Annotated in this window: 117 protein-coding genes, 1 tRNA gene and 1 pseudogene (2 of these 119 cut by a window edge); 56 read left to right on the top strand and 63 right to left on the bottom strand. The window is 74.2% G+C overall.

Annotation, left to right across the window (positions count from 1 at the left end):
* Positions 1 to 505: the start of an FAD-dependent monooxygenase gene (locus tag QRT03_RS26535; RefSeq protein WP_286056147.1), read on the bottom strand. Its footprint begins 701 nt before the window's first position; only the first 505 of its 1,206 coding nucleotides appear in the window; the start codon lies at positions 503 to 505; its stop codon lies beyond the left edge, outside the window.
* Between the two features lie 61 nt (positions 506 to 566).
* Here QRT03_RS26535 and QRT03_RS26530 point away from each other — a divergent pair, with 61 nt between their 5' ends.
* Entirely contained in the window at positions 567 to 1,034 is a 468-nt protein-coding gene (locus QRT03_RS26530) for a MarR family winged helix-turn-helix transcriptional regulator (RefSeq protein WP_286056146.1), read from the top strand.
* Position 1,035: 1 nt separating this feature from the next.
* Here the strand turns inward: QRT03_RS26530 and QRT03_RS26525 are convergent, their stop codons facing one another.
* Genes QRT03_RS26525 through QRT03_RS26490 form a run of 8 tightly spaced genes read right to left on the bottom strand, consistent with a single transcriptional unit; the run spans position 1,036 to position 10,918 of the window.
* Positions 1,036 to 2,805 carry a hypothetical protein gene (locus tag QRT03_RS26525; protein ID WP_286056145.1) on the bottom strand — a complete coding sequence of 590 codons (1,770 nt, stop codon included), beginning with the start codon at positions 2,803 to 2,805 and terminating at the stop codon, positions 1,036 to 1,038.
* 28 nt (positions 2,806 to 2,833) lie between these two features.
* Positions 2,834 to 3,859, bottom strand: a complete 1,026-nt coding sequence (locus QRT03_RS26520; RefSeq protein ID WP_286056144.1) for a glycosyltransferase — start codon at positions 3,857 to 3,859, stop codon at positions 2,834 to 2,836.
* Positions 3,856 to 5,112, bottom strand: coding sequence for a lipopolysaccharide biosynthesis protein (locus tag QRT03_RS26515; RefSeq protein WP_286056143.1), 1,257 nt, complete (start codon positions 5,110 to 5,112; stop codon positions 3,856 to 3,858). Before QRT03_RS26515 ends, QRT03_RS26520 begins: the two co-directional genes overlap by 4 nt.
* Positions 5,109 to 5,684, bottom strand: coding sequence for an acyltransferase (locus QRT03_RS26510; protein ID WP_286056141.1), 576 nt, complete (start codon positions 5,682 to 5,684; stop codon positions 5,109 to 5,111). Before QRT03_RS26510 ends, QRT03_RS26515 begins: the two co-directional genes overlap by 4 nt.
* Positions 5,681 to 8,086, bottom strand: a complete 2,406-nt coding sequence (locus QRT03_RS26505) for a glycosyltransferase (RefSeq protein WP_286056140.1) — start codon at positions 8,084 to 8,086, stop codon at positions 5,681 to 5,683. Before QRT03_RS26505 ends, QRT03_RS26510 begins: the two co-directional genes overlap by 4 nt.
* The gene (locus QRT03_RS26500) at positions 8,083 to 8,973 is read right to left on the bottom strand and encodes a glycosyltransferase family 2 protein (protein ID WP_286056139.1); all 891 of its coding nucleotides are present in this window, start codon (positions 8,971 to 8,973) and stop codon (positions 8,083 to 8,085) included. Before QRT03_RS26500 ends, QRT03_RS26505 begins: the two co-directional genes overlap by 4 nt.
* Complete coding sequence (locus QRT03_RS26495) at positions 8,970 to 9,968, bottom strand: glycosyltransferase (protein WP_286056138.1); 999 nt, start codon at positions 9,966 to 9,968, stop codon at positions 8,970 to 8,972. The genes QRT03_RS26500 and QRT03_RS26495 overlap by 4 nt, the downstream gene beginning before the upstream one ends.
* On the bottom strand, positions 9,965 to 10,918 hold the full coding sequence (locus QRT03_RS26490) for a glycosyltransferase family 2 protein (RefSeq protein ID WP_286056137.1): 954 nt from the start codon (positions 10,916 to 10,918) through the stop codon (positions 9,965 to 9,967). Before QRT03_RS26490 ends, QRT03_RS26495 begins: the two co-directional genes overlap by 4 nt.
* Positions 10,919 to 11,159: 241 nt before the next feature.
* Here QRT03_RS26490 and QRT03_RS26485 point away from each other — a divergent pair, with 241 nt between their 5' ends.
* The 4 genes from QRT03_RS26485 to QRT03_RS26470 all read left to right on the top strand — a co-directional run bounded on the left by QRT03_RS26485 (position 11,160) and on the right by QRT03_RS26470 (position 13,621).
* The gene (locus QRT03_RS26485) at positions 11,160 to 11,669 is read left to right on the top strand and encodes a mycothiol transferase (RefSeq protein ID WP_286056136.1); all 510 of its coding nucleotides are present in this window, start codon (positions 11,160 to 11,162) and stop codon (positions 11,667 to 11,669) included.
* Between the two features lie 95 nt (positions 11,670 to 11,764).
* Positions 11,765 to 12,481: a hypothetical protein gene (locus QRT03_RS26480; protein WP_286056135.1), complete on the top strand. Its 717-nt coding sequence runs from the start codon at positions 11,765 to 11,767 to the stop codon at positions 12,479 to 12,481.
* A gap of 54 nt (positions 12,482 to 12,535) precedes the next feature.
* Positions 12,536 to 13,171, top strand: coding sequence for an acetate uptake transporter (locus tag QRT03_RS26475; RefSeq protein ID WP_286056134.1), 636 nt, complete (start codon positions 12,536 to 12,538; stop codon positions 13,169 to 13,171).
* Positions 13,172 to 13,237: 66 nt separating this feature from the next.
* Positions 13,238 to 13,621: a hypothetical protein gene (locus QRT03_RS26470; RefSeq protein WP_286056133.1), complete on the top strand. Its 384-nt coding sequence runs from the start codon at positions 13,238 to 13,240 to the stop codon at positions 13,619 to 13,621.
* Here the strand turns inward: QRT03_RS26470 and QRT03_RS26465 are convergent.
* The 3 genes from QRT03_RS26465 to QRT03_RS26455 are packed head-to-tail and all read right to left on the bottom strand — an operon-like array spanning position 13,618 to position 31,654.
* The gene (locus QRT03_RS26465; RefSeq protein WP_286056132.1) at positions 13,618 to 14,589 is read right to left on the bottom strand and encodes an iron-siderophore ABC transporter substrate-binding protein; all 972 of its coding nucleotides are present in this window, start codon (positions 14,587 to 14,589) and stop codon (positions 13,618 to 13,620) included. The two genes, QRT03_RS26470 and QRT03_RS26465, sit on opposite strands and share 4 nt — an antisense overlap.
* Positions 14,586 to 26,885 carry a non-ribosomal peptide synthetase gene (locus QRT03_RS26460; protein WP_286056131.1) on the bottom strand — a complete coding sequence of 4,100 codons (12,300 nt, stop codon included), beginning with the start codon at positions 26,883 to 26,885 and terminating at the stop codon, positions 14,586 to 14,588. Before QRT03_RS26460 ends, QRT03_RS26465 begins: the two co-directional genes overlap by 4 nt.
* Positions 26,882 to 31,654, bottom strand: coding sequence for a non-ribosomal peptide synthetase (locus tag QRT03_RS26455; RefSeq protein ID WP_286056130.1), 4,773 nt, complete (start codon positions 31,652 to 31,654; stop codon positions 26,882 to 26,884). The genes QRT03_RS26460 and QRT03_RS26455 overlap by 4 nt, the downstream gene beginning before the upstream one ends.
* A gap of 247 nt (positions 31,655 to 31,901) precedes the next feature.
* Between QRT03_RS26455 and entS the strand changes: the two genes are divergently transcribed.
* Positions 31,902 to 33,218, top strand: a complete 1,317-nt coding sequence (gene entS, locus QRT03_RS26450; RefSeq protein WP_286056129.1) for an enterobactin transporter EntS — start codon at positions 31,902 to 31,904, stop codon at positions 33,216 to 33,218.
* 3 nt (positions 33,219 to 33,221) lie between these two features.
* Here entS and QRT03_RS26445 read toward each other — a convergent pair whose 3' ends face one another.
* Positions 33,222 to 34,472: an amidohydrolase family protein gene (locus QRT03_RS26445; protein WP_286056127.1), complete on the bottom strand. Its 1,251-nt coding sequence runs from the start codon at positions 34,470 to 34,472 to the stop codon at positions 33,222 to 33,224.
* 544 nt (positions 34,473 to 35,016) lie between these two features.
* Between QRT03_RS26445 and QRT03_RS26440 the strand changes: the two genes are divergently transcribed.
* Positions 35,017 to 35,871 (top strand): hypothetical protein, encoded by an 855-nt coding sequence (locus tag QRT03_RS26440; RefSeq protein ID WP_286056126.1) that lies wholly within the window; start codon positions 35,017 to 35,019, stop codon positions 35,869 to 35,871.
* A 57-nt stretch (positions 35,872 to 35,928) separates the two neighbouring features.
* Here QRT03_RS26440 and QRT03_RS26435 read toward each other — a convergent pair whose 3' ends face one another.
* From QRT03_RS26435 to QRT03_RS26385, 11 genes and pseudogenes are all read right to left on the bottom strand, one after another.
* On the bottom strand, positions 35,929 to 36,783 hold the full coding sequence (locus QRT03_RS26435) for a siderophore-interacting protein (RefSeq protein ID WP_286056125.1): 855 nt from the start codon (positions 36,781 to 36,783) through the stop codon (positions 35,929 to 35,931).
* Positions 36,784 to 36,908: 125 nt separating this feature from the next.
* Positions 36,909 to 37,115 (bottom strand): annotated as a pseudogene (locus QRT03_RS26430) (MbtH family protein); the annotation flags it as partial.
* A 30-nt stretch (positions 37,116 to 37,145) separates the two neighbouring features.
* Positions 37,146 to 37,370, bottom strand: a complete 225-nt coding sequence (locus tag QRT03_RS26425) for a phosphopantetheine-binding protein (RefSeq protein ID WP_286056124.1) — start codon at positions 37,368 to 37,370, stop codon at positions 37,146 to 37,148.
* 38 nt (positions 37,371 to 37,408) lie between these two features.
* Positions 37,409 to 38,251, bottom strand: a complete 843-nt coding sequence (locus QRT03_RS26420) for an ABC transporter ATP-binding protein (RefSeq protein ID WP_286056123.1) — start codon at positions 38,249 to 38,251, stop codon at positions 37,409 to 37,411.
* A complete protein-coding gene (locus QRT03_RS26415; protein ID WP_286056122.1) occupies positions 38,248 to 39,279 on the bottom strand; it encodes a FecCD family ABC transporter permease in 1,032 nt (343 codons plus the stop codon). Before QRT03_RS26415 ends, QRT03_RS26420 begins: the two co-directional genes overlap by 4 nt.
* Entirely contained in the window at positions 39,276 to 40,331 is a 1,056-nt protein-coding gene (locus QRT03_RS26410; RefSeq protein WP_286056121.1) for a FecCD family ABC transporter permease, read from the bottom strand. Before QRT03_RS26410 ends, QRT03_RS26415 begins: the two co-directional genes overlap by 4 nt.
* Complete coding sequence (locus QRT03_RS26405; RefSeq protein ID WP_286056120.1) at positions 40,328 to 40,999, bottom strand: isochorismatase family protein; 672 nt, start codon at positions 40,997 to 40,999, stop codon at positions 40,328 to 40,330. The genes QRT03_RS26410 and QRT03_RS26405 overlap by 4 nt, the downstream gene beginning before the upstream one ends.
* Complete coding sequence (locus tag QRT03_RS26400) at positions 40,996 to 42,594, bottom strand: (2,3-dihydroxybenzoyl)adenylate synthase (protein WP_286056119.1); 1,599 nt, start codon at positions 42,592 to 42,594, stop codon at positions 40,996 to 40,998. The genes QRT03_RS26405 and QRT03_RS26400 overlap by 4 nt, the downstream gene beginning before the upstream one ends.
* Positions 42,591 to 43,871 carry an isochorismate synthase gene (locus QRT03_RS26395; protein ID WP_286056118.1) on the bottom strand — a complete coding sequence of 427 codons (1,281 nt, stop codon included), beginning with the start codon at positions 43,869 to 43,871 and terminating at the stop codon, positions 42,591 to 42,593. The genes QRT03_RS26400 and QRT03_RS26395 overlap by 4 nt, the downstream gene beginning before the upstream one ends.
* Complete coding sequence (locus tag QRT03_RS26390; RefSeq protein ID WP_286056117.1) at positions 43,861 to 44,610, bottom strand: SDR family oxidoreductase; 750 nt, start codon at positions 44,608 to 44,610, stop codon at positions 43,861 to 43,863. Before QRT03_RS26390 ends, QRT03_RS26395 begins: the two co-directional genes overlap by 11 nt.
* On the bottom strand, positions 44,607 to 45,962 hold the full coding sequence (locus tag QRT03_RS26385; RefSeq protein WP_286056116.1) for a lysine N(6)-hydroxylase/L-ornithine N(5)-oxygenase family protein: 1,356 nt from the start codon (positions 45,960 to 45,962) through the stop codon (positions 44,607 to 44,609). Before QRT03_RS26385 ends, QRT03_RS26390 begins: the two co-directional genes overlap by 4 nt.
* A 348-nt stretch (positions 45,963 to 46,310) precedes the next feature.
* Here QRT03_RS26385 and QRT03_RS26380 point away from each other — a divergent pair, with 348 nt between their 5' ends.
* The gene (locus QRT03_RS26380) at positions 46,311 to 47,030 is read left to right on the top strand and encodes a hypothetical protein (RefSeq protein ID WP_286056115.1); all 720 of its coding nucleotides are present in this window, start codon (positions 46,311 to 46,313) and stop codon (positions 47,028 to 47,030) included.
* Here the strand turns inward: QRT03_RS26380 and QRT03_RS26375 are convergent.
* Together QRT03_RS26375 and QRT03_RS26370 are read right to left on the bottom strand one after the other, a co-directional pair.
* Positions 46,984 to 47,601 carry a carboxymuconolactone decarboxylase family protein gene (locus QRT03_RS26375; protein ID WP_286056114.1) on the bottom strand — a complete coding sequence of 206 codons (618 nt, stop codon included), beginning with the start codon at positions 47,599 to 47,601 and terminating at the stop codon, positions 46,984 to 46,986. The two genes, QRT03_RS26380 and QRT03_RS26375, sit on opposite strands and share 47 nt — an antisense overlap.
* Before the next feature lie 10 nt (positions 47,602 to 47,611).
* On the bottom strand, positions 47,612 to 48,064 hold the full coding sequence (locus QRT03_RS26370; RefSeq protein WP_286056113.1) for a GNAT family N-acetyltransferase: 453 nt from the start codon (positions 48,062 to 48,064) through the stop codon (positions 47,612 to 47,614).
* Positions 48,065 to 48,536: 472 nt separating this feature from the next.
* Between QRT03_RS26370 and QRT03_RS26365 the strand changes: the two genes are divergently transcribed.
* Both QRT03_RS26365 and QRT03_RS26360 read left to right on the top strand, forming a co-directional pair.
* Positions 48,537 to 49,355: a C40 family peptidase gene (locus tag QRT03_RS26365; protein WP_286056112.1), complete on the top strand. Its 819-nt coding sequence runs from the start codon at positions 48,537 to 48,539 to the stop codon at positions 49,353 to 49,355.
* A gap of 102 nt (positions 49,356 to 49,457) precedes the next feature.
* The gene (locus QRT03_RS26360; protein ID WP_286056111.1) at positions 49,458 to 51,119 is read left to right on the top strand and encodes a DHA2 family efflux MFS transporter permease subunit; all 1,662 of its coding nucleotides are present in this window, start codon (positions 49,458 to 49,460) and stop codon (positions 51,117 to 51,119) included.
* Positions 51,120 to 51,122: 3 nt separating this feature from the next.
* Here the strand turns inward: QRT03_RS26360 and QRT03_RS26355 are convergent, their stop codons facing one another.
* Both QRT03_RS26355 and QRT03_RS26350 read right to left on the bottom strand, forming a co-directional pair.
* A complete protein-coding gene (locus QRT03_RS26355) occupies positions 51,123 to 53,021 on the bottom strand; it encodes a primary-amine oxidase (protein ID WP_286056110.1) in 1,899 nt (632 codons plus the stop codon).
* Complete coding sequence (locus QRT03_RS26350; RefSeq protein ID WP_286056109.1) at positions 53,018 to 54,451, bottom strand: APC family permease; 1,434 nt, start codon at positions 54,449 to 54,451, stop codon at positions 53,018 to 53,020. Before QRT03_RS26350 ends, QRT03_RS26355 begins: the two co-directional genes overlap by 4 nt.
* A 247-nt stretch (positions 54,452 to 54,698) precedes the next feature.
* Between QRT03_RS26350 and QRT03_RS26345 the strand changes: the two genes are divergently transcribed.
* The 5 genes from QRT03_RS26345 (at position 54,699) to QRT03_RS26325 (ending at position 59,172) form a co-directional block, all read left to right on the top strand.
* The gene (locus tag QRT03_RS26345; RefSeq protein WP_286056108.1) at positions 54,699 to 56,138 is read left to right on the top strand and encodes an APC family permease; all 1,440 of its coding nucleotides are present in this window, start codon (positions 54,699 to 54,701) and stop codon (positions 56,136 to 56,138) included.
* Positions 56,135 to 56,875 (top strand): IclR family transcriptional regulator, encoded by a 741-nt coding sequence (locus QRT03_RS26340; protein WP_286056107.1) that lies wholly within the window; start codon positions 56,135 to 56,137, stop codon positions 56,873 to 56,875. The genes QRT03_RS26345 and QRT03_RS26340 overlap by 4 nt, the downstream gene beginning before the upstream one ends.
* Positions 56,876 to 56,939: 64 nt before the next feature.
* Positions 56,940 to 57,227, top strand: a complete 288-nt coding sequence (locus QRT03_RS26335; RefSeq protein WP_286056106.1) for a hypothetical protein — start codon at positions 56,940 to 56,942, stop codon at positions 57,225 to 57,227.
* Positions 57,228 to 57,284: 57 nt separating this feature from the next.
* Positions 57,285 to 57,665 carry a DUF7793 family protein gene (locus QRT03_RS26330; protein WP_286056105.1) on the top strand — a complete coding sequence of 127 codons (381 nt, stop codon included), beginning with the start codon at positions 57,285 to 57,287 and terminating at the stop codon, positions 57,663 to 57,665.
* The gene (locus QRT03_RS26325; protein WP_286056104.1) at positions 57,646 to 59,172 is read left to right on the top strand and encodes a putative bifunctional diguanylate cyclase/phosphodiesterase; all 1,527 of its coding nucleotides are present in this window, start codon (positions 57,646 to 57,648) and stop codon (positions 59,170 to 59,172) included. Before QRT03_RS26330 ends, QRT03_RS26325 begins: the two co-directional genes overlap by 20 nt.
* Here the strand turns inward: QRT03_RS26325 and QRT03_RS26320 are convergent.
* The 4 genes from QRT03_RS26320 to QRT03_RS26305 all read right to left on the bottom strand — a co-directional run bounded on the left by QRT03_RS26320 (position 59,132) and on the right by QRT03_RS26305 (position 62,201).
* On the bottom strand, positions 59,132 to 60,544 hold the full coding sequence (locus tag QRT03_RS26320; protein ID WP_286056103.1) for an AMP-binding protein: 1,413 nt from the start codon (positions 60,542 to 60,544) through the stop codon (positions 59,132 to 59,134). The two genes, QRT03_RS26325 and QRT03_RS26320, sit on opposite strands and share 41 nt — an antisense overlap.
* Before the next feature lie 22 nt (positions 60,545 to 60,566).
* Positions 60,567 to 60,878 carry a hypothetical protein gene (locus QRT03_RS26315; RefSeq protein ID WP_286056102.1) on the bottom strand — a complete coding sequence of 104 codons (312 nt, stop codon included), beginning with the start codon at positions 60,876 to 60,878 and terminating at the stop codon, positions 60,567 to 60,569.
* 154 nt (positions 60,879 to 61,032) lie between these two features.
* On the bottom strand, positions 61,033 to 62,013 hold the full coding sequence (locus tag QRT03_RS26310) for a helix-turn-helix transcriptional regulator (protein WP_286056101.1): 981 nt from the start codon (positions 62,011 to 62,013) through the stop codon (positions 61,033 to 61,035).
* Between the two features lie 113 nt (positions 62,014 to 62,126).
* Positions 62,127 to 62,201: transfer RNA gene (locus QRT03_RS26305), tRNA-Ile, on the bottom strand.
* A gap of 353 nt (positions 62,202 to 62,554) precedes the next feature.
* Between QRT03_RS26305 and QRT03_RS26300 the strand changes: the two genes are divergently transcribed.
* The 4 genes from QRT03_RS26300 to QRT03_RS26285 all read left to right on the top strand — a co-directional run bounded on the left by QRT03_RS26300 (position 62,555) and on the right by QRT03_RS26285 (position 65,435).
* On the top strand, positions 62,555 to 62,749 hold the full coding sequence (locus QRT03_RS26300) for a hypothetical protein (protein ID WP_286056100.1): 195 nt from the start codon (positions 62,555 to 62,557) through the stop codon (positions 62,747 to 62,749).
* A 149-nt stretch (positions 62,750 to 62,898) separates the two neighbouring features.
* Positions 62,899 to 63,045, top strand: coding sequence for a hypothetical protein (locus tag QRT03_RS26295; RefSeq protein ID WP_286056099.1), 147 nt, complete (start codon positions 62,899 to 62,901; stop codon positions 63,043 to 63,045).
* Positions 63,046 to 63,786, top strand: coding sequence for a hypothetical protein (locus QRT03_RS26290; RefSeq protein WP_286056098.1), 741 nt, complete (start codon positions 63,046 to 63,048; stop codon positions 63,784 to 63,786).
* A 14-nt stretch (positions 63,787 to 63,800) separates the two neighbouring features.
* Positions 63,801 to 65,435 (top strand): alkaline phosphatase D family protein, encoded by a 1,635-nt coding sequence (locus QRT03_RS26285; protein ID WP_286056097.1) that lies wholly within the window; start codon positions 63,801 to 63,803, stop codon positions 65,433 to 65,435.
* Positions 65,436 to 65,441: 6 nt separating this feature from the next.
* On the opposite strand, the gene QRT03_RS26280 is transcribed toward QRT03_RS26285, so the two are convergent.
* Positions 65,442 to 66,239, bottom strand: a complete 798-nt coding sequence (locus tag QRT03_RS26280; protein WP_286056096.1) for an enoyl-CoA hydratase/isomerase family protein — start codon at positions 66,237 to 66,239, stop codon at positions 65,442 to 65,444.
* Positions 66,240 to 66,301: 62 nt separating this feature from the next.
* On the opposite strand from QRT03_RS26280, the gene QRT03_RS26275 reads away from it, so the two are divergent.
* The 3 genes from QRT03_RS26275 to QRT03_RS26265 all read left to right on the top strand — a co-directional run bounded on the left by QRT03_RS26275 (position 66,302) and on the right by QRT03_RS26265 (position 70,970).
* Positions 66,302 to 66,856, top strand: coding sequence for a Uma2 family endonuclease (locus tag QRT03_RS26275; protein ID WP_286056095.1), 555 nt, complete (start codon positions 66,302 to 66,304; stop codon positions 66,854 to 66,856).
* Positions 66,857 to 66,966: 110 nt separating this feature from the next.
* Positions 66,967 to 68,109, top strand: coding sequence for a metallophosphoesterase family protein (locus QRT03_RS26270; RefSeq protein WP_286056094.1), 1,143 nt, complete (start codon positions 66,967 to 66,969; stop codon positions 68,107 to 68,109).
* Positions 68,106 to 70,970, top strand: coding sequence for a hypothetical protein (locus tag QRT03_RS26265; protein ID WP_286056093.1), 2,865 nt, complete (start codon positions 68,106 to 68,108; stop codon positions 70,968 to 70,970). Before QRT03_RS26270 ends, QRT03_RS26265 begins: the two co-directional genes overlap by 4 nt.
* On the opposite strand, the gene QRT03_RS26260 is transcribed toward QRT03_RS26265, so the two are convergent.
* Both QRT03_RS26260 and QRT03_RS26255 read right to left on the bottom strand, forming a co-directional pair.
* Entirely contained in the window at positions 70,971 to 71,630 is a 660-nt protein-coding gene (locus QRT03_RS26260; protein WP_286056092.1) for a 4'-phosphopantetheinyl transferase family protein, read from the bottom strand. It abuts the gene before it with no gap.
* Entirely contained in the window at positions 71,627 to 72,523 is an 897-nt protein-coding gene (locus QRT03_RS26255; protein WP_286056091.1) for a metallophosphoesterase family protein, read from the bottom strand. Before QRT03_RS26255 ends, QRT03_RS26260 begins: the two co-directional genes overlap by 4 nt.
* A gap of 55 nt (positions 72,524 to 72,578) precedes the next feature.
* On the opposite strand from QRT03_RS26255, the gene QRT03_RS26250 reads away from it, so the two are divergent.
* Complete coding sequence (locus tag QRT03_RS26250; RefSeq protein ID WP_286056090.1) at positions 72,579 to 73,772, top strand: adenylate/guanylate cyclase domain-containing protein; 1,194 nt, start codon at positions 72,579 to 72,581, stop codon at positions 73,770 to 73,772.
* A 172-nt stretch (positions 73,773 to 73,944) separates the two neighbouring features.
* Here QRT03_RS26250 and QRT03_RS26245 read toward each other — a convergent pair whose 3' ends face one another.
* Positions 73,945 to 74,175, bottom strand: a complete 231-nt coding sequence (locus QRT03_RS26245; RefSeq protein ID WP_286056089.1) for a hypothetical protein — start codon at positions 74,173 to 74,175, stop codon at positions 73,945 to 73,947.
* A gap of 71 nt (positions 74,176 to 74,246) precedes the next feature.
* Here QRT03_RS26245 and QRT03_RS26240 point away from each other — a divergent pair, with 71 nt between their 5' ends.
* Positions 74,247 to 74,924 (top strand): DUF4440 domain-containing protein, encoded by a 678-nt coding sequence (locus QRT03_RS26240; protein ID WP_286056088.1) that lies wholly within the window; start codon positions 74,247 to 74,249, stop codon positions 74,922 to 74,924.
* A gap of 11 nt (positions 74,925 to 74,935) precedes the next feature.
* On the opposite strand, the gene QRT03_RS26235 is transcribed toward QRT03_RS26240, so the two are convergent.
* Together QRT03_RS26235 and QRT03_RS26230 are read right to left on the bottom strand one after the other, a co-directional pair.
* A complete protein-coding gene (locus QRT03_RS26235) occupies positions 74,936 to 75,196 on the bottom strand; it encodes a hypothetical protein (RefSeq protein WP_286056087.1) in 261 nt (86 codons plus the stop codon).
* Between the two features lie 77 nt (positions 75,197 to 75,273).
* Positions 75,274 to 75,468 (bottom strand): hypothetical protein, encoded by a 195-nt coding sequence (locus tag QRT03_RS26230; protein ID WP_286056086.1) that lies wholly within the window; start codon positions 75,466 to 75,468, stop codon positions 75,274 to 75,276.
* Positions 75,469 to 75,563: 95 nt separating this feature from the next.
* On the opposite strand from QRT03_RS26230, the gene QRT03_RS26225 reads away from it, so the two are divergent.
* Positions 75,564 to 76,034, top strand: a complete 471-nt coding sequence (locus tag QRT03_RS26225; RefSeq protein WP_286056085.1) for a Clp protease N-terminal domain-containing protein — start codon at positions 75,564 to 75,566, stop codon at positions 76,032 to 76,034.
* Between the two features lie 115 nt (positions 76,035 to 76,149).
* On the opposite strand, the gene QRT03_RS26220 is transcribed toward QRT03_RS26225, so the two are convergent.
* Genes QRT03_RS26220 through QRT03_RS26210 form a run of 3 tightly spaced genes read right to left on the bottom strand, consistent with a single transcriptional unit; the run spans position 76,150 to position 78,266 of the window.
* Positions 76,150 to 76,644, bottom strand: coding sequence for a MaoC family dehydratase (locus tag QRT03_RS26220; RefSeq protein ID WP_425604906.1), 495 nt, complete (start codon positions 76,642 to 76,644; stop codon positions 76,150 to 76,152).
* 8 nt (positions 76,645 to 76,652) lie between these two features.
* On the bottom strand, positions 76,653 to 77,084 hold the full coding sequence (locus QRT03_RS26215) for a pyridoxamine 5'-phosphate oxidase family protein (protein ID WP_286056083.1): 432 nt from the start codon (positions 77,082 to 77,084) through the stop codon (positions 76,653 to 76,655).
* A gap of 39 nt (positions 77,085 to 77,123) precedes the next feature.
* Positions 77,124 to 78,266 carry a GDSL-type esterase/lipase family protein gene (locus QRT03_RS26210; RefSeq protein WP_286056082.1) on the bottom strand — a complete coding sequence of 381 codons (1,143 nt, stop codon included), beginning with the start codon at positions 78,264 to 78,266 and terminating at the stop codon, positions 77,124 to 77,126.
* Between the two features lie 78 nt (positions 78,267 to 78,344).
* On the opposite strand from QRT03_RS26210, the gene QRT03_RS26205 reads away from it, so the two are divergent.
* A complete protein-coding gene (locus QRT03_RS26205; RefSeq protein ID WP_286056080.1) occupies positions 78,345 to 78,803 on the top strand; it encodes an SRPBCC family protein in 459 nt (152 codons plus the stop codon).
* Here the strand turns inward: QRT03_RS26205 and QRT03_RS26200 are convergent.
* Positions 78,800 to 79,141: a VOC family protein gene (locus tag QRT03_RS26200; protein WP_286056079.1), complete on the bottom strand. Its 342-nt coding sequence runs from the start codon at positions 79,139 to 79,141 to the stop codon at positions 78,800 to 78,802. The two genes, QRT03_RS26205 and QRT03_RS26200, sit on opposite strands and share 4 nt — an antisense overlap.
* Positions 79,142 to 79,189: 48 nt before the next feature.
* On the opposite strand from QRT03_RS26200, the gene QRT03_RS26195 reads away from it, so the two are divergent.
* The gene (locus QRT03_RS26195) at positions 79,190 to 79,882 is read left to right on the top strand and encodes a DUF2306 domain-containing protein (protein ID WP_286056078.1); all 693 of its coding nucleotides are present in this window, start codon (positions 79,190 to 79,192) and stop codon (positions 79,880 to 79,882) included.
* Here the strand turns inward: QRT03_RS26195 and QRT03_RS26190 are convergent.
* Together QRT03_RS26190 and QRT03_RS26185 are read right to left on the bottom strand one after the other, a co-directional pair.
* Positions 79,854 to 80,546: a DUF998 domain-containing protein gene (locus QRT03_RS26190; protein WP_286056077.1), complete on the bottom strand. Its 693-nt coding sequence runs from the start codon at positions 80,544 to 80,546 to the stop codon at positions 79,854 to 79,856. The genes QRT03_RS26195 and QRT03_RS26190 overlap by 29 nt on opposite strands.
* Positions 80,547 to 80,560: 14 nt before the next feature.
* Positions 80,561 to 81,655, bottom strand: a complete 1,095-nt coding sequence (locus QRT03_RS26185) for an ROK family transcriptional regulator (RefSeq protein WP_286056076.1) — start codon at positions 81,653 to 81,655, stop codon at positions 80,561 to 80,563.
* 137 nt (positions 81,656 to 81,792) lie between these two features.
* Here QRT03_RS26185 and QRT03_RS26180 point away from each other — a divergent pair, with 137 nt between their 5' ends.
* The gene (locus QRT03_RS26180; protein ID WP_286056075.1) at positions 81,793 to 82,518 is read left to right on the top strand and encodes a GAF and ANTAR domain-containing protein; all 726 of its coding nucleotides are present in this window, start codon (positions 81,793 to 81,795) and stop codon (positions 82,516 to 82,518) included.
* 8 nt (positions 82,519 to 82,526) lie between these two features.
* On the opposite strand, the gene QRT03_RS26175 is transcribed toward QRT03_RS26180, so the two are convergent.
* The 3 genes from QRT03_RS26175 to QRT03_RS26165 all read right to left on the bottom strand — a co-directional run bounded on the left by QRT03_RS26175 (position 82,527) and on the right by QRT03_RS26165 (position 85,840).
* A complete protein-coding gene (locus QRT03_RS26175; RefSeq protein WP_286056220.1) occupies positions 82,527 to 83,924 on the bottom strand; it encodes an AMP-binding protein in 1,398 nt (465 codons plus the stop codon).
* Between the two features lie 216 nt (positions 83,925 to 84,140).
* The gene (locus QRT03_RS26170) at positions 84,141 to 84,962 is read right to left on the bottom strand and encodes an alpha/beta fold hydrolase (protein ID WP_286056074.1); all 822 of its coding nucleotides are present in this window, start codon (positions 84,960 to 84,962) and stop codon (positions 84,141 to 84,143) included.
* Entirely contained in the window at positions 84,959 to 85,840 is an 882-nt protein-coding gene (locus tag QRT03_RS26165; RefSeq protein WP_286056073.1) for a hotdog family protein, read from the bottom strand. Before QRT03_RS26165 ends, QRT03_RS26170 begins: the two co-directional genes overlap by 4 nt.
* 589 nt (positions 85,841 to 86,429) lie before the next feature.
* On the opposite strand from QRT03_RS26165, the gene QRT03_RS32255 reads away from it, so the two are divergent.
* A complete protein-coding gene (locus tag QRT03_RS32255; RefSeq protein ID WP_425604905.1) occupies positions 86,430 to 86,957 on the top strand; it encodes a DUF6907 domain-containing protein in 528 nt (175 codons plus the stop codon).
* Here QRT03_RS32255 and QRT03_RS26160 read toward each other — a convergent pair.
* Positions 86,908 to 87,330, bottom strand: coding sequence for a hypothetical protein (locus QRT03_RS26160; RefSeq protein ID WP_286056072.1), 423 nt, complete (start codon positions 87,328 to 87,330; stop codon positions 86,908 to 86,910). The genes QRT03_RS32255 and QRT03_RS26160 overlap by 50 nt on opposite strands.
* A gap of 270 nt (positions 87,331 to 87,600) precedes the next feature.
* Here QRT03_RS26160 and QRT03_RS26155 point away from each other — a divergent pair, with 270 nt between their 5' ends.
* The 25 genes from QRT03_RS26155 (at position 87,601) to QRT03_RS26035 (ending at position 102,992) form a co-directional block, all read left to right on the top strand.
* On the top strand, positions 87,601 to 87,816 hold the full coding sequence (locus QRT03_RS26155) for a helix-turn-helix domain-containing protein (RefSeq protein ID WP_286056071.1): 216 nt from the start codon (positions 87,601 to 87,603) through the stop codon (positions 87,814 to 87,816).
* Positions 87,813 to 88,352: a hypothetical protein gene (locus QRT03_RS26150; protein WP_286056070.1), complete on the top strand. Its 540-nt coding sequence runs from the start codon at positions 87,813 to 87,815 to the stop codon at positions 88,350 to 88,352. The genes QRT03_RS26155 and QRT03_RS26150 overlap by 4 nt, the downstream gene beginning before the upstream one ends.
* Positions 88,349 to 88,522: a hypothetical protein gene (locus tag QRT03_RS26145; protein WP_286056069.1), complete on the top strand. Its 174-nt coding sequence runs from the start codon at positions 88,349 to 88,351 to the stop codon at positions 88,520 to 88,522. Before QRT03_RS26150 ends, QRT03_RS26145 begins: the two co-directional genes overlap by 4 nt.
* Positions 88,519 to 88,806 carry a hypothetical protein gene (locus QRT03_RS26140; protein WP_286056068.1) on the top strand — a complete coding sequence of 96 codons (288 nt, stop codon included), beginning with the start codon at positions 88,519 to 88,521 and terminating at the stop codon, positions 88,804 to 88,806. Before QRT03_RS26145 ends, QRT03_RS26140 begins: the two co-directional genes overlap by 4 nt.
* 104 nt (positions 88,807 to 88,910) lie before the next feature.
* The gene (locus QRT03_RS26135) at positions 88,911 to 89,648 is read left to right on the top strand and encodes a hypothetical protein (protein ID WP_286056067.1); all 738 of its coding nucleotides are present in this window, start codon (positions 88,911 to 88,913) and stop codon (positions 89,646 to 89,648) included.
* Positions 89,645 to 90,262: a hypothetical protein gene (locus QRT03_RS26130; protein WP_286056066.1), complete on the top strand. Its 618-nt coding sequence runs from the start codon at positions 89,645 to 89,647 to the stop codon at positions 90,260 to 90,262. Before QRT03_RS26135 ends, QRT03_RS26130 begins: the two co-directional genes overlap by 4 nt.
* 2 nt (positions 90,263 to 90,264) lie before the next feature.
* Complete coding sequence (locus tag QRT03_RS26125; RefSeq protein WP_286056219.1) at positions 90,265 to 91,170, top strand: ATP-binding protein; 906 nt, start codon at positions 90,265 to 90,267, stop codon at positions 91,168 to 91,170.
* Positions 91,171 to 91,338: 168 nt separating this feature from the next.
* The gene (locus tag QRT03_RS26120; protein WP_286056065.1) at positions 91,339 to 91,710 is read left to right on the top strand and encodes a WhiB family transcriptional regulator; all 372 of its coding nucleotides are present in this window, start codon (positions 91,339 to 91,341) and stop codon (positions 91,708 to 91,710) included.
* A gap of 65 nt (positions 91,711 to 91,775) precedes the next feature.
* The gene (locus QRT03_RS26115) at positions 91,776 to 92,795 is read left to right on the top strand and encodes a hypothetical protein (RefSeq protein WP_286056064.1); all 1,020 of its coding nucleotides are present in this window, start codon (positions 91,776 to 91,778) and stop codon (positions 92,793 to 92,795) included.
* Entirely contained in the window at positions 92,795 to 93,247 is a 453-nt protein-coding gene (locus QRT03_RS26110) for a hypothetical protein (RefSeq protein ID WP_286056063.1), read from the top strand. Before QRT03_RS26115 ends, QRT03_RS26110 begins: the two co-directional genes overlap by 1 nt.
* Positions 93,244 to 94,596 (top strand): replicative DNA helicase, encoded by a 1,353-nt coding sequence (locus QRT03_RS26105; protein ID WP_286056062.1) that lies wholly within the window; start codon positions 93,244 to 93,246, stop codon positions 94,594 to 94,596. The genes QRT03_RS26110 and QRT03_RS26105 overlap by 4 nt, the downstream gene beginning before the upstream one ends.
* 80 nt (positions 94,597 to 94,676) lie before the next feature.
* On the top strand, positions 94,677 to 95,195 hold the full coding sequence (locus QRT03_RS26100; RefSeq protein WP_286056061.1) for a hypothetical protein: 519 nt from the start codon (positions 94,677 to 94,679) through the stop codon (positions 95,193 to 95,195).
* Positions 95,192 to 95,449 (top strand): hypothetical protein, encoded by a 258-nt coding sequence (locus QRT03_RS26095; RefSeq protein WP_286056060.1) that lies wholly within the window; start codon positions 95,192 to 95,194, stop codon positions 95,447 to 95,449. Before QRT03_RS26100 ends, QRT03_RS26095 begins: the two co-directional genes overlap by 4 nt.
* Positions 95,446 to 95,640: a hypothetical protein gene (locus tag QRT03_RS26090; protein WP_286056059.1), complete on the top strand. Its 195-nt coding sequence runs from the start codon at positions 95,446 to 95,448 to the stop codon at positions 95,638 to 95,640. The genes QRT03_RS26095 and QRT03_RS26090 overlap by 4 nt, the downstream gene beginning before the upstream one ends.
* On the top strand, positions 95,637 to 96,803 hold the full coding sequence (gene dnaN / locus QRT03_RS26085) for a DNA polymerase III subunit beta (protein WP_286056058.1): 1,167 nt from the start codon (positions 95,637 to 95,639) through the stop codon (positions 96,801 to 96,803). The genes QRT03_RS26090 and dnaN overlap by 4 nt, the downstream gene beginning before the upstream one ends.
* The gene (locus QRT03_RS26080; protein WP_286056057.1) at positions 96,800 to 99,301 is read left to right on the top strand and encodes a DNA methyltransferase; all 2,502 of its coding nucleotides are present in this window, start codon (positions 96,800 to 96,802) and stop codon (positions 99,299 to 99,301) included. The genes dnaN and QRT03_RS26080 overlap by 4 nt, the downstream gene beginning before the upstream one ends.
* Positions 99,298 to 99,774 (top strand): HNH endonuclease, encoded by a 477-nt coding sequence (locus tag QRT03_RS26075; RefSeq protein WP_286056056.1) that lies wholly within the window; start codon positions 99,298 to 99,300, stop codon positions 99,772 to 99,774. Before QRT03_RS26080 ends, QRT03_RS26075 begins: the two co-directional genes overlap by 4 nt.
* Positions 99,771 to 100,247 (top strand): hypothetical protein, encoded by a 477-nt coding sequence (locus tag QRT03_RS26070; RefSeq protein WP_286056055.1) that lies wholly within the window; start codon positions 99,771 to 99,773, stop codon positions 100,245 to 100,247. Before QRT03_RS26075 ends, QRT03_RS26070 begins: the two co-directional genes overlap by 4 nt.
* Before the next feature lie 84 nt (positions 100,248 to 100,331).
* Positions 100,332 to 100,625 carry a DeoR family transcriptional regulator gene (locus tag QRT03_RS26065; protein ID WP_286056054.1) on the top strand — a complete coding sequence of 98 codons (294 nt, stop codon included), beginning with the start codon at positions 100,332 to 100,334 and terminating at the stop codon, positions 100,623 to 100,625.
* Complete coding sequence (locus QRT03_RS26060) at positions 100,613 to 101,062, top strand: WhiB family transcriptional regulator (protein WP_286056053.1); 450 nt, start codon at positions 100,613 to 100,615, stop codon at positions 101,060 to 101,062. The genes QRT03_RS26065 and QRT03_RS26060 overlap by 13 nt, the downstream gene beginning before the upstream one ends.
* Positions 101,059 to 101,424, top strand: coding sequence for a RusA family crossover junction endodeoxyribonuclease (locus QRT03_RS26055; protein WP_286056052.1), 366 nt, complete (start codon positions 101,059 to 101,061; stop codon positions 101,422 to 101,424). The genes QRT03_RS26060 and QRT03_RS26055 overlap by 4 nt, the downstream gene beginning before the upstream one ends.
* Positions 101,421 to 101,960, top strand: coding sequence for an Lsr2 family DNA-binding protein (locus QRT03_RS26050; protein ID WP_286056051.1), 540 nt, complete (start codon positions 101,421 to 101,423; stop codon positions 101,958 to 101,960). Before QRT03_RS26055 ends, QRT03_RS26050 begins: the two co-directional genes overlap by 4 nt.
* A complete protein-coding gene (locus QRT03_RS26045) occupies positions 101,957 to 102,466 on the top strand; it encodes a hypothetical protein (RefSeq protein WP_286056050.1) in 510 nt (169 codons plus the stop codon). Before QRT03_RS26050 ends, QRT03_RS26045 begins: the two co-directional genes overlap by 4 nt.
* A 73-nt stretch (positions 102,467 to 102,539) precedes the next feature.
* Positions 102,540 to 102,722, top strand: a complete 183-nt coding sequence (locus QRT03_RS26040; protein WP_286056049.1) for a hypothetical protein — start codon at positions 102,540 to 102,542, stop codon at positions 102,720 to 102,722.
* 102 nt (positions 102,723 to 102,824) lie between these two features.
* Positions 102,825 to 102,992: a hypothetical protein gene (locus QRT03_RS26035; RefSeq protein ID WP_286056048.1), complete on the top strand. Its 168-nt coding sequence runs from the start codon at positions 102,825 to 102,827 to the stop codon at positions 102,990 to 102,992.
* A 138-nt stretch (positions 102,993 to 103,130) separates the two neighbouring features.
* Here QRT03_RS26035 and QRT03_RS26030 read toward each other — a convergent pair whose 3' ends face one another.
* From QRT03_RS26030 to QRT03_RS25960, 15 genes are all read right to left on the bottom strand, one after another.
* Positions 103,131 to 103,640: a GIY-YIG nuclease family protein gene (locus tag QRT03_RS26030; RefSeq protein ID WP_286056047.1), complete on the bottom strand. Its 510-nt coding sequence runs from the start codon at positions 103,638 to 103,640 to the stop codon at positions 103,131 to 103,133.
* Positions 103,637 to 103,810 (bottom strand): hypothetical protein, encoded by a 174-nt coding sequence (locus QRT03_RS26025; protein WP_286056046.1) that lies wholly within the window; start codon positions 103,808 to 103,810, stop codon positions 103,637 to 103,639. Before QRT03_RS26025 ends, QRT03_RS26030 begins: the two co-directional genes overlap by 4 nt.
* Positions 103,810 to 105,891: a hypothetical protein gene (locus QRT03_RS26020; protein WP_286056045.1), complete on the bottom strand. Its 2,082-nt coding sequence runs from the start codon at positions 105,889 to 105,891 to the stop codon at positions 103,810 to 103,812. The genes QRT03_RS26025 and QRT03_RS26020 overlap by 1 nt, the downstream gene beginning before the upstream one ends.
* Complete coding sequence (locus QRT03_RS26015) at positions 105,888 to 106,301, bottom strand: hypothetical protein (protein ID WP_286056044.1); 414 nt, start codon at positions 106,299 to 106,301, stop codon at positions 105,888 to 105,890. Before QRT03_RS26015 ends, QRT03_RS26020 begins: the two co-directional genes overlap by 4 nt.
* A gap of 44 nt (positions 106,302 to 106,345) precedes the next feature.
* A complete protein-coding gene (locus QRT03_RS26010) occupies positions 106,346 to 106,804 on the bottom strand; it encodes a hypothetical protein (protein ID WP_286056043.1) in 459 nt (152 codons plus the stop codon).
* Positions 106,804 to 107,544: a hypothetical protein gene (locus tag QRT03_RS26005; protein WP_286056042.1), complete on the bottom strand. Its 741-nt coding sequence runs from the start codon at positions 107,542 to 107,544 to the stop codon at positions 106,804 to 106,806. The genes QRT03_RS26010 and QRT03_RS26005 overlap by 1 nt, the downstream gene beginning before the upstream one ends.
* The gene (locus QRT03_RS26000) at positions 107,451 to 107,723 is read right to left on the bottom strand and encodes a hypothetical protein (RefSeq protein ID WP_286056041.1); all 273 of its coding nucleotides are present in this window, start codon (positions 107,721 to 107,723) and stop codon (positions 107,451 to 107,453) included. The genes QRT03_RS26005 and QRT03_RS26000 overlap by 94 nt, the downstream gene beginning before the upstream one ends.
* A gap of 103 nt (positions 107,724 to 107,826) precedes the next feature.
* Entirely contained in the window at positions 107,827 to 108,114 is a 288-nt protein-coding gene (locus QRT03_RS25995) for a hypothetical protein (protein ID WP_286056040.1), read from the bottom strand.
* Positions 108,111 to 108,365 carry a hypothetical protein gene (locus QRT03_RS25990; protein ID WP_286056039.1) on the bottom strand — a complete coding sequence of 85 codons (255 nt, stop codon included), beginning with the start codon at positions 108,363 to 108,365 and terminating at the stop codon, positions 108,111 to 108,113. Before QRT03_RS25990 ends, QRT03_RS25995 begins: the two co-directional genes overlap by 4 nt.
* On the bottom strand, positions 108,365 to 108,565 hold the full coding sequence (locus tag QRT03_RS25985) for a hypothetical protein (protein WP_286056038.1): 201 nt from the start codon (positions 108,563 to 108,565) through the stop codon (positions 108,365 to 108,367). The genes QRT03_RS25990 and QRT03_RS25985 overlap by 1 nt, the downstream gene beginning before the upstream one ends.
* Complete coding sequence (locus QRT03_RS25980; RefSeq protein WP_286056037.1) at positions 108,562 to 108,795, bottom strand: hypothetical protein; 234 nt, start codon at positions 108,793 to 108,795, stop codon at positions 108,562 to 108,564. Before QRT03_RS25980 ends, QRT03_RS25985 begins: the two co-directional genes overlap by 4 nt.
* A gap of 7 nt (positions 108,796 to 108,802) precedes the next feature.
* Entirely contained in the window at positions 108,803 to 108,982 is a 180-nt protein-coding gene (locus QRT03_RS25975) for a helix-turn-helix transcriptional regulator (RefSeq protein ID WP_286056036.1), read from the bottom strand.
* On the bottom strand, positions 108,979 to 109,173 hold the full coding sequence (locus QRT03_RS25970; RefSeq protein WP_286056035.1) for a hypothetical protein: 195 nt from the start codon (positions 109,171 to 109,173) through the stop codon (positions 108,979 to 108,981). The genes QRT03_RS25975 and QRT03_RS25970 overlap by 4 nt, the downstream gene beginning before the upstream one ends.
* Complete coding sequence (locus QRT03_RS25965; RefSeq protein ID WP_286056034.1) at positions 109,170 to 109,307, bottom strand: hypothetical protein; 138 nt, start codon at positions 109,305 to 109,307, stop codon at positions 109,170 to 109,172. Before QRT03_RS25965 ends, QRT03_RS25970 begins: the two co-directional genes overlap by 4 nt.
* Positions 109,308 to 109,396: 89 nt before the next feature.
* Positions 109,397 to 109,774 (bottom strand): hypothetical protein, encoded by a 378-nt coding sequence (locus QRT03_RS25960; protein WP_286056033.1) that lies wholly within the window; start codon positions 109,772 to 109,774, stop codon positions 109,397 to 109,399.
* Positions 109,775 to 110,039: 265 nt separating this feature from the next.
* Between QRT03_RS25960 and QRT03_RS25955 the strand changes: the two genes are divergently transcribed.
* Together QRT03_RS25955 and QRT03_RS25950 are read left to right on the top strand one after the other, a co-directional pair.
* On the top strand, positions 110,040 to 110,672 hold the full coding sequence (locus QRT03_RS25955) for a helix-turn-helix domain-containing protein (RefSeq protein ID WP_286056032.1): 633 nt from the start codon (positions 110,040 to 110,042) through the stop codon (positions 110,670 to 110,672).
* Between the two features lie 47 nt (positions 110,673 to 110,719).
* Positions 110,720 to 110,751: the start of a hypothetical protein gene (locus QRT03_RS25950; protein WP_286056031.1), read on the top strand. It continues 190 nt past the right edge of the window; the window shows 32 of its 222 coding nt (coding positions 1-32); the start codon lies at positions 110,720 to 110,722; its stop codon lies beyond the right edge, outside the window.

Below are 110,751 nucleotides of genomic sequence, written 5' to 3'. Positions count from 1 at the left end.
AGACCAGGTCCCGGGACCGCGAGCGGGAACCCTCGGCGATCACGACGGCGTCGAACCGTCGGCCGGGACCGTGGGCGAACTCGACGTCGACGCCGGACCCGTCGTCGTGCAGTGCCGCGATGCGATCGCCGAACCGGTACTCGGCCGAGCCGGCGGAGTGGTCGTACAGCACCCGGGCGAGCTCACCGCGCAGGATCTCCAGCTCCGCGGTCGGCGCGCCGTCCGAGTCGCCGACGCCGGCGGGGAACGTGGCGTAGGCGCGGCCGTCCTCGTCGACGAAGGAGAGGCCGGTCTCGCTGGTGTGGTGGCCGCGCACCGCGTCCTCGAGCCCCATCCGGCGCAGCACCTCCCGCCCCGCACCCCGGACGTCGACGTTCTGCCCCTCGTCCCGCAGGTGGTCGAAGCGCTCGACCACGGTGACGTCCCACCCTGCGGCCGCCAACCACGACGCGGCGGCGGGCCCGGCGATGCTCGCGCCGGAGACCAGGACCTTCGGTGCACTCATGGGAGCGGGCTACCCAGGTCGGTAAGTTGCTTAACGACCTCGGGACGAGAGGATGCACGGCATGACCGACGAGGCGATCCGCCGGGAACCCGGGCTCGAGGCACTGACCGACACGACGCTGGCGGTCCGTCGCCTCATCAGCGCCTCCCAGGACCTGACGATCCGCACCGCCCGACACATGCGGCTGAACGTCGGTGACATGACCGCGATCCTGCTGCTCAGCGAGCACGGGCCGATGGGCGTCGTGGAACTGGCCCGCCGCCTCGGTGTCTCGTCCCCTGCGACCACCCTGCTGGTCGACCGCCTCGAGAGCAGCGGGCACGTGGAGCGTGTCCGCGACCCCGACGACGGTCGCCGGGTCCGGGTCACCGACACACCCGCCGGCAGGGCGTCGACGCGGCAGGCGTGGTTGCCGGCCATCCAGGAGATCGACGCGGTGTGCCGCTCGCTCCCGGAGTCCGACCAGGTCGTCGCGCGCGACCTCCTGGACCGGCTCACCGCCGTGATGACCCGCGGAGCACGCTCCTAGGTCACCGCCCGAGCCGCAGCACCTCCACGTGCAGGGTGCCGCCACCGAGCACCGCGTCCCGCTCCACCGTCGGCGCCCACGGGGCCAACGTCGTCCGCGCCGCCTCGAAGGTCGCGCCCCGGGAGCCGAGCAGGATCACCTGCGAGCCGGCCGGGGCGGCGTCGAGCTTCTTCCGGTCGGAGTCGGAGAGCGCCGGCATCGACGAGGAGAGCCCGTGCAGCGGACCGAGGTACTGGGCGGCCGCACGGGCGGGCACCTCGTCGGGCAGCGATCCTGCGGCGGGCGGCTCGACCCAGGTCAGGGCGCGGACCGGGGCCGGCGGCACGACGTCGACCACCGAGACCATCGTCGCGTAGGCAGCAGCCTTCGACGGGTCGGGATGGCCGCCGACCGAACCGTAGTCCGCGAGCGGGTAGCGCACCTGGTCCGGCGCGTAGGCGGTGCTCGGCTGGCCGGTGGTGAGCAGGACGAGGCCGACGGTCACGACGAGCATCGGGATCGACCGCCGCCGTGGACCACCGACCACGGCCGCCGCGACCACCACGACCACGGCCACGGCCAGCCCCGTCGGGACCACCTCGAAGCGCGGTGTGCCCATCTCCACCTGCAGCACCGCGAGCCCGAGCACGGCGGCGACCGGCCACCACGAGGACGACAACGTGGACAGCAGCAGCGCCGTCGTCAGGCAGGCCCCGGCCCAGAGCAGCGACGAGTAGAAGTAGTACTCCAGCGTGAAACCGCTGGTCGCCTGGATCGCGAGGAAGGCGAGGTAGCCCAACCCGCTGCCGAGCACGACGACCGCGTCCCCCCGTGGCGGCCACTCCCCCACCAGCCGGCGCCGTCGTCGGCACAGCCACGCCCAGGCGATCACGACGACGGGTGGCACCAGCAGGTAGGTCGCGCGCTGCGCCCAGGCCCAGGTCGTGGAGTGCCACTGGCGGATCTGGTCGGGCCGTTGCAGCCGCAGGAGTTGGTCGATCGTGGGGCCGAACAGGTCCGCGCGCCCGTAGAGCAGCAGGGCGCCCAGCACCGCGAGCCCGGTCGCGGCGACGCCCCCGAGGACGACCGCGGCGAGCTCGACCACCACCCGCCGCGTCCGCGCCCGCCGCACCCCCGCGTGCCGGGAGAACGCGCTGACCAGCACCGCGACGAGTGCGGCGGCCACGAGCGGGAACGCCGCCGGGTGCGCGTGCACCGCGAGGCCGAGGAACACCCCGGCGAGGCCGCGCACCAGCAGCCGCCGCACCCCCGTCGTCCAGAACACCAGCAACGGCAGGCCGGCGAGCAGGTAGGCGAGCGCGGCCCCGTCGGGATAGTCCGAGCCCCAGGCCATCAGGACGACGGGCGAGGTCAGGATGACGACGACGGCGAGCGCCCCCGTCGGGAGCGAGCGGCGGCGCAGCCAGAGGTAGGCGGGCACCGTCGCGATCAGCGCGAACGCGTAGCGCAGGACGACGAACCCGCCGACGTCCCCGAACGCCAGCTGCGCGAGGTGCGCCGGGAGCACCTGGCCGACCCGCACCCAGAAGTAGTCGCCGGTGCCGAAGCGCTCGATCAGGTCCGCACCGTGGCGGGCGTAGGCGGTGGAGAAGTTCGGGTCGACCATCGTCCAGCGGGTCTGCAGCCCCATCGACATCGGCGTGAGCCGCAGCAGCGCCGCGACGATCCCCGGCGCCAGCAGGAGGCCCAGCGCCTCCACCCACCAGGGCACGTGGCGGGCGGGCTCGACGTGGCAGACCGCGGGCGGCGGGGTGACCTCGAGGGTGCTCATGCGTGTCCTCCCATCAGTGCCATCCCCATCAGTGCGTGCCGATCACGGTGGCGAGCGCGTCCTTGGCGAGGGCCGCGGCGCCCATGCCGCCGCGGTCGGTGGAGGTGTAGTCGTGGTGCCCCGTGGCCCGGCGGGCCAGCGCCCCGAGCCCACGCGTCACCCGGACCGGCAGGGCCGCGCCGTCGGTGTCGCGGTAGGTCTCGGCGCGGCGCTCCCACCGGCGAGCGAGGCGCTCGAAGTAGGCGCCCGAGCCGATCCCGGCGGACTGCAGCCAGATGCCGTACCCGCGCGCCGCGGCGGCCCGGACGGCGAACTCGTCCGCACCGATGGACAGCGCACCCCACCAGGCCGCCGCGCCCCGGACCGTCGGTGCCCCGGCCGCGTTGGCGCCGTGCTGGCGGTAGAGCGCGAGCTCCTCGGCGAGCTCGCAGCGCCGGCCGCGGGCGAAGGCGACCAGGGACACGACGTGGTCGTGGTTCATCCGGCGCAGCGTCTGGTGCGAGTTCGGGCGGGTCTCCCAGGCGGCCCGGTCGAGCCCGCGCCCGTGACGGAGGCCGTCGAGGAGGCTGCGGCGGAAGACGGTCGCGAACCCGGACGGGACGTGCCAGGGGTCGCCCTGCAGCGGTTCCAGACAGATCGTGCGGCGGGGGTCGGGGTGGTTGAAGCCGAGCGACTCCGCGTCGGCGTCGACGACCCGCGCGGCGTGGTGGACGAGGTCCGCGCCCGTCTCGTCGAGGGTGTCCAGGCAACGCGCGAGCTTCGCGGGCAGCCAGACGTCGTCCTGGTCGCACCACGCGATCACGTCGCCGCAGGAGGCCGTGAGGGCGTGCCGGAAGTTGTCGGCGAGCCCGGTGCGCGGGCCCTGGAGGACCCGGACGTCGAACGGCGCCCGTCGCGCGAAGTCGGCGAGGATCTCTGGGGTGCCGTCGTCGGACCCGTCGTCGGAGACGACGAGCTCGTCCGGACGGCGGGTCTGGTCGGCGAGGCTCGCGAGCTGGTCGGGCAGCCACCGCGCGCCGTGGAAGGTGGCCAGGACGACGGACAGGGTGGTCATGCGTTCCTCCTGAGCAGAGCGGCGCCCGCCAGCACCGAGTAGCAGCCCTGGCCGACGAGCCAGCCGAGGCCGAGTCCGGTGAGCGAGTGGGTCGCGCCGACGACCGTGGCGACGAGGACCATCGCCGAGCCGGCGGTGTTCACGGCGGTGAACGCGACGATGCGGCCCGCGGCGTTGATGACCACGTCGGCGACGTAGTTGAACGCGCCGAGCAGGCTCCCGAGCGCCATCAGCCGCAGGCACCAGGTGGCCGCCGTGTACTCCGGGCCGAACACCGCCAGCACGAACGGCGCGATGACGAGGACGATCCCGACGACGGGTGCGACCAGCGTGTAGGTCCCGCGCAGGGCGCGCCGCACGATCACGCGGGTGTCGTGGGTCTTCGTCGAGAGCTCGGCGAAGAGCGACTGCGAGATCGTCGTCGGGATCGCGTTCAACGCCGTGACCAGCAGCAACGCCGCCGTCGTGTACGCGCCGGCCGCGGGCCCGAGCAGGGTGAGCGCGATGATCGGGGTGAACGCGAGCGGCGCGATCGAGACGAGCATCGAGGCGTAGTTGCCGCCGGAGAACGTGATCTTGCCGGCGAGCGCGGACCACGGGAGCCGGCCCGACCCGCCGTCGGGAACGGACCGCGCCTGACGCAGGCCCACGGTGAAGGAGATGAGCGCGGCCAGGGCGGTGGAGAGCAGGAGCGCCCACATCAACCCGTCGTGCTGGTCGGCCCCGAGGGCCGCGAGCAGCGGGAGGGCGGCGATGCGCACCGCTCCGGCCAGGGCGTTCTTGACGACGATGCTGCCGGTGACGCGGAAGCCGACGATGACCGCGTCGACGACCGGGCCGACCGCCATCGCGACGACCAGCGCGACGACGAGGATCCGGGAAGTGGGCCCGAGCGGCAGCCCGAAGCTGCCGGGGACCCCGACGATCGCACCGGCGACGACGAGGCTCGTCGCAGTGACGAGGCCGACGGCGGCGAGGACGAAGGCGCGCTGGTCGGCCTCGGTGTGCAGGTAGCGCACGACGGTGTTGGGCATGCCGACCCCGGCGGCGGACGCGGCGAACCCGAGGCCGGCGACGAGCGCGGAGACGGTGCCGACGGTGTCGGCGGGCAGCATCCGGGCGGCCAGGGCCCAGAAGGCGAACCCGAGCAGCCCGGAGATCACGTAGTTCGCCATCAGCAGCGCGGAGTTGCGGACGAAGCTCTCGCGGGCGACGTGGCGGATGCGGGAGAGGGTGGCCGTGGCCGTCGTCATGCGCGCCTCCATCCGGGTCGGGCGGGCGCGAGGTCGCGCACCGGGCGGGCGGGGACGCCGAGGGCGAGGACGCCGGGCGGGATCGCACCGGTGACGACCGCCCCGGCGCCGATGACGGCGTGGGCCCCCACGTGCGCGCCGGGGAGCAGGGTGGCGGCGCGGCCGATCCAGGCGTGGTGCTCGACGACGACGGGCGCGGTCCGGACCGCGGTGAGGTGGTCGACGGCGTGATGGTCGGTGTCGGCGATCCCGACGAGGTCGCCGACGTGGACGTCGTCGCCGATCTCGATGCTCGTCGTCGCGACGATGCTCGCGCCCTGGTTGACGAACACGCGGTCGCCGATCGTGAGGGTGCCGCCGGGGTGCGCGCCGAGTTCGACGCGGCCGGTGACGGCGCGGAGGGAGAGTTGCGCCCCGAGGCGGACGGTGCCGCCGGTGTGGAGGGCCGGGAGGAGGCCGTCGCAGCGGACGAGGCCGGTCGTGGTGATGCCGCGGGCGCGCATCGTCGCGGTGCAGGCGGCGGACCGGGCGGCGAGGCGGGCGAGGGCCGGCAGGCCGCGGGGCGGGTTCATCGGAGGGCTCCTGCCGGGTGCGGGTCGGCGGCGGGACGTGGTTCGGGGATCGCGGTGGCTGTCGGGGGTCGCTGGTAGAGATCGACCAGGGCGGCGGCGAGGCGCTCGGGGGCGTGGTCGGCGCGGGTGCGGGCGACGTCGTCGCGCAGGCGGGCGAGGCGGGCCGGGTCGGCGAGGAGGTCGGAGAGGACGGCGGCGAGGGCGGGGGTGGTGTCGGGGTCGGCGGCGGGCACGGTGATCGCCGAGGGCGGGAGGTCCGCGCGCAGGCCGGGGAGGTCGGTGGCGACGACGGCGGCGCCGGCGGCGACCGCCCGGTTGAGCACGCCGCTCTGCGTGGCGCTGCGGTAGGGCAGGACGACGACGGCGGCGGTGGCGAGGAGGTGGTCCAGGGTCGGGTCGTCGACGGCGCCGGTGAAGGTGACCTGCTGGTCGTGCGCCCGGCGGCGGAGCTCGGCGGCGTAGCGGTGGTCGCGCCGGCCGAAGATGCGGAACACACCGCGGCGGGGCCGGACGGCGCCGGCGACGACCAGGCGGGCGCCGGGCACCCGGCCGATCGCGTCGATCGCCCGCTCGAGGCCCTTGTCGGGGTGGAGGTAGCCGAAGCAGAGGACGGTGTTCCGCTCGCGGGCGGTCCGGGGTGGCCGGGTGGCGCCGAGGAAGCCGTGCGGCGTGGCGCCGAACGCGCCGTGCGGCAGGACGCTGACGCGCCGCAGGTCGACCCCGCAGCCCGCCAGGCCCTCGAGAGCGCCCGGGGTGTGCACGACGACCGCGTCGGACGCGTCGGCGAGGGCCCGGTACAGACGCCGGGCGACGGGGCCGAGCAGCGCCAGCTCGCGGGTGACCTCGTGGAGGGTGACGACGACCCGGGTGCCGCTCCGGCGGAGGCGTCGCAGCGCGGTGACCAGGGCCGGGGTGGCGGCGCCCCACGCCGGGACCGTGAACTGCAGGTGCACCGCGTCGACGTCGCGTGCGCGGACGGCGGCGACGATCCGGCCGGGGGTGACGAGGGCGGGCAGCCGGGTGGTCGTGGGGTCGGCCGGGCCGGGTGAGGTGGTGACGACCGCGATCCCGGCGACGCCCGGTGTGTTCGCCAGCGTCGCGGCGAGGTCGGCGCTGTGGCGGGCGAGGCCGTCCTCGGCGGGCGCCCACGGAGTGAGCAGGGCGACGCGAGTGCCGGGTGCAGGGGTGCCTGGTGCCAGGAATGGCCCCTTGCCGGCGTCCAGTGCCGGCGATGGGCCATGCACGCCACCAGGCGTCGGCGCGGCGGCCGGGCCGTCGACCAGGGCGTCCAAGAGATCGGCGTAGTGGTCGGCGATGCGCTGCGGGTCGCGGTGCCCGGCGACCAGGGCGGCGTGCGACCCGACCGCGGCGCGCAGGCGGGCGCCCCCACCGACGAGCGTGGGCAGGGCCTCGGCGAGAGCGGAGACCCGTTCGGCGTCGGTGTGGCCGGGCGGGTAGCGCAGCAGGGCACCGGCGGGGACGTCGGCGAAGGCGGGGAGGTCGGGCACCAGGCACGCGGCTCCGGCGGCCATGGCGTGCAGCACCGACGCGCTGGTCGTCACCGTCCGGAACGGCAGCACGACCCCGTCCGCCGCGGCGAGGAGGTCGGCGAGCTCCAGGTCGTCGAGGTGGCGCAGGTCCAGGCGGATCGACGATGCGGGTTCTGTGCCGTCCAGCGTCAGCATGGCCGCACTGCTGACACGGGATCGGAGGCCGGCGGCCAGCGAAGCGTCCCGGCACTCCCCCGCCACGACCAGCACGACCGGCGGCAGGCCCGGGACGTCGGCGAGCGCGGGCAGGGCGTCGAGCAGGTCGGTGACGCCCTTGTACGGCTCGACCTTCCCGACGAACGCCAGCAGGACCGCGCCCTCGGGCACCTCGTAGGCGACCCGGACGGCGTCCACCGACCGCACCGGCTCCGGCACCGGCAGGGCGGCGAGCGGGACGACGTGGACCGGACAGGTCGGGCCGAACCGCTCCAGCTCGCGGGCACCCACGGCGGTCGGCGCGACGATCGCCGAGCAGGCGGCCACCAGCGTGCGCCGCGCCGCCTCGTCGTCGTCGAACACCGGCGCGTGCGGGAGCGTGTTGTGCGCGGTCCACACCACCCGCAGGCCGAGCAGCCGGGCGAGCCCGAGGCACACCCCGAACCACCACCGGAACACGCGGGCGACCCGCCGGCCCGACGCCCACGACGGCACGAACCCGAACGTCCAGTGCACGTGCAGCACCCGCGCGCCCCAGCAGCGGCCGGCCACGAGCAGCACGGGCACCAGCAGGACGTTGAGCGTGTGCGAGCCCGTCGGCCCGGACACGTATCGCACCTCGTGGCGGCCGGCCATCGGCCCGTAGAGACCGTCCTGGAACGGACCCGGGTCGCGGGGCAGGGCGAGCAGCTTCATCGGGTCACCTCGCGCGGCAGTTCGCGGAGCACCCCGGCGCCGTAGGCGAGGTGGTCGGCGAGGGTGAGCAGGGGACGTCGGCGCCGGTTGCGCACCAGCGGCACGGCCAGGAGCAGCACCCACGCGGCACCACGCCGGCCCAGCACCGCGAGCGGCAGCCCGAGCAGCCACAGCGCGTAGGCCACCGGCACGGGGTCGCGGCGCAGCAGCCCGGGCAGCCGGTCGCGGTGCTTGCCGTACAGCCGCACGCGCGCCCGCCCGTACGCGTGGGCGCGGCAGAGCTGGCGGCGGGCGCCGCCCCAGTCGTGGGTGACGACGGCGTCCGGCACGTTGCGCGCCCGGTGCCCGGCCGCGGCGAGGCGCCACGTGAAGTCGACGTCCGAGCCGTAGGCGAAGCGCTCGTCGAACCCGCCGACCTGCTCGAACGCGCTGCGGCGGAACGCGAGGTTGATCGTCGGGGCGTCGTCGACGTAGCGGTCGGTGCCGCGCTGGGCGACGCCGCCGTAGAGGTCGATCTCCTTCCCGACGGCGGGTCCGCAGGCGACCGTGTCCTCCCCCGCCAGGATCGGGGCGAGCAGCCGCGCGAGCCAGCCCGGCCGCGGGACGCACCCGGCGTCGGTGAAGACCACGACGTCCCCGCGCGCCGCGGCGACGCCGACGTTGCGCTGGTGGGCGATGGACGTCCGGGTGCCGGGCAGGGGGGTGTACGCGAACCACCGCACGCCGGGGAAGCGGTCGCGGACCGCGTCCAGTCGCCCCGCGGACGCGTCCACCACGACGACGTCGAGGTCCGGCTCCGCGGCGAGCGCGGCCAGGGTGTCGGCCAGCGCCGGCTCGTCCTTGGACACGACGACCACCGAGATCGGCACGGCGAGGGCGGTCGTCACGAGCGGACCCCCTGCAGGAAGCCGACCAGCGTGGCCGCGTCCTCCGCGGCCGCCAGGTAGCAGAACGGCAGGCGGCCCCCGAACCGCGACGGTGGGTAGAGCAGCACCGGCGCGACCGCGGCCACGACCCACGCCGCCCGCCACCGCAGCCCCGCGAGCAGGCACGCCGCGAGCACCAGCGGGAACGGCCGCAGCGGCGGCACCCGGGAGCCCGAGGCGCGGAACGTCCGGGCGTTCCCCCGCCCGTAGGCGCGGGCGCGGCGCAGGACGTCGCGCCGGCGCGGGTCGAACTCGTGGGCCAGCACGACGTCCGGGGCGAAGCGCACCGCGTCCGGCCCGAACGCCGTGCGCAGCCGGCGGCAGAGGTCCTCCTCGTCGCCGCCGAACCGGATGGCCGGGTCGAACCCGTCCACCGCCTCCAGCGCCGACCGGCGCACGAGCATGCTCGCGCCGACCAGCGACGCGACCGCCCGGGGAGCCCCGTCGACCGGCGCCCGCCGGGCGGACCGCACGTACCCGGCGAGCCGCGCGAGAGAAGACGGTGGAGCCACCTCCACCGGCGCCAGCGGACGCGTGGCGTCGGCGTAGCGCCGGGCCGCGGTGTCGACGGACGCGGCGTGCACGGACCCACCCACCGCGACCGCACCCGCACCCGCCGTCAGGAACCCGACGAGGCCCACCAGCCAGCCGGGGCCGGGGCGGCAGTCGTCGTCGGTGAACGCGACGAGGTCCGTCGTACAGGCGGCGATGCCGGTCGTGCGCGCGGCCCCGAGGCCGCGGTTGACCTCGTGCCGGAGCACCACCGGGCGCAGCGGGTGGCGGAGCGCGAGCTCGGCGGTCGCGTCCGTGGACCCGTCGTCGACGACGACCACCGCGGCCGGCGGAAGCTCCTGCGCCGCCAGGGCGTCGAGGCAGGCGACGATCCCGCGGGCACCGTTGCGGCTGCAGACGACCACGGTCACGGCGGCGGCGGACGCCACGAGCGCGGCGGTCACGACGTCCCGGGCACGTCGGCCACGCGCGGGGTCGGGACGACGGGGACCACCGACACCGGCCGCTCGAGCACCAGCGGCGGGCGGCGGGCGAAGCGCACGCGGCCGAGGGTGCGCAGGCAGGCGACGCCGTCGCGCCAGGTGATCTTCTTGCCCATCGAGTGGCTGCGCCCGTAGTAGCTCACCGGCACCTCGAAGGGCCGGACGCCGTGCCCGAGCAGCCACGCGGTCAGCTCGGTGTCCAGGGCGAAGCCGCGCGAGCGCGGGGTGAACTGGCGGAACAGCGTCGTCGGGACGAGCTTGAGGCAGGTGTGCAGGTCGGTGAGGGCGGCGTTGAAGAGGACGTTGGCGGCGAAGGTCGTGAACTTGTTGCCCAGGGCGTAGTGGTAGCTGTGGTAGACGGTGTTCGCGCCGAACAGGCGGGTGCCGTAGACGACGTCGCACCGGCCGCGGATGACCGGCTCGAGCAGGCGCGGGATGTCGTCGACGGAGTACTCGAGGTCGGCGTCGAAGGGCAGCAGGTGCGTGCCCCGCGCGACCGCGGCCGCCGTCGAGAGTGCGGCGCCCTTGCCGGCGTTGCGGGCGTGGGTGAGCACCCGGAGATGGGCGCCGGGCGGGCGTCCCTCGACGCGCGCGACCTCCTCCCGGGCGGCGTGCTCACGGACCGCGGCGGCGAGCTCGACCGGGGTGCGGTCGGTGCTGCCGTCGTCGACGACGACCAGCTCCACCTCGCACGGGTAGGGCTGGGTCAGCACGGCGCGGACCGACTCCGCGATCGTGCGCTCCTCGTCGAAGACCGGCATGAGCACCGAGAGCCGCACCGGGCCGCCCCCGGAGAACACCCGCCCGGTGCACGCGCGGGGCGCGTCGACCGGGGCGTCCGGCACGGCGCCCAGCTCCGGCACGGCGTCGAGGGCGTCGAGCGCCTCGAGCAGCACCGGCTCCGGCGGCACGGCGTGCAGGCTCCGTGCCTCTCCCCGTGCTCCAGCGCGGCGGGCACGCACCACGTCTCGTCCCACGTCGCTCTCCCCCTGCCCCTGCGGCTGCTCGCGACGTCGTCGTCGATCCGGCCTATTTGACTACTCTGAACGGGCTATCGAGGAGTCTGTGGTGACCGTTAGCGCCCCATGTGATGACTGGCGGTCACGATCACGTCACGGAGCGGGGCAGGCCTCAGCGGGTACAGACGGGGACGTGAAGAGTTCCGACGTCCTCGCCGACGCGTTCGGCCGGGTCCGCTCCGACGTGCACCGTGCGCTGGAGGGCCTCGACGAGCGCGCCCTCAACCTCCGTCTCGACCCCGACGCCAACCCCGTCGGCTGGCTCGTCTGGCACCTCACGCGGGTGCAGGACGACCACATCGCCGACCTCGCGGGAACCGAGCAGGCCTACACCTCGCAGGGATGGGCCGGGCGGTTCGGCTTCGACCTCGACCCGTCGTCCATCGGCTACGGCCACACCGCCGAGCAGGTCGCCGCCGTCCACGTCACCGACGCGACCCTGCTCACCGGCTACTACGACGCGGTCCACGACCGGACCCTCGAGTACCTGCGGACCCTCTCCGACGACGACCTCGACGAGGTCATCGACGACGCCTGGGACCCGCCGGTCACGCGCGGGGTCCGCATCATCAGCGTCGTCGACGACGACATCCAGCACGCCGGCCAGGCCGCCTTCGTCGCGGGGATCGCCCGCCGGGCCTGAGGTGCCCGACCGGGTGAACCCCGTCGTCTCGGTGTCACCCGTTCGGCCGCACGGGCGATGCTCCGGATGGTCCCACCATCCCGGAGGTCGTCCTGATGTCCGTTCCCCGGCTCGCCGGCGCGGTGACCGCGCTGCTCGCGGCGTGGTCGCTCGTCGCGGCCCTGCTCGTCCTGGGCACGGCCGCCCTCGCGCTGCTCGTGTTCCCGACGGCGGGTGTGCTCGCGCTCGTCGTCGGGGTCGCGGCCCTGGCCGTCCCCGGCCTGCTGGCCGCCGCCGCGTTCGCGCTGCTCACGGGCCGGCCCGAGGGGCCTGCGCTGCTCGTGGGAGCCGCCGTCGTCAGCGTGGTGGTGGCCGCCGTGGGCGTGGTCGGCCCGGGTCTCCCCGGGCACCCCGAGGTGGTGGCCCTGGTCGCGGTGCTGACGGCGGTGGTCGTGGTCGGGCGGGTGCCGCTCGTCGTGCCTGCGGCGCTCCTGACGCACGCGACCGTCGGGTGCGCCGTCCTGCTCGGCACCTACGGCCTCGCCACGGTGCTCCCCGCACCGCTCGCCGCGGCCACGCCTGGCGTCATCGCCCTGGTGACGGCGGGGATCGCGGCCTGGGCGTGGCGGGCCCCGGCGGCGGCCGCGGGCAGCCTCACGCTCGCCGCCGCGACGTTGTCGCTGCTGCTCACCGTGCTCGTGGTGCAGGCGGGCGTGGACCCGCTGCCGGCCGCGGTGGCGCTCGGGACGCTGGGGTCGGCCGCTGCTGCTCACGCTCTGACGTCAGTTCGGACGCCGACGTTGACCCGAATGCCTCTCGCTCGACGTGATTGAGTGCACACCCATCCTGGGCAATCGCGTCCACCATCCGTCGACGGGAGGACGCCGATGTCCACGACCAGTGAGACCCGCACGACCCGTTCGAACGCTCCGCTGAGCGAGCCGCGGGCTGCCGATCCGACCAGCAGCATCGCCGACCCGGGTCCGCTCGGTCTCGCCGCCTTCGCGCTGACGACCTTCGTCCTCAGCCTGTTCAACGCGGGCCTCGCCCCGGAGGCGCTCGAGTCGGCCGTCCTGCCGCTCGCGCTCTTCTACGGCGGGCTCGCCCAGCTGCTCGCCGGGATGTGGGAGTTCCGCAAGGCGAACACCTTCGGCGCGACCGCGTTCGTCTCCTACGGCGCGTTCTGGCTCTCGTTCGCGGCGTACGTGCAGTTCGTCGAGCCGACCCTGCCCGAGGCCCAGCACACCACGGCGACGGGCCTGTTCCTCATCGGTTGGGCGGTGTTCACCGGCTACATGCTCATCGCCTCGCTGCGCACCACGGGCGCGCTCGTCGCGGTGTTCGGCGGGCTGTTCCTGACCTTCCTGTTCCTCGCGGTCGGCGACCTCCTCGGGGTCGACGGGATCGCGACGATCGGCGGCTACTTCGGCCTCCTGACCGCGCTCGCGGCCTGGTACGCGTCGTTCGCCGTCGTCACGAACGCCACGTGGGGCCGGCAGGTCCTCCCGACCGCGCCGCGGTAACCCACCGGTGTCACGGGGCGGGTCGGTGCCCGACCCGCCCCGGGTCCGGTGCCAGACTCCGCCGCCATGGGGGTCCTGCCGCGTCTCGCACTGTTCCTGACGACCGGTCTGGTCGGCCTGGGCGGCACGGCCTGCGCGGCCGAGCCGGCACCGGCTCCGGCACCGTCGCGCGCCGCCGCGGCCGACGAGGCGCGCACCGTCGACTGCCCGGACGCGCAGTGCACCGTCACCGTGACCCCGGGGACGGTCGTCGACGCCGGGGACGCGGGGACGGTGACCGTGACCGACGTCGGCGACGACACCGTCACCACCACGGCCGGAGGGTCGCGCATCACCTCCGGCCGGGGCGGCAGCAACACCGTGGACGGCGTCTCCTACCGGGTCACCTCGGTGCGCGACGGTGCCGCGACGTTGGACTTCGGCGACTCCTCCGAGGACGAGCAGGGCTAGAGCCGCGGCAGCAGCTGCTCCAAGGTGGTGAGTACCGCGTCGCCCTGGCGGTAGTGGGTGGCGTAGTAGTTCGGCAGTGGGAACGCCCGCCCGGCGCGGACCGCCGGGAGCTGCTGGAACGCCGGCTGGGCGAGCAGGGCCTGGGTGTTCGGCTCGACCTGCCCCGTGGTGTCGGCGAGGTAGAGCAGCACGTCGCAGTCGGCGAGCTGTGCGGCCTGCTCGAACGACAGCCGCTGGCCCGCGCCGCGCTTGCCGGCGGTGGCCGCGCCGAAGCGCATCCCGGCGTCGGCGAGCACGACCCCGCTCCACGACGTCGGGTAGTCCGCGAAGAACGCGCCGCCGGAGCTGCCGCGCACCAGGCCCCACGTCGTGCGCCCGAGGGTGGCGGCGAACTGCTGCTTGATGCGCGCCGCGTGCTGGTCGTACTCCCCCGCGACCTGCTGGCCGGCGGCGAGCTTGTTGACGGCGTCCGCGGTGGCGAGCGCGCGTTGCTTCCAGGTGCCGGGCTCGCTGCCGGAGTCGAACATGACCGTCGGCGCGATCGCCTGCAGGTTCTGCTCCAGCCCCGGCTGCATCGTCGGGACCTTGGTGCCGAGGATGAGGTCCGGGGTGGCCGCCGCGATCGCCTCGACGTTCACCGAGGTCGGCTGCCCGACCTTCGGGATGGCGTCGTAGGCCTGCTGGTACGGCGCGTACACGCCACCGACGGTGGCCTGCGCGGTCGCGACCGGGGTGACGCCGACGTCGAGCAGGGCGTAGGTCGTGTAGAAGTCGACGCACGCGATGCGCTGCGGGTTCGCCGGGATCGTGACCGGGCCGCCCGCACCCTGGATCTGGCGGCTCGGGCCGTCGGCGTTGGTGGGCCCGGCGGTGCCGCCGCCGGAGTCCCCGCACGCGGCGAGCGCGGCCAGGGCGGCCAGCCCGCCGGCGCCGGCGAGCACGGACCGTCGGGTCGGTCGGTAGGTCACGGTCTCTCCTCCGTAGTGGCAGTGCTGGTGTCGGTGTTGGTGGAGGTGATGCTCTCGCGGACGAGACCCCCGACCTCGGTGACCCCGCCGGGGCGCAGCAGACCGAGGTGGGTGGCGTCGACCGCGGCGAACCGCGTGTGCCCCGGCAGGACGGGCGCCCAGACGTCCCGGGCGCGGGTCTCGTCGTTCTCACGGGTCGCGACGACGACGGTGACCGGTGCGGTCGTCTCCACGCCCTGCGGACGGTGCGCGACGAGGACCGCGCGGGCGTGCTCGACGTGCCGGACCGCGCCGCGCAGGACCTCCGGCGGGTACAGCTCGGCCAGCGCCGGGTCGGCCGCGACCGCTGCGGCGAGCCCGGGCTCGTCGTCGACCGGCCCGACCCCGAGCACGTCGCCGAGGAACGCGGCCGGGTCGCCGGTGCCCTCGATCTCCCCGAGCCCCGGCCACGCGTCCAGCAGGGTCAGCGAGCCGAGCCGCTCCCCCAGCTCCCGGGCCACGGCCGCCGCGACGACGCCGCCGTAGGACCAGCCGACGAGGTCGAGCTCGCCTGTCGTGCCCAGGTGCTCCAGCACGTCCGCGACGACCGCCTCGACCGACGCGGGACCGTCCTCGCCCACGAGCTCCGCGCCCTGCAGCGCCCACACCGGGCGGTCGCCGAGAGCGGCGGCCAACGCGGCGTACGGGTAGACCGTCCCGCCGGCGCCGGGGAGCAGCACGACCGGGGAACCGGCACCGTCCCGCAACCGGATCCAGCGCGAGGAGTCGCCGGACTCCCCGTCGGTCGAGCCGTCGTCGCGCAGACGTGCCAACTCCGCGACCGTCGGCCGCGCGAGCAGCTCGGCCACCGGCACGTCCAGCCCGATCCCGGCGAGGCCCCGGCGCAGCACGGGGAGCAGCAGCGAGTGGCCGCCGAGGTCGGTGAACGCGGCGTCGACGTCGGGCAGCGTGTCCAGGTCGAGGACGTCGGCGACGACCTGCGCGACCTCCCGCTCGGCCGCGGTGCGCGGCTCCTGTCCCGCGACGGCGGCGCCGAGGTCGGGCTCCGGGAGCGCGCGACGGTCGGTCTTGCCGGAGGGCAGCGTCGGGATGTCGGCGACCGGGACGAGGGCCGTCGGGACCATCGGCGCGGGCAGCCCGTCGGCGAGGTGCGCGCGGACGGCGTCCGGGTCGGCGGGGGTGTCGGCCGCCGCGACGAACCAGGCCACCAGCCGTCGGGAACCGCCCGGGCCGGGCCGCGTGTCGGCGACGGCCCGGTCCACGCCCGGCGCCGAGGCCACCGCGGCCGCGACCTCACCGAGCTCGATGCGGTAGCCGCGCACCTTGACCTGGTCGTCGGCGCGACCGAGGTGGTCGAGCCGGCCGTCGGGCAGGCGGCGCACGACGTCGCCGGTCCGGTACATCCGCTTCCCCGGCCCGTCGAAGGGGTTCGCGACGAAGCGGTCGGCGGTGAGATCCGGTCGGCCCAGGTAGCCCCGGGCCAGACCGGGTCCGCCGAGGTAGAGCTCGCCGACGCCGCCGGGCGGCACCGGGCGCAGCGCCGGGTCGAGGACGTGGGCCGTGGTGTTCGGGTCGGGCACGCCGATCGGCACGCGGCCGCTCGCGCCCGACGACGGGTCGGTCTCGCCGAGGGTCGAGTTCACGGCGACCTCGGTCGGCCCGTAGGCGTTGAACACCCGCATCCGCGCGGCCCACCGCTCGATGACCGCCGGTGGCACGGCCTCGGTGCCCACGAGGAGCACCGCCTCGTCGGGGAGCTCGGCGTCCTCGGGCAGGGCCGCGACCAGGGCGGGCGGGAGGATCAGCACGTCCCCGGCGCCGAGTCGGTGCTCGGTGAGGAAGTCGGTGAGCGTGCGGTCCGGCACCCGGACGCGGGTCGGCGCCACGACCAGCGTCGCCCCGACCGCCATCGCCATCGTCAGCTCCCAGAACGCCACGTCGAACCCGGGCGAGGCGAACTGCAGCACCCGGGCCCCGGGGCGCAGGCCGAGCCGGTCGGTCGCGGTGGCCACCAGCGAGGGCACCACCCCGTGCGGCACCACGACGCCCTTCGGCCGGCCCGTGGAGCCGGAGGTGTGGATGACGTACGCGGCGTTCGCGCGGTGCACCTCCGGTGGTGTCAGCAGGGCGGCCTTGCTGACGCTCAACGTCACAAACTCCACATCGTCGAACGCCGGCAGCGACACCTCGGGCACCGTCAGCACGACCCGCACGCCCGCGTCCGCGACCGTGAACCGGAGCCGGTCGGCCGGGTAGTCCGGGTCCAGCGGGAGGTACGCGGCGCCCGCGCGCAGGACGGCGACCAGCCCGACGACGAGGTCCGGGGTCCGCGGCAGCGCCACCCCGACGACGTCCTCCGGCCCGATCCCCCGTGCCCGCAACGACGCGGCGACCGCCGCGGACCGCTCGTCCAGCTCGGCGTAGGTCCAGCTCACCGAGGTGCCGTCGACGGCCTCCCCGACGACGGCCACGGCGTCCGGCGAGGACGCCACGGTCGCGTCGAACCACTCCGGCCACGTCCGCTCGCCCGCGTCCACGGCGGTGTCGTTCCAGGTCTCGACGACGAGCCGGCGCGAGGCGTCGTCCAAGGGGTCGATCGCCGCGATCGGCCCGTCCTGCGCCAGGGCGTCGATCACCCGCCCGAGCCGCGCGGCCCACGTCCGGCCCTCGTCCTCTCCGAGGTGGTGGGCGAGGTGCACCCCCTCGCCGGTCCCGACCACGCAGACCGGGTAGTGCGTCCCGTCGTCCGCCGCGATAGGCCCGACCTCGACGCCCTCCGGCGCGGGCAGCGTCGCCGCGTCGACGGGGTAGTTCTCGACGACGAGCAGGGTGTCGGCCAGCTCCGGCAGACCCACAGCACGCTGGATCGCGGCGAGCCCGACGTGCTCCGCGCCGGTCAGCGCCGCCTGCTCGTCGCGGACCGCCCCGAGCAGCGCGCCGACCGTCGTCCCGGCGCGCGGCTGCACCCGCACGGGCACGGTGTCGATGAACAGCCCGACGGTCCCGCCGTCCTGCGAGTCCCGACCGGACACGGTCTGCAGCAGCACGACGTCATCCGACCCGGTTGCCCAGCCGAGCAACACGCCCCACGCCACCTGCAGGACCGTCGCGACCGTGACCCCGTGCCGCCGTGCCACCGCGGCCGGGTCGACCGACAGCGGCACCGGCTCACGGGTCGGGCGCCCACCGTCGACCACCGCCCCCGGAGCCAGGACGGTCGGGGTCTCGAACCCGGCGAGGGCCTCGCGCCACAGGGCGAGGTCGGCGTCGGGGTCGCGGGCGGCGAGCCGGGCCAGGTGGTCGCGGTAGGCCGGTGCGGCGTCCCGCGGTGCCGTCCCGGCCCAGGTCGCGAGCTGGTCGCGGACCAGGATCGGCATCGACCAGCCGTCGATCGCCACGTGGTGCACCGTCAGCACCAGCGCCCCGTCGGCGAGCGTCGCGCGCAGCAGCGGGCCGCGGGCCAGGTCGAAGGGACGGCGGTCGTCGGCGGCGACCTCAGTGGGCGCTCGTCCGTCGACCCGGAACGTTCTCGACGGCGGGTCGGCGAGCACCACCGCGAGCGGTCGCCCGTCGGGCCCCGCCGGGAGCACGGTGCGCAGTGCGTCGTGGCGGGCGACGGTCGCGGTGACCGCTGCCTCCAACGCCCCGGCGTCCACCTCGCCCGCGACGGGGATCGTCAGCTGGATGGTGTACGGGTCGTCGCCGGCACCGTCGGGCCCCGGCGCCAGCAGCATCAGGCCCTCGGCCAGCGGACTCGGCGGCAGCACGTCCACGACCGGGGCGCCGACCTCCGCGAGCACCCGCTCCAGCGCGTCCCCCGTCAGCGGCGCGGTCACGACGGCGGGTCCGGCGAGCGCGCCCAGGTCGGCCCCGGCCAGCGCGGCGAGCTCGCCGATCGCGGTCGCGAACGCGTCGAGGACCCGCCCCGCCCCGTCGTCGGGAAGGACCGCCTCGGGCCACGAGGTGCGCACCACGAGCGTGTCGTCCTCGAGGACCGCGTCGACGGTGAGCGGCACGGTGGCGGGGCGGTCCGGGTCACCACCGCCGTGCAGGCCGCCGTCACCGCCGGTGGAGCGGCCGAGGTAGTTCAGCGCGACGTCGGGTCCCGGCAGCGCCCCGAGCACGCGCGCGCCCTCGTCGTCGAGCCACCGGAGCTGGCCGAACGTGCGGTCCGGGCCCGGGAGCGTGCGGCGGGCGGCCACGGCACCCCGGAGCGTACGGACCGCGTCGGGCCCGGGTGCGAGCCGGACCGGGGCCGCCGTCGTGAACCACCCGACGACGTCGGACAGCTCGTCCGGGCGGCCATGGGCCTCGACCTCGACGACCAGGTCTGTTCCGACGGCGAGCGCCAGCGCCGCCAGCAGCGCGTCCTCCACCCCGCCGCCGACCCGCGCGGCCGCAGCGGCGAGTCCGGCGGCCGGGATGCGCAGCTCGCGGCGGTGCAGGGCGGCGGCGACGTCCCGCTGCGGGTCGAGGGCGTCTCGCGTCGGCAGTGCGGACGGGTCGCGACGGAGGACGGCGGCCCAGGCGTCGAGTCGGTCGCGCAGGCCCGGTGCCTCGTCGGCGAGGCGGGTGGTCCAGCGCAGGTAGCCCGGGGTCGAGGGCCCGGCGAGGTGCAGCCACGACACGGCGTCGACCGCGATGTGGTGGATGACGACGACGAGCCGGTCGGCGGTCCGGACCCCCTGCACGACGACGCCGCGCTCCGGGTCCAGGCGGTCCGCGGCCTCGCGGGCGGCCTGCTCGGCGTCGACGTCGGCCTCGACGACCAGCGGGCCCGGGTGCTCGTCCTGCACGATCATGAGGCGCTGTTCCGGATCGACGCGGACCCGGAGAGCGGCGTGGGCTGCCACCGCTTCCTCGAGGTCGGGGGCCTCGTCGAGCCCGAACGCGCGCCACTGGTGGAACCGCCGCCACGGGCCGGCCGCGAGCAGCGCGACCGCGATCGGCGGCAGCGGTGCTTGCGCCGGGTCCTGCTCGACGACAGCCGTGGTCACCTCACCGGCGGCGACCGCCAGGGCCTCGACGGTGCGGTGGGTGAGGACCTGACGCGGCGTGACCTGCAGCCCCGCCGCCCGCGCCTTCGCCACGACCGCGATCGCCAGGATCGAGTCGCCGCCGAGGGCGAGGAAGTCGGCGTCCGCGGGGACGTGCTCCACGCCGAGGACCGCACCGATCGCGTCGGCGAGGGCCTCCTCCGCCGGACCCGCGGGAGCGCGGCCCGACACGGCGCGGTCGGTGGCGTCGTCCGGCAGCGCCCGGCGGTCGACCTTGCCGCTGGGGGTGAGCGGCAGGTCGTCGAGCAGCACGATCGACGACGGGACCATGTGCTCGGGCAGGGTCGCGGCGGTGCGGGCGCGGAGGTCGTCGGGAGTGGTGTCGTCGGGGGTGACGTCGCCGGTCGGGACCACGTGCGCGACGAGCCGGACCGCGCCGGCGTCCGTCGTCCGCACGCTCGCGACGGCCTGCGCGACCCGCGGGTCCGCGGCCAGCGCGCTCTCCACCTCGCCGAGCTCCACGCGGAAGCCACGGATCTTCACCTGGTCGTCGGCGCGGCCGAGGTGCTCGAGGTCCCCGTCGGGACGGCGCCGCACCACGTCGCCGGTGCGGTACATCCGCGTGCCGGACGGGCCGAACGGGTCGGCGACGAAGCGGTCGGCCGTCAGCGCGGGTCGGCCGTGGTAGCCGCGCGCGAGCTGGACCCCGGTGAGGTACAGCTCGCCGGGCACGCCCGGGGCGACCGGCCGCAGGTGGGTGTCCAGGACCCGCACGCCGGTGTTCGCGACCGGCGGCCCGATCGTCACGTCCCCGCTCGTCACGTGCACGGCGGTGACGTCGACGGCGGCCTCGGTCGGGCCGTAGAGGTTGTGCAGCTCGACGTCGGGCAGGAGCTCGTGGCAGCGCTGCGCGAGCGCGCCGGGCAGCCCCTCGCCGGACGTCACGATGCGGCGCAGGCTCGCCGGGGCCCCCGTGACGGCGACGTGGTCGAGGAACGGCCGCAGCATCGACGGGACGAAGTGCAGCGTCGTGACGTCCCCAGCGGTGATCCGCTCGACCAGGTGCTCCGGGTCGCCGTGCCGGCCGGGGGCGGCGAACACGAGCGGCGCCCCGTCGACGAGCGGCCAGAAGAACTCCCAGACGCTGACGTCGAACGTCGACGGCGTCTTCTGCAGGACCGCGTCCCCGGCCCCGAGCCCGAACCGTTCCTGCATCCACGCGAGGCGGTTCACGATCGCCGCGTGCGTGACGACGACGCCCTTCGGCCGGCCCGTCGAGCCGGACGTGTAGAGGACGTACGCGGCGTCGTCGGGGTCGCCCTGGGGTGTCAGCACTGCGGCCATGCTGTCGTTCAGTGTCGTCATGGGGGCATTGCTGACGTTCGGGGCGGCATCCGGGCCCAGGACGAGCCGCGCCCCGGAGTCGGCGAGCATGAACTCGCGGCGGTCGGCCGGGTGGTCGGGGTCGAGCGGGAGGTACGCGGCGCCGGCGCGGAGCACGCCGACCAGCGACACGATCAGCTCCGCCGACCGGGGCCACGCGACCCCGACGACGTCCCCGCGACCGATGCCCTGCGCCGCCAGGTCCGCGGCGAGGGCCGCCGAGCGCTCGTCGAGCTCGCGGCGGGTCAGCGTCGTCCCGTCCGGGGTCACGACGGCGGGTGCGTCCGGCTCGCGGCGGAGGCCGTCGACGATCGCCGCCGTCAGCGTCGTCCGGGGGTACTCCCGCTCCGGGCCACCGGCGAGGACGGCGGCTCGAGTGGTGTCGTCGAGCAGGTCGAGCGGGCCCTGGGCCTCCTCCGTCGACTCGGCGAGCAGGCGCAGCGCGGCCTCGACGCGGTCGAGCAGGGCGTCGGCGGTCGGGGTGTCCACGACGTGGCGGCGGTGGGTCAGCCGCAGGTGCAGGCCCTCGGCGCCGGGGGTCGCGACGAGGCTCGCCGGGTAGTGCGGGGCGTCGTCGTTGCGAACCTGCGCGACGTGCAGCCCCTCCGGCAGCGCGGCGTCGACCGCGGCCGGGTCCAGCGGGTAGTTCTCGACCACGAGCAGGGTGTCGAACAGGTCCCCGACCCCGGCCTCGCGCTGGATTCCCTGCAGACCGAGGTCGTGGTGGTCCAGCAGCGCGGCCTGCTCGGACTGCACCCGCACGACGAGATCGGCCAGCGGCTCGTCGTCCCGCAGCGCGATCCGCACCGGCACGGTCGTGATGTAGAGCCCGACCGCGTCGTCGACCCCCTCCACGTCCGCCGGCCGCCCGGAGACGGTCTGGCCGAGGACGACGTCGTCGTGACCCGTCGTCCGCGAGAGCACGAGCGCCCACGCCACCTGCAGCACCGTCGCGACCGTGACGCCGAGCTCGCGGGCGGTCGCGAGCAGGGCCGTCGAGCCGATGACGCGGTCGCGTTCCCCGACGCCGGAACCCGTGACGGTGGGCAGCGCGTCCGCGAGCAGCGTCGGGCCGTCGAGGTCGGCGAGGGCCGTCCGCCAGGCGTCGCGGTCGGCGGTGGTGTCGCGGGCGGCGAGGCGGGCGAGGTGGCGACGGTGCGGGTAGGTGGGGCCGAGGCCCGCAGCGGCGACGAGGTCCTCCGCCCCGTTCAGCGCGGCCGTCCACAGCGCGAACCACTCCCGCACGAGGACCGGCACCGACCAGCCGTCGAGCACGGCGTGGTGGGCCTCGACGCGCAGCCGGTGCCCGTCGAGGCGGTAGCTCCACAGCGGGCTGACCGGCTCGGTGCCGATCGCAGTCACCCACCGGCCGCTGGAGACCTGCGGGAACGACTCGCGCAGTGCGTCGTGCCGGGCGATCAGCGCGGTGGCGGCCCGGTCGAGCGCCGCGCGCTGCTCGTCGGTCGGTGCGTCCGAGAGCTCGATCTCGAGGGCGACCGCGTAGACGTCGTCGTCACCCTCGAGCGCCGTCGTCGCGAGGATGCCCTCGGCGAGCGGGCTGGGCGGCAGGACGTCGTCGACCGCGCCGAGCGCATCGACGTCGGCCTGCGTGAGCGTGACCAGGCCGAAGTCCGACGGGGTGGGGCCCTCGACCCCCGAGGCGACCAGTTCCCGGCACGCCGCGACGAACGCGTCGGCGAGCGCCGCGACCTCGTCGTCGGGCAGCACCGCCGTGGAGAACCGGGCCACGAGCTCGTCGTCGGGACCCCGCTGGGCGTTGATCTCGAGGGCGTGCGCGACCGGCATGTCGTCGTCCGCGCCGCCGCTGAAGTCGCCGGTGGTGCGGCCGAGGTAGTTGACCAGCACGGGCGGGGCGGGCGCGTCGACGAGCGCCGGGTCGCGGGCGATCTCGCGCAGCAGGCCCCACCCGGCGCCGTCGCCCGGCGTCGCGCGGAGCTGCTCCTTGACGGCCTTCAGCGTGGCGCCGGGATCGGACGCCGGCCGCAGCCGGACGGGGTGCGTGACCGTGAACCACCCGACGGTCCGCGCCAGGTCCCGCTCGGACTCGCGGCCGTGGCGCTCCCGGTCGACGACGAGGTCGTCGCGGTCCGTCGCGAGCAGCACCGCGGACAGCAGCACGTCGTCGATCCCGCCGCGCACGGCGGCCGGCAGTTCCGTGAGCAGCGGCGTGGCGATCTCGGCGGGCACGGTCACGTGGTGGTGGCGCTGGGTCCCGACGGTGCCGTGGCCGGTCCCGAGCGCGTCCTCGGGACGGGGCGCGGCGTCGAGCCAGTGGTCGCGCTCGGCGGCGCGGGCCGCGGCCTGCTCGGGGAGGTCGGCGGTGTGCGTGCGGAACGACGTCGGGACGGGGTCGAGCGTCTCGCCGCGGGCGGCGCGCTCCAGGTCCTCGGCGATCACCCGCCACGACACGGCGTCGACGACGAGGTGGTGGCCGACGAGCAGCAGCCGGTCCCCGACGACGGCCGCGGTCAGCATCCGCCCCGCCTGCGGGTCCAGCCGGTCGACGGTCCGCTCGACGACGGCGTCATGATCATCGGACCCTGATCGGTCCGGAGCGGGGTCAGCAGGCCCCGTGAGGGACTGTTGATCACCGAGGACGTCGGACGCCGACACCGCCCCGGGCGCCGGCACGTCGAGGTACGGCTCGTCGTCGAGGACGAGGCGCGCGCGGAGCAGGTCGTGGCGGGCCAGCACGGCGTCCAGTGCGGCCGTGAGGTCGCCCGCCGGCCGGTCGACGAGCACGCGCTGGTGGTACCGGCGGGAGTACCCGCGGGCCAGCCACGCACGGGCGACCGGGGACAGCGCGACCCGTCCCGTGCCGTCGTCCGCGACCGGCGCGGTGTCCTCGTCGGCGGCCTCGCGCACCGCCACCGACGCCAGCGCGCCGGCCGTCCGCTGCTCGACGACCTGGCGCGGCGTGAGGATCCACCCGGCCCGGCGGGCGCGGCTGACCAGCGACAACGCGACGATGGAGTCGCCGCCGAGGGCGAAGAAGTCGTCCTCCGGGCCGACCTCCTCGAGCTCCAGGACGTCCGCCAGCACCGCGCACAGCGCCCGCTCGGCGTCGGTCTCCGCGGCCCGGCCCCCGCCCGCGCTGAACTCCGGCGCGGGCAGCCGCGCGCGGTCGATCTTCGCGTTGGGCGTCAGCGGGAAGGCGTCCAGCACGACGACCGCCGACGGCACCATGTGCTCGGGCAACCGCGCGGCCGCGTGCTCGCGCAGGGCGGCCGGGTCGGGAGAACCGGATCCCGGAGTCACGTACGCGACCAGCTGCGGCCGGTCGTCGTGCCGCACCACCGCCAGCGCCTGCCCGACCGACGGGTCCTCGGCCAGCACCGACGCCACCTCGCCGGGCTCCACCCGGAACCCGCGCAGCGACACCTGCTCGTCGACCCGTCCCAGGTAGTCCAGCTCGCCCGGCCACGGGTCCGACCCGCCGTCGGGAAGGAGCGCAGGACGTCGCCGGACCAGGTCGCCCGTGCGGTACATCCGCGCGCCGGGCGCGCCGAACGCCGCGCCGAAGGGGTCGGCGAGGAAGCGGTCGGCGGTGAGGTCGGGGCGGCCGTGGTAGCCGCGGGCCAGCCCGGCGCCCGCGAGGTAGAGCTCGCCGGGCACCCCGGCCGGCACCGGCTGCAGCCGCCGGTCCAGCACGTACGCGCGGCCGCCGACGTCGACGCGCCCGATCGGGGCGGCACCGGTCCGGGCCACGTCGTCGGGTCGCAGAGCACCGAGGGTGGCGTTGACGGTGACCTCGGTCGGGCCGTACGCGTCGAACAGCCGCCGCTCGTGGCCCCACCGCGCGACCAGCTCCGGCGGCACCGCCTCGGTGCCCACGAGGATCGTCATCGGTGACGGCAGCGGGGCGTCCGCGGGCAACGCGCCCGAGACGCTCGGCGGCAGCGCGGCGTGCGTGACGCCGTGGTCGCGCAGGTACGCGGCGAGGGCGTGGTCGGGGGCGCGCAGGGCGGTCGGGACGACGACGAGCGTGCCCCCGACGCACAGCGCCATCGACATCTCGAAGAACGCCAGGTCGAAGCTGACGCTGGCGAACATCGCGACCGTGGAGTCCGGCGTGACCGCGAGGCGCTCGGGGTCCGTGGCCGTGGCGATCAGGTCGGCGACCCCGGCGTGCGGGACGACGACGCCCTTCGGCCGCCCGGTCGAGCCGGACGTGTAGATGAGGTAGGCGGTGTCGTCCGGGTCCGGAGGTGTCAGCAGTGCGGCCATGCTGACGTCCGACATCAGAGAATCCACGTCGTCGATCACCAGCGCGGCCCCGGAGTCGGCGACCATGTACTCCAGGCGATCGGCCGGGTAGTCCGGGTCCAGCGGCAGGTACGCGGCGCCCGACCGCAGCACCCCCGCGAGCGCGACGATCATGTCCGGCGAGCGCGGCAGCGACACGCCCACCACGGACCCCGGCCCGATCCCCTGCGCGGCCAGCGCCGATGCCACCGCCGACGACCGCGCGTCCAGCTCCGCCCACGTCAGGGTCCCGACGACGGCCGGGTCGGGTCCGCCGACCACGACCGCGGGCTTCTCCGGGTCGCGCCGAGCCGCCGCGGCGAACAGCGCGGGCCACGTCGTCGGCGTCGAGCGGGGCGAGGTGTTGCCCGCGCGGACCAGCTCGTCGCGCTCCTCCGGCGAGGTCACCTCAACCGATGCCACCGACGCGTCGAGGTCCTCCAGCGCCCCGAGGACCCGCACCAACCGCTCCAGCAGCGCCGCGGCCTCGTCGTCGGGAAGGCGGTGGACCAACCGCAACCGCGCCGGGGAGTCCCCGTGCGCCGGGAGCGCCACCACGGACACCGGGTAGTGCGTCGCGTCGTGGATCGTCACCTCCCGCACGCCCAGCGACGGCGCGAGCGCCGCCAGCTTCGACGGGTCCAGGCCTACGTTCTCGACGACGACGAGGGTGTCGAACAGCTCGCCCTCGACGCCGGTCAGGCGCTGCACGGTGCCGAGGTCGGCCTGCTCGTCGGCCAGCCGGTCGCGCCCGCGGCGGGCCAGGTCGTCGAGCAGCTCCCCGACGGTGCCTGACCCCACCGAGACGCGCGTCGGCAACGTCGTCACGAACGGCCCGATCATGTCCTCGACCCCGGCGAGCGCGGCCGGGCGGCCGGAGACCGTGGTGCCGAGGACGACGTCGTCGCGGCCGGTCAGCCGCGCCAGCACGATCCCCCAGGCGGCCTGGAGCTGGGTGGCGAGGGTGTGGCGGTCGTGGCGCAGGTCCGGCAGCTCGACGGTGACCGCGGCGGGCAGCCCCGTCCCGGACGTCGGCCCGACCAGCAGCGTCGGCTCGTCGATCCCGTCGAGGTCGTCGGCGAGGCGCTTGGCGGCGGTGTCGCGGTCGAGGGTCGCGAGGTGCTCGAGGTGGCGGCGGAACGGGACCGGCTCCTGCGCCGGCTCCTCGCCGCCCGCCGTCGTCAGGAGCTCGCGCAGCAGCGGGCCGAGCGACCAGCCGTCGACGACGACGTGGTGGATCGTGATCGCGAGGCGCCAGGCTCCTCCCACCCGCACCAGCAGCGCCCGCACCAACGGCGGCTTCGCGAGGTCGAACCGCGTGGTGCGCTCAGCGGTGACGAGCCGCTCGGCCTCGTCGTCGTCGGCGGCATCGACGGTTCGCCACCCGACCCGCGCCGTCGTCGGGACCACCGCGACCGGCTCGCCCCGCTTGCGGTCGCGGATCGCGGCGCGCAGCACGTCGTGCCGGGCGAGGACGGCGTCCAGCGCGCCGTGCAGGCGGTCCGGGTCCGGCCCGTCGCCGTGCAGGACGACCTGGATCGTGTACGGGTCCGTGCCGGTCTCGCCGTCGCGCCGGGCGAGGTAGACCAGGCCGCGCTGCAGCGGGGTCAGCGGCAGGACGTCCGCGACACCCTTCGGTCGAGCGCTCACTCGTCGAACCCGAGATCGTCGAACTCGTCCTCGTCCAGGTCCACCAACGGCTCGTTCGTGACGGCGGGTGTGGTCTCCTCCGCGGGCTGCGCGACGGTCGCGAGCGCGGCGGGGGTGCGCAGGTCCAGGACGTCCGCGACCTCGACCACCCAGCCCGCCGCGCGCGCCCGCGACGTCACGCGGATCGAGGCGATGCTGTCGCCGCCGAGGGCGAAGAAGTCGTCGTCCGGCCCGACCGTGTCGACGCCCAGCACGTCCGCGATCACGCCGACGAGCGCACGCTCGGCCTCCGGCGACCGAAGGGCACCCTCGCTCGATCTATCCGCCGAAGGGCGCCCCTCGCCATCCGGCGCCGCGCCGCCCGCTCCCGACCGAAGGGCACCATCGCTCGATCTAGTCGACCGAAGGGCCCCTTCGCTCAATCCGGCGAGCGGCCCGTCCACGTCCGCCACGAGCGCGCGGAGCACCCGCTCGAGGTCGTCGACGACCGTCCGCGCCGTCGCCTCGTCGTACAGCTCGGTCGCGTACTCCAGCCGGCCGTCGATGCCGTCGGCGCCACGGGTCTCGGTGAGTTCCACGGTGAGGTCGAGCTTCGAGGTGCCGGTGCCGCGCAGCTCCGTGCGCCAGGGGGACTCCGCCCGCACCTCGCGGTGCGACAGCATCACCTGGAACAGCGGGTGGCGGCCGCGGCGGCGGGGCGGGTCGACGGCGCCGACGACCGTGTCGAACGGGACGTCCGCGTCGCCGACCGCGTCGAGGTCGGCGTCGCGCACGCGCGCCAGCAGGTCGCGGACCGTCCCCGCGCCCGCCGTCGACACCCGCAGCGCGACCAGCCCGACGAACAGGCCGACGAGCGGCTCCAGATCCGGGTCGTCGCGGCGCGCCACCGGCGTGCCGATCACGACGTCCTCCCCGCCCACCAGCACCGTCAGCGCCGCGTGCACGACCATGAACGTCGTCGTGCCGGTCGCCCGGGCCGCCGCGCGCACGTCCCGGTGCAGCGCCTCGTCCCAGCGGAACCGCACCTCACCGCCGTCCTGCGACGGGCGCGCCGGTCGCGGGCGGTCCGGAGCGAGCGTGACCTCGGCGGGCGCGTCGGCGAGCCGCTCGCGCCAGCGGTCGAGGGCCGCGGGCGACGAGGCGTACGCCTGGCTGTACCGGCCGTACGTCGTCGGCAGCGGGGTGAATGCCGGTTCCGCGCCCCCGGTCCGGGCGGTGTACGCGGTCGCCAGGTCGTCGACCAGCGTCGCGAGCGACCACTCGTCCCCCGCCAGGTGGTGCACCGCGAGGACGAGGGCGTGCTCCTCACCGGAGCGCACCAGGGTCGCCCGCAGCGGGATCTCGTTCCCGACGTCGAGCGGCTCGCGCACGGCCTGCTCGATCGCGGCCTCGGCGTCCTGCGTGTCGGTGACGTGGAGCCGCACGTCCGGCTCCACGACCCGCTGCCACACGCCGTCCTCGTCCTCCCGCGGGATCGTCCGCAGCGGCTCGTGCCGCTCCACGACGTCGCGCAGCGCGGCCTCGAGCGGGTCGGCATCGAACTGCCCGGACAGGACCAGCGGGATCGTCCACGTCGCCGTGGGCCCCTGGAGCCGGTGGAGGAACCACAGGCTCCGCTGGGCGGGCGACAGCGGGGCCTCGCCGTCGGTGCTCAGCCCCCCCGATGTCAGCACTGCGGCCTTGCTGACGTCGGACGGCAGAGAATCCGCAACCACGCGCGCCGCCAGATCCGCCAGCGTCGCCACGTCGAACACGTCCCGCACGCTCAGTCGGTGCCCGAGGCGGGCGACGAGGCGGGCCGCGAGCAGGGAGTGGCCCCCGAGGGCGAAGAAGTCGTCGTCCGGCCCCGCCTCGACGCCGAGCAGCTCGCCGACCAGCGCGCACACCTCGGTCTCGGCCGGCCCGGACGGGTCGCGCGCGACCCGCCGTCGGGAACCCGGATCCGGCAGGCGCTTGCGGTCGATCTTCCCGTTCGGCGTCTCCGGGAACGCGTCCAGCACGACGACGGCCGACGGCAGCAGGTGCGCGGGCAGCCGGTCGCCGAGGCGCTCGCGCACGGTGCCGACGTCGAGGTCGGACGGGCCGACGAGGTAGGCGACGAGGCGGTCGTCGCGGACCGTCACGAGCGACCGCGACACGCCGTCGAGCTCATCCAGCGCGGCCTCGATCTCGCCGGGCTCGATGCGGTGGCCGCGCACCTTGACCTGCTGGTCCGCGCGGCCGACGTAGTGCAGGTCGCCGTCGTCGTCGCGCCGGGCGAGGTCGCCGGTGCGGTACATCCGGGTGCCGGCCGGCCCGTGCGGGTCGGCGACGAAGCGCTCCGCCGTGAGGGCGAACCGGTCGAGGTAGCCGCGCGCGACCCCGGCCCCCGCGAGGTACAGCTCCCCCACGACCCTGGGCGGCACCGGCTGCAGCGAGCCGTCCAGGACGTGCGCCGTCGTGCCGGTGATCGCGCGGCCGATCGCGGTGCCCGACGACGCCGTGGACCAGACGGTCGTCTCCGTCGGGCCGTAGACGTTGGTGACCGAGCGGGCGCCCGCGGCGAGCAGGTCGGCGTGCAGGGAGGCCGGCAGCGCCTCGCCGCCGACGAGGACGGTGACCTCGTCCAGCGACGCCCCGACGTCGAGCAGCGCGCGGTAGAGGGTCGGCGTCGCCTGGATCGTCAGCGGCCGCGGGGTCTCGGCGACCAGCGCGGCGAGCTTCGCCGGGTCCTGCACGGTGCGCCGCGGCGCGACCACGATCCGCGCCCCGGCCAGCAGCGGCACGAGCAGTTCGAGGGCCGCGATGTCGAACCCGACCGTCGTCACCGCGATCAGCGTCGACCCGGGCGCGAGCGCAGTCCGCGGCAGCATGTCGAGCAGGAACGTCCGCAGCGCCGCCCGCGGGACGACGACGCCCTTCGGCCGGCCCGTCGAGCCGGACGTGTGGATGACGTGGGCGGCGTGGGCGTCCGTACCGGGTGCGTTCGTGCCGTCGGACGTCACCATGGCCGCACTGCTGACGTCGAGGGTGGGCACTCCCGGCGCCGCCTCCTCGAACGCGGCCGCCGTCTCCCCGGCGACGAGCGCCACCACCGGCGCCGCGTCCTCGAGGATCGCGCCGAGACGTGCGGGTGGGACGTCGAGGTCCAGCGGCACCCACCCGGCCTCGGCGTACACCGCGGCGAGCACGCCGACGACGAGGTGCTCGTCGCGCGGCAGCGCCAGCGCCACCAGGGCGTCCGGGCCGGCCCCCGCCGCGACGAGCGCCGCCGCGACCGCCCGGGCCCGCCGGTCCAGCTCCGGGTACGTCAGGGTCCCGACGGCGGGGCGTTCCCCGCCGTCGCGCACGGCGTCGCCGAGCAGCGTCGCCAGCGACCGCCGCGACCACTCGGTGGGCACCGACGGCCCGGTCCCCGCCGCGAGCGCCGCCGCGGCCTCGTCGCCGTCGAGCACGGCCAGCGATCCGACCCGGGTGGACGGGTCGACCGCGGCCATCGTCGTGATGAGCCCGGCGAGCCGGCGGGCGTGGGCCGCGAGGACGTCGGGGTCGTGCGCGGCCGGGTTGGCGTCGACGTCGAGGTGCAGCGACCCGTCGGGGGCCCGCTGGGCGTTCACCGCGAGGTCGTGGACCGGCCCGCCGGAGACCGGCCGGGCGGTCCCGGTGACGTCCGACCCGATCGTCGGCGCGTCGGCGAACGGCTTCACGTTGACCCACGGCACGGACCGCTCCGCCCGTGCCCCGCGGTCCCGCCGCAGGTCCTCCAGCCCGTACCGGGCGTGGCCCCGCGCCTCGGTCACCTCGGCCTCGACCGCGACGACGAGGTCGCCCACGGTCGCGGACGGGTCCACCGTCACGCGCACCGGCACGATCGTCACGAGCATGCCCGGCGTCCGGGAGGCCACGGACCGGTTCGGCCCCGTGAGCCGGTTCATCATCGGGACGCCGATCGCGATCTCTCCCGGCGCGTCCTCGGGCCCGCCCGACCCGTGCCGGGCCAGCAGCACCGCCACCGCCGCGACGACCGCGTTGGGCCACGACGAGCCGAGGCCCTCCACGACCGACGCCGGCAGCGTCGTCCCCTCCCGCAGGAAGGTGTGCGACGTCAGCGCGGCCCCCGGACCGAGGGTCACCGCGGCCGGGGCGGCGGGGAAGCGGTCGGCGAAGAAGGCCCGGTCGGCCTTCCGCTGCGTCGCGCTCACCTCGTGCTCCCCGACGAGGAGGTCGGCCGCCGACCCGAAACGCCGCGGCGGCACCTCCTCCCCCGTGGCCAGCGCGGTCGCCACGGCGGCGACGCGCCGGGCGATCAGCGAGAAGCCGTACGCGTCGGTGACGAGGTGGTGGTAGCGGTGGAACCAGACGTGGTGGTCGTCGCCGAGACGCAGCAGGGCCTGCCCGAAGAGCACCGTTCCCGACGCCGGGTGGATCGGCTCCGCGAGCGCGTCGCGCATCCACGCGACGGCGGCGGCCTCCGGGTCGGCCTCGGCGCGCAGGTCGACGCGGTCCACGGTCCAGTCGGGGCGCTCGTCCGGGCCGAGGAAGCGCTGGCGGGGCTCGCCGTCGACCTCGCGCACCCGCACGTGCAGCGCGTCCGCCTCGTCGACCGCGACCCGCACGGCGCGCACGAACGCCTCGGCGTCCAGCGGACCGTGCAGATCGACCCGCTCGCCCGTCGTGTAGATCGGGTTCTCCGGGTCGATCGCCTGCGCGAACCAGATGCCGGCCTGCGCCGCGGTCAGCGGGAGCTCGGTGGTCGTCGCCGGGTCGACCTCGACCGTGCCTGCCGCCACCTGCTCCTCCTTCGCTCCGGTGCAACCGTGCCCGGTCGGCGAGTAAAGCAACCCTAAGTTCGCTCGACAACCGCCGCCGGGACGCGACGCTCGCCACGTCGTCGGCTCCCTACCCGGCGCGGGCGGCCGTCGCACAGAGTGAGGGTTCGGTCTCTCTCCGGTGGCCCACCCCCGCGCGGGGATGGTATGGCTAGCCTCACCTATGGTGCGGCGAACGGCGCAGTTGTCCGACACGCGAGGAGGCGCGATGCGGCTGTTGATGATCGACGTCTCGCCCCTGCGGTCGAGTGCCGAGTTCCGGCTGGTGTTCGCCGCCCGGGTGGTCTCGCTGTTCGGGATCGCGCTGACCACGGTCGGCGTGCCCTGGCAGGTCTACGACATGACTCGCTCGTCGCTGCACGTCAGCCTGGCGGCGGCCTTGGTGGGTGCGACCACGCTGGTCGGCACGCTCGCCGGGGGCGTCGTCGCCGACCGCTGGGACCGCCGCAAGATCATCCTCGTCAGCCGCGGCGCCGCGGCGGTGGTGTTCGGGGTGCTGGCGGTCAACGCCGCCGTCCCGAACCCGCAGCTGTGGGTCCTCTACGTCTGCGTCGCGCTCAACGGCGCGACCGCGGTGAGTCAGTCCGCGCTGATGGCCGTCACGCCGGCGATCGTGCCGCGGGAGCAGCTCGCCGCGGCCGGCGCGCTCGTGGCGCTGTCCACGCAGATCGGGGCGGTGGTCGGGCCCTCCGTGGCCGGTCTGCTCATCGCCGGCCCCGGGCTCGCGGTCAACTTCGGGCTCTGCGCCGTCGCGTCCGCGGTGACGACGACCCTGCTCTGGTTCCTGCCGCCGCTGCGCCCGTCCGGAGTGATCACGGCGCACCCGCTGGAGTCGTTGCGGGAGGGCGCCGGCTTCGTCGTCCGGAACCGCGTGGTGCGCGGGGTGCTGCTCGTCGACGTGGCCGCGATGCTGTTCGCCCTGCCGCACGTGCTCTTCCCGCAGGTGGTCGTGGAGGTCCTGGAGCAGGGACCGCAGGCGGCCGGCCTGCTCTACACCGCACCCGCCGTCGGAGCCATGATCGCGGCGCTGACCAGCGGATGGACGTCGACGGTGCGCCGGACGGGCCGCGTCCTGTTGATCGCGGTCGGCCTCTACGGCGCGGCGATCGCCGCCTTCGGCCTGTCGAGCTCGCTGGCGTGGGCCCTGCCGTTCCTGGCGATCGCGGGCGCCGCGGACATGGTCTCGGAGATCCTGCGCCGCGCGCTGCTCGCCGACGCCACCCCGGACCACCTGCAGGGCCGGGTGTCCAGCGTCTGGCTCGCCCAGGCGACGGTCGGCCCGTCGGCGGGTGGCGTCGAGGCCGGGGTGGCCTCGCGGCTCCTCGGTCCCGGCCCGGCGATCGCGGCCGGCGGTGCGGTCTGCGTGGTCGCGACGGCGGCCCTGGCGACGTTCCTGCCACCCCTACGGCAGGCCTCGTTGCACACGCCGGAGCCGGAGGAGGAACCGACTCCCGGCGTCACCGACCACGCCCCGCTCGAGCCGGAGGTCGTCGAGGTGTCCGCGCACGAGCCCGAGCAGCGCTGAGCCTCACCGCCGGCGCGGCGCCCCCACCTGGTCGACGTCGACCGCGCGCACCGGGTCGGACTCCTCGTGCGCGACGCCGCGTCGCCACACCGTGCGCAGGTCGCGGGTCGCGGTGACGTCGGCGAGCGGGTCGCCGTCGACCAGCAGCAGGTCGGCGCGGAGCCCGGGGGCGATCCGGCCGCGGTCGTGGAGGGAGAAGACGTCGGCCGCCCGCGAGGTCGCCGCCGCGAGCGCGTCGGCCGGCGTCATCCCGGCCCGCACCAGCAGCTCCAGCTCCAGGTGCATCGACGCGCCGTGCAGCACGGCCGCGGGCCGGCCGGGCACGTCGTTCGCGTCGGTCCCGGCGACGATCGTCGCGCCCGCCTCCAGGAGACGTGCGAGGTTCGCGGCGGCGTGCTCGTAGGACGCCCCGACGGCAGACGACGTCGGGAGGCCGCCCCGGTCGCCCGCCTCCAGACCGTGGACGACCGGCACCGGGAGGCGGGCGGTCAGCCGCGGGTCGGCGAGCAGCTCACGCACGGAATCGGCCGACGTGAGGGCGGCCATCATCGTCATCGTCGGGACCACGGTCAGACCGGCGGGGTCGTCGAGCGGGCCGTCCAGCGGGAGGTGGGTCAGCACGTCCACCCCGGCCGCCCGCGCCGTGGCGGCGGCCCACCGGGTGGGCGCGTGCGCGACGGTCAGCAGTCCACGCCGCCGCGACGCCCCGCACACCGCCGCGACCGTCTCCGGTGTCAGCGTCGGGCGGTTCACGTCCGCGGCGTTCTCCACGAACACCTTGAGGTAGTCCGAGCCCTCGCGCTCCCGGTCGGCGACGAAGCGCTCGGCGTCGTCGGGACCCGAGAGCCCCGGCATCCGCCAGCCGTTCGGGTCCGGCGGCAGCATCACCGCCGGCCACCCGTCGACCGCCCCGGCCATGAGCCCGGAGCTGCGCAGGTCGGCCTCGTCGTCCCGCGTGGCCGCCCGACGGCGCAGCATCGCGGTGAACTGGGGCGGGGCGGAGAACATGTCGAGGACGGTCGTGACCCCGTGGCGCAGGTCCTGCCCCAGGTTCCCCGCCCCGCGCAGGTGCACGTGGGCGTCGATCAGCCCCGGCAGCAGGGTCCGCCCGCGCCCGTCGACCTCCCCCGCGCCCGGGTCTCGCTCCCCCGGGTCGACGGACGCGATGACCCCGGCGTCGTCCACGACGACCGTCGCCACCCCCAGCGACCGCTCGCCGTCGAACACCCGCGCGCCCACGATGGTCGTGCCCATCCGGCGAGTCTGCCGCTCCCGGAGGGCTCGTCGCGACCATTCCCGACGGCGGGTCGGTTGATCAACGAGCACCCTCGGCGCTCTGCGGGCCGGATCCCCGCCGCAGGTGCTCGTTGATCATGGGGCAGCCGCCGTCCGCCCACCCCGCACACCGCACGGCCCCCTTCCCGGTGATCAACGAGCACTCTCGGCGATCCACCCGCCGGATCCCCGCCGCAGGTGCTCGTTGATCAAGGTCGGGGGGCGCGCCGCCCGACGATCCGCTCTGAGCCGCACCCGCTCCGCCCCAGGCCCAGGGGCCCGTGACCCGGCCGATGATCAACGAGTACCCGCGGCGGTCCGCGCGCGGGATCCCCGCCGCAGGTGCTCGTTGATCATGGGGCAGCCGCCGTCCGCCCACCCCGCACACCGCACGGCCCCCCTTCCCGGTGATCAACGAGCACTCTCGGCGATCCACCCGCCGGATCCCCGCCGCAGGTGCTCGTTGATCATGGCCGGCGGAACTCGCGGGAACCGAGCGGCCGCACCGGCACTCCAAGCGGGTGTGGAACCCTTTCGCGCCTCGGATGCCGTTGCGGCCGGCGACACCTCGTGGGGCAAGCTCCGTGGACCCGGCTACCTCCGCGTCGCCCCGAACACCTGGGTCGCGGCGGGCGCCGAGCAGACGGCCGCCCTCCGGGTGCAGACGCTCAGCGTGTGGAGCGGCGGCGTCGGCGTCATCGCCGGACCGCTGGCTGCTCTCGCCTGGAAGGCCGACTGCCCGTGGGACGACGCGGAGCTGATCATGCCGACGCCGCGGCGCATCACACCCGCGGGCGTCCGGGTACGCGTGGACCGGCTACCCGACGACGAGGTCACCGAGCGGTACGGCGCCCGCATCACGACGCCCGCGCGGACCGCCTTCGACCTCGCTCGGCGCACCCCGTTCGTCGAGGCCGTGGCCGCGGTGGATGCCGTCGCCTGGCGGTGCCACCTCACGGCCGAGCACCTGCTCGAGGTCGCGGCACGGCACCCGAGGGCGCGCGGCATCGTCCAGGTTCGACGGGTCGCGGAGTTCATGGACGGCGGCGCGATGTCTCCGCAGGAGACCCGGCTCCGCCTGCTGTTCGTGCTCGCCGGGCTGCCACGGCCGGAGACGCAATACCCGATCCTGCTGAAGTCCGGCTTCGACGCGCACCTCGACCTCGGCTGGCCCGATCCGCCACCCGGCCGGCGTCCGGTCGGCGCCGAGTACGACGGTCCGGAGCACCGGTCCCCGTTCGGTCAGGGCAAGGACTGCCTGCGCGACGGCGACCTGGACGACCTCGACTGGGACATCACGCGGGTCGCGCCCGTCCAGCTCGCGGTACCCCGGCACGCCGCCCGCCTGGTGGAGCGGTTCCGCCGGAAGCTCCTGTGACGAGCGAACACCCTCGACGGTCGACCACCCCGGCCGACCACCGCAGGTGCTCGTTGATCAGTCCGACGCCGCGTGGTGGTCGTGGTTGACCACCCCACGCCGCCAGTACCCGTCCACGTCGACGCACGCCGCGTCCAGGGCCGGGTGGTTGCGCAGCATCCGGCGGACCGGCTTCAGCGAGACGGCCTCACCGGCGACCCAGACGAAGCCACGGCCGGTCGGGAACTCGAACTCGAAGCCGGCCAGGGCGTCCGCGAGCAGGGTCGACTCCCCCGCCGGGATGCCGTTGCGGTGCAGCCACACCAGGTCGACGTCCGCGGAACAGGGCAGCGTCTGCTCCTCCTCCGGGCCCGCCACCTCGACGACGACCCGCACCGACACCGCCGACGGCAGCTCCGCGAGCCAGCGCCCGATCGCCGGGAGCGCGGTCTCGTCGCCGGCCAGCACGAGCCAGTCCAGCGCCGGGTCCACGACCTCCGAGCCCCGCGGCCCGAGCACCCCGACCTTCATCCCCGGTGCCGCGGCGGCCGCCCACGTGGAGCCGAGCCCGCCCGCGTGCAGCACCATGTCGATGTCGATCTCGCCGCCGGCCCGGTCGACCCGGCGCAGGGTGTAGTCGCGGAACAGCCGCGGCGACCCGGGCGGCGGCGGGATGAGCCCGTTCGGCCCGACCTGCGGCATCACCGGCAGCTCCTCGCCGGCCGGCGGGAAGAACACCTTGACGTGGTCCGTCGGTGCCCGCCCGAGGAGCTCGGAGAAGTCCCCGGAGAGGGTCACCCGGGTCATCCGCGGGGTCAGCGGCACCACGCGCACGACCTCGGCCAGCCGGGGCGTGACCGCGTAGAGCTCCCGCTCGACCGGCGCCGGGGCGCTCTCGATCCACGGGTGGACGGCGGTCTCGCTGCTGGTCATCCCTGGTTCCCCCCGGACGGCGCCGACGACGTTGCGGGTGAGGCTAGGCTTTCTTGCCCTGCTGGGCCATTCGGGTCAGCACCCGTGACGTCAGCGGTCGACCCGGCGCGATCTGCGGCCATCCGCTCCCGCAGGCTGCGCGGGCGGAGGTCGGTCCAGTGCTCCTCGACGTACGCCACCGCCTCCGCGCGCGCCGCGCCGTCGTCACACTCGCCGAACACCACCGTCCAGCCCTCGGGCACCGCGGCGAACACCGGCCACAGACTGTGCTGGTCCTCGTCGTTGACCAGGACGCGGAACCGGCCCTGCTCGTCGTCGAACGGGTTGGTCATCGGGGTGCGACCTCCTCGGATGGGGCTGGCTCAGGAACGGGCGAGCAGGCGGGACCAGGCCTCGAGGGTGGGTTCCTCCGCGAGGTCGATGAAGCCGACCTCCACCCCGGTCTCCCGCCAGCGCTCGACGAGGCCCATCAGGCGGATCGAGTCCAGCCCGCGGTCGAGGAGGTCGTCGGTGTCGGAGATCTGCTCCGGCGGCTCGCCGAGCGCGTCCGCCACGTCCGCCCGCATCCGGTCCCGGTCCAGGGCCACGCCGTCGTCTCCCGTCCTCGTCGTCGTCTTAGCCCACCCTAACCTGACGAGCCGTCGTGGCCAGTGGCCGCACTCACACCCGCGCGCATCGCCTGCCGCGCCTCGCGACCGGCCGGGATGATCATGGGCGTCCCCGTCCGCGGGTCCGGGACGACGTCGCCGATCAGCCCGAACACGCGCTCGAGCAGGTCCGCGTCGACGATCTCGGACGGCGGCCCCTCGGCGACGACCGCCCCGTCGCGCATCGCGATCAGGTGGGTCGCGTACCGGCAGGCCTGGTTGAGGTCGTGCAGCACCGCGACGAGCGTGCGGTCGCCCGCGGCGTGCAGGTCGGCGAGCAGGTCGAGGACCTCGAGCTGGTAGGCGATGTCGAGGAACGTCGTCGGCTCGTCGAGCAGGAGCAGCGGGGTGTCCTGGGCGAGCACCATCGCGATCCAGACCCGCTGACGCTGGCCGCCGGAGAGCTCCCCGACGGCGCGCTCGGCCAGCTCCGCGACCCCGGTGGCCGCCATCGCCCCGGACACCGCCTCCTCGTCGGCGGGCGACCACTGCCGCAGCAGCGACTGGTGCGGGTACCGGCCGCGGGCGACGAGGTCGGCGACGCCGATCCCGTCCGGCGCCACCGGGCTCTGCGGCAGCAGCGCGAGCCGGCGGGCGAACTCCTTCGCCCCGTAGTCCGCGACCGGCCGGTCGTCCAGCGAGACCGTTCCCGACGACGGGCGGATCATCCGCGCGAGCCCGCGCAGCAGCGTGGACTTGCCGCACGCGTTCGGACCCACCACGACGGTGAACGACCCGTCCGGGATCGCGACGTCCAGATCCCGGCTGACCGTGCGGGCCTCGTAGGCGAGGGTCACCCCCCGCGCCTCCAGGCGCGTCATCCGCGGTCCGCCTTCCACTCCCGTGCCAACAGCCACACCAGGTACAGCCCTCCGATCGACGCCGTCATCGTGCCCGCCGGGAACTGCGCGGGCGCCGCGAGCCGCTGGCCGAGCACGTCGCCCGCGAGCAGCAGGACCCCGCCCAGCACCCCGGACGCGATCATGGTCGGGCCCGTCGTGCCGGCCAACCGGCGCGCGAGCTGCGGCGCGGCCAGCGCGACGAACGCGATCGGCCCCACGGCCGCCGTCGCCGTGCCCACCAGCAGGACGCCGACGACGAGCGCCACGACCCGCGTCGACCGGACCGGCACCCCGATCGAGCCCGCCGCCTCGTCGCCCATCCCCAGCAGGTCCAGGCGACGGGCGACGGCGAGCGCCGGCACCAGCAGCACCACCAGCCCGATCCCGACGACGGCGACCGTGGTCCAGTCGCGTCCGTTCAGGCTGCCGACGAGCCAGGTCTGCGCGGCCGAGGCGGTGGACAGGTCGGAGCGCAGGATCAGGTAGTTGTTCAGCGAGTACAGGATCGCGTTCAGCCCGATCCCGACGAGCACGAGCCGGTAGCCGCCGGTCTCCCCGCCCAGCAGGGCCAGGGCGATCCCCGCGGTGACGAGCACCCCGACCACCGCCCCGCCCGCGGTCCCGAGCGCCCCCGCGCCGAACGCGACGATGGCCACCAGCGCCCCGGACGCGGCCCCGGTGGTGAAGCCGAGCAGGTCCGGGCTCGCCAGCGCGTTGCGGGCCAGTGCCTGGAACACGGCGCCGGCCACCCCCAGCGTCGCGCCGACCACCAGCGCGAGCACCACCCGGGGCGCCCGCAGCTCCAGCACCACGAACTGCTGCGCCCGGGTGCCGGAGCCGAGCAGGGTGTCCACCACCCCGGACAGCGGCAGCGGGAACTCACCCAGGGTCAGCGCCACCGCGCCGAGCACCACCGCCAGCGCGAGCAGGACGACGACCACGACCACCGGGCGCGGGCGGACCCGCACCGAGTACTCGCCCACCCGCACGTCGGTCGGAGCGCTCACAGCGCCACCACCCGCCGTCGCCGGGCGATCGCGAGGAAGACCGGGGCGCCGACGAACGCCGTCACGACTCCGACCTCGACCTCCGCGGGCGAGGCCGCCACGCGTCCGACGACGTCCGCCCCGACCACGAGCACCGCGCCCAGCACCATCGAGTACGGCACCACCCAGCGCTGGTCGGGGCCGGTCACCCAGCGCGCGAAGTGCGGCACGGCCAGGCCGACGAAGGCGATCGGGCCGCACGCGGCGGTCGCGCCACCGCACAGCAGCACGATCGCGAGCCCGGTCAGCACCCGCACCTGCGGGACCTTGACCCCGAGCGCGCGACCGGTCTCCTCCCCCAGCGCCAGCGCGTTCAGCGCCCGGCACACCCCGAGCGCGAGCAGGGCGCCGACCGCGAGGAACGGCAGGACCTGCACGAGCGCATCCGGGTCGCGCCCGGACAGCGAGCCCACCCGCCACACGCGGAACTGGTCGAAGCTGCGCGAGTCGACGAGCACGACGGCGTACACCGCGCCCTGCAACGACGCCCCGATCGCGGTCCCGGCCAGCGCGAGCCGGGCGGGTGTCGCCCCCGACCGCCCGGACTGCCCCAGCAGGTACACCACCACCGCCACCACGGCCGAGCCGACCAGGGCGAACCACACGTAGCCGGTCACGCTCGCGACGCCGAACGCCACGATGCCGAGGACGACCGCCGCCGACGCGCCCCACGTGATCCCGAGGACCCCCGGGTCGGCGAGCGGGTTGCGTGTCAGCGCCTGCATCAGCGCGCCCGCGCCGCCGAGCGCGAGCCCGACGGCGAGCCCGAGCAGGGTCCGCGGCAGGCGCTGCTCCAGCACGACGACGGCGTCGAAGCTTCCTGACGTCGGGTTCAGGAGCACGTCCAGGACGGTCTCCGGCGGGATCGCCCGCGCGCCCACCGCCAGCGACGCGAGCAGCACCACGACGAGCGCCACGAGCCCGACGACGAGCCCGGTCGCCCGCCGCGAGCGCGGGCGGCGCGGGGGCCCGCCCGTCTCCGGGGCCGGTCGCGTCGAGGGCGGCGCACTCACGGCGTGGCCACCACCGCGCCCGTCTTCAACCCGGCCAGGGCGTGGGCCGTCGTCGTCACCATCCCGCAGCGCTGCGCGGTCCACTCGAGGGCCTGGTCGTGCCGGTCGCGCGAGAAGTCCGCGAGAGCGTCCGCGAGCAGGAAGGGCTGCACGTCGCGCATGAAGGCGTCCACGGCCGTCACCATGCACCCGATGTGCGCGTAGATCCCGGTGACGAGGAGCTGGTCACGTCCCCAGTCGGCGAGCCGGTCGGCCAGCGGGGTGCGGGAGAACGCCGAGTACCGCCACTTGGTCAGCACCTCGTCGCCCGGCTGCGGCGCGAGCTCGTCGATGATCGCGACGACGTCCGGGTCCTCGCGGTAGGCCGCGGCCGGACCCTCGCCCCAGAACTCCATGAGAAGCGCCCGGTCCTCGGGCGGCTGCTCGCCGGGCTGGGCGGTGTAGACCACGGGGACGCCGGCCGCGCGGGCCGCCGCGGCCAGCTCGGCGACGTGGTCCACGAGCACGCTGACCGGCTCGGCGTCCCGGCGGAACGGCGCGAGGAAGTAGCGCTGCATGTCGTGGACCAGCAGGACGGCGCGGGCGGGATCCACGTCCCACCCGGCGCGGCCCGACGGCAGCTCCTCCGCCCGCGGCATCGGATAGGGAGCGATGGACGGGAGGCTCATGCGGTGCCCTTCTCTCGATGCTGGTCCGCCAGGGCGGCGCGCAGCGCCCGGCGGCTGGTCTTGCCGACGCCCGTCACCGGGAAGGCGTCGACCACCTCGACCCGGTCGGGGACCTTGAAGGCCGCCACGCCCCGCTCCCGCACGAACCGGCGCAGGTCGGCCGGGGCCGGGCTCTCCTCGGGGTCGCGCGGGATCACGTAGGCGTGCGTGCGCTCGCCCAGGTACTCGTCGGGCACGCCGACGATCGCGGCGTCGAGGACCGACGGGTGGGCCATGAGGTGGTTCTCGACCTCCTCGGCCGCCACCTTCTCCCCGCCCCGGTTGATCTGCTCCTTGACCCGCCCGGTGACGACGACGTTGCCGCCCTCGTCGAGGCGCACCAGGTCGCCGGTCCGGTAGAACCCGTCGTCGGTGAACGCCGTCGCGTTGTGCTCGGCGGCCCGGTAGTAGCCGCGGATCGTGTACGGCCCGCGGGTGAGCAGGGCGCCGACCTCGCCGGCCGGCACCTCCCGGTCGTGCTCGTCGACCACCCGCACCTCGTCGGCCGGCGAGATCGGCCGGCCCTGCGTGTGGATCACGACGTCGTCGGGGTCGTCGAGGCGGGTGTAGTTGACCAGGCCCTCGGCCATGCCGAACACCTGCTGCAGCCGCGCGCCGAGAGCCGGGCCGATCCGCGCGGCGAGCTCGGAGCCGCACTTCGCGCCGCCGACCTGCAGGACCTGCAACGACGGCAGGTCCGGTTCCTGCTTCTCCGCCGCGGCCACCCACGCCGCCGCGAGCGGCGGGACGACCGCTGCCATCGTCACGCCCTCGGACCCGATCAGGCGCAGGCACGTGTCCGGGTCGGGCGACGGCGCCGTCACGACCTTGCCGCCCGCGTGCATCACCCCGAGCAGTCCGGGCGAGGACATCGTGAAGTTGTGGGCGCACGGCAGCGCCGCGAGGAACACCGTGTCCGGGGTCAGCCCGCAGATGTCCGCGCTGGCCCGCACGCTGTAGAGGTAGTCGTCGTGCGTGCGCGGGATGAGCTTGGGCAGGCCCGTCGTCCCGCCGGAGAGCTGGAGGAACGCGACGTCGTCGGCGTCGGGGGTCGCGACCGGCACCGGGTCCCCGTCGGGAAGCCCCTCGTCGACGTCCACGACCAGCGGCGAGATCCGGCGCGCGGTCTCCGCGTGGTCGTAGCGGTCGTGCCGGGTCACGGTGACGATCCCGACCGCCTCGGCGTGCTCGACGAAGTAGCGCACCTCGGACTCGCGGTGCGCGGGCAGCGCGAACACCGGCAGCGCCCCGAGCGTGAACAGGCCCCAGATCACCGCGAGGTACTCGGGCGCGTTCGGCAGCCACACCACGACCCGGTCGCCCGGGCGCACCCCGAGCGCGTGCAGGCCGCCCGCCACGCGCCGGGCCCGCTGCCCAAGGTCCGCGTACGTCCAGCTCTGCCGGACCTTCTGCCGGTCGGTCCCGACGACGGCCGTGCGCTCGCCGTGCTCGGCGACAGCGGTCGCGAGCAGGTCCGGGAACGTCTGCCCGGTCCAGTACCCGGCCTCGCGGTAGGCCGCCGCGAACTCCGGCGGATACGGGTTCTCCAGCTTCACGGCGCCGCCTCCAGGCCCAGGGCGTCGAGCAGCGGGCGGAGCTTCGCGGTGGTCTCGGCGACCTCGGCCTCGGGCACCGAGCCCGCGACGATCCCGGCGCCGGCGTGCAGCCGCGCGTGCCGCCCGGAGACCTCGGCGCAGCGGATCGTCACCGCCCACTCGCCGTCGCCGGACGCGTCGCACCAGCCGACCAGGCCCGTGTAGTAGCCGCGCGGGACCCCCTCGAGCGCGCCGATCAGCACCCGGGCGTCGTCGGTGGGCGCACCGCACACCGCGGCCGTGGGGTGCAGCGCCGTCGCGATCCGCAGGCTCGACGGGGCCGGGTCGGCCAGCTCCCCGGTGATGCGCGTGGAGAGGTGCCACAACGAGTCCGTCGCGGTCAGCTCCGGGCCCTCGGGCACGTCGAGGTGCCGGCAGAACGGGGCCAGGCGCTCCGCGACCTGCGCCACGACCAGGGCGTGCTCGTGACGGTCCTTGCCCGACGCGGCGAGCCGGTCCGCCCGCCGCGCGTCCTCCTCCGGGTCCGGGCTGCGTGGGACGGTGCCGGCGAGCGGGTTCGACACCACCGTGCGCCCGCGGCGCGAGAGCAGCAGCTCCGGGCTCGCCCCGACCAGCGACCGGTCGCCGTCGAGATCCGCGGCGAACACGTAGGAGCTGCGGTGCGCAGCCGCGAGGCGGGCGAGGACGGCCCCGATGTCGATCTCCTCCGGGGCGGTCACGGCCAGGGTGCGGGACAGCACGACCTTCTCGACGAGGCCCTCGTCGATCGCCCCCAGGGCCCGCAGCACCGCCGCGGCGTAGGTGGCCGGGGTCGGCTCGGCGCGGACGTCGAAGCGGGTGCCGAGCGCCGCGGGCGCCGTCGGCGGCAGGTCGGTGGGCGGGATCGGGGCAGCGTCCTCCGGCGCGGGCGCGGTCGGGTCCGCGACGTCGGGGTCGGCGCCCCAGCGACGGTCCTCGGGCACGACCAGCGCGTGCTCGGCGTCGTCGAACCCGACCGCCCCGACGAGCACCTCGTCGGGCCCGGCCTCGGCCAGGACGCGCTCGGCGGCGTCGCCGAGCGACTCGCCGGGACGTGGCGCGAGCCGGGTCCGGATGCCGGTGGTCGAGAGACGACCCGAGGGGCCGTCGAACATGAAGCGGGCCGGGGTGCGGCCGGGATCGGAGACGACCGTCGGGGGCTCCAGCACGTCCGCCGCCTCCGGGGGCGCCTCGTCGGCGGCCGGGTCGGGGGGTGGCACCAGGAGGTCCCCGGGGTGGTCGGGGCGGTCACGGTCCAAGGGAGGCTCCACCGTCGACGTAGAGGGTCTGCAGGGTCACGTGCCGGGCCGCGTCGGAGAGCAGGAACGCGACGGTCGCGGCGACGTCGTCGGGCTGGGCGAGACGCCCCAGCGGGATGCCGAGCTTGAAGTCGTCCGGGCGGCCGTCGACCAGCGCGGCCGGGTCCGGGGTCATGTCGGCGAGCATCGTGGTGTCGGTCGAGCCCGGGCACACGACGTTGGCGCGCACACCGTGGCCCGCCAGCTCCAGGCCGGTGCAGCGGGTGACCGCGAGCGCCGCGGCCTTGGACGCGGCGTAGGCGGCCATGCCGGTGCGCGGCACGCCCGCGGCGTTCGAGGCGACCGTGACGATGGCGCGGTCGGCCCGGTCGGCGGTGTTCCACCGGCGCGCGGCCGCCCGGCAGGCGTGCATGACGCCGGTCGCGTTCACCGCGAGACAGTCCGCCCAGTCGGCGTCGTCCAGCTCCGCGACCGGACCGGTGCGCAGCACGCCCGCGACGTTCGCGAGCATCGTCACCGGCCCGAGCTCGGCCTCGGCGTGCGCGAAGGCGTCCTCGACCGCGCCGGCGTCGGTGACGTCGGCCTCCGCACCGACGCAGCCCGCGCCGAGCTCGGCGGCCAGGGCCGTCACCGACCCGCCGTCACGATCGACCAGGGCGACCGGGACCCCCCTCCCGGCGAGTTCGCGCGCGACCGCGGCGCCGATCCCCCGTGCGGCGCCGGTGACGAGTGCCGTCACGACCCCGATCCGAGGTCGAGCTCCGCTGCGCTGCGTCTCCCGTCCGTGAGCAGCGAGGACAGGATCTCCCCGGCCCGCACCGCGGTGTTGGACAGCAGGGTCGACGAGATGCCGTGGCTGTGCTCGGTCGGCCCCTGCAGGTAGACCCCCGCGTGCATCGACGGGGCGGTCTCCACGCGGTAGTCACGGGCGATCACCAGCTCGCCGTCGGCCCCGCGGCGGCACCACGCGCCGACCTCGCCGAGCATCCCGGTCGGGTCGACCGGGCGGTACCCCGTCGCGTACAGGACGACGTCGCTGGTCAGGGTCTCCGCCTCGCCCGTGGGGAGGAACTCGACGTCGAGCTCGACCGGGTCCGCGCCGAGTTCCGGGACCCGCACCTTGGTCACCCGGCTCGCCCGGTGCACGAACAGCCGCGGCCGGCCGGCGACCTTCTCCGCGTAGACCCGGCGGAACAGGTCGTCGATCAGGGGGCCGTCCACGCAGGAGTAGTTCGTGTTCGCGTGGTAGCTCATGAGCAGGTCGCGGACCTGCGGGGTCGCGGCGTAGAAGTCGTCGACCGCCTCGGGGTCGAAGATCCGGTTGGCGAACGCGGAGTCGTCCGCGGGGCTGTAGCCGTAGCGGGCGAACACCGCGTGCACCTCGGTGTCGCCGCGGTCGTGCAGGTGGGCGGTGGCCTCCGCGGCGCTCTGGCCGGCGCCGACCACCACGAAGCGGCGGACGTCGTCGTCGAGCTCGGCCAGGCGCGGCACCAGCTCGCTGGTGTGCCACACCCGTTCGCTGCGCTCGATGCCCTCCGGCAGCCACGGCTGGAGCCCGCTCGCGAGGACGACGTTGCGGGTGCGGACGGTGCGCACGGCGCCGTCGCTGCCCACGGCGTCGCGCAGCGCGACGTCGACGGCGACCACGGTCTCGGTGTCCTCGAGGTCGTACACCGGGGTCAGGGCGACGGCCCGGGTGCCGTAGTCGACCAGGTGCTCCACCCGCCGCGCGGCCCACTCCAGGTAGTCGTGGAACTCGAGCCGGGTCGGGTAGGCGGTGCCGGTGTTGATGAAGTCGGCGATCCGGTCGTGCTCGTGGAGGTAGGACAGGAACGACGAGGGGCTCGTCGGGTTCCGCATCGTGACCAGGTCCTTGAGGTAGCTGACCTGCATCGTCACGCCCGGCAGCAGCATCCCGCGGTGCCAGCCGAAGCGCTCCTGCTGTTCCACGAACCCGGCCCGGACCGGACGATCGCCGCGAGCGTTGTGCTCCTCGACGGCGATGGCGAGTGCCAGGTTCGACGGCCCGAACCCGACCCCGAGGACGTCCAGGACGTCGTCATGCTGTGCGACCCCCGCCACGGCGTTCATCGGCCTCCCGTCTCCTGCGACGACACCTTAGGGAAGCCTCACCTTGCCGCAGCCCGATTTCAACCGCCGTGTCGGCCCCACCACAGCCGACGGTGACGACTCGTGTACGCCGGGTCGAGCGCATTGGTCCGGTTGCCGCAGGAGATCACCCGGCGGACAGACATCGGCTGCTGCCGTCCGGCCTCCGCTCACGCGCCGAGCGCAGGCCGGATGCCCGGCCGTCCCGAGTGCGACACCACGCAGGCCCGGCACCCCCGGACCCTGCGCCACGTCGCACTCGGCGCCCGTCACCTCGCGTTCGCCCGCTCGGCCCTGTACTGGTCACTCAGGGTGATGAAGGCTGAGAGCATGAGCGCTCTCGTGTCGGTCGTCGTGTTCGGGCTCGTCGTCGTCGCCGTCGGCATCGCCCTCGAGGTCCATCGCCGGTCCAGGGTCCGGGCCCGCGGGGACACCCTCGACGTCTGGTGCGCCGGTCGCGGCTGGCGGCGGGAGACCGACCGCGCCGCCGCACGGACCGTCGGCGCCCGGGTCGTGGCCCCGTTCATCGACTCCGGGAGGCCGGAGCACCTCGTCGCCGGGACGACGGCCGACGGGCGGGAGGCGGTCGCGGTCGGCTGGACCCACCAGACCCACAGCGGCGGCATCGGCGAGGACTCCTCGAGCACGACGACGACGCACCACGGCGTCGTTGTCGCCCTGCGTCTCGCGGGCGCACACCCGGAACTGCGGATCGGCCCGCAGCCGACCTTCGTCCTGTTCGACCGCGACCGGGCCCGCGTGCGCCATTCGGGTCACCCGGACGTCGACCACCGACTGCGCATCGTCGCCGACGACGGCGCCCACGCGGCCGCCGTCGCCCCCTACGACGTCCTGGTCCACCTCGCCGCCGACCCGCACCGCACGTCCTGGTGCCTGCGCGGTGACTGGCTCTTCGGTAGGCGCGGCGGGGTGATCGAGCCCCCGCTCCTCGAGGCGCTGCTCGCGCAGGCGCAGCGGCTGGCGGACCGCGCGGACCGGGCGTTCACGGTGCCGGCGGGATCTCCGGAGCCGGCACCTCGAACGCGTTGAGCAGCGCCGACGTCGCGAGGTACATGCCCGTCAGGTGCACCATGTCCAGCACGCCGTCGCGGCCGAACTCCGCCTCGGCCGCCGCGTAGACGTCGTCGGGCACGCGGTGGTTCCGCACCAGCTCGTCGACGAACCGGTGTGCGGCGCGCTCGGCGGCGGTGAAGCCGTCGGTCGACCCGGTCCGGATGCCCTCGATGACGGTCTCGGACAGCCCGACCGACCGCGCGACCAGCACGTGCGCGTAGATCTCGTAGTCGGCGTCCCACGCGGTCCCCACGGTGAGGATCACGACCTCGCGGATCGGCGCGGACAGCGAGGAGTTCTGCTGGTCGTTCGCTACCCACCGGTTGAACCCCCGGCCCTGCCCCGGGCGCAGGGCGAAGGCGTTGAACGGGCCGATCAGCCCACCCCGGTCGTCGGTCGCCGCGAAGCCGGAGTGCTCCGCCCACCGCGCGGCGCGCCGGTGGAGCTCGCCGACGGCGGCCTGCTGGTCGTTGTCGAGGTCGAGGGTCTCGTTGCGGGGCAGGCGGCCGCCCCAGTCCGTCGCGTCCGCTGCGGGATGGTGGGTCACGCGACGCCGATTACCCCGCCGCGGGGGGCGTCCACCGGAAGAGCGTCGAATCGCGGCGGACGAAGCCGCACCGCTCGTAGAGCCGGATCGCCGACTCGCGGGACGGCCGCGAGGTGAGGTCCACGGTGCGCGCGCCGACCTCGGTGGCCCGCGCGAGCGCCGCGCGCACCAGCACCTCGCCGACCCCGTGGCCCCGAGCGGACTCGTCCACCACCACGTCGTCCACGTGGGCCCGCAGCCCCGTCGGGAGCGGGTACATCACCAGCGTCAGCGCGCCGACGACCGTGCCGTCGACGCTCGCCGTGAACAGCGTGCACGCCTCGTGCTGCACCACCCAGGCGATCGTCTGCTCGTCGAAGGCGGCCGAGCGCGACAGCTGGGGCAGGAGGCGCTCGACGGCGGCGAGCAGGGAGTCGTCGATCCGCTCGACGACCTCGATGTCGACCGTGGCTGGCTGCGTCACGGGCCCGACGGTAGACCCGTCCACTCGTCGCGCCGCACCCTCCGACGGGCGCGACACCCGGAACCGGACGAACCGCGTCTTCGGGACGGCGCCCCCGTCGTCCCCCTCGACCGTTCGCCGCCGGCCTGCTCCACGTGGCGGTACCGACCTGGGGTTCGGACGGCGGGTGACGGCGGGTCGGCGCCGGACGGTCGTCGCCGAGCACGCCGACCGGGCGAACGGTCGAGCGGTCCGTGCCCGCGCCGCCCTTGTAGATCACGAAAAGGTCTCGTTAGTGTCTCGGCCGGTTCACCACCCCGGTGGACCGCCGAGCACTCCGCCCGGGTCGCCGTTCCGTCCCGGTGGCCCGCTCCCCGGGCGTCGTGCATCGGGACACGCGTGCGAGCCGACCGGTCCCCAGCGGTCGTCGCCCGAGTGGCCAGGACGAGCGGTGGACCCCGAACCACCGTGCACGGCCGAGAAGGACACCCCCGTGGGACGTCACGTCGCGCTCGCCGGAACCCCGGCGACCATGCCGTTCGGCGCCGTCAACAACCCCGGCCGCCCCGAGCCCCGCTCGCACGCCTCGCACACCTCGTTCACCACCGGCTCGCTCACCCGCGCCGGGATCGCCGCCGCGCTGGTGACGGCGAGCGCCGCCGCGGTCGCGGGCTCCACCGGGGCGTTCCCGGCCCTCACCGACTCGCTCTCCGACTCCACGGACGTCAGCCAGGCCGCGACCCTGCTGTCGGCGCAGTCGCCGGCCTCGGTGCCCGCGCCGCGCGCCGCGACCGTGGCCCCGGTGTCGCTGGCGGCCGCGCCGGCCGCGGCCGCCCCCGCCGTCAAGAGCGAGTCGCCGGCCCAGAAGGCCGCCGCGGCGCAGGCGAAGGAGAAGGCCGCCGAGGCGCAGAAGGCGGCGTCCGCCAAGAAGGAGAAGGCCGCGGCCGCCCCGGCGAGCCTGGGTGCGCTCGGCGACCGGATCGTCGCCCAGGCCGCGGAGTTCAAGGGCGTGCCCTACGAGTGGGGCGGCACCACCCCCAGCGGCTTCGACTGCTCCGGGCTGACCAAGTACGTCTTCGGCAAGATGGGCATCAGCCTGCCGCGGACCTCCCAGGCGCAGTACGACAAGGCCGAGCACATCTCCCAGAGCCAGGCCCAGCCCGGCGACCTGGTGTTCATGGGCGGCGAGAACAGCATCTACCACGTCGCGATCTACGCCGGCGACGGCAAGATGTGGACCGCGCCGGAGACCGGACAGAGCGTCAAGCTGGGCAACCTGTTCGGGGACTACCACTTCGGCCGCATCCGGTGAGATAGCTCTCGGCACGACTTGCTGACACTGCCTGCCACATTCCCGATGGAACGGGTACCACCGACGGTGGACCGCCATCGAGAGCGCTGAGGGGGAGGCGGCATGTCGACCGACACCGACCTGGACGCCCGGCCCGCGACCGTCGACGACGCGCCGCGGACCGAGCCACGGGACCCGGCGGTCGCCCCGGCCCGGCCGGCCGCCGCGCCGGCGGCCGAGACCCCGACCCGCACCGACCCGCCGTCGGGAACGGGCGGGGGCAACGGGTGGATCGTCCCGCTGCTCGTGCTGGTCGCCGGGATGTTCATGTCCGTGCTGGACATCAGCATCGTCAACGTCGCGATCACGACGATGCAGAACGACTTCGGCGCCACGACCGACGAGATGCAGTGGGTCTCGACGGCGTACTCGCTCGCCGAGGGCGTCGTCGTCCCGGCCAGCGCCTGGCTCGGCATCCGGTACGGGCTCGGCCGCGTCTACACGATCGCCATGATCTTCTTCGCGATCTTCTCGACGCTGTGCGGCTTCGCCTGGGACATCAACTCGATCATCGCCTTCCGCATCCTGCAGGCGATCCCCGGCGGCGTGATCCCGGTCGTGGCCCTGGCCGCGCTCTACAAGATCGTGCCGAAGGACAAGCTCGGCGCCGCGATGGGCATCTACGGGCTCGGCATCATCTTCGCCCCGGCGATCGGCCCGACCCTCGGCGGTTACCTGGTCGAGTACGTCAACTGGCGGCTGATCTTCTTCATCAACGTGCCGATCGGTGTGGTCGGCGTCCTCGCGGCGATCTTCTTCCTGCCGAAGTTCTCGCAGACGCGGGGCCGGAAGCTCGACGTCCCCGGGTTCGCCGCGGTGGCGGTCGGGCTGTTCTCCATGCTCCTGGCGCTGCACGAGGGCCCGACGTGGGGCTGGACGTCCTACCCGACGCTGATCCTGCTGACCGTCGGCGTGCTGGCCCTCGCACTGTTCGTGGTGATCGAGCTCGAGGTCGACGAGCCGCTGCTCGACCTGCGGGTGTTCCTGCACTGGCCGTTCACGAACTCGCTGCTGCTCATCGCCATCATCTCGATGGGCCTGTTCGGCGTGCTCTTCTACATCCCGGTGTTCCTGCAGCAGTACCAGGGCATGGGCGCCTTCGAGACCGGCCTGCTCCTGCTGCCCCAGGCGCTCGTCATGGCCTTCGTGATGCCGGCGGCCGGGTTCATCTACGACAAGATCGGCGCCCGGATCCCGGCGGCGATCGGCCTCGCGATCGTCGCGTACACGACCTGGGAACTGGCCGGCATGACGATCGACGTCTCGCACGGCCACCTGGAGATGCTGCTCGCCGCCCGCGCCGCCGGGATCGGGCTCGCGATGATGCCGATCATGACCGGCGGCCTCGGCTCGCTGCCGAGCTTCCTCTCGGAGAACGGCAGCGCCGTGAACACGCTGGTCCAGCGGGCCTCGTCGGCGATCGGCCTGGCCGCCATGACCGCGATGATGACGATCCAGCAGGCCCAGGCCTCGGCGGACCGCAGCGGGCTCGTCGACCCGTCGATGGTCGGCGGCTCGGCCTCGTTGGCCGGCGGAGCCGGTGGCGGCTCCGGGATGCTCGAGACGTACCAGATGTACTCGAACCTGCAGAGCCAGGTCTTCGTCACCGCGATGAACGACCTGCTCTACGCCACCGCCATCCTGACGGCGCTCGGCGTCCCGCTCGCGCTGATGCTCAAGCACGGGAAGCCGGCGCCGTCGGACGGTCCGGCGATGGCCCACTGACCGCTAGTGGCAGGCCTTCCCCGGGTTCGGCGGCACGTCGAGCGCGGGGTTGGCGTCGAAGAAGCCGACCGGCTTGAGGGTGAAGCCGGTGTACTCGACCGGCATCACCGGCCAGTCCTCCGGGCGCGGGAAGTGCGTCGTTCCGAAGGTGTGCCACACGACGATGTCCTCGCCGTCGACCCCGCGGTCGGCCTGCGTCCACGACGGCAGCCCGGCGCCGCCCGGGTTCTGGTTGACGAAGTCGCCGGCGGGATAGCGCTCGTCGGCGGCGTACGGGGTGACCCACAGGTTGTGCGTGGAGAACCCGGCGCGGGCGTGGATCGACGAGTTCTCGTCGGCCAGCAGCGTCGCCTTGTTCTCCGGGTGCAGCGCGTAGCCGACCGGCTTCCCGACGGCGTTGTGCTTGTCCGGGTTGACGATGTGCCAGGTCCGCACCACGGACCCGTCGTTGTCCCGCTGCGCTCCCTGCTCGGTGCCCAGCCGCGTGACCTTGCGGCGGAAAGCGTTGCCGTACGGGTTGCCCTCCCCCATCGGCACCCGCTCGGCCTCGACCTCGTCGACGGCGTTGCGCACGCCGTCCACGGTCATGTCGAGCCGCGCGCAGAACAGGTGCTGGTGGTACGGCGCCCCCAGCCCGGGAGCGACCTCCGCGGCGTACTCCCCCGGCGTCGCGGACGCGAACACCAGGCCGGTCGCCTTGACCTCGAGCTGGATCGTGCCGTCGAGGTAGAGGTACCAGTAGAAGCCGTAGTCGTAGTTGCCGATCGGCACGAAGAACGAGATGACCAGCCGACGCTGGCGGCGCACCTCCGAGGCCTGCGTGAAGAACAGGTCGGAGTGCTTCCACAGCACGCCGTAGTCCTCCTCGTGCATGCAGATCGCATTCGTGATGGTGCGCGGGACGCCGTCGTCGCCGGCGATCACGGCGTCGGTGTAGTGGATGTCCCCGAGGCAGTCGCACCCCAGGCGCAGCGAATCCGCGTACCGCGCGAACATGTATTCGCCGCAGTCGAAGTAGTTCTGCCAGAACCGCACCGGGGCGGGGTCGGCGTAGGGCACGACCATCTCCGCGACGCTCGCGCGGTAGACGATCGGGCGCCCGTCGAACGCGACCTGGTGCAGCGTCAGGCCCTCGCGCTCGTTGAAGCCGTAGCGCAGGTCCCACTTGCCCCAGCGCACGTGGTTGCCCTCGACGGTGAAGCTGCGGCCCTCGGGCTGGGTGATCTCGATGGGCTTCAGCGAGTCCAGCGGCGGACCCTGGACGGCGGGGTCCTGGAAGTTGCCCGACACCTCCGGGACCGGCACCGGGCCGCTGTCGATCACGCGGTCGACGGTGCGGGCGGTGAGGTCGACGTAGGCGACGAGCCCGTCGATCGGGTGCGCCCAGGGGTGGTCGTCCGGGCCGTCCTGGCGGAAGCCGAACGCGCGGGCCATCCGGCGCCCGACCTCGTCGGGATAGTCGTAGACCCCGGCCGAGAGCGGGACGGCCCGCACCGACGCCGGGTCGATGCCGCGGGTGGCGAGGGCGTCGGTCCAGCGGGGGTCGGCGTTGAGGATGTCCTCCATCGGCTCGAACTCCGAGTCGATGATGGGCGGCTGGCCGTCCCGGGCGGGGTCGAGCTCGCGGCCCGAGACGACCTCGCGGCGGGTCGCGGAGACGACGGTGTCCCACGAGCGGCCGGAGTCCAGGTCCAGCAGGACCACCCGGAACCGGCGGTCGACCACGTCCCCGGCGGAGAACGCGAGCACCTCGGCCTTCGGCGGCTCCTCGAGGTCGGCGAAGCAGTAGCGGACACGGTCGGACAGCAGCCCGGCCTCGACGAGCACCTCCCGGACGGCGGTGTACTCGGCCTCGGTCGGCATCTGCAGCGGGTGGGTCACCGTGCTGACGGTGGCGGTCATGCGAGCTCCTTCTCGGACGAGGGGTTCACGACGGCGGGTGCGGCGGCGGCCTCGCGGCGCGTGAGGCCCACGACGACCCCGGCGACGGCGACCACGACGAGCAGGCCGCCGAGCACGACGGCGAGGCCGGTGGAGCCGCCGATCAGGGTCGGGAAGTTCGCGATCGTGAGCACGAGGCAGACCACGAGACCGATCAGGCCGAGCGCCGGGGCGACCCGCGTGTGCCAGATCCGCCGGTCGGCGCGGGTGCGGGCGAAGAACACGAGCACGGCGACGCAGGTGACGACCATCAGCACCAACAGCCCGAGGGTCGCCACGCCGGCGGCCCAGGCGAAGACTTGCGCGACCGGGTCCAGCCCGGCGAGCACGCAGACCGCGATGATCACGAACGAGAGACCGGTCTGGGCGAGCGAGGCCACGTGCGGCGAGCCGTGCCGGGCGTGCGTGCGGCCGCACGCGGCGGGCAGCGCGCGGTGGCCGCCGAGGGCGTACCAGTACCGGGCGGCGACGTTGTGGAAGGACAGGATCGCCGCGAAGATGCTGGTCACGAGCAGGACCGTGACGACGTGGCCGGCGAACGGGCCGAGCCAGGTGGTGACGGTGGAGATCAGCAGCGTGCCGGGGTTGGCCGCCGCCTCGGTGACCACCGCGGAGTCGCCCCACGCCGAGACCACCGCCCAGCTCGACAGCGCGTAGAACACGCCGACGATGGCGAGGGCGAGGTAGGTCGCGCGCGGGATCGTGCGCTCCGGGTCGCGGGCCTCGTCGCGGAAGACCGCGGTCGCCTCGAACCCGATGAAGCTCGCGATCGCGAACATCACCGCGATCCCCACGGCGCCGGAGCCGATCTGCGCGGGCTGCAGGAACGCCGTCGAGAGCCCCTCGGGCCCGCCGCCGGACACCGCGACGACCACGTCGAGCACCAGCACGACGGCGATCTCGGCGACCAGCAGCACCCCCAGCACCCGGCTCGACAGCTCGATGTGGCGGTAGCCGAGCACCGCGACCAGGGCCATCAGGACGAAGGTCCACACCCACCAGGGCAGGCTCGGCCCGCCGAACGAGGTCACCAGCTCGTCGAGCGCCGCGCCGACGTACCCGAACACCGCCGCCTGCACGGCGGCGTACGTCGCGAGCGCGAGGAACGCGGCGCCGAGCCCGAGCGGGCGGCCGAGCCCGGCGCGGATGTAGGTGAAGAACGCCCCGGCGTCGGGCACGTGCGGGCTCATCGCGCAGAAACCCACCGCGAAGAACGCCAGCACCACCGCGCAGAGCACGAACGTCGCGGGGAACGCGGCGCCGTTGCCCGCCCCGATGCCGAGCGGGACCGATCCCGCGATGACGGTGAGCGGGGCCGCCGCGGCGACCACCATGAACACGATCGCCCCGGCCCCGAGGGTCCCGGACAATCGTCGTGCCGGCGCGGCCATGCTCGCGCTCCTCTCGACCACGGATATGTCGCGGGTCACGCTGACGAGCGACGTGCGGCGCGGTCAAGAGCGGGTACGGAACTGCGGTACGCGCGCCGATCGATTTCTCGGAGGAATGGCGGAGAGGCAGCCCGATTCCCACAACGGAGAATGCGGGCGGCGATCCGGAGCCCGAACGGGAATCGTCGGCGACGGTTTCTCGTTCGGGAGGATTCCCCCGGCCACGCCCGGGCCCTACGGTACGGCGATGCGCACGACGCGAGGGATCCCGGGACTGCGCGCCCGGTCCCCCGTGGCGGGTCTGCGGCGGCGCACGCTCGGGCCGCTCGGGGTCCTCGCGCAGTCGGTGGCGACGACCGCGCCGGCCGGGGCGATGGCCGCGGTCCCCCTGCTCGTCACGACGGCGGCCGGGCGCGGTGCGCCCTGGTCGGTGGCGATCGCCGCGGCGCTGGTGGGGCTGGTGGTCGCCTCGATCGCGGTGTTCGCCCGGCGCATGGCGGCCGCGGGCGGGCTGTACAGCTTCACCGCGAAGGGTCTCGGTCCCGGTGGGGCGTACGCCTGCGCGGTGTCGATGGTGCTGGGCTACGGGCTGCTCGTGGCGGCGGCCCTGGTCGGCGCCTCCTGGTACGCCCGGGCCCTGGTCGAGCGGCTGTGGCCGGTGGACACGACCGCGGTGGGGGTGGCGGTCGTCGTGGTACTGAGCGGTGCGATCGCCGCGTGCGCGGTGCGGGGCGTCCGGCTCGCGGGCCGCGTCATGCTCGTGGTGGAGGGCGTGTCGATCACGCTGATCCTGGCCGTGCTCGTGACCCTGGCGGTGCGGGCCCCGGCCGGTCCGGCCGCTCCCCTGCCGCCGGTCGGCGCGGCCGGGATCGTCGCCGGCGTGCTCCCGGCGGTGGCCGCGTTCATCGGGTTCGACTCGGCGACCGCGCTCGGGGTCGAGGCGCGGCGGCCCTTCGCGAGCGTCCCCCGCGCGGTGGCGGTGACGGCGGGCGGCGCGGCGCTGCTCTACCTCGTGGCGATGCTGGTCCACCTCGCGGCGCCGACGGTGCTCCCGGCGCTGACGGTGGCCGCCCCCGACGGCGGGCCCGGCGCGGCCGTGATCGGGGACTGGGCGCCGCTGCTCCTCGACGCCGGCATCATCGCCTCGTTCGGTGCCTGCACGCTCGCCGCGCTGAACACCCTGGTGCGGGTGCTGTTCTCCCTGGCCCGCGAGGGCGTCGCCCCGGCCGTGCTGGGCCGCACCCACCGCCGGCACCACACGCCGGCGGTCGCGGTGGGCCTGGCCGTGCCGCTGCTGGCGCTCCCACCCGTCGTCGGGACCCTCGCGGGGGTCGAGCCGCAGGACCTGCTGGGCGGGCTGCTCGCCCTCGCGACCGTCGGCTTCCTCGCGGCCTACCTGCTGGTGTGCCTCGCCGCGCCGCGCTTCCTGCGCCGCATCGGCGAGCTGACCCCCGCCGTCGTCGTGGTGGCGTGGGTGGCGGTGCCGGTGCTCGCCGTCGTCATCGTGGTGGCCCTGGTGCGCCCGGGCGGGGTGCTGCTGCCCGTGACGGTCGGCCTGGTGGTGCTCGCGGCGGTCGCGGGGTGGGTGGCGCTGCGCCGGACGCACGCGGCCGAGCTCGACGGGATGGGGGTCTACGACGAGACGACGGCGTCGGACCTGCACCTCGCGTCGCGGGGCGGCGGATGAGCCCGGACGCCGCGCGGACGATCACCGGCCGTCAGCCCCAGGCGGTGCGCAGCGCGCTCGCGATCCTCGAGGCGGTCGCGGCGGCCGGGATCGGCGCGACCGCGAAGGACATCTCCGCGGAGCTGCGCATCCCGCCCGCCACGACCTACCGGCTGCTCAACCTGCTCGTCGCCGAGGAGTACCTGGTCCGGCTGCCCGACCTGCGGGGATTCGCCCTCGGACGGCGTGCCGCGAACCTGGCGCCCGCCCCGCTCGCCACCCCGACCGCGGCCCGCGCCGTGATGGACCGCCTGCGTGGGCGGGTGCGGTGGGGCGCGCACCTCGCGGGCTACGTCGGGCACCGCCTGGTGTTCCTCGACCCCGACCCCGACCACCCGCCCGCCGACCCCGGCGAGCTCTCCCGGCACCTGCACGCGAGCTCGCTGGGGCGGCTCCTGCTCGCCGAGCACGACGAGCCCCTCGCGCCCGGCACCCGCCTGACCCCGCACACCGTCGTGGACCCGCACGAGCTGCGCCGGCGGCTCGACGAGGTCCGGGAGACCGGGGTCGCCCGGCAGTGCGGCGAGTTCCGGGCGGAGTTCGGCTGCCTCGCCGTGGGGGTGCGAGCGCCCGGGGACGGCCACCTGGTCGCGGGCCTCGCCCTGACCGGCCCCGCCGCCCGGGTCGCGGCGCCGAACGAGGACCTGGTCGAGGTGCTGCAGGGGTGCGCGGTGGAGCTGGCTCCGCTGTTGGCATAGCCGAGGTGAGCAGAAATTGTCGTCATGGCGACGATGTCTGCTCACCTGGCGGGTAGCCACATCCATGGGCATCAAGGACGCGATCACCCGGGTCGGCAAGAAACTGCAGGGCGAGGACGGCCCGCTGGACCCGCCGGTCGCCGGGGAGCCGTCGGAGCAGGACGTGGCGACCGACCCGCGGGTCGCGAGCAGCCGCGCCACCGGTGGCGTGCACCAGGACGACGAGACGAGCTGGGACGAGATGTCGGTGACCGGTACGGGGGACACGGACGAGTTCGTCGGACGCGTGGCGGGCGACGACCCGGCGTATGCGGAGGAGACCGGAGCGGAGGCGCGACGCGCGCAAGAGTAGCCCAAAAGGGTGTTCATCTTTAGCCCGTTCAGCGCAGTGTTGCCGTACGCTGGAGGTGTGAGCAGCGAGCCGGACGTGGGCTACTTCGCGTCGCTCCACGTCGACGACCTGGGCGTGGTGCGGCTGGTGTGGGCGTCCGGCCTGCGCATCACCGGGGAGATCGCCGAGTACGCGATCCGCGCGGTCGACGAGCTGAACGGGGACACCCGCCGTCCCATGCTGATCGTCGGCTCGGAGACGCCCACCACGCGGGAGGCCCGCGCGGTGTTCGGCCGCGAGTCCTCGGTCACGCGGATCGCCATGCTCGGCCGCTCCGTGGTCGACCGGACCATCGCCAACTTCTCGCTGTTCGTCAACCCGCCGGCGGCACCGACCCGGTTCTTCACCGAGGAGGACGCCGCCCTGACGTGGCTGCTCGATGACGACGCACGCGGGTGAGGACCTGGCCCGTCGGCTGGACGAGCTCGCGGGCTTCGTGATCGAGCTGGCGGCGGGACGTCTGGACGCACGGCTCGACCCCTCGAACGAGTCCGACGAGATCGACGCCATCGTCGTCGGGCTGAACATGCTCGCCGAGGAGCTGCAGGGGCTCACGCACGACCTCGAGGGGCGCGTCACCGAGCGCACCCGCGAGCTCGCCGACGCGCACGCCGCCCTGGAGCTGCTCGCCCACTCCGATCCTTTGACCGGGCTCGCGAACCGCACGCTGCTCGGGATGCGCCTGCGGCAGGTGGAGCAGGCCGGCACGGTCCCTGCGGTGCTCGTCCTCGACCTGGACGGCTTCAAGGCGATCAACGACAGCTTCGGCCACGAGATCGGCGACGAACTCCTGGTCGCGGTCGCCGAGCGGCTGCGCGGCCTGGTCCGCGAGAGCGACACCGTCGCCCGGCTCGGCGGGGACGAGTTCGCGATCCTCGTGCAGGACGCCACCCCGGAGCAGACCCTGGACATCGCCGAGCGGATCCGGACCGCGCTCGCCGCGCCCGTCGTCGTGCAGGGTCGGTCGTGCTGGGTGAGCGCCAGCATCGGCGTCCGGCTCGGCGCGGGCGGGGGCGGCTCGACGGCGAACTTCCTCCGGGACGCGGACACGGCGATGTACATCGCCAAGGGGCGCGCCCGGGGCGGGGTCAGCGTGTTCGCGCCCGCCATGCGCCGGGAGGCCCAGGCCCGCAGCCGGCTCGCCGACGAGCTCCGCACCGCGCTGACCACGGGCCAGCTGCTGGTCCTCTACCAGCCGATCGTCGACCTGGAGACGGGCCGGGTGGCCGCGGTCGAGGCCCTCGCCCGCTGGCGGCACCCCGAGCGGGGTTTCCTCACCCCCGACATGTTCCTGTCGGTCGCCGAGGACACCGGGCTGATCACCGCGCTGGACATGTGGGTGCTGGAGACCGCGGCGGCGCAGGTCGCGCGGTGGCGCCGCGACGTCCTGGACGACGAGCCCTTCTCGGTCCACGTCAACGTCTCCCCCGTGGAGCTGCGGGCGCCGGGCTTCGTCGACGGCATCGTGGACTGCACCCGGCGGCACGGGCTCCGGCCGCAGGACGTGACCATCGAGATCACCGAGCACCGCCTGCTCGGCGAGGACGCCGCCACCCGCGAGGCGCTGGAGGGGTTGCGCGAGGCGGAGGTCGGGGTCGCGATCGACGACTTCGGGACGGGCAGCTCGTCGCTGGGGTACGCCCGCCGGGCCTTCGTCGACGAGGTGAAGATCGACCGGTCCCTGGTCACCGACCTCGACGTGGACGACCAGCAGATGCGCGTGACCGCCGCGATCCTCGTGATGGCCCACGCGTTCGACCTCATCCCGATCGCCGAGGGCGTGCAGACCGAGAGCGAGGCCCACGCCCTGCGCACGCTCGGCTGCCGGTACGGGCAGGGCTACTTCTGGAGCCCGCCGGTGCCCGCTACCGACCTGGAGGCGCAGATCCGAACGCGGAACGCCTGACCTTGCCCGCGTCGTCGCGCAACGGGTGGTCGACGAAGGCGTAGGTGTGGGGGCGCTTGTGACGGCCCAGGCGCCCGTCGAGGTGCGCCCGCAGCTCCGGTTCCGACGACGGGTCCGCCCGGACCACCGCGTGCACGACCCGGCCCAGGTCGTCGTCGGGAACACCCACCACCACCGCGTCGAGGACCGCGGGGTGCGCGAGCAGCGCCGCCTCCACCTCCGCCGGGTACACGTTCGCCCCGCCGACGACGACCATGTCCGTGCGCCGGTCGGCGAGGTACAGGTAGCCGTCCGCGTCGAACGAGCCCATGTCACCGAGGGACTCCCAGCCGTCCCGTTCCCGCGGCTCGGCGCCCAGGTAGCGGTACGTGGGCCCGCCCTCCGGTCGCATCCAGATCTCGCCGACGACGCCCGGGGGCACCTCGTGGCCCTCGTCGTCGGTGATCCGCACGTGTCCGCGGGTGATCCGACCGACGGAGCCGGGGTGCGCGAGCCAGTCGCGGCCGTCGATCATCGCGCTCGCCTGCGACTCGGTGCCCGCGTAGAGCTCGACGAGGATCTCGGGCCGTGGCAGGCGCGCCAACCACCCGCGCTTGACCTCCGGCGGGCACGGGGCGCCGACGTGCAGGGCGGTGCGGAGGCTGCTCAGGTCGCCCCAGGCATCGTCGGGAAGACGGAGGATCCGGGCCATCATCGTCGGGACCAGGTAGAGCCACGTGACCCGCTGCTCGGCGACCAGCTCGAGCGTGCGCGCGGCGTCGAAGCGCTGCATGAGCACCACGTGGTGGCCCTGCAGCAGCGCCATGAGGCTGAACATGTAGGGCGCGTTGTGGTGCAGCGGGGCGGTCGCGAGAAAGACCCCGTCGCGGTCGATCCGCAGGCCGTCGGCCCGCGCCAGGACCTCCTCCGTGCACGCGGCCTGACCGGCCACGATGACCTTCGGGGTACCGGTCGACCCGCCCGAGGTCGGGGCCTTCCAGGACGGGCCGACGACGTCCGGGAGCGGGGAGTCGTCGTCGGTGTCCGGCTCCGGCGCCTCGTCCAGGACGAGGGCGGGCTTCCCGACGGCGAGCACCGCCTCCCGTTCCGCGGGGGCCATCCGCGCGGGGAGGGGGTGCGGGACGGCGCCGAGCTTCCAGGCGGCGACGCTCGCGGCGACGTGGTGCACGGTGTTGGGCAGCGCGATCGCCACGAGGTCGCCGCGCGTGACGCCCCGGGACGCGAAGGTGCGCGCCAGCCGGTCGGTGAGGCGGTCGAGCTCGGCGCGAGTCAGCGCGGTGTCGCCGTCGGAGACGGCGGGGGCGCCGGGGGCCTGCTCGGCCAGCTCGCGCAGCCGGCGGGACAGCGGGGTGGGCTCGGGCGCGCGGGTCACCGCCCGAGCGTGCCCCCTCGGCTCAGCCGGCGCAGTCGGTGCACGCGTCGCGCTGCGCGTCGAGGTCGCCGCCGGCGGCCCAGACCCGCACGACCCCGACGGCGGGGGCGGTCCCGTGGTGGTGGACGGTCCCGTCGGCGATCGCCCGCCGGAGGGCGGCGACCGCGCCGGGGACGCCCGAGGTCACGGCGGGGAACGGACCGGACGCCGGTTGGCGGGAGCTGGGCACGGCGAGCTGGTCGATCGAGACGGTCATGTCCCCTCGACGGTCGTCCGGGCCGAGGACTTGAGCCGGGCGCCGGTCGCTGCCCGTGGTGGGCGGCGGAATGATCATGACCCGATCATCGCACGTCACGCGGCCTGACGATCATCCTGCGTGACGACGACCCACAGAATTCGCCGGAGCGCCATTCTTGCGGACCAACGAGCGGACCCGGGGAGCGCAGCGCACGACATGCCGAGGACCACCCGAACGTGTCGCCGCCGCCCTACCGGCGCAGGGTCTCGTTGGGCGAGCACCCGTGCACGCGCCGGTACTCGCCGGAGAACCGGCCCGCGTTCCCGAAGCCCCACCGGGCGGCGATCTCGGCCACGGTGTCGCCCCGGGTGGGATCGCCGTCCCGGAGGTCCTGGTGTGCGCGCGCCATGCGGACGCGACGCAGGTACTCCAGGGGCGTCTGGTCGCGGTGCCGCCGGAACGCCATCTGCAGGGCGCGCGGGGACACGCGGGCCGCGGCGGCGACGTCCTCGAGCCCGATCGCGTCGTGGGCGTGCTCGTCCATGAACTGCGCCGCGCGGCGCACGACGGCGGGCTCGACCCGGGGGACGCGACCACCCTCCGCGGCCCTGGCCGTGTTCGGGAAGGTCGTGAGCAGCGCGGCCGCGAGCATGCGGAACGCCTCCCCCTGCACCAGCGGGGACTCCCGGGCGACGGCGTCGTCCAGGACGGTGTCGCGCACGTGCGCGACCGTCGCGTCCCAGAAGTGGGCGGCGCCGGGCGAGACCGGGTCGAGGCCGGTGAAGGTGAGGTCCTCCGAGCCGGAGACCGACGCCGCGTACGCCGCCACCCGTTCCCGGTCCAGCATCATCCCGGCCACGTCGACGTCGTCGGTCGCGGCCTCCCACGGCTCGTCGTTGGGGACGAGGAAGACCTCACCGGCGACGGCGCGCAGGTCGTGGCGCGACGTGAGGAACCCGACCCGGCCGCGGTAGACCTGGTCGATGCAGTACACCCCGCCCTGCGGCCCGCGATAGCCGATCGGGGACGGGCAGCGGAACCGGCCGAGCGCGAACCCGTCCCCGTCCTGCATCTGCTGCGCGAAGTGGAAGTCCTCGGGGCGGGCGGGCATCCGGACGCCGCGGGAGATCTGGTAGCTGTCGCGGATTACCTGGGCGGCGTGATCGGGGTCCGTGGTCGCGAATCCCGGCCGCCAGGGGGCGGGTGCGAGGGCGTCGTCGACGACGGTCATGGGGTACCTCCGGGCCGTCGCTCCTCCCGGACCGCGGACCGGTCGGGAACGGCCGGAGCGTCGACCGTCCGCGCAGCATACAGGGGGTGTAGGACCCCTTCGGCACCCGCGCGTGGGGCAGGTCGGGTTCGAACCGACGACCTGACGGATTATGAGTCCGCTGCTCTGACCGGCTGAGCTACTGCCCCCGTACGGCCCTCGAGCTGCCCTCGCCCGCCTCGATCACCGTGTCGGGCACCCTAGCGGGACGACGCTCGTTCCCGACTCCGGGTGGGGGCCGGCCCCTCGCCCCGTGAACGGGACGTTTCGGACTCGTCAGCACGAGATCACCGAGCGCCCGAACGGGCGAAATCGGCGCGCATCCGCCGTGACCTGCACGGGGACGTCCGGTGACGGCGGGTCCGACACGTTTGTCGATGATCTTCGTGTTACGACCGGGCCAGGAGCCGTGTTCGTCCCCGAGGGGCCTCGTTGCGCCGATCGACACCGTCCGCGGTGTCCGACCGAGCAGTACCCGCCGTCCCTTCGGGAAGGACCCCCCATGCCCTCCAACCGCTCCCTGCGCCTCGGCTTCGCCGCCCTCGTCGGCCCGGCCCTCGCCCTCGGCGTGGCCGCGCCGGCCGCGAACGCCGCCGAGGTCACGCCGATCGCGGAGTACGTCGACCACAACGTCGCGGACACCGAGGCCGAGGTCGGCGCCGTCCTCGACGACCTCGGGCTCGAGGCCGCCGAGTAGGTCGCGCCGCCTCGGACGCGGGCCCGGCCCGGACCACCTCCCCTGGGGTCCGGGCCGGGCCCGTGTTTCGTTGCGATCGCGGATCATCCCTGGACATCTCGCCCGTCACCGGCCGACCATCGGTGCAGTCCCACCTCGAGGAGGCAGACATGCGCCTGGGCCGTCGACTCACCGCCGGTATCGCCGAGGACCCGCCCGCGCCCGCCGTGCCCGCCCCGGCCGCGACGCCGGAGCCGGTGGAGACTGTGGACGTGCACGAGCAGCCGACGCCGGACCCGGTCGTCTCCGGGAGCTGAGTGCCCCCGTCGTCGTGGCGGGGCCGGACGCACCCGCGTCCCGAGGAGTCGCCGGGCTCCCGCCCCGCCCTCCCCGGCTGGAAGATCGCCTACCCGATGCTGTCCGCGGACGGCACCGCGCTCGGGTTCAACGGCGTCGCCCTCGGGCGCAGCCAGGTGTACGGGACGGTGGCCGAGGCCGTCTGCGTGCAGTCCCCGCGGCACCGCTGCCCGTCGACGTGGTGCGACTGCGGGTTCTACTGCTTCCACGAGGCCGAGCAGGCCCGCGCCCTGGCCTGCGACGAGCAGTACGAGCGCAGCGTCCTGCTGGAGGTGCTCGCCTCGGGCCGCTACGTCTCCTACGAGCTGGGGCTGCGCTACCAGCGCCAGACGGTGCGGGCGGTGCGGGTGGGCCGGTGCCGCTGCGGGCGCGCGGCGGCGGCACTCGACGACGTCGGGGGCGGCATCGTCGGCTGGCGTCGCCTCGAGGCGGTCTGCCGGGAGTGCGCCGGGCGCCGCGCGGTCCTGTCGCTGGACCGGCTCGGCCGGCTGGCCGGGGTGCCGGTCACGGTCGACGAGGGCGTGGAGCGGACGGTCCTCGCGCCCCTGGCCCCGCTCGAGGCCGCCGGCCCCGACGACCCCGCGGCCGCCGACCTCCCGCCCGAGGCCGAGATCCCGCTGCTCTCCGCCGAGGTCACGCTGCTGCAGGCGCGGCTCGACGAGGTCCAGCGGCGTCTGTCGAAGCTGACCGAGCGCGGGTGAGGCAGGCTGTCGGCGTGACCGACAGCTCTCTGCTCGTGCTCGGGCCCCTCCTGCGCCACGTCGGGACGACGACGGCGACGGTCTGGGTCGAGGTGGACCGCCCCGGCAAGGTGGAGATCCTGGGGCAGAGCGCCTCGACGTTCACCGTGTGCGGGGAGCACTACGCCCTGGTGGTCCTGCGCGACCTGGAGCCGGACTCCGTGCGGACCTACGAGGTCCACCTGGACGGCGAGCGGGTGTGGCCGTTCGACGGCCTGCCGCCGTCGCGCATCCGGACCCGCGCGGAGCGGTCCGAGCGCACCCAGCGCGTGGTGTTCGGCTCCTGCCGCTACCCCCCGACCGGGGACCCCGAGCTCGAGGCCACGCTCGGCGTCGACGCCCTCGACGCCTATGCCGCGCGGCTGCTGCGCCGGATCACCGCGGCCGCCGACGGCGACGCGGCCGCCGCCGAACTGCCGGACGCGATCTGCCTGCTCGGCGACCAGGTGTACGCCGACGAGACCACCCCGCGGACGCAGCAGTGGCTCCGTGAGCGCCGGGGCGACGACGACGGCGCGGGCGCGGAGATCGCGGACTACCCGGAGTACGCGCACCTCTACGCCGAGACGTGGCAGGACCCCGAGGTGCGCTGGCTGCTGTCGACCGCCCCGGTCGCGATGATCTTCGACGACCACGACGTCCGCGACGACTGGAACACCTCGCAGGCCTGGCGCGAGGAGATGGCGCAGCTGGACTGGTGGCCGACGCGGATCCGGGCCGGCCTGGCGTCGTACTGGGTCTACCAGCACCTGGGCAACATGGACCCGGCCACGCTCGACACCGACGACCTCTACCGCAAGGTGATGGCCTGCGAGGGCGACGCCTACCCGCTGCTCGAGGAGTTCGCGGCCCGGGCCGACGCCGCGGTGGGCAACCCGGCGGGCGTGCGGTGGAGCTACCGCTGGGACCTCGCCGGCAGCCGGCTGCTCATGGTCGACTCCCGCTGCGGCCGGGTGCTCAACGACGACGAGCGCCTCATGATCAACGACGAGACGTTCACGTGGCTGGAGACGCAGGCCGCCGAGCCCGACCTCGACCACGTGCTCGTCGGCTCGTCCATCCCCTGGCTGATGCCGCCCGCGATCAGCCAGGTGCAGACCATGGACGAACGCTCCGCCGCCCGGGGCAGCCGCGCCGCCGAGTGGTTCCGCCAGGCCGTCGACCTGGAGCACTGGCCGGCGTTCCGCGCGTCGTTCGACCGCCTCGCCCGGCTGGTCGAGCGGACCGCGGCGTCGTCGGCGGCCCCGGCCACGGTCTGCGTGCTCTCCGGGGACGTCCACCACAGCTACGCGGCCCGGGCGAGCTTCCCGACGCCGAGCCGCTCGCACGTCTACCAGCTCACCTGCTCCCCCGTGCGCAACAGCGTGCCGTGGTTCATGGAGTACGTGTTCGCGGCAGGCTGGACCCGGTCGATGACCCGGGTCGTCCGCCGGATCGGCCGCTGGTGGGGCGTGGAGCCCGAGCCGGTGGAGTGGGACGCGATCGGCGGACCCTACTTCGGCAACTCCATCGCGACCCTCGAGCTCACCGGTCGCTCCGCCCGCGTCCGCTTCGAGCGCTCGACGCGCGAGGGCGGCCTGGAGCCGGTGAGCGTGCTGCCGCTGACGTAGGTGCCGTCAGGCGCCGCGGAAGGTCGCCTTCCCGTGGCCGCGCTCGACGAACGAGTCCATCGCGCCGCGCAGGTCGGCGGTGGCGAAGAGCTTCCCGGCGATCTCCGCGGTGCGGGCGTTCGCGGTGTCGAGCCCGTCCGCGGCCAGCGTCGCGAGGATCTCCTTGGTCGCCGCGTGGGCCGTCGTCGGGCCGGCGGCGAGGTCCTGCGCGAGGGTGCGCGCGGTCGCGTCGAGCTCGCCGTCGGGAACGAGCCGGTCGACCGCGCCCCACCGCTCCATCTCCGTTGCGCCGAAGCGACCCGCCGTCATGACGAAGTACTTCGCGCGGCCCTGCCCGACCCGCTGCGCGAGCCGCTGCGTGCCGCCCATCGCCGGGGTGAGGCCGACGGTCGCCTCGATCAGCCCGAAGCTCGCGGACTCGGCGGCGACGATGAGGTCGCAGGCCAGGGCGAGCTCGAAGGCCCAGGTGAGGGTGAGGCCGTGGGCGGCGAAGACGGTCGGGAACGGGAGCCGGTGGACCCGCTCCCCCAGCTCGACGAGCTCGGCGAAGTAGCGGGTGCCGGCCTCGACGTCGGCGTCCTGCGAGATCGGCAGGAACGAGTCGCGGACGTCCACGCCGCCGCTGACGACCTTGCCCTCGGCCCGGAACAGCGCCCCGCGGGGCTTCCCGGTCTCGAGCTGCGTCACCGCCTCGACGAGCGCGGTGTGCAGGTCGCGGTCGTAGAGGTTGAGCGGCGGGTGGTCGATCGTGACGACGGCGAGTGCGGGGTCGGAGCCGGTCTCGACGCGGATCGGGGAGGTCACGCTGCGACCCTGCCAGGTGGAACCGTTCTAGGCTGGGCTGCGTCGAAGGGAGTGTGACGACCATGTCGCTGCCGCTGTCCGCGTCCTGGCCCGGCCACCTCCTCGACCTGGCGCAGTGGGACGCCCTCCCCGAGGACACGAGTCGGCAGATCGAGCTCGCCGAGGGAGTCCTGCAGGTGGCGCCGAAGCCGATCCTCCTCCACCAACGCATCGTGATGCGGCTCGCCGCCCGGCTCGACGACGCCGCCGACGGCCGGTGGGAAGCCTTCCCCGGGGTCGAGATCGTGATCGAGGACGCGCCCGCGGCGACCGTGCGTGCGCCCGACGTCGTCCTCGTCCGGCCGGACATCTCCGTGACGGTGCCGCGGTGGACGGCGAGCGAGGTCCTGGCCGCGATCGAGGTCCTCTCCCCGGGGAGCCGGCGGCTGGACCGGATCGTCAAGCTCCACGAGTACGCGGACGCCGGGATCCCGACGTACCTGGTGGTCGACCCGGGCCCTCCTGTGGAGCTCACCGAGTTCGAGCTGGTCGACGGCGCCTACCGGCAGGTGGCGTTGCACCGCGGGGCGGCGGAGCTGCGGCTGGGCGTGACGCTGGACCTCGACGCGCTGACGTGACCCGACGAGGCTGTCGGACCCCTGTGCTCTCCTGATCATGGTCGTCACGGGGTGTCGGTGGGAGGTCCTCCCGCGGCGGCGCCTACGGTTCGTCGCACGGGGAGGTGAGCATGCGCTTCGTCCACACCGCCGACTGGCAGCTGGGTATGACCCGGCGGTTCCTCGGCGCCGGTCGGGTCGGGCAGGCGGTCGGGGAGGCGCAGGCGCGGTTCGCCCAGGCCCGCCTGGACGCGGTGGCCGCGCTCGGCCGGGTCGCGGCCGACGAGGGCGCCGCGTTCGTCGTCGTGTGCGGCGACGTGTTCGAGTCCAACCTCGTGGGCCCCGACGTGGTCGGGCGGGCGTGCGAGGCGCTTCGCTCGTTCACGGTGCCGGTGCTGCTCCTGCCCGGGAACCACGATCCGGCCGACGCCGCCCTGGTGACGCGGCGCGCCGACTTCGCCCGACGCTGCCCGCCACACGTGACGGTGCTCGACTCCCCCGGGGTCCACGAGGTGGCTCCCGGGATCGAGGTGGTCGCCGCACCGTGGGCCACGAAGCGTCCGCTCTCCGATCTCGTGGGTGACCGCCTGCGCGCGTTGGAGCCCGCGCCCGACGGCGTCGTCCGGGTGCTCGCCGGGCACGGGGCGGTCGACGTGCTGAGCCCCGACGAGCACGATCCGGCGGTGATCCGCACCGACGGGTGCCGCGCGGCGCTGGCCGACGGCCGGGTGCACTACGTCGCGCTGGGCGACCGGCACTCCACCTGGCAGCTGCACGGCGAGCCGCGGATCGCCTACTCCGGGGCGCCCGAGGTCACCTCGCACGAGGAGACCGACCCCGGCAACGTGCTCGTGGTCGACGCCGGGCCCGACGGGGCGTCGGTGCGGCAGGTCCGCGTCGGGCGGTGGGCGTTCGCCCGCGAGGACGCGATGGTGGACACCGACGACGACCTCGCGGCCCTCGACGCCCGGCTCGGCGGGATCGCCGCGCCGGAGCGCACGGCGCTGCGGCTCGCGGTCGAGGGCACGGTGACGCTGCGGCAGCGCACCCGGCTCGACGCGATCGCCGAGGCGCACGCGCCGGTGTTCGCGGCCCTCGAGGTCGACGCGGGCGCGGTGGTGACCCGCCCGGACGACGCCGACGTCGAGGACCTCGGGCTCACCGGCTTCGCCGCCGACGCCGCACGCGAGCTCGCCGACGCGGCCCGAGACACGGCCGACACCGAGGCGCTCGACGCGCTCGCCCTCCTGCACCGGCTGGCGGTGGCGCGATGAGGCTGCTGCGCATCCGGCTGCGGGACTTCCGGGGTGTGCACGACCGGGAGGTCCGGCTCGCCGAGTCGGGGGTGACGGTGCTCGAGGGCGAGAACGAGGTCGGCAAGACCTCCACGGTGGCGGCGCTCGACCTGCTGGTCGACTTCCGCGACGACTCGAAGGCGTCCCCGGTGCGGGCGGCGGCCCCGGCCGGCCGGGACGCCGGGCCCGAGGTGGAGGCGGAGTTCGTCAGCGGGCCCTACCACGTCGTCTACCGCAAGCGGTGGCTGCGCCGGCGGCTCACCGAGCTGACCGTCCTCACCCCCTCGCCCGAGCAGCTGGCGGGCCGCGAGGCGCACGACCGGCTGCTCGCGATCCTGGACGAGACCATGGACCGCAGCCTGTGGCTGGCGCTGCGGGTCGAACAGCACACCCCGCTCGGGCAGGCCGACCTCGGCGGGCACGACGCGCTTTCCCGCGCCCTGGACCTCGCCGCGGCCGGGGCGGGCGGCGAGGGCGCCGGGCCGGCTGCGGACGCCGCGGCGGAGGGACTGGTCGAGCGGGCGCTGGCCGAGGTGCGGCGCTACCACGGCGGGCACGGCCGGCCGGTCGGGCCGCTGCGCGAGGCGGGCGAACGCACGACGGCCGCGCGCGAGGAGGTCGACCGCGCGGCGGCCGCGGTCACCGAGGTGGAGCGCGACGTCGACCTGCGCGCCGAGCTCGACCGGGAGGCGGCCGGGCTCGCCGAGGAGCGCCGCGCGCAGAACGACCGCGTCCGCGAGCTGGAGGACCGGTGGTCCGCCCTGCAGGCGCGCCGCCAGGAGGTCGCCACCAGCGCGGAACGCGCCGAGCACGCCCGGGAACGGGCCGGGCGGGCCACCGAGCGCCAGGACGCCCGGGCGGCCCTGGTCACGGCGACCACCTCCGCCCGGGACGCGGCCGCCCGCGCCGAGCAGGTCCTCGCCGGTCTCGAGACGCGCGACGGGGCCCGCCGGGACGATCTCGCCGAGCGCCGGGCCGCGGCCGACGCCGCCCGGGCCGCCTCGGACACCGCCACCGCCGCCGCCCGGGCCGCCGCCGACGCCCTGACCACCGCCCGCGACCGCGCGGAGCTGGCCGTCCTGCGGGGGCGGCTGCGCCGCGCCGGGACCGCCGAGGAGGCCCGCCGGGAGGCCGCCCGCGCCGCGGGCGGACCGTGCGCGGACGCCACGGCGGTGGAACGCCTCGAGGGTCTCGACCGGGAGGTGGTCGCGGCCGAAGCGGAGCTGACCGCCGGGGCCGCCACCGTGGAGGTCACCGGGCTCGCGGCCGGGGCGACCGTGACCGTCGACGGCACCGAGCATGCGGTGGCGGAGGGCGCGACCACGACGCTGCCGGTCGCCGACCCGGTCACGGTCGGCGTCCCCGGCGCGGTGCGGGTGACCGTGCGTCCGGGTCGCGACGGCGCGGCGGCGCGGCGCCGCGTGGCCGACGCACGCGCCGCCCGCGACGAGCTGTGCAGCACGCTCGGGGTCGCCGACCCGGCCGCCGCCCGCGCGGCCCTTCGGGCGGCGGGCGAGGCCGCGGCGCGGGTGCGCGAGCTCGCCGCGGTGGTGGAGCGCGAGCTCGACGGCCGCACCCTCGACGACGTCCGCGCCGCGATCGCCGCGCTGGTCGAGCGGCTCCCGGCCGAGGCGGACCCCGGACCGGCCACCCCGCCCCGTCGCCGGGGCGCCCGCCGGGCGGCGCCCGACGAACCCGGGCTGTTCGAGGAGGCGGGGCTGCTCGACGACCCGGCCGACGACCCCGAGCCCGAGGACCTCGAGCCGCTGCGACTCGAGGCCGTGCGGACGCTGGACGCCGCGGACGCGGCCCACCGCGCCGCACGCGAGGCCGAGAACGCCTGGCGCCGCACCGACGAGGCCGCGGTCGCCGCGGGCACGGAGGTCGCCGGCGCCCGGACCGCGCTCGCCGTCGCGCGCAGCGAGGCCGACCGACGCTCCGCGGAGCTGGCCGACGCGCGGGCCGAGCAGCCCGACGACGCGCTCGCCGCCGCGGCGACCGAGGCGCTCGCCCGGGCGCGGCGCCACGAGGCCGACCACGAGCAGCGGGCGGCCGCGCTCGACGCCGACGACCCGACCACCGTGGAGGCGCTCTACACCACGGCGAAGCGGGCGGTGGAGGCCCTCGTCGCCCGGACCACCGACGTCGACCGGCGCCGCGCGGAGGTCACCGGGCGCCTGCAGGTCGCCGGCGGCGAGGGCCGGCACGACCGGTTGGCCGCCGCCCGTGCCGAGCTCGCCGCGGCGGAGCGCCAGCACGCCGCCGTGACCCGCCGTGCGGCCGCGGCGACCCGCCTGCACGACACACTCGCCCGGCGGCGCGACGAGGTGCGCCGGGCCTACGTCGCGCCCTTCCGCCGCGAGGTGGAGCGCCTCGCGCGAATCGTGTTCGGGCCGTCGCTGACGCTCGAGGTCGACCCGTCCCTGCGGATCGTCACGCGCACGCTGAACGGGGTCACGGTCCCGTTCGACGCGCTGTCCACCGGCGCGAAGGAGCAGCTCGGCCTGTGCGCCCGGCTCGCGGTCGCGGCGCTCGTCGACGCCGAGGACGGGGTGCCGGTGCTCATCGACGACGCGCTCGGCCACTCCGACCCGGGCCGGCTGGAACGGCTCGCCGCGGTCTTCGGGGCCGCGGCGGCGGGCTCGTCGCACCAGGTCGTGGTGCTGACCTGCACCCCGGCGCGCTACCGCGGGATCGGGGCGGCACGGACGGTCACGCTGGACCCGTCCTACCCGCCGCCCGAGGCCGTCCCGGCGCCGCCTACTGAGCCGGCCGGGTCGCCCGAATCGGCCGGGCCCACCGGGGACCCGGTACCCGACGCCTGGTCGGAGGTCGGCTGATCAGGCCTCGAGCGCGATCGCGGTGACGACGAACCCGTCCGCCACCGTCCAGCGACCGCGGAACTCCCCGACGGCGACGCCGTCGACGACCGGCCCGGGCACGAGCAGCTCCGCGCGGAACGTGCCGTCCGCACCCGGCGTCAGGACCGCCTCCTCGAAGCCCAGCCACCGCCCGGTCAGCGGGAACCAGGTCTTGTAGACCGACTCCTTGGCCGAGAACAGCAGACGGTCCCAGTGCACGTCCGGTCGCCGCGCCGCGAGCGACGCCAGCACGGCGCGCTCGGACTCCGACGACACCGCCTCCAGCACGCCCTCGGGCAGCACGTCGTGCTGCTCGGCGTCGATCCCCACCGAGCGCACCACGTCCGCGAAGGCCACGGCCGCACCGCGGAAGCCCTTCGTGTGCGTGATCGACCCGACGACGCCGTCGGGCCAGACCGGCGAGCGCTTCTCCCCCACCGGCACCGCGTCCGCCGGCGCGCCCAGGGCCGCCAGGGCGTCCCGCGCGCACGCCCGGCCGGTGGTGAACTCGGCCCGGCGCGAGTCCACGGCCTTCGCGACGGCGGGTTCCTCGGTCGGGTGCAGCGGGCCCGCGGAGTCGTCGTCCAACCGGACGACGGTGGCCACCGACGTCGGCAGCACGGCGGCGAGGGGGTTCATCGCACGGTCTCCCAGCGGGCCCCGTGGCCCATCGCCCACGCGGTGAAGGGGTCGTGGTCCTGCGGCTCGGGCGCCGGGAGGATGCGGCGCAGCGGTCCGCGCACGAGGTCGTGGCGCTGCCACTCGCGCGGGTAGCCCACCGAGACCTCCTCGAAGCGGACGCCGTCCTCCCAGGTCGTGCGCGGGAGGTGCAGGTGGCCGTAGACCACGGCCGCAGCGTCGTACTCGACGTGCCACCGGGCGGTCTCGGCCGACCCGCACCACAGCGAGAACTCGGGGTGGCTCAGGACCTGCAGGGGCAGCGCGGTCAGCGGCCAGTGGTTGATCAGCACCGTCCGCATCCCGGCGGGCCGTGCGTCGAGACGACGACGGGTCTGCGCCAGGCGCTCGGCGCACCAGGCGGCGGGGCCCGCGTGCGGCCGGGAGGCCATGAGGAACTCGTCGGTGCACACCACACCGGCCTCGCGGGCGGCGTCCAGGGCCTCGTCGGTCGACATCGCGACCATGTCCGGGCGGACCCGCCACGAGTAGTCGTAGAGCAGGAACATCGGGCAGACGAGGGTGTCGCCCCACACCGGCCACTCGTCCTCGGGGGTCAGCACGCCGAGCGATCGGCACACGTCGACGAGGTGGTCGTAGCGGGCGGGCCCGACGAGCTGGACGTCGTCGCCGGGCGGGGTCCAGAGGTCGTGGTTGCCGGGCACCCAGATGACGCGCTCGAAGCGGTCGGCCAGCACCGAGAGCGCCCACCGGACGTCGCGCACGTTGTCGGCGACGTCACCCGCGACGATCAGCCAGTCCCCGGGGTGGGTCGGGTGCAGATCGCGGACGACCTGCTGGTTCTCGGTACGGTTCACGTGGAGGTCGCTGGTCGCGAGCAGGCTGGGAGCCATCAGGTGCGCACTCTAGTGGCGAGCCGCCCCGGCCGGGATTCGTCATGATGATGGAGTGCCACCGCGCCACCTGACGTCGCTGCCGATCCCGCAACGCCTGCGTTCGGCGATGGCGGAGACCGACTACGACCGCGCCGGGCTGCTCGAGGGCCTCACCGGCGACCAGCGCCGCATCCGGGTCGAGGTGCTCTCCGCCCTCGCGGCCGACGGCGTCGGCGTCGACTCGATGCGCGAGGCGATCGAGCGCGACCGGCTGGGGCTGCTCCTGATCGAGCGCACGCTCTCCCCCGAGGACGGCTGGTCGATGTCGGGGATCTGCGCGCACACCGGGCAGGACCCGGAGGTCGTGTCGAAGTGGTTCCGCGCCCTGGGGCGCCCGGTGTCCGCGGACCCCGACGAGGAGATGTACACCGACGAGGACGCCGAGATCGCCGAGCGGATCGAGCACTACCGGGCGCTGGGCTTCACCGACGAGGAGATGCTGCCGGTCGTCCGCGCCATTGGCCGCGGTGTGCTGAACATGGCCGACGCGCTGGGCGGACTGCTCGGCGAGGCGCTGCTGGCGGCCGGGGAACCGGAGCCCGAGCTGGCGCTGCGGTACGCGATCGAGGCGAAGCGGATCGCCGAGCAGGACCTGCTGCACCTCACCCACCTGGTCTCGGTGGCCCTGGCCGACCGCATCCGGTCGCACGCGGTCGCGGTCGAGGAGTCCTCGGCCGGACGCCTCCAGGGCGCCCAGGAGGTCTCGGTGTGCTTCGCCGACCTCGTCGGCTTCACCGACCTCGGGGAGAACGTGTCGGCGGCGGAGCTCTCCGAGGTGGCCGAGCTGCTGTCGGCCTGCGCGACCGACGTCGCGGTCCGCCCGGTCCGTCTGGCCAAGACGATCGGCGACGCGGTGATGCTGGTCTCCTCGGACACCACGTCACTCGTGGACGCGGCGGTCGAGCTGGCGCGCCGGTGGTCCGACGCCGACGACGGGCGCCCCGACGTGCGCGTCGGCGTCGCGAGCGGCATCGGGGTGCCCCACGCCGGCGACTGGTTCGGCCCCCCGGTCAACCTCGCCTCGCGGGTCACGACGACGGCGCGCCCGGGCCAGGTCGTCGTCACGGCCGCCGTGCACGACGCGGTCGTCGCGCAGCTCGGTGACGAGGGCGCGGGCAGCCGGTTCCGCTGGCGGGTGGCGGCGCCGCGACGGTTCAAGGGCATCCGGGGGGCTCAACGCCTCTACCGGGTGTCGGCCGCCTCCTAGAGGTGCCGGGGTCGGCGGCGGTCCGCTCCCCAGCGACCGCCGCCGACCCGGGCAGTCGGCGTTCCCCGAACACCGACACCAACCGTCCGTCGGTGGGAGAACAGTGAGGCACGGACCACTGTTTCGTCCAGCGAGAACCCTCGATCACCACATGAGTTCACCCGGTGGAGTGCTACTTCGAGGGCTTGCGGGCGTGCTCCCCGGCCCGGAGGCGCATGAGGTTGACGGCGACGAACATCGTCGTGATCACGCCGAGCACGAACAGCACGAAGCCCAGGACGGCCGACGTCCCCGTGAGCACGAGCGCCAGGCCGACCAGCAGGAGCACGGCGCTGACGCCCCACCCGACCATGAGCAGCCGCATGGGCGTCGTCCCGAACCGCTCCGCGAGGCGTTCCACCATGGTCGCATCCTAGCTTGACTTCTTCGCGGGACCTCTTGGTACGGTTTTAGTACCAAACCGAGGAGGCCGCGATGACGACGACGACCGTGCTGGCCAACGTCCTGGTCAAGGACTGGACGGTGGCTCAGGAGTTCTACGCCGGGGTGCTCGACCGGGGGCCGGACCTGGTGCCGATGCCGGGCTGCGCGGAATGGCACGTGCCCGGTGGCGGGGTGCTGCAGGTGGTGGAGAACGCCGAGCGCGCCGGCAGCTCCTCCGTGGCGCTCGTCGTGGACGACCTCGACGCCACACTCGCCCGCCTGCGGTCGTCGGGAGTCACGGTCGGGACGCCGATGACGGTGCCCGACGCCTTCCGGGTCGTGACCTTCGCCGATCCCGAGGGCACGATGGTCACCCTCGTCGAGACCTTCGGCGCCCCGACGGTGGTCGTGCGGTCCCTGTTCGCGGCGTACCTCGCGCAGGATCGGGAGGCGGCCGCCGCTCTCCTGGCCGACGACTTCGTCTTCACCAGCCCGCAGGACGAGCCGATCGATCGGGACGAGTGGCTGCGCCGTTGCTTCCCGACGGCGGACCGGGTCCGGTCCCAGGACCTCGTCGACGTCGTCGAGGTGGCGCCGGGCCAGGTGTTCGTCCGCTACGTCTACGACCTCACCACGGGCGCACGACACCGCAACACCGAGGTGATCACGGTGCGCGACGGTCGCGTCGCCGAGGTCCAGGTCTACTTCGGGGCGCCGGTACCGGCGTGACGACCCGCCGCTCAGGCGGCGAGGCAGAGATCGTCGAGCCACGAGACGACGGTCCGGGCGGCGAGCCCCCGCGTCGCGCCGAGGAGCGCACGCAGCTGCGCGGCCGTCCACAGCGTCGCCGCCCGGTCCAGGTGGCCACGGCAGAGCGCCTCGGCGAGGGCCACGACCTGCGCGCGGTCGCCCGCGCCGAGGCCGTCCAGCGACTCCAGGTTCGCGAGCACCGAGCGGGCGGCGACCCGCGCCTGCTCACTCGTTCGGTGCTGATCGTTCACGGGCATGGACGCTACGCAAAGTACATGGATGTCACTCACTGCATCCAGGAGGAGCGGTCGATCGGCGCGGTGAACGGTCAGAGGAAGAGGGCCGCCGCGACGAAGGCCACCACGAGGACGACGGCCACGACGAGCACCGCGGTCGACCCCACGCCCCCGAGCCGCGAGGGTCGGGGCGGCTGCCCGTGGTCGGCGGACGAGCCCTGCGGTCCGGCGCGCCCGGACCCGTAGTTCGTGAAGGAGTCCCCGCCCATCCCCGGTCCACTGGTCATGGCCGCACCGTACGCGGGCACGCACCCCCGGTGACGTCACCCGATTGTTTCCCGACGGCGGGTGATGTTCCGGTTCGCCCGGACGATGCTCAGGTGTGGCCTCGAGTTCACGGGTCCCCTGGTGGCCGGGTCTGTCGACCGCGCGTGACATCGCGGCGGCGGCCGGCGCACGCAGCGTCGGGACCCAGCACGTGCTGCTCGCCCTCGTGACGCGGGCCGAGCCGGACGTCGCCCCCGTGCTGCGCGCCGGCGCGATCGACCGCCCGGCGGTTCTGGCGGCCCTCCAGGGCATCACCGGGACCGGCTGCCGCCGCGAGTCCGTCCGCCTCGACGCGGTGGCGGTGTCGCCCCGTGTCCTCGCCCTGGTCCGGGAGGCCGCCACCCGCGGGCAGCGCGCCGGGGCGGTGCCCGACCTCGACGTCCTCGACGCCCTGCTCGCCGTCGAGGAACCCTCCCTCGCCGCCCTCGTCCTCACCGCCCTCGGCAGCCGGCGCCGCGTGCGCACCGCCCTGCGCCGGCACGTCCAGCGCGCCGACGACGGGGGCGGGGACCTCGTCGGCCGCTGAGGCGATTGCTGCGCGCCGGGCGGGAAGACCTGGCGTCCCTGCTAGGTCCGCGACCGCCGTGTGTGGTGCACAGGTTTCCTGTGCACCACACACGGCATTCGTCGACCTAGCGCCGTCACGCCCTTCCGGGTCGCACGGCCACCATGTTCATCGCGAGCCCGGTCAGGACCGCGCGGTCGTCGTCGGTCAGCAGCTCGATGCGGGTCCGGACGATCCCGCGGTCGGGCTTCGACCGGGACACGCGCGACTCCGCGACCGTCACCCGCAGCCGCACCGGCTCCCCCGGTCGCAGCGGCGCGGGCCAGCGCAGCTCGTCTACCCCCGGCGAGGCCAGGCTCGCGACCGCGGAGATGTAGTGCTCGCAGTACATCCGCATCATCAGGCCCGCGGTCTGCCACCCGCTCGCGATCAACCCGCCGAAGGGCCCGGTGGCCGCCCACTCGGGGTCGGTGTGCAGGCGCTGCGGGTCGTACTGCCGCCCGAACGCGACGATCTCGTCGGCGGTCACCGACAGCGTCCCGTACTCGTAGGTCTCGCCGACCACGTAGTCGGCGAACCACCGGTCGTCGATCGGGGCGGCGAAGTCGGAGGGGCTGAGCACCTGCGTCACGCCGACGATCATGGCACCGACCGGTGCTCCAGGCCGCCCTCGCCCAGCCGCCACGTCACGACCTTCGCGACGACGACCGTGAGCGCCGTCGAGAAGACCGACCGCCAGTCCGCGAACGACTGCCCACCCAGCATCCCCGCGTACTTCGACGCGAACGCCTCCTCGCCGGCCGGGCGGTCGTCGAACTCCACCCGTCCCTCCAGCAGCACCACGTCCCCGCCGCCGCCGGCGGTGTCGAGGTGCAGGGCCACCGCCGGGTCGCGACGCAGGTGGCCGATCTTCGCCGTGTCGGGCCGGCTGAAGATCGTCACCGTCGGGTCGGACCAGCCGAACCACACCGGCACGGCGTGCGGGCGGGTCGTCGCCAGCCAGATGACGGGCTCGGCGGCCAGCCGCTCGTGGGCGTGGGCCAGCACCGGGTCGCTCGGGTCGAGGAGCATCCCGGCAGGGTCCTCCGCCGCCGCCCCGACACGCCAGGCTCACCCGGCGAGCGGACCCCCGGGACCGAGCGCGAGCGTCGCGAACCGCTCCCCCATGAGCCGGTGCGTGGCCGCGTCGGGATGCAGCGCGTCGGGCAGGGGCAGCGTCTCGGCGTCGGCCTCGCCGTAGAGCTCGCGTCCGTCGAGGTAGGCCAGGTGCGGATCGTCGGCCGCCCGTTGAGCCACGAGCCGCTCGAGCGCGTCGCGGACGACCCGCAGCGTCAGTCGGCCCGCCCGGACCTCCGCCGGGTCGCCGGTCGCCACGAACCGCATCGTCCCGCCCGAGAAGTCGGGGGCACCGGGCCCCGGGGTGTCCTCGTGGATCGGGCACAGCACCGCGGAGACGACCAGCAACGGCGTCGTCGGGTGCCCCTCGCGGATCGTGTCGAGGAACCCGTGTACCGCGGGCACGAAGGCGCGCAGCCGCATCAGGTCGGCGTTCACGACGTTGATCCCGAGCTTGAGGCTGATCAGGTCGGCCGGGGTGTCGCGGATGCTGCGCGCGGTGAACGGGTCGAGCAGGGCGCTCCCGCCGAACCCGAGGTTGATCAGCTCGAGGCCCGCCGACCGCGCCGCCAGAGCGGGCCACGTCGTCGTCGGGGAGGCCGCCCCGGAGCCGTGGCTGATGGAGCTGCCGTGGTGCAGCCAGGTCCGCCCGGTCGGCACCGACGGGTGCACGGGCCGGTCCGCGCGGAGGGCGACGACGTCGGTGGTCTCGTGGGTCGGGAGCCAGATCTCGACGTCGTGCTCGCCGTCGGGGAGGCCGAGCCGGACCGTGCCGGCCGGACCCGGCGTCGTCACCCGCTCGCCGGTCTGCATGTCGACCTCGACGACCGTGCCGCCGGTCGTGCTCGCCGACCCCACCAGGTCGCCGTCGACGACGAGGTCGTACACACCCTCGGGCCGGGGCGGCGCGCCCCGGTAGGTGACGACGGTGCGGTGGGTGTCGAGCTCGATCGCGGTCGCGTCGGTCCGGAACACCAGCCGCACGCCCGAGGGCTGCGACTCCGCCATCGCGATCTGCGGCTCGGCGTACTGCGCGCGGGCCCACGCCGGCAGGCGGTGCGGGCGCAGGCCCAGCTCGGTGCGCTCGAGGTCGAGCGCGCCCCGGACGAGGTCGGGCGTGAGGTCGACGGGGAACATGATCGTCACCGTACGGCGACGCCGCGACGCTACGCGGGGGATTCCGGGGCGTTCCGTCGAGCTGTGAGGATGGACGGCGTGGAAGCCGACCCGTACTCCTTCGCCGACTCCGTCTGGGTGGACGCGACCCCGCACCGCGTCTACGACGTGGTCTCCGACGTCACGCGCCACGGCGAGTGGAGCGAGTTCACCCGCTCCTGCGAGTGGGAGGACGCGACCAGCGCCGTCGTGGGGGCACACTTCACGGGCCACAACTCCCGTCCCGGCCGGGACTGGTCCACGCGCAGCGAGGTCGTGGCCGCGACGCCCGGGCAGGAGTTCGCCTGGGAGGTCCGGGACGGGTTCGTCCGGTGGGGCTTCACGATGGCCCCCGACGGCGGGGGCACGCGGCTCACCGAGAGCTGGGAGTTCCGGCCCGCCGGTCGCGACTTCATCCGCGAGACCTACGGCGAGGACGGCGTCACGCTGCGGGTGGACGACGCCCACTCCTCGATCCCGACGACGCTCGCCCGGATCAAGCAGGTCATCGAGGGCTAGACCGGTCCCCCACCGACGCCGAACTCGTTCCCGTCGGGGTCGCGGAAGACGGCCTTCCGGACGCCGTTGTCGTAGATCTCGGTCGTGGTCGGCTCGATCCCGCGGGAGCGGGCCGCCGTCAGGAAGGCGTCGAGGTCGTCGAGGAAGACGGTCACGCGCGAGTGCCCGACGTGCGCGGTCCCCTCCTCGACGTAGACGTAGCGGTCCTCGGCGATCTCGAAGACGGCCTCGACGTCGTTCGGCAGGAACGCGGGGTCGGCGCCGAGCAGGCGGGAGTACCAGGCGATCGCGGCGGCGCGGTCGCGGACGTCGAGCGCGGCGAAGAGCGAGGGCGGCATGGCCGGGAATCCTTCCGTCCCGCGGAGGTCCGGGGGATCCTCCGTCCCGTGAGCACGCAGTCCACCGTCCGGGTCCGGCCGCGCGTGACGTGGGCCGTCGTCGCGGTGCTGACGACGATCGTGCTGGTCTTCTTCGTCCTCCGCCTGGTCGCCGACGTGCCCCCGCTCGTGCGGGGGACGGTGCCGCCGCCCACGGCGTTCGAGCAGCGCTACGTGCGGCACCCGGTCCCCGCCTACGTCCACATCGTCCCCGGCGTGCTGTTCCTCCTCGGGGGCGCGTGGCAGCTCTCCGGCCGCTTCCGCAACCGGCACCTCGTGCTGCACCGCCGGCTCGGCCGGTTCCTCGTCGGGGGCGCGCTGCTCTCGGGGGTGCTCGCCGTCGTGATCGGGGTGTGGTTCCCCTACGGCGGGACGGCCGAGTCGGGCGCGTCGGTGGTGTTCGGGCTCCTGTTCGTCGTCGAGATCGTCCTGGGCGCGCGGGCGATCCGGGCGCGGCGCGTGCTCGAGCACCGCCGGTGGATGATCCGCGCGTACGCCGTGGGCCTCGGGGTCGGGACCATCCGCCTCTGGATCGGGCTGTTCACCGCGGTCGGACTGCTCTCGATCACCGACAACCGCGGCACGGCCTGGTTCGGGGTCGCGTTCTGGATCGCCTTCGTGCTCCACGTCCTCGTGGCCGAGGCCTACCTGCGCGTCGCGCCGCGACCCGGCGTCAGGAAGGGTCGAGGTCCTGGCCCTTGACCAGCCACGCCGTCGCGAATGCGAACACCGCGACCGACTCGAGCCAGAACAGGAAGCGGACCCGGTCGCGGACCTCGTCGTCGAGGACGAGCCCGCCGACCACGGCGACGAGCAACGCCACCACGATGACGATGCCGCAGGCCCGGAAGAGCCGCTGTCGGCCGGCGGGGACGGTGTTCGTCTCGACCGCCGGGTCCCGCGGGAAGAGGAACAGGCAGAAGACGGCCATCCCGACGAAGAACACCGCGGCCGCGGTCAGGTGCAGGCCGCCGACGAGCCGCTGGAGGGCCGTCGGGTCGGCCGGGGTGGTCGGGCAGAGCCCGACGACGGCCGAGGCGACGCCCGCGGCCGTGCCGACGCGGCGCTCCCAGATGCCGTACCGGTAGGTCACCAGGAACACCGCGAAGGCGATCTGGGCGCCGACGAAGATGTTCGCGGAATAGGTGTAGTAGTAGCCGCTGATCGAGCTCTGGAGCGAGTCCCACAGTCCGGGCGCCGTGTCCGTGCCGTCCGCCGCGTCCACGACGAGGCCCCACGACCAACCGAACAGCACCACCAGGACCGGCAGCGCGAACCCGACCGCGCCGACCAGCCGCCGCAACAACAGGTGGGACCGCACGAACCAGCGGTCCTCGAGCCAGTCGGTCACCGAGAACGCCGTCACGGTCCATGATCCTGTCAGGGCCCGCGGCGGGACTCGAGGAGGTCGGTCCACGCCCGCTGCCGGGCGCTGAGGAGGGCGCCCCGCACGCTCGCGGAGGCGCCCAGCGCGCTGCGGACCAGCGGGACCGCGCGCGGGGCGTCGGCCTCGACGTGCCGGGCGATGCCGACGAGGACGTCGTCGTGCACCTCCCGCGGACCGCCGACCACCACCATCTCGGGGTCGACGAGGGCGCAGATGCTGGTCACCGCCCGTCCGAGGGCGACCACGGCGGCGTCGGCCCCGGTGCCGGAGGCGAGGTCCGCGTCCCCCACCGCCCGCGCGAGCGCGTGGCGGCCCGCGTCCACGGCGAGGTAGCCCACCTCGCCGGCCAGCCCGCGGGCCCCGCGGACGAGCCGGTCGTCGACCATCAGTCCGAGCCCGAGCGACGTGCCCGCACCGAGGTAGAGGTAGGCGAAGCTCGTGGTCGCGGTGGCCACGCCGGTGCGGCGTTCGGCGACCGCGGCGAGGTTGACGTCGTTCTCGACGTGCACCGGGACGTCGAGGCCGGCCAGCAGCTCCGCCGGCCGGATCGGGTCCCGCGGATGCCCGCCCTCCGGCAGCGGTACCGCCCGCTCGTCGACCGGGTCCACCGGGGCGCCCACCGAGATCGTCACGGCGCGGACCGGCCCGTCGGCCCGCGCGGTGCCGTCAGCCGGGTCGCCGACCAGTCCGCGCAGGACGGCGCGCAGGTCCTCGGTGCCCGCGGTCGGCGGGTGCTCGGTCTCCTCGAGCGTCCCGCCGAGCAGGCCGCCGACCGCGACGCGGGTGACGTGCTGGTTGAGCTCGACCCCGAGAGCGCCGCCGAGGGTCGGGGCGAAGTCGTAGAACGTCGCGGCGGCCCCCGGGTAGCCCGAGCGCACGCCGACCGCGACGAGCACGCCGTCGACCTCGAGCCGACGGACCGCGTCGCCGATCGTGGGCCGGGAGAGCCCCGACCGGCGGGCGAGCTCCGCGCGGGTCAGCGGGCCCTGCTCCCGCGCGAGCGCCTCCAGCACGGCGCGCTCGGAGAGCTCCCGCAGCAGACGCGGGTGCGGGGGTGGGGTGGCGGCGGCGCCCTCCCATCCGCTCATGACGCACTCCGCCCCGCCGACCGGCTCGACCTGGAGCGGCCACCGTGCCACAGGGGTGTGACGGGCGTGAACGCGAGGAGGGCGATGCGCCCGGCGTCAGCCGTTCCGGCCATGCGTACAACGGGTAGGAACGACGTATGCCGGACGACGAGGAGCGGGTCGGGGCCGAGCTCGCCCGGACCTTGGAGGACGCAGCCCGTCGCCTCCTCGAACGGGGTCCCGGTGACGAGGAGGGCGTCCAGCACACCCTCGGACTCATCGTGCAGGGGGCCATCCGGACCGTGCCGCACGTCGACCAGGCCGGGATCAGCCTGGTACGCCGGGGCGGGAAGGTCGAGGCGCACGTCCCCAGCTCGGAGGTCGTCCGCGACCTCGACGTGCTGCAGAACGAGCTCCGGGAGGGCCCCTGCCTGGACTCGATCTGGTACGAGCAGCGCACGCTGATCGACGACATGGGCGCGGCGGACCGCTGGCCCCGCTACTCCGCCGCCGCGCGGGACCGCGGGGTCGGGTCGCTGATGTCGTTCCAGCTGTTCGCGAGCACGGGCAGCGCGGGTGCCCTGAACCTCTACGCCGCCCGGCCGCACGTGTTCGACGAGGGCTCCGCCGACATCGGGGCGCTGTTCGCCTCGCAGGCCGCCCTCGCCCTGCACGGCGCGCAGCGGATCGAGGGCCTCCACACCGCGCTCTCGAGCCGCGACGTCATCGGCCAGGCGAAGGGCATCCTCATGGAGCGCTTCGGCGTCGGACAGTCCCGGGCCTTCGAGATGCTCGTGGCGTCCTCGCAGAACACGAACCTGAAGCTCGTGGACGTGGCGATCTGGCTCGCGGACGAGAAGGAGAAAGGCGCGAGCCGCGGCTGACCGGCCGTTCAGGTCCGCTCGGCCGCGAGGAGCTGCTGCGCGAGCTCGCGGAGCGCCGCAGTCCGGATCTTGGAGCCGTTCGTGCCCACGGTGGTCGGCATCGCCTCGACGACGTGGACGGTGTCGGGCACCTTGAAGCGCGCGAGGGTCGCGGCGCACCAGCTCCGGAGCTCGTCGGGATCGGGGTCGGTGCCGGGGTGCGGCTCGACGAACGCGATCGCGCGGGTGTCCCCGTCGACGGCGATCCCGACGACCTTGGTGCGGGCGACGGCGGGGTGCTCGGCGATCCGGACCTCGATCTCGGCGGGCTCGACGAGGAAGCCGCGCAGGCGCAGCGAGTCGCCCATCCGGCCCGCGTAGTCGAAGGAGCCGTCCGGGCGGACCGTGCCGAGGTCGCCGGACCGGAACCAGCCGTCGTCGGTGAACGACCGGGCCCGGACCGACCCGTCGTCGTCGCCGAGGTAGGCGTCGACGACCACGTCGCCGCGGAACTGCAGCTCCCCCGGCTCGCCCCCGGGCGGCGGGCCGCCGGTGAAGGGATCGACGGCCCGGACCTCGGTGTCCGCCGCGACCGGACGCCCACCACCGCGCCACCGCGCCGGCACCGGGTCGTCGTCACGCCAGAACGAGGTCAGCGCGAACAGCTCGCTGGACCCGTAGACGCCGAACGCGGGCGTCCCGGTCTCCTCCTCCGCCCACGCGGCCACCTGCAGGGAGCGGCCGGAGAAGTCCGCGAGGAGCATCCGCCTCCAGCTCGACAGGTCGCCGCCGCGGGCGCGGACGCTAGCCTCCAACCGGCCGGCGACGTCGTCCGCGCTCGCCAGGTGCGTCACGCCGAACTCGGCCATGTGCGCCACGACGAGGTCGTCGTCGAAGGTCGGTTCCAGCAGTGCCGCCCCGCCCGCGCCGATCGCCGTGATCGCGGGGACGTAGCCGAACACCCCGGACAGGGGCAGCACGACCAGGCTCACGGCCTCGGCGTCCCAGCCGCCCGCCTCCGCGACCGCGCGGGCGTGCCGGACGACGGCACTGCCCCGGTGGGCGGCGAGCTTGGGCATGCCGGTCGACCCGGACGTCGTGAACGCGACCGCAAGGGCGTCCTCGCCGCCGCGCAGCGCGTCCAGGTCCGCGTCTCCGGTGGGGCCGGCCGGGACCCATGCCCCGGACCCGACGTCGTAGGCCGCGGCGGCGGCGTCGTCCGCGGGGGCCCGACCCGGCCCCGTCACGACGGCGACCGACGGCGCGGGGGCGGTGGACTCCGCGACCGCGGCGTGCAGCCGGTCCCGCAGGTCCAGCCCGAGGAAGTCGTGCGCGATCAGGACGACGGCGGGCCGGGCCCGGTCGAGCACGTGCGCGACGTCGGCGACGCCGTAGCGGGTGTTGATCCCGATGACGTGCGCGCCCAGGGAACTGGGCGACGAGCGACTCCGACCAGTTCGGCAGCCACACCCCGACCGCGTCGCCCGGCCCCACCCCGTGGGCGCGCAGGTCCGCGCGCCGGGCGAGGACCCGTGCCGCCAGGGCCCCGCGCGTGACGCGGAGCGGCTCGGGGCCGCCGTCGATGACCGCGACCGTGTCCGGGGCGGCGGCGACGGTGTCGGCCAGGAGGTCGGCGAGGGTGGTCATGCGACGCTCCGGTCCCGGTCCGCGGCGAGGTCGGTCAGCCAGCCGTCCAGGACGTCGGCGAACCCGTCGAGTTCCTCCATCGGGTAGTGGCCGATGCCCTCGAGCAGCGTGTAGCGGGCGTCCGGGATCCGGTCGGCGGCGGCCCGGACCTCCCGTGGATCCAGCCACAGGTCGTCGTCGCCGACCACCAGGTGGGTGGGGCAGGCGACGCCGTCGAGCCGGTCGAGCACGTCGTGGGTCGCCCAGCCGATCAGGTCACTGGTGGAGATCTCCGGGTCCTCCCGACGGTGCATCCGCGCGATCAGCTCCGCGCGCTGCGCCGGCACCCGCCGCCCGACGACGGCCAGGGTGCCGAGGTAGGTGCGGTCCGACCGGCTGGGCGCGGCCGCGTCGACCAGCTCCCGCTCCAGCCCGCGCACCATGCCCGCCCCGGATGCGGAACCGCCGTGCGCCGCCATCGCGACGGCCCCGGCGAGCCGGTCGCCGCGGCGCACCGCGAGCTGCAGGGTGATCGCCCCGCCGATCGAGCAGCCGACCACGAACGGTCGGTCCATCCCGAGCGTGTCCATCAGCTCCTCGCACCACTGCGCGTAGACGCCGAGGTCGCGCACGGGTCCGCCGGCGGCCGGCTCGGAGCGCCCGTGTCCGGGCAGGTCGGGGACGACGACGCGGTACCCGAGCGCGGCGAGCCGCGGCTGCACGTCGCGCCACTGGACGCCGCTCTGCCCGGCGGTGTGCAGGCACAGCACCGGCCGGCCCTCGCCCTCGGTGAGGACGAACGAGCGGGTGCCGCCCACGTCGAGGTAGTCGGCCTTCATCGTCCCTCCTCCGCCCCGGCGAACGACCGGGCCTCGTCGACCAGCGCGACGACCGCGGCGGTCAGCCGCAGGTACTCGTACGCGCTGCCCTCCACCTCGAACTCGTCGCGCATGGTCCGCTTCGTGAAGTCGTTGACCGGCCCGGTGAGCAGGCGGGCCCAGACGGCGTCGGGGGCGGACACGACGAAGGTCGGCCCGTCCGGCGTCCTCGTGCCCGCCTCCAGGACCCGGCCCCGGTAGACCCGGAACAGCACGGCGTCCGCGCCGAACCGCAGGCCGAGCGTGCCGTCCCAGGTGCCGGTCTCGCGGGCGAACGCGGCGGAGTCACCGAGCCGGGCCGCGAGCCCGCGCGCCCACGCCGTGGACGGGAAGGCGCGCCCGAGCCGCGCCGCACGGTCGTCGACCGCCTCGCGGGCCGTGACGAGCGCGGACGTCCGCCCGACCTGCACGACCTCGCCGTCCTGGTTGCGCACCACGACGTGCCGCCCGACGACCCCGCCGGCCAACGAGGAGGTCCGGCGGGTCCGGGTCACGGTCATCTCGTAGGTGACCGCGTCCCCGACGAAGATCGGGGCGAGGTAGTCCCAGTGCGTGTCGAAGGCCGCCTCGACGTGGTCGGAGAGTCCGCGCTCGTGGTGCCAGCCGAAGAACCCGGCGAGGGCGAGCGGGCCGTGCACCAGCGGACGGCCGTCGGCCGTGTGTCCGGGCTCGGTGTGCAGGGCGGCCCGGTCACCGCTCAGCTCGGCGAAGGCCGCGACGACGTCGGCGGAGAACGTCCGCGCGGGACCGGTGACGACCTGCCCGACCTCGAAGTCCTCGAAGTACGGCGCCCCGCCCGGCGCCTGCGTGGTCACCGCCTCGGCGAGGGAGCTGCTCATCGACCGTCCTCTCCGACGACATGAACGAACGTTCTTACGCCGCTACCGAAGCAGGCCTGCTCGACGCGTGTCAAGGCGACGCGTGAACCGGTGGAGCACGATACGAACGATCGTTCATACTCGCGGAGGCATCTCGAACGGCGAGGCGGGTGAGTCCGCGCTCGCCGGAGACCGTCCATCATGATCAGGAGTACGTGAGGCACGTCGGGCGGTTCGATCAGGTGCCTCATGTACTGCTGATCATGGGCGGTGTGCCGACGATCGCGGACGAGGCACCCGGGCCGTGAAGGCCCTGGGGGAAGTGCTCCTCCTACTGGACTCGAACCAGTAACCCTGCGACTGACTGGCGATGGCGGTCGTCACCGGTGGTTACCGGTGACGAGCCTGCTCAGGGCCGGTGTTTATCGGTGACGAGCGGTAGCGGGCGGGGGTCATCGGTTGCGGTAGGTGGGGAGCTAAGTGGCGATCCTGGGTCCCGTGCCTCTTGACTCGTCCGGGCGCGTACAGGCCGTGGTCTGACTCGTCGCTATGGGCGAAATCGCCCAACCGGGCGGCGCCCAGGGGGAGGCCGACCTAGAGTCGGCGCTCCGTGGTACTGGGCCGTAGGGACCCAGGCGCACCAGCGGGGGTGGCGCACGGATCGCGAACGGATGCCGTCCGACGTCTAGGCCAAGGCGCGGACTACGGTGCACCCTTCCGGGCCGTCACGGCGCATCTGGCACCGACGGACGAGGGGGTCAACTCAGTGCACGACGCAGGGCAACCGTTCCCATGCCCGCCGTGGTGCTCCCACATCGGATGCGCCGAGCACTCGGGTGCGGCGATCGTGCACCGGGAGTTCCCCGAGCCGCCACTGGCACCGTCGGCCGACCGCGGGCAGCTGCTCACGCTGACCCTCGAGCAGCACGACGATCCACACGGCATCCAGCCGGGGCAGCCGTTCGCGGTGCTCGCGCTTGAGGGCACCACGGTCATGATCGACGACCCCGACGAGCTTGGCCGGCTCGCGGAGATGGCCGCCGCGGCCAGGATGAAGCTACTTGAGGCGCGTGGGGAGCCCGTGGTGCCTATCCCTCGGCGTCCTCGTCACGGTTCCGCCGACCCCCGTCGGCGCTGACCTTCGCGGCGGCGATTGCGCGGATGACTTCCTCGACGACGCGCTGCTCCTGTCGGTTCAGCAGGTTCGCGACGTCGGGCAGGATCCACTGGCCGGCGGCCCCGACAGGCAGGTTGGCCGCCTCCTGGAGCTCGGCGTGGAGCTCTGAATAGGGGTGGTCGTCGGTCGCCAGCGCGAGGGCGAGCATGTGCACGGTGCCCGGGGACGGCTTTGACCGGCGACCCGTGCGGTAGTGCGAGAGCAGGGAGTCGTTGAACCCCTCCCCTCTCGGGTCGGCGGCTTTCGCGAGCCGGCCGATGGCGGAGTCGGACAGCGGGCGCGACTCCCCGAGCTCGCGCGCCTTCTCGGCGGCCTGGCGTGCGACCACCCTCATGAACTCCTCCACGGGGGCCCATCGTGCTGTTGCTTGCAACTTCTGGCAACGGAGACGGGGTCACATGGCGGCAGCCGGGCATGTTCCACAGTCGAGTGGTGGTCATCGGCCGGAAGCAACCATGACCGGCGACTAGCGGTGGTAGTCGGTAGTCGGTAGTCTGGCTACGTCGCCAGTCGCAGACGGGCGGCGCCTCGCCATTCGTGACCGGATCGTTGCGGTCACACACCCTGACTGGCTACGTCGCTGGTCTCCGACCACGGAGGATGCGTGACCACAGACACCGCCGCCGCCCTGCCGCCGCTGCTCACCCTCGACCAGCTCGCGAAGCACCTCGACTTCTCCTACGAGCAGGTGCGCGGTCTCGTCCGCAAGCAGACGTTCGGTCCGAAGGACCAGCTCCCCAAGCTCGGCCGCTCGTACCGCATCCCCCGCCACCGCGTCGAGGCTTACTGCCGTGGCGACCTCGAGGGGGCGAAGGCATGAGCTTCGCGAACCTCGGGCAGGACGTCGACGTCGTCTACGGGCCGCCCACCGACCTGCCGTCGGCGATGTGCCAGCACTGCGACGACCAGGCGGCCATCGCGGTTGCCGACGTCACCTGGCCCGTCCGGTCCCCGCACGCCGACGAGGAGCTCGTCGAAGGCGTCGTGTGTTGCCGCGGCTGCGTCGAGGTGGCCGTGACCGAGGCCCGGGAGACGCTGACCGACCGCGGCATGGTCGCCGTGGACGTGCCCGTGTGGGACTCCTCGGACCTGATCGAGGCGGCCGGCATCACGTCCCGGCAGCTGATCTTCTGGCACGGGCGGGGTTACCTGCGGTCCGAGCCGCGGATCAAGGCGACGTCGGGGGTGCCGCTGCGGTTCCTCGCCGACGAGGTGGCGCACGCCAAGACGATGGCCGCGCTGGTCGGGCACGAGATGCCGGCCCGTGCGGCGGACACGCTGTCGCGCACCCGCCCCGACGTGGCCTCTGCCGTGATCGAGGCTCTGGCGCCCTCCCCCGAGCTGGTGTCGGCATGACGCCGCGCGAGGCCGTCGCCGTGTTGCGTCGCTTGCTCGGCCGATTTCAGGGTGAGCGGCGCGGATCGTCAAGTGACCGGTACACGGTGCACGTCGCCGAGATGTCCTCCGAGGACATGGTGGACGCGCTGAACGCGCTCGCCGCGATCGAGCGGGCGGTGACGTCGTGAGCGCCCCCGCCCTGGCCCCCGAGGTGCTGGTCGAGAAGCTAGTCGCCCTCGGCTCTCCGGAGCGCGGCGCCCGCCTGCTCGTCCAGGCCGACCCCGATACCGCCCTCGACGTCGTCAACGGCGACGTGTGCTCGCCCCGCACCGGTCCCCCGGTCGGACCGGACGGCGAGGTGTACGTCGACTACCGCGAGCAGCACGCCGAGCACGACCCGACCTGTTGGGACTGCGGCGGCGCCGGTGGCGTCGACGGGCTCTGCCGCTGCGCCACCTGGGTTTGCTCGTGAGCGACCCGGAGCCCGAGGTCACCGACCCGTGGCTCATGACCGACGAGCAGATCGACGCCCAGACCCCTCCGTTCTGACCCCCACGCCCCCGAAGAGAGGACACCATGACCATCCCCGCTGACCTGACCCTTGCCAAGGGCGGTCACGACGACCCGCAGGACGGCCTGTGCCTGCTGGAGGCGGTCGCATACGTCGCCGGGCTCCCGCACTCCGACCACCCCGCCTGCACCTCCATTGTGCTCGGAACCTTCGGGCGCTCACTCAACGACGTGCTGCCCGACGACCTTCGCCAGGAACTCCGGCCGCTGATCCCGCAGCTCATCGGTACCGCCGGGGACGGACTCGACGAGCGTCGGTCGCTGATGGCGCTGGACTGGCTGATTCGCACCTATCTGCCCGCGTGGTTGCAGCTCGCCCACCTCGACGAGCAGGCACGGGCGGTGCGTGAGCTGGCGCAGATTGTCGACCTGGAGACCGCGCAGGCCGCCGGCCCGGTCGTCCGCGCGGCACGCGAGAAGTCGGCCGCCGCCTGGGACGCCGCCGGGGCCGCCGCCAGGGACGCCGCCGGGGCCGCCGCCTGGGACGCCGCCGGGGTCGCCGCCGGGGCCGCCGCCGGGGCCGCCGCCGGGGACGCCGCCGGGGACGCCGCCAGGGACGCCGCCGGGGACGCCGCCAGGGACGCCGCCGGGGACGCCGCCTGGGACGCCGCCTGGGCCGCCGCCTGGGCCGCCGCCGGGGACGCCGCCTGGGACGTGCTCGCTCCAACTGTCACCGAGCTGCAGCGATCCGCGATCGACCTGTACCGCCGCATGGCGACCATCGGGAAGGACGGGCAGGCGTGACCACCACCGAGAGCGACGCCGAGGCGCCCGCCCACGTCATCGACCTGCCGACGGCTGTGCTCGTCGTCGGCGCCGTCTCCGCCTACGCCAAAGCTGCTGCCGCCCAGGAGAAGGCCGCCAAGCTGATCCTCACCGAGCACTACCTGCCCGAGGGCGCCCGCATGCCGATCCTGAACCCGGTCACGAAGGCGAAGCTCGGCACCCTCACTGTGACCGAGCCGTCCCCGAAGGCCGAGGTGGACGACGAGGAGGCGTTCCTCGACCACCTGGAGTCGCATTACCCGGAGGCCGTGGAGGAGGTCGTGACGGGCCTGCGCCGTCCCATGACTCCGGCCGACGTGGCGAAGCTGCACGCCGTGCTCCGCGAGCACGCCCCCGACCTGTTGCGCCCGCCCGAGCGAGTGGCGGCCGACTGGGCGCGGAACGAGGTGCTGCGCCACGCAGAGGCCACGAACGAGCCTGTCCCTGGGGTGTCGGTGCACACCCGTCGCGGCCACGTCTCCATCCGCCCCGTGGCGGGGGCATTGGACGCCTACCGGGCGCTCGTCGCCTCCGGGCACGTGGACCCGCTGGCTGAGCTCCCGGCTGGCACGACGAACGGAGAGCAGCAGTGAGCATGTTCGCCCCCGCGGTCCGAGCCGCCACCTACGGCCGCATCGCCCTCACGGGCCCGTCAGGGGCTGGGAAGACGTACACGGCGCTCGCCCTGGCACACCTGCTCGCCGACGGCAGTCGGCCCGCTGTCATCGACACCGAGCGCGGCAAGTCGCAGCTCTACAAGGGCATCAACGGCTGGGACTTCGACGTGGCCTGCCCGCAGACCTACTCCCCCGCCTCGCTCACCGAGGCGCTCGGTGTCGCTGCGGGCGACGGCTACAAGGTGCTCGTCGTCGACTCGTGGTCTCACTACTGGTCTGGGGTCGAGGGCATGCAGGAGCAGGCTGACCGCCGGCAAACGGGCGGTAACTCGTTTTCCGGGTGGAAGGCCGCCCGACCCGACGAGCGCCGCATGATCGACGCCATCACCTCCTACCCGGGCCACGTCATCGTCACTCTGCGCACGAAGACGGCCTACGTGGTCGAGGAGATCGAACAGAACGGTCGTCGCAAGTCGGTGCCTCGGAAGATCGGCCTCAAGCCGGAGCAGCGGGAGAACATCGAGTACGAGTTCGACCTGGTTTGCGACATGGACCTCGAGAACACACTCACCGTCTCGAAGACGCGGCTGCCGATGCTGCGCGGGGCCGTCATCCCCGAGCCGGGCGAGGAGCTCGCCACGACCATCCGTGACTGGCTGGCCGACGGCGAGGAGACGATGGGCCCGCTGGCCTACCGCACCGAGGCTCTGGCCGACGATGTGACCGTGGAGCAGCTGCGCAAGCTGCACGCTGACGTCCGCGGCGCGGGACTCGCGAACGCCCCCGTCACCGATGCCGAGGGGCATCCGATGGTGCTCGCCGACCTCATCGTGGCGAGGGGCCGCCAGCTCGGCGCGGGTCGCCCCGAGGCCGTCGCAGGCTGACCAAGACGACTACTCACGACGCAGTCAGTCTCCGATAGGCTGCCCGGGCATGACGAAGGGCCGAGTTCCTTCCCCGGAACTCGGCCCTTCGTAGTTCTCGACACAAAGCCCCACGCCCGTGTTGAGAGCGCCCCGATCGACTCGACAAGAACGAAACGAGGTGCGCTGATGTCTAGCGTAGACGACACGCCGGTGACGCTGTTGGAAGCCGAGCAGACCGACCGGCTCAATAAGGCGCTCGCCACGCTGATCAAGCCGCGTAGCGCCGCCGCGCAGGTCGTCCTGCGCTACGCCCGCCACCATGAGCTCGCTTGCTCCCGGGTGAACCCGGAGTGGTTCTTCGTCAACGGGCCCGCCGACCCGGACCGCCGCGAGAAGTGGGCGTTCGCGCAGGGCATCTGCGCCAGCTGCCCGGTCCGCCGGGCCTGCGCCGACTGGGCTCTCGAAGACAACGAGCGCGGTCTCTGGGGCGGCACCACCGAGGGCGAACGCGACCGCGAGCGGGCACGCCGCAAGTCCGCCCGGCGGGACGTCGCCTAGCCCATCCACCACGGGCCGGCGACGCTCCCCCTCGACGCGGCTCGACGATCGTCAGGACTCGATCCATGCCGGTGAACAAGGTCAGGCGGCGGGGCTCCTACGCGCCTCTCTCGGCCCACTACGCGAAGGACGACAAGATCATTCGCGCGGGCGAGAAGGCCGAGCTGCTCTACGTCCGGGGCCTCGCGTTCTGCGCCGACGTACTGAACGACGGCGTCATCACCGACGCGCAACTCGCGCACGTCGGTGTCGGGATGACCGCGCTGAAGGCCCGGGCTCGCGCCCTCGTTGACGTCGAGCTGTGGCAGCGCGTCGACGGCGGCTATCGAGTCGTCGCGTGGTTGAACTGGAACAAGACGCGCGAGGACATCCTCAACGACGCGCACCGCGACACCGCGCGGAAGTCGCCGCACCTCCATGACCAGCAGGAACGGCCCGAGCCACCCCCCGAGGACGACGAGATTTCCGAACGGAATCCCAACGGAATCCGCAACGACAGGAACGCCGATCCGGACGGTTTCCGTCCCCTCGCGTGCGGGCCTGCGCGCGCGCCCTCCAACTCCAGGGCAGAGCCAAAGCCAGAACCAGAGCCACCCCTCCCTTCGGGAGGGGGGTCCGGGGGGACGGCCGACCAAGACGCGTCACCTTCCGAGGCGTCGCGCAAGCGCTCCGCGAAGGAGCCACGAGGGGCACGGATCCCCGAAGACTGGTGGCCCTCCGACGACGACCTCGCCTGGTACCGCGAGCACTGCCCAACCCTCGCCGCCGACGGCGGCCGCGGCACGAAGCTGACCGAGGAGTTCCGCGACTACTGGTTGGCCCGCGCCGGCAAGGACGCCCGCAAGACGAGCTGGTCCCGCACCTGGCGCAACCGGATGCGCGACCGCGAGCAGCAGGCCATCGACCAGCACGCCCGTCACCGCCCCGGCAGCCCCTCGGCCCGCCCGTCGGCCACTGAATCCGCCGTCGCGGCCGTCTCGGCCCTGCGACGCAACCCCCGACCTGGCGAGCCCGAGCAGCCCGCACTCCGGGTCGCATCCCAACGCGGGGACACCGCGCCCTACGCCGAAGCCGGAGGCTTCTGATGACTGTCTGGACCGAGGACGACTGGGACACCATGGTCGACCTGCTCGAGCTGGTTGCCGCGACCGATCGTCGCACGATCAGCGAGCTCGACGTGCGCACATGGCTCGCGATCGCACAGGACGCCGGCTGGCCGTCAGCCGACTTCGCCCGCCGCGCCATCATCCGGTTCCGCAACGAGCGCCCTGGGGTGTGGCTGGAGCCGGGCCATATCACGCAGGCCTACCGCGAGCTCCGCCAAGAGGCCCGCGACTGCTACCAGGAGCCGGACGTACCCAACGAGGTGTTGCGCGGATCGCACGCCGAGTACCAGGCGTTCATGCGCCAGGCCGCTACTGACCACCACGCCCGCTACCTGGCGGCGTGGATCGAGGGACACCAGGGCCGCGAGCGCATCACGGCTGCGCTGCGGTCCGCTGACCTGCGAGCCATCTCGGGTGGTGCGGCGTCGTGAGCGAGTCGACCGTCGACGAGTACGACGACGACCGCCCGCGCGACCTGGCCGCCGAGCGGGCAGTGCTCGGCGCCATGCTGCTGTCCCGCGACGCCATCGCGACGGCGGACGGTCTCCTCAACCCCGACGACTTCTACCGACCCGCTCACGGCGCTCTGTTTTGCGCGCTGGTCGGCGAGTGGGAGTCCGACCGCCCCACCGACCTCGTGTCGCTGATGGCCAAGCTGGACTGGCAGGGCGAGCTGGCAGCGCTTGGCGGGCCGACGATCCTGCACACGCTTTACAGCGAGTCACAGTGGTCCCCGGGTCTAGCCGAGCACTGGTGCGGGATCGTCGCCGACCACGCAGCCCGTGCCCGACTCGCCGACCTCGGCGCACGGCTGCGTCAGCTCGGCACGCAGTCCCAGGCCGACGTGGGCGAGCTCTACGACCGCGCCCGCGAAGCTCTTGACCAGGCCGGGACACCGCACCGGCAGGCCGCCCGCGGCACCTGGGTCAGCGACTTCATGGAGGAACACCTCGCCGCCTACGACGAGCCCCTCACCTCCGGTGTGCTCACCGGGCTGCCCGACCTCGACGAGATGCTCGGCGGCGGCAGAGGTGTGCTCCCCGGTCAGATGATCGTGGTCGCCGCCCGCCCCGGCGTCGGGAAGAGCGTGTTCATGACCGCGTGGGCACTGCGCGCGGCCCACGGCGGCCACCCCGCCGTGATCTTCTCGCTCGAGATGAGTCGCCCCGAGGTCACGAACCGGCTCGTGGCCGCGCAAGCGCAGGTCCGCATCGACGCCATTGAGGGCCGACGTCTCGACCAGACCGACCGCGGCAAGTACCTCGACGCGGGCAAAGTGGTGGCCGAGCTACCGCTGGCCATCGAGGACGATTTCGAGGCCAGCCTGTCGAACGTGCGGGCCACCGCCCGCGCGATGGCCCGTACCGACGGACTCGGGATCGTGTTCCTCGACTACCTGCAGCTGCTCGACTCCACCGACGGCCGCGCTGAGCGCGACCGTCGCGTCGCGGTCGACGGCTTCTCGCGCGGCATGAAGCTGCTGGCGAAGGAGCTCGACATGCCCGTGGTGGTTCTCTCCCAGCTCAACCGCGGCATCGAGAACCGGCAGGACAAGACGCCGCAGCTCTCCGACCTCCGAGAGTCCGGCGCGCTCGAGCAGGACGCGCACATCGTGCTGATGCTGGACCGCCCCGATTCGCGGGAGCGGGACTCGCCGCGGGCCGGCGAGCTCGACGTGCACGTGGTCAAGAACCGCAACGGCCCGAAGGGCGTGGTCACGGTGGCGCACCGCATGCACCTGGGCCGCGTCGAATCGCTCGCCCCCTCGTGGTCCTACTGACATCTCCCAAATGACTACTGGCGACGTCGCCAGTCAGTGTTAGAGTCGGTGCATCCCCACGCCCGAAAGGCACCCTCCCCGTGAACCGTGACCGCGTCAGCGACTGGCTGACCACCATGCCCACCTACCGACAGTGCGTCGGCCGTCTCATTGCCGACCGCGAAGACGGCACTCGCGCGCACTGCGCCATCGGCGTTGCCATGGCGCGCGCCGCACTCCAGCCCGCGGCCAGCGGCATCATCATCGGCACCGTCCCCACCACCTGGGGCATTCGGATCGCCGCGTTCCGCCCCACCGCCGGCGAGCTCCACCCCGACACCTATCCCGGCGTCACCGAGCTGTACGACGCCCTCGAACAGTGGCTCGGCCTCGACGTGCTCGCCCTGCGCGTGTGCCTCCGCGACCTCCCCGAGCAGCTCGCCGCCGACCTGCGGCTGTTCCTGCCGCTGCTGCCCCACGATGACGGCTGGGAGCTGTGGGCGCTCAACGATTACGGCGTGCCGCTGCACCTGCAGCGCGACGCCCTCCGGGTCACCCTCGGCGTCGACACCGAGCACGTCGGCCGACCGCTCCTCGACCTCGCCGGGGTTCCGGCGTGAGCCGCCCCCTGCGGCCCTGCGAGCGTCGCCCGAGCCGCAACATGCTCCGCGCCCTGCGTCACGCCGTCGCGCTGGAGAAGGGCGCCCAGGGCGAGCCGTGGGTGGCCCTGCCCACCGAGCGCCGCGCACCGTCCCGCTACGGACGCGCCTGCGCCCGCCGCGGACTCGCCGAGGAGTACCGCGTCACCCCAGACGGCACGCTCTACTTCCGGATCACGCCCGCCGGCCGCGACGTGCTGGTGGTGGCCCGGTGAGCGGTCAGCCCGCAGTGCACGTCTCCGACGACGCGGTCTACGTCGAGTGGCCCCGCGGACCCATGCACCGCCTCACCCCCGACGGCCAGGTCACCGAGCAGCACACGTTGACCGCCCTCGACCACGGCGACCGTCAACCGGCGCCCGTCGAGCTCCAGTACCCCGCCGACCCCGAGGACGACGACCAGTGAAGGCCACCATCACCGCGGGCGCCCTCGCGTCCGCCACCGGCTGGATCAGCCGCGCCCTGCCCGCCCGCCCCCCGGTGCCGATCCTCGGCGGCATCGTCGTGGACGCCACCGAGCACGACGTCGAGCTGGCCGCGTTCGACTACGATCTGTGCGCCCGCGGGCGGCTCGGCTCCGGCGTTGTCAGCGTCGACGAGCCCGAGCGCGTTGTCGTACCCGGCCGTCTGCTCGCAGCCGTGTCGAAGGCGCTCGGCTTCGGCGAGCAGGCCGTCACTCTCGCCGTCGAGAACGACACCATGGTGGTGACCGCCGGGCCACGCACTCGCTGGACCATGCCTCTGCTGCAGGCCTCCGAATACCCGGCGCTGCCCGACATGGCCCCGGTGGTCGGCGAAATCGAGCCGGACGCACTGACGGCCTCCATCGATCGGGTGCTGCCGGCCACCAGCCGCGACGAAACCCTGCAGATGCTCACCGGCGCTGCCATTTCCGCGTCCGGCACGGCGCTCACCATGGCCGCCACCGACCGCTACCGGCTGGCCGTGTGCGACACGACCTGGACGCCATCCGTCGGCGAGCTCGCAGAGCACCTGGCACCGTCCGCCCTGCTCAAGCTGGCGGTCACCGCCGCCGCTGGGGTCACCGGGCAGGTGTCGGTCCGCTCCGACGACGGCATCCTCGGGTTCAGCACCGCGCAACGCAGCATGTCCGGTCGGCTGATTGGCGCAGAGTTCCCTCGCTGGCGTGCCCTCGACATCGGGCCCGACGCCCCGGGGTTCAAGCACCGCGCCACCGCAGTTGTTCGCACCGCCGCATTGAGGGAGGCCGCGCAGCGCGCCGCCGTCTCCATGGACTCAAGCTCGATCCTCGTCCTCACCTTCACCCCCGACGAGATCGCCGTGACCGCCTCCGGCGAGGGTGTTGGGGACGCCGCCCACCACGCCGACGTGCTCCACCACGAAGGCGACTCCGTTGCCGTGCAGATCAGGGACGAGTACCTGCGGGATGCCCTGCAGGCGTGCGGCGACCAGGCGGTGCGGCTCGACGTCGGTCGCGGTCGAATCCTGGTGCGCCCGGCCGGCGAAGACGGGCAGGTCCACGACAGCTACCGCCACACCGTCATGACCGTCCGGTTCCCCGGCGGCGACGCGGTGCGCGACGCATGACCGCCGCCGTCAGCTACCGCGACTTCCTCGAGCAGAAGGTCGCCTTCGACAGCGCCTGCGGCTTCGACGTCGACCCGAGCGAGGTCCATCCGATTCTGCTGCCCCACCAGCGCGACATCGTGGTGTGGGCCGTTCACGGCGGCCGTCGGGCCATCTTCGCCCGCTTCGGGCTGGGCAAGTCGGTCATGCAGATCGAGACCGTGCGGCTCATCCTTGAGCGGGCCGGCGGGCGTGCGCTCATCGTGTGCCCGCTCGGCGTCCGCCAAGAGTTCGCACGCGACGCCGCCATGCTCGACCAGGACGTCACGTTTGTGCGCCGGACCGAACAGGTCGACGGTCCCGGTCTGTACGTCACCAACTACGAGTCGGTGCGCGACGGCCGGCTCGATCCGACCCTGTTCACCGCAGTCAGCCTCGACGAGGCGTCATGCCTGCGATCCTTCGGGTCGAAGACGTACCAGACGTTCCTCACCCTCTTCGACGACGTCCCCTACCGGTTCGTCGCCACCGCCACCCCTAGCCCGAACCGCCACAAGGAACTCATCCACTACGCCGGGTTCCTCGGCGTCATGGACACCGGCCAGGCCCTCACCCGGTTCTTTCAGCGGGACTCGACCAAGGCCAACAACCTCACGCTTTACCCGCACAAGCGGCGCGAGTTCTGGCTCTGGCTCAACACCTGGGGCGTGTTCCTGCAGCGCCCCTCCGACCTCGGGTACCCCGACGACGGATACGACCTGCCCGACCTCGACGTCCGCTGGCACGAGCTCGCCGTCGACCACACCGACTCCAACACCGAGCGGGACGGGCAGGATCAGCTGTTCCGCGGCGGCGCGCTTAGCGTCACCCAGGCCGCCCGCGAGAAGCGCGACTCGCTCTCCGAGCGGGTCGCCAAGGCCGCGGAGCTCGTCGCGGAAGCGCCCAGCGACCACTTCGTGCTGTGGCACAACCTCGAAGACGAGCGCCGCGCGCTCGCTGCCGCGATCCCCGACGTGTGCGAGGTGTACGGCACTCTCGACCTTGAGACCCGCGAGCGGCGGATCGTCGACTTCTCCGAGGGCCGCGAGCGGCTGCTCGCCACCAAGCCGGAGCTGTCCGGCTCCGGGTGCAACTTCCAGCGGCACTGCCACCGCGCCGTCTTCGTCGGCGTTGGGTTCTCGTTCAACGACTTCGTTCAGGCCGTCCATCGCCTGCAGCGTTTCCAGCAGCCCCTCCCGGTCCGCGTCGACGTCGTCTACTCGGAAGCCGAGCGCGAGGTCGTGCGGGTGCTGCGGGACAAGTGGGCCAAGCACGAGGAGCTCACTGACCGCATGTCCGACGTCATCCGCGAGTTCGGGCTCGACACCTCGGCGATCACCGACGCCCTCATCCGGTCGATGGGCGTGGAGCGGGTCGAAGCTGCCGGTGACGGCTGGACTGTGGCGCTCAACGACACCGTCGCCGAGACCTCGAGCATGGCCGAGGGGTCGGTCGACCTGATCGTCACGTCGATCCCGTTCTCCAACCACTACGAGTACACCCCGGCCTACGAAGACTTCGGGCACACCGACGACAACGCCCACTTCTGGGCGCAGATGGACTACCTGACCCCGCAGCTGCACCGCGTTCTCGCCCCGGGGCGGGTCTACGCCTGCCACGTCAAGGACCGCATCCTGTTCGGCGCCGTCACCGGCGCCGGCATTCCCACCGTCTCCCCCTTCCACGCCGAAGCCCTCATGCACGGCATCCGCCACGGCTTCGACTACCTCGGCATGATCACCGTCGTCACCGACGTGGTCCGGGAGAACAACCAGACCTACCGGCTCGGCTGGTCGGAGATGGCGAAGGATGCCACCAAGATGGGCGCCGGATCTCCCGAGTACATCCTGCTGTTCCACAAGCCGCAGACCGACCGCACCAAGGGCTACGCCGACACCCCGGTCCGCCACGACAAGGCCACGTACACCCGCGCACGCTGGCAGGTCGACGCCCACGCGTTCTGGCGCTCCAGCGGCAACCGGCACCTGACCGCCGACGAGCTCGCCGCCCTGCCCCCCGAGCAGCTGTCCCGCCTGTTCACCGAGCAGACCCTCCACGAGGTCTACGACTACGAGACGCACGTGCAGGTCGGCGAGCACCTGGAGGCCCGCGACCGGCTGCCGGCCACGTTCATGTCCCTGGCCCCGGGGTCGTGGCATCCCGAGGTGTGGCACGACATCAACCGGCTCGCGACGCTGAACACCGAACAGTCACGGCGCGCACAAGCGATGCACGTCTGCCCGCTGCAGTTCGACATCGTCGACCGGCTGATCGAGCGATTCTCCAACCCGGGCGACCTCGTCTACGACCCGTTCGGCGGGCTATTCACCGTCCCGCTGCGCGCCCTCAAGGCAGGCCGCCGCGGCCGGGCCGCCGAGCTGAACCCCGGCTACTTCCTCGACGGCGTCAAGTACCTGCAGGCCGAGGACCGCCGACGCGACATGCCCACCATGTTCGACCTGCTCGAGGAGACCGCGTGAGCTTCACCGTGACCGACCTCCCCGCCCGGCTGGTCGAGAAGATCACCGTTGCCGATGGGCACTGGCTGTGGACTGGCGGCTGGGTGAACGACGCCGGGTATCCCTACGTGCGCCACGACGGGCGCGACCAGCCCGCCTACCGCGTCACGTGGAAGCTGCTCGTGGGGCCGATCCCGGACAAGACACCCGAGCTGGACCACCTCTGCGTCACGCCCCTGTGCGTCTATCCCGGCCACCTCGAGCCGGTCACCCACGCCGAGAACCAGCGGCGTATCCGCGAGCGGCAGACCTCCTGTCGTCGTGCCGGACACGACTGGACGGTGCCGCGCAACGTCCGCGTCCGCCCCAACGGCAAGCGCTACTGCGCTGAGTGCGATCGCCAGGCGCAGCGCGCCAAGTACGCAGCGGGCCGGGCTGCTGGCCTCACTGCTGCCCAGGCGCGTCGGAAGCTCTCGTCGGCGGTACCGGCGTGACCGGCGTCGAGCAGTGGCTAGCCCGGGAGGTCGTCGGGGCGGTGCACCTACTGTCGATCGCCCACGGCGATCCGGAGCAAGCGCGCTCGGCACTGACTGCTTCTGCCGCCGGGTCACTGCAGGCCAACGGCGTCCGGTGGTGCATCGACGCCGGCAAGGTCGAGTACCGGCACCCGGGGCACGGTCAAGGCCTCGTGCCGGTCAAGGCGCTGGTGAAGCTGGCCGCGCAGGCGCGCACCGACGACGGCTCGGCCCGACTCCAATCGGCCTACCGCGCGTACGTCGAGACCTCAGTCGAGGGCCGCCGGTACCCGCTCTGGCCGAAGCCGACGGCGGAACGGATCGCCGAGCACGAGGAGTGGTTTGGCCGCTACTGCGCCGCGTCCAGCGCGCTCGAGGCGGCACGTCGCGGCTGGTGGCCGCCCCTGGTCGAGCGCTACGTCCAGATCGATCTGTTCGAGGAGACCGCGTGATCCGCCACCTGGCAGCCGCCCTCGGCTGCGCCTACCTCGACGTCGCGCACCGCGCGTCGTGCGCCGTGGAATGGGTGCAGGGCCGTGGCTGACCTCAGCGATGAGCTCGGCCGTCTCGCCGCCGAGCACGGGCGACCCGCGGTGGTGCGGGCCGCCCGCGAGATGCAATGCACCGCCGAGCAGGTGCTCGACGGGATCCGCGAGGTGATCGCCCGCGACACCACGGTGTCCGAGGAGCGGCTGGCCGCGCACGTCGGGGTGTCCCGGCGCACCGTGCGCCACCACCTCGACGTGCTCGAGGAGCAGGGCCGCATCGAACGCCAGCCCGGTGCCCGACGGTCGATCGTGCCGGTCGAGGAGGGGCAGTGCACGCAGTGATGGAGCAGGAGGAGGCCGTGGACGGCCAGTGGTGGCTGGCCGCGGCGTGCCGGGGCGCCGACCTGCGCCGCTTCTTCCCGGAGCGGCCCGGTCTGACCGCGGCGGCCACCATCCGCCAGTTCTGCCAGGGCTGCCCGGTCATGGTGCAGTGCCGAGGGGACGCGAAGGCTGGGGTCCGCCGCCCGTTCGGGGTGTGGGGCGGGGAGTACCACGCGGGCACCGGCAACCAGACGTGGACGTTGGCCGACCTGGAGGCGCAGTACGGCGGCCGGGTCGAGTCCGCCACGCCCGGCGCGTCGGGGCATTGCGGCTGGTGCGACGTGACCCGTCGTCTGCGCTCCGACGGGATGCTGAGGCTGCACTGGGTGCCTGCTGGCGGTGGCACGAGGGTGCAGTGCCCTGGGTCCGGCTACGCGCCGAAGGGCGGGGCGTCGTGACCACGCACCGGATCAAGCTCCCGTACCCGTCCCCTCCGCTGCACGCCAACCAGCGGCTCGTGCGGCAGGCCCGCGATCGGGTCATCGCAGAGGTGCGTCGCGACGCCGGGTGGCTGGTCAAGGCTGCGAAGGTCGGGCGGCACGAGCGTGTCACGGTCGGGTTGGAGTGGCGCCCGAAGGTGAACCGGCGCCGCGACGGCGCGGAGAACCTGGCTCCGCTGCTCAAGCCGTTGATCGACGGCATGGTGGACGTCGGCGTCACTTCCGACGACACTCCGGAGCTCGTCGAGCGACGGATGCCGGTGCTGCTGCCGGCGGGCAAGGGCGAGCCGGGCATGTGGTTCGTGGTGGAGACACCATGACCTCCGAAGCGCGCATCGAGAAGTTCACCCACGCCACGTGGCGCTACCTGCGTGGCGGCGGGCGCATCGCCGCCGTGCAACCGCAGGGCACCTTCACGCCCACCGTCGACCCGTTTGCATCGGAGGACCCGGGCTACTTCGACAGCCCGATCGGGCGCTGGATCGACGCCGCCGCGTGCGCGGAAGCGGACCCTCGCATCTTCGACGTCGACCCTTACGAGAACACTCGCAGCAGCATGGAGTCCGCGCGCGACGCGATCATCCGCTACTGCCGGAAGTGTCCGGTCGCGAGCGAGTGCGTTACCGAAGGCTGGGACCTACCCGGGGTGTGGGGCGGCGAACTGCACCTGCGGACTCAGAGCCGCCGCCTGGTTCGACGAACGACCCCGGTTCAACGACAGGACCGCCCGCGGCCGGACCGCAGCCACTCTGCAGCAGTGCGCGAGTGGGCCGCGCGCAACGGCTGGGACGTCGGTGCTCGCGGGCGCCTGCCTGCCGAGGTTCTTAACGCCTACGACGCGCGCACCACCGCATGAAGCGCAGCGGCCCGCCGAAGAGGACCAAGCCGCTGACCGCCCACACCGACCTCGCCCGAGAATCGGGCCTGGCGCGCTCCGTGCCACTCCCCCGAGCCTCCCCGCCCAGCGAGCGGCGGCCGACGCCGCAGCGGGCGGCACAGCGCCTCCAGCTGGCCACCTGGGCGCAGGTGAAGCAGCTCGCCCACGTCCGCGACGGGTGGGCGTGCCTCGGATGCGGTCGCAACGGTGTCCCGCTCGACGCGCACCACCGCGTGTTCAAGGGCGCGGGCGGGTCGAAGCTCCTCGACGTCGTGCAGAACGCGATCAGCCTCTGCGGTCCTGGGAATGCCGCCGGTTGCCACGGCCGCGCGCACACCGAGAAGAATGGCAAAGCGCGGGAGTACGGCTGGTCGCTGCCGCATGGTGCCGACCCGCTCACCGTGCCGGTCCGGTACCGGGACGGCTGGTACCACCTCGACGAACACGGAGACCGGTACCGGACCACGATGCCCCACAGGCCGTGAGCGGGACCGATCGCTCTTCCTCCACGGTCCCGCCCGTGCGCCGGGACGGTCCCGGTGCGGAGAGGAAGAGACCATGCCCAGCAACGAGGAACCGCGCCCGTTCGACGTCGGTATCGCAGTCCGGCGCTCGCTAGCCGACCAGGCGAACCGGGACCGCGCCGTGCTCGACGCCCCGGACGCCACCCGCGACGAACTGCGCACGCAGCTCGAGCAGTCGCAGCAGACGGTGGACGCGCTCAGCTACCCCAGCAGGTAGTCGCGTGTGACGCTCCCGGGCCTCCACGTTCGCACTGGAGGCCCGGGAGCGGCTCCGTGGTCACGGTGGGCAGGTCTGTCACTCACGACGCCGGAGGGCCGCATGGCCGAGCAGCACAACACCGAGAAGAAGCCGGCCACGAAGGCGCAGGCCCGACCCGTCGAGCGGGAACGCGACGACGAGTTGCGCGACCTCATCGCCGAGCAGTGGGACGAGCGAACCCACGGGCCGAGCCCGGCCGCGAAGGCCGAGCTGGCCGGGGACTTCTGACCATGGCCAAGGGCCGCCCCTCGAAGGGCACATCGGCGGACCGCCGCCTCAAGGCGAACCGCGGCAAGAAGAGCAAGAAGCGCTGACCTCGAGCAGCACGAAGGCCCGGCACCGAGTAGGTGCCGGGCCTTCGTCGTCTCAGCGGATCAGTGCGCTCCGGACCCGCGCTGTGGTGCGCGACGGAAGCCGAAATCGAGCCGGCTCGATCGGTGGCAGGTCGCGCGAGTACGCGTCGTCCTGGCCGCCCGGGGCCGTGTTGTAGACCGGTCGCAGGTAGCGGATCAGCGCCCACTCCACCCCGCACGCCACGTGGCGGTTCCCGAGCCACCACGCCTCCACGTCGTCGACGTCGCCCCACCAGGCCTTCGACTCGGCGTGCTGCTCCGCCCGCTTGCGCGGGTTCGCCGCGATCCCCACGTACAGCAGCACGTCCCGGCGGCCTTGGTAGAGGCCGAAGAACAGGTAGACCGCGGTCTGTCGGTCGGTGAGATCGACCTGTGTACCCCCGTCGCGGGCCGCAGGGCGCCGCTGCGCGGGCACGACGGGGCCGCTGCCGGGCAGCGCGGCACCGTAGCGCACCCCGAGATAGGCCCCGGCCAGGAACGCCAGCACGAGCGCGATCAGCATCACCCATCCGAGCGGGCTCACGACGTCACCGCATCCAGCCATCGGCGCCACCACGACGGCGCTTCGTCCTGGCCGCCCGCGGGGCAGCCGTCGCGGTGCGGGCACGAACAGCCCCCGCCGGCCGCGGTGAAGCCCTGATTCCAGCCGTCCTCGAACGCCTCCGCGACCGCGGCGTCCACATCGCCGTCCATCACACCGTCCTCTCGCTCTTCACGATCCGTCCCCGTCCGTCCGTGGACGGCACGTCATCCAGGGCCTGGACGGCGGAAACCACCTGGTCACGGCGATATCCTTTGCGCTGGACGCCACCACGCACGACGTTGCCCACAGGGACCCCGTGCGGCCGTAGCGCGTCCGCGACGCCCCGTGCCGTCCAGCCGTCCGGCAGGGCCTCGAGGAGCGCCGCAGTGTGCACGTCGCCTTCCTCCGCCAGCCCTGCCAGCGTCGCCAGCGGCTCGGGCACCTCCACCGCGTCAAGCGGGTTCACCTCTCGCATGGAGGTAGATACGGGCGGTGTACGGCCCACGTACCAGGCGTTCCGGTCGATCCGCCGCGCCCGCCGTCGTTCGGCGGCTTCATCCGGATCCATCGGATGAAACCCGGTCAGTCGCGGCTGGTTGCGACCCGACCCGTAGACGTAGCCGATGCCGGCGTCGTTGCGTCGCCCCTCGGACTCCGGCTGCAGCTTGTCGGGACGCCACCCCTGGTCGAGCAGCGACTCCCCCAGCCCCTGCACAACGTCGTGGTTAGAACACGCCATCGCGATCTTCACCATCGCCTGTGCCAGGTAGGCGCGGCCGTCGCCAAGCTGGCTTTTCGCTAGCGTCGGCGACTCCACGATGATCGTGATCGCGTGCTTGCGGGCCACCATCGCGAGATCGAGCAGGCGGGTCACCAAGAACTCGAACTGGCAGAAGTTCGCGTACTCACCGATCACGAGCACGATCCCGCGGCGACCGTCGCAGTCGTCGACCAGGAAGCGATCGTCGACCGCCCCGTCCTCGTCGTAGTCCTCGCCCGCAGCGAGCGCCATCGATCGGCGGCGAGCCTCGCTGAGCAGGTGATCGAGGATGGCCTGCGCCTCCTCGAGCTGCTCCGGCCCGCACGCCACCCGCCCGCGCCCGAGCCGCTTCTGCTGAGCACCGAGCAGCGACGCCCCGATGGTGTCGATGCCGTACAGATCGGCATCGGGCATCTCCTCCGTGGCATCGATCATCAGCCGAACCACCGACGACTTGCCGGACCCGGAATGTCCGAACACGAGGAAGAGCGTGTAGGCCAGCACGAGCTCGTCGAGGGCGCCGACGTCGTTTCTGCCCACCGAGAACGGGCGCCCGTAGCGCAGGTCCCCGAATCGCCGTTGGGGTGGCGGGGGCGTGTTCTCGAGCGGGTTCTGCCAGTAGACGAGCAGCTCGCCGACCGGCTCGTCGGCCGGGTGAACGTAGCGGACCCACCGTTGCCCGACGTGGACTTCACGGGCCACTGCCGCCACCGCCTTGTCGGTCATCGGCTCGTGGGTCGTGAGCCCAAACGCTGCACCGACCTCGACGCCATCGACGACGAGCAGGCGGGTGTGCTGATGGCGCGCTGTGATGCGCTCCTGGAGCAGTCGCAGCCGAACTGTCTCCCAGAGCTTCGGCAGCGACACCCCCGGACGGGCCTTATCGGTACCAGGACCAGCGGGCGCGGGCGGCGCGACGAGACTGCCGCGGTACTCGCAGGCCAGGGCGACCAGTACCGCCGCGATCACCGACGGCCACCACCGCAGGCCCTCGATACCGAGCGCGAGCAGCACGGGACCGGAGACGGGCGCCAGCGCGGTCACCCACCGCGCCCGGTAGTACCGGCCCGCGATAAGCAGGACCACCGGGACCCCGCCGGCGAGGTACAGCCACGGGTCCCACTGGTACTGCGACACCGACAGGGCGAACAGCAGTACCGCAGTACCGGCGACCGCCGCGGCCAGCTTGAGGGTCCGCTTCGCCTGGTCCTGCTCGATCTTCGTGAGGTCGCTCGGACTGGGGTGCTTGCCCGCCCCGGCGTCGGCGCGGCGCTTCGCCTCGTAGTACTCGGCGCGGCGCACGGCAACGGTCCGCCACGCCCGCAGGTCCGCAGCAAACGCGATCACCCCGACGTAAGACCGCTGCACCTCGTCGACGACCTTCACCACGGCCGCCCCGGGCGCATCGGACACCTTCTCCAGCGCCTTGCTGCCGACCTTGACCAGCGCCGTCGACACCGGCCGCTGCTGCTGCTCGTCGGGCGCACTCACGACGCCTCCTCACCTCGACCGGGGGCGGCGCGGGTGTAGGCCTCGACCCCGTCACCGTCCCGTCGGTGCGAGCGCACATAGATCGTGCCGGGCGCGGGCTCCGGGGTGCGGTGCGGTGCCCGGTGGCCGTGACCGCGTGCCCACTCGCGGCGTTCCCGCCACGACGGCTGCGGCTGGTGGTCGGCCATGTGCCGGCGGAACGCCATGTTCTCGTGGTGCTTCGCCAGCCCAGCCCCGACCAACGCCGTCACCAGCACCAGCACCTGCACCAGTGACACCGTCCCGACGTAGGCGAAGTACACGGCGACGTAGACGAACGCGAACGCGGCGACCAGCCCGAACACCCGCTTGCGGTGCTTCCAGCCGAACTTCCCGACCTTCGCCGAGCGCCGCCCGAACTTCCGCCACATGCCCTCTCGTTCCCCTGTCGGGGGACGCGGGCGCCGCCGCGTGCTCACCGCTCGCGGACCCGGTCGAGCTCGTTGAGGCGCACCGCCTCCACCCGCACCGGTTGACCGGCCGGCAGTGCCTGCGCAGGCCGCCCGGGGACCTGCTCGGTGCGGGTCCGGTCCCGGACCGCGGTGGTGGCGCGGGACTGCTGCTGGGTGCGGCGGAACTCCGCGCACCGGGCCGCTTCCCGGGCCCGCCTCGGGGCGGTCACGACCCACCCGACGGCGGTCGCGACCGCGGCCACGATCAGCACGATCGCCCCGACCGCGCCGACCAGCCCGATCGCCGACGACACCGCAGCGTTCGCGGCGGCGAACCCCATCGCTGTCGACCCGAGCAGCCGCGTGACCAGGGCGAGCGCGGCCACCACCAGCACGCCGGCGACAAGCGCCGCACCGAGAGTGCCGCCCGCTTTCGACGCCGTGACCTTGACGCCGCCCACCCACATCGTCTTGCTGGTCATCACGCCTTCGCCTCCTGGCACAGCCGCACCGCTCGGGTGCGCCCCGTCGAGAACCTCTCCACGACCGCGTCCACGGTCGGGTCCTTCGCCTGCGGGTCGGCGAGCTGCTCACGCAGCCACGCCACCACGACCTCGTCCGAGTGCTTCGCCTTCGTCGCCCGAGCGCGGGCGGGACCGGTCGTCGACTTCGGTACCGGGACCGGCGTGGTGTCGTCGGTCCCGGTACCGGGCAGCGACACCAGCGCGGGCCGCTCGGCAGGCACCTGGACCGGTGTCGGCGGCTCCTCGCTGGGCGCCTGCGGCTGCTCCGCGGGTACCGGTCCCGTCTCGTGCCAGTACCGCGAGATCACCTCGACCATCAGCAGCAGGACCGCGGCGACCGACAGGCCGATCAGGAAGCCGTACGCCTGCACCCCGCCGGTCGCGGCCACCCCGGTGGCGATGGCCACGAGCAGGCCCGCCCGCACCCGGGTACGGCGGTCGCGGGTGGAGACGTACAGCGACGCCCCGGTGATCGACCCGACCTCGAGCATCGCGATCAGCGCGACCCGGGCCAGGTCACCGAGGTGGTGGCGCTCTCCGAGCTGCCAGGTCGACGACGCCGAGACGACGAACGCCCCGAGCAGGACCGCCCCGAGGGCGACGGTCAGCCAGCCGCGTCGCGCCCCTCGCGGTACTGCTTGAACCGTCGGTACGCCGTCCCGACCGGCAGCTGAGTGGCCCGCTCGATCTCCGGCCACGACATCCCCGTGTCGTGCAGGGCCTCCAGCAGTCGGCCCGTCCAGACCGGGGCCTCGTCCAGTACCAGCTCGGACTGCCGTACTCCCGCGATCAGTTCCTCGCGGTCCGCCGTCGTCAGGTCGCGCGCCAGCAGCGCCGATAGGCCGGTCAAGGCGCTCTGCTCCTCCCGGCTCGTCACGGCGCGGGAGAGTAGCCGTGTGGCTTTCCATATCTGAAAAGGTACGGGACTCCGGTACCGGTCGTCACACAGCTCGCGGGACCGGTACCGGAGTGGAGTACCGCTACAGGTACCGCTTGGCCCGACGCCTGATCTCGGCGACGTCGACGCCCGCTTCCCGGGCCAGGCCCTCGGCTGCATGGATGTCTCCGGCGCCATCGCCTCCGCCGGCGAGCCCTCCGGCCATGAGGGCAACCGCCGCGCGGGCCTTGCCCTTCCGGCCCCACGGCACGTGAGACTCGACCACGAGCTCCCGGCCGCGCCGCACCCACTTAACGGGCAGCCGCTCCCCGCGGCACGCCCGCGCGTGGACCATCTCGTGGTGGCTGACGCCGTCCGGGTCGCGGCTCACGCCGTTTCCCAGACCTCGGCGCGGATGGTGCGCGCACCGGCCCGTCGAGCGGATTCCACCCGCGACGCCCCGTCGACGAGCCGATAGCGCCGACCGTTGCGCTCCACGGTGATCGGCGGGCACGACCCGCGCCACGGCTTCACCCGGTGTTCGTCGGGCGAGTGCGACCCGTACAGCTTCGAGATCGGGATGGAACTCACGCCCGCGCTCCGGGCGCCCCGCGCGACGGGCGCGTTGCTCAGCCAGCCCATCACCGCTCACCGCCTCGACGCGCCCGACGACGGTCCCGCTCCCCCAGCACGAGCGCGGTCACGCCGCCGCCGACGAACAGGGCGACCAGCGCCCACCCGATCATCGGGTAGAACACGCCGAGCACGCCTGCACCTGCCGCGACGAACAGCACCACAACCGCCACAGGCAGCAGCGCGGCGGCCGTCGCTCGCGTGCTCACCCCTGCTCCCCGTCGTCCAGGTCGCGGCACCCGGCCGCCAGCATCGCCTGCCCCATCGCCACGGCCTGCGGGCCGGGCAGCGGCTCGATCTGCGTCCAGTGATCCACACCCTCGTGCGTGAGGGTGACTTCCCAGACCTCGGGCGGGTCCGAGCGCCACACGGCGCCGTATGGCCCGGTCGCGGTCGGCGACAGCAGCTTCCGCTCCTCGCGGCCCATCGCCAGTGTCATCGCTTGCTCACCTGCTCGTCTCCAGCCACTTCTTCACGTCCTCCCTCGCGTACCTGACGTCCCGGCCCACCCGGGACCACTTCGGACCGCGCGCGGCGGCCCTCCAGCGGCGCAGCGTCGACACGTCCACGTCGAGCCACGCCGCCACCTCGGCCGCCGACAGCAGCCGCGCCGGTTGCCTGCTCACAGCCCGTAGCGCATCCCTGCGCCCCAGCTCATGCACGGCCCGACCTCCGGGTAGTCCTCCCGCGCCTGGTCAAGCGCCCGCTGCATCGCCCAGATCAGGCACGCGAAGCGCAGGAACGGCTCGTCCCCGTCCACCGACGGGTACGCCCAGCACGCCACGTCGGACGCCGCGACCGCCACCTCGACGGTCATCGCCGACCCGGCATCGGCTCGTTCTTGCAGGTCACGCACCGGCAGTGCGCGCCGTGCGCCTCGCGGGACTCCCGCGACCGCCGCGCCACGTTCGCCGGCTTGTCGCCCTCGCGAGTCCGCGTGCTCCAGCCCATCGCTGCTCTCCTTCATCGACCCCGGCGACCATCGCCGGGTGGCTCCATGGTCCAACGACGTCGTCAGTCGCCGCACTACTGCTGGCTGCTCAGCGCACGGACGCGATCCGCGCCACCGGACAGCCCAGCTTGTTCACGGCCCACTCCTCGGTGCGCCGGAACCCGCACGCCAGCAGCGCCGCGTCCACCGACTCCGAGCCGTACAGCGCCACGAACTCGCGCACCGTCCGCGCCCGCTCGTCGACCAGCCGCACCCGGCCGTCGTCCTCCACCACCGCAGCCGCGATCGGCCGGCCCTCCACCTGCGCCCGCAGCTCCGCGAGCTCCTGGCCCTGCTCCTCGAGTGTGGCAGCCTGAGGCGAGGTGAGCGCGCGGGTCACAGTGACGGGGCTGTTGGGCATCTTCACGACCATGTTGCGGGTGCCCTCGATGTAGAGCTGGCCGCCGAAGCGCTGTATCTCGGTCACGGTGCCAACCTGAGGCAGCACGTCTCCGAGGCGGACGCACTGCGCAGTCGTTGCGAAGGTCCGGACAGCTGCGTCGACGGCGGGGTCCTCGGTCGTGGTGAGCCAGAGCCCGTCGGTGACGGTCATCAGAAACCTCCAGCGAGTGGCGGCCGGTCGATCCGGCCTGCCGTGCCCGCTCACACTCGCGCACGCCCGCGCAGCAAGTCAATACCGGCGACGTAGCCAGTCAGAGCAACCCGCCCGACGGTCGGGCACCATCACCCCCGTGGCAAACCCCGACGAGCAGCACGAACCATCCGAAGACGGACCACACGGCCCGTCCGACGAGCTCGTCCGCGAGGTCAACACCACCGCCGCCCGCTACCGCGACCAGCTCCGCGCCCGACGCGCCCTCGACCTCAAGACGCGGGGCCTGACCTGGGCCGACGTCGCCGAACACCCCGATTGCGGCTACTACGACGCCAAGGCCGCCTACGTCGCGGTCAAGCGCCTGCTCGAGCACATGCCCATGCAGTCGGCCGCCGAGTACCGCCGCGAAGCCCTCGCCCGCTACGAGCGGCTGCTCGCCAAGGTGTGGCCGGGTGCGATGGGCCTCGACCAGCACGGGGCGCCGCGGGAGAAGGGCGTCGACATGTGGGCGACGGACCGGGCGATGCAGTTGGTGGACCGGATCGCCGACCTGTCCGGCGCGAAACACGCCCCGCTCGAGGAGGTGAACCCGCCGACGCAGGGCGATCCGGACGTGGCCCCGGGCGCCGGCCGGTCGCTGGCGGCGCTGCTGGACCTGGACGACTCGGAAGCGCGGCAGGTGGCACGGGTGCTGGCGCCGATCCTGGCCCGCCGCAAGCAGCACCAGGTGATCGAAGCCTCGGACGGCGACTCGGGACGTATCCAGTAGGCAATAGTGTGTGACACAACGAGTAGGCGTGCGGTAGTGTCATACACATGACGACGGACTCCACGACCGCCACCGCCGA

Origin of the sequence: Actinomycetospora termitidis, assembly GCF_030286555.1 — a bacterium.
Lineage (GTDB): Bacteria > Actinomycetota > Actinomycetes > Mycobacteriales > Pseudonocardiaceae > Actinomycetospora > Actinomycetospora termitidis.
This window is presented reverse-complemented; position numbering and strand designations above follow the sequence as displayed.

Excerpts from the sequence above, each read along its gene's own strand:
- QRT03_RS26145 (WP_286056069.1), top strand. The coding sequence starts at position 88,349 with ATGACGCCGCGCGAGGCCGTCGCCGTGTTGCGTCGCTTGCTCGGCCGA.
- QRT03_RS26150 (WP_286056070.1), top strand. The coding sequence starts at position 87,813 with ATGAGCTTCGCGAACCTCGGGCAGGACGTCGACGTCGTCTACGGGCCG.
- QRT03_RS26135 (WP_286056067.1), top strand. The coding sequence starts at position 88,911 with ATGACCATCCCCGCTGACCTGACCCTTGCCAAGGGCGGTCACGACGAC.
- QRT03_RS26015 (WP_286056044.1), bottom strand. The coding sequence starts at position 106,301 with ATGTGGCGGAAGTTCGGGCGGCGCTCGGCGAAGGTCGGGAAGTTCGGC.
- QRT03_RS25965 (WP_286056034.1), bottom strand. The coding sequence starts at position 109,307 with ATGGGCTGGAGCACGCGGACTCGCGAGGGCGACAAGCCGGCGAACGTG.
- QRT03_RS26525 (WP_286056145.1), bottom strand. The coding sequence starts at position 2,805 with ATGAGCACCCTCGAGGTCACCCCGCCGCCCGCGGTCTGCCACGTCGAG.
- QRT03_RS25970 (WP_286056035.1), bottom strand. The coding sequence starts at position 109,173 with ATGACCGTCGAGGTGGCGGTCGCGGCGTCCGACGTGGCGTGCTGGGCG.
- QRT03_RS26125 (WP_286056219.1), top strand. The coding sequence starts at position 90,265 with ATGTTCGCCCCCGCGGTCCGAGCCGCCACCTACGGCCGCATCGCCCTC.
- QRT03_RS26265 (WP_286056093.1), top strand. The coding sequence starts at position 68,106 with ATGAGGCTGCTGCGCATCCGGCTGCGGGACTTCCGGGGTGTGCACGAC.
- QRT03_RS26325 (WP_286056104.1), top strand. The coding sequence starts at position 57,646 with ATGACGACGCACGCGGGTGAGGACCTGGCCCGTCGGCTGGACGAGCTC.
- QRT03_RS26355 (WP_286056110.1), bottom strand. The coding sequence starts at position 53,021 with ATGACCGCCACCGTCAGCACGGTGACCCACCCGCTGCAGATGCCGACC.
- QRT03_RS26275 (WP_286056095.1), top strand. The coding sequence starts at position 66,302 with ATGTCGCTGCCGCTGTCCGCGTCCTGGCCCGGCCACCTCCTCGACCTG.
- QRT03_RS26385 (WP_286056116.1), bottom strand. The coding sequence starts at position 45,962 with ATGAACGCCGTGGCGGGGGTCGCACAGCATGACGACGTCCTGGACGTC.
- QRT03_RS26340 (WP_286056107.1), top strand. The coding sequence starts at position 56,135 with ATGAGCCCGGACGCCGCGCGGACGATCACCGGCCGTCAGCCCCAGGCG.
- QRT03_RS26025 (WP_286056046.1), bottom strand. The coding sequence starts at position 103,810 with ATGGACGGCGATGTGGACGCCGCGGTCGCGGAGGCGTTCGAGGACGGC.
- QRT03_RS26045 (WP_286056050.1), top strand. The coding sequence starts at position 101,957 with ATGAAGCGCAGCGGCCCGCCGAAGAGGACCAAGCCGCTGACCGCCCAC.
- QRT03_RS26230 (WP_286056086.1), bottom strand. The coding sequence starts at position 75,468 with ATGACCAGTGGACCGGGGATGGGCGGGGACTCCTTCACGAACTACGGG.
- QRT03_RS26160 (WP_286056072.1), bottom strand. The coding sequence starts at position 87,330 with ATGAGGGTGGTCGCACGCCAGGCCGCCGAGAAGGCGCGCGAGCTCGGG.
- QRT03_RS26510 (WP_286056141.1), bottom strand. The coding sequence starts at position 5,684 with ATGAACCCGCCCCGCGGCCTGCCGGCCCTCGCCCGCCTCGCCGCCCGG.
- QRT03_RS25990 (WP_286056039.1), bottom strand. The coding sequence starts at position 108,365 with ATGGGCTGGCTGAGCAACGCGCCCGTCGCGCGGGGCGCCCGGAGCGCG.
- QRT03_RS26260 (WP_286056092.1), bottom strand. The coding sequence starts at position 71,630 with ATGAACCCCCTCGCCGCCGTGCTGCCGACGTCGGTGGCCACCGTCGTC.
- QRT03_RS26040 (WP_286056049.1), top strand. The coding sequence starts at position 102,540 with ATGCCCAGCAACGAGGAACCGCGCCCGTTCGACGTCGGTATCGCAGTC.
- QRT03_RS26335 (WP_286056106.1), top strand. The coding sequence starts at position 56,940 with ATGGGCATCAAGGACGCGATCACCCGGGTCGGCAAGAAACTGCAGGGC.
- QRT03_RS26270 (WP_286056094.1), top strand. The coding sequence starts at position 66,967 with ATGCGCTTCGTCCACACCGCCGACTGGCAGCTGGGTATGACCCGGCGG.
- QRT03_RS26240 (WP_286056088.1), top strand. The coding sequence starts at position 74,247 with ATGACGACGACGACCGTGCTGGCCAACGTCCTGGTCAAGGACTGGACG.
- QRT03_RS26050 (WP_286056051.1), top strand. The coding sequence starts at position 101,421 with ATGACCTCCGAAGCGCGCATCGAGAAGTTCACCCACGCCACGTGGCGC.
- QRT03_RS26350 (WP_286056109.1), bottom strand. The coding sequence starts at position 54,451 with ATGGCCGCGCCGGCACGACGATTGTCCGGGACCCTCGGGGCCGGGGCG.
- QRT03_RS26185 (WP_286056076.1), bottom strand. The coding sequence starts at position 81,655 with ATGAGCGGATGGGAGGGCGCCGCCGCCACCCCACCCCCGCACCCGCGT.
- QRT03_RS26295 (WP_286056099.1), top strand. The coding sequence starts at position 62,899 with ATGCGCCTGGGCCGTCGACTCACCGCCGGTATCGCCGAGGACCCGCCC.
- QRT03_RS26035 (WP_286056048.1), top strand. The coding sequence starts at position 102,825 with ATGGCCGAGCAGCACAACACCGAGAAGAAGCCGGCCACGAAGGCGCAG.
- QRT03_RS26475 (WP_286056134.1), top strand. The coding sequence starts at position 12,536 with ATGTCCACGACCAGTGAGACCCGCACGACCCGTTCGAACGCTCCGCTG.
- QRT03_RS26080 (WP_286056057.1), top strand. The coding sequence starts at position 96,800 with ATGACCGCCGCCGTCAGCTACCGCGACTTCCTCGAGCAGAAGGTCGCC.
- QRT03_RS26520 (WP_286056144.1), bottom strand. The coding sequence starts at position 3,859 with ATGACCACCCTGTCCGTCGTCCTGGCCACCTTCCACGGCGCGCGGTGG.
- QRT03_RS26380 (WP_286056115.1), top strand. The coding sequence starts at position 46,311 with ATGAGCGCTCTCGTGTCGGTCGTCGTGTTCGGGCTCGTCGTCGTCGCC.
- QRT03_RS26115 (WP_286056064.1), top strand. The coding sequence starts at position 91,776 with ATGCCGGTGAACAAGGTCAGGCGGCGGGGCTCCTACGCGCCTCTCTCG.
- QRT03_RS26315 (WP_286056102.1), bottom strand. The coding sequence starts at position 60,878 with ATGATCATTCCGCCGCCCACCACGGGCAGCGACCGGCGCCCGGCTCAA.
- QRT03_RS26420 (WP_286056123.1), bottom strand. The coding sequence starts at position 38,251 with ATGACGCGCCTGGAGGCGCGGGGGGTGACCCTCGCCTACGAGGCCCGC.
- QRT03_RS26310 (WP_286056101.1), bottom strand. The coding sequence starts at position 62,013 with ATGACCGTCGTCGACGACGCCCTCGCACCCGCCCCCTGGCGGCCGGGA.
- QRT03_RS26360 (WP_286056111.1), top strand. The coding sequence starts at position 49,458 with ATGTCGACCGACACCGACCTGGACGCCCGGCCCGCGACCGTCGACGAC.
- QRT03_RS26515 (WP_286056143.1), bottom strand. The coding sequence starts at position 5,112 with ATGACGACGGCCACGGCCACCCTCTCCCGCATCCGCCACGTCGCCCGC.
- QRT03_RS26505 (WP_286056140.1), bottom strand. The coding sequence starts at position 8,086 with ATGAAGCTGCTCGCCCTGCCCCGCGACCCGGGTCCGTTCCAGGACGGT.
- QRT03_RS26345 (WP_286056108.1), top strand. The coding sequence starts at position 54,699 with ATGCGCACGACGCGAGGGATCCCGGGACTGCGCGCCCGGTCCCCCGTG.
- QRT03_RS26435 (WP_286056125.1), bottom strand. The coding sequence starts at position 36,783 with ATGACCAGCAGCGAGACCGCCGTCCACCCGTGGATCGAGAGCGCCCCG.
- QRT03_RS26255 (WP_286056091.1), bottom strand. The coding sequence starts at position 72,523 with ATGGCTCCCAGCCTGCTCGCGACCAGCGACCTCCACGTGAACCGTACC.
- QRT03_RS26110 (WP_286056063.1), top strand. The coding sequence starts at position 92,795 with ATGACTGTCTGGACCGAGGACGACTGGGACACCATGGTCGACCTGCTC.
- QRT03_RS25980 (WP_286056037.1), bottom strand. The coding sequence starts at position 108,795 with ATGACACTGGCGATGGGCCGCGAGGAGCGGAAGCTGCTGTCGCCGACC.
- QRT03_RS26180 (WP_286056075.1), top strand. The coding sequence starts at position 81,793 with ATGCCGGACGACGAGGAGCGGGTCGGGGCCGAGCTCGCCCGGACCTTG.
- QRT03_RS26405 (WP_286056120.1), bottom strand. The coding sequence starts at position 40,999 with ATGAGCCTCCCGTCCATCGCTCCCTATCCGATGCCGCGGGCGGAGGAG.
- QRT03_RS26245 (WP_286056089.1), bottom strand. The coding sequence starts at position 74,175 with ATGGTGGAACGCCTCGCGGAGCGGTTCGGGACGACGCCCATGCGGCTG.
- QRT03_RS26215 (WP_286056083.1), bottom strand. The coding sequence starts at position 77,084 with ATGCTCCTCGACCCGAGCGACCCGGTGCTGGCCCACGCCCACGAGCGG.
- QRT03_RS26170 (WP_286056074.1), bottom strand. The coding sequence starts at position 84,962 with ATGAAGGCCGACTACCTCGACGTGGGCGGCACCCGCTCGTTCGTCCTC.
- QRT03_RS26445 (WP_286056127.1), bottom strand. The coding sequence starts at position 34,472 with ATGGGCACGACCATCGTGGGCGCGCGGGTGTTCGACGGCGAGCGGTCG.
- QRT03_RS26210 (WP_286056082.1), bottom strand. The coding sequence starts at position 78,266 with ATGTTCCCCGTCGACCTCACGCCCGACCTCGTCCGGGGCGCGCTCGAC.
- QRT03_RS26200 (WP_286056079.1), bottom strand. The coding sequence starts at position 79,141 with ATGCCGCCCTCGCTCTTCGCCGCGCTCGACGTCCGCGACCGCGCCGCC.
- QRT03_RS26470 (WP_286056133.1), top strand. The coding sequence starts at position 13,238 with ATGGGGGTCCTGCCGCGTCTCGCACTGTTCCTGACGACCGGTCTGGTC.
- QRT03_RS26120 (WP_286056065.1), top strand. The coding sequence starts at position 91,339 with ATGTCTAGCGTAGACGACACGCCGGTGACGCTGTTGGAAGCCGAGCAG.
- QRT03_RS26165 (WP_286056073.1), bottom strand. The coding sequence starts at position 85,840 with ATGAGCAGCTCCCTCGCCGAGGCGGTGACCACGCAGGCGCCGGGCGGG.
- entS (WP_286056129.1), top strand. The coding sequence starts at position 31,902 with ATGCGGCTGTTGATGATCGACGTCTCGCCCCTGCGGTCGAGTGCCGAG.
- QRT03_RS26010 (WP_286056043.1), bottom strand. The coding sequence starts at position 106,804 with ATGACCAGCAAGACGATGTGGGTGGGCGGCGTCAAGGTCACGGCGTCG.
- QRT03_RS26300 (WP_286056100.1), top strand. The coding sequence starts at position 62,555 with ATGCCCTCCAACCGCTCCCTGCGCCTCGGCTTCGCCGCCCTCGTCGGC.
- QRT03_RS26530 (WP_286056146.1), top strand. The coding sequence starts at position 567 with ATGACCGACGAGGCGATCCGCCGGGAACCCGGGCTCGAGGCACTGACC.
- QRT03_RS26480 (WP_286056135.1), top strand. The coding sequence starts at position 11,765 with ATGTCCGTTCCCCGGCTCGCCGGCGCGGTGACCGCGCTGCTCGCGGCG.